The sequence below is a fragment of the Streptomyces sp. BBFR25 genome, from assembly GCF_044590125.1.
GTDB classification, from domain to species: domain Bacteria; phylum Actinomycetota; class Actinomycetes; order Streptomycetales; family Streptomycetaceae; genus Streptomyces; species Streptomyces canus_D.
The window spans coordinates 4825396-4937704 of record NZ_CP172447.1 but is presented as its reverse complement, the minus strand read 5'-3'; the positions used below and the strand labels follow the sequence as shown (position 1 = coordinate 4937704).

The 112309-nt window shown below is 71.0% G+C and carries 110 protein-coding genes and 1 riboswitch (2 of these 111 running past the window's edge); of the genes, 43 read left to right on the top strand and 67 right to left on the bottom strand.

All coding sequences use genetic code 11. The features are described from left to right. Both ACGH52_RS22580 and ACGH52_RS22575 read right to left on the bottom strand, forming a co-directional pair. Window positions 1-119: the 5' end (the start) of an NADH-quinone oxidoreductase subunit B gene (locus tag ACGH52_RS22580; protein WP_059299972.1), read on the bottom strand. The gene continues 505 nt to the left of window position 1, outside the view; 119 of the gene's 624 nt are visible here — the first part of the coding sequence; it begins with the start codon at window positions 117-119; its stop codon lies off the left edge, out of view. Further along, a complete protein-coding gene (locus ACGH52_RS22575; RefSeq protein WP_059299971.1) occupies window positions 110-550 on the bottom strand; it encodes an NADH-quinone oxidoreductase subunit A in 441 nt (146 codons plus the stop codon). Before ACGH52_RS22575 ends, ACGH52_RS22580 begins: the two co-directional genes overlap by 10 nt. A gap of 196 nt (window positions 551-746) precedes the next feature. Between ACGH52_RS22575 and ACGH52_RS22570 the strand changes: the two genes are divergently transcribed. From ACGH52_RS22570 to ACGH52_RS22530, 9 genes are all read left to right on the top strand, one after another. Continuing rightward, entirely contained in the window at window positions 747-1973 is a 1227-nt protein-coding gene (locus tag ACGH52_RS22570; RefSeq protein ID WP_399941868.1) for a sensor histidine kinase, read from the top strand. Between the two features lie 112 nt (window positions 1974-2085). Continuing rightward, the gene (locus tag ACGH52_RS22565; RefSeq protein WP_210974161.1) at window positions 2086-3453 is read left to right on the top strand and encodes a sensor histidine kinase; all 1368 of its coding nucleotides are present in this window, start codon (window positions 2086-2088) and stop codon (window positions 3451-3453) included. A 381-nt stretch (window positions 3454-3834) separates the two neighbouring features. Further along, the gene (locus ACGH52_RS22560) at window positions 3835-4494 is read left to right on the top strand and encodes a response regulator transcription factor (RefSeq protein ID WP_290439860.1); all 660 of its coding nucleotides are present in this window, start codon (window positions 3835-3837) and stop codon (window positions 4492-4494) included. A 289-nt stretch (window positions 4495-4783) separates the two neighbouring features. Continuing rightward, a complete protein-coding gene (locus ACGH52_RS22555) occupies window positions 4784-6721 on the top strand; it encodes a 2-oxoacid:acceptor oxidoreductase subunit alpha (protein WP_076975792.1) in 1938 nt (645 codons plus the stop codon). Next, window positions 6714-7772: a 2-oxoacid:ferredoxin oxidoreductase subunit beta gene (locus ACGH52_RS22550; protein WP_399941864.1), complete on the top strand. Its 1059-nt coding sequence runs from the start codon at window positions 6714-6716 to the stop codon at window positions 7770-7772. Before ACGH52_RS22555 ends, ACGH52_RS22550 begins: the two co-directional genes overlap by 8 nt. A 158-nt stretch (window positions 7773-7930) precedes the next feature. Next, on the top strand, window positions 7931-8785 hold the full coding sequence (locus ACGH52_RS22545) for an SDR family oxidoreductase (protein WP_399941861.1): 855 nt from the start codon (window positions 7931-7933) through the stop codon (window positions 8783-8785). Window positions 8786-8928: 143 nt separating this feature from the next. Next, on the top strand, window positions 8929-9981 hold the full coding sequence (gene rarD, locus ACGH52_RS22540) for an EamA family transporter RarD (protein WP_121701092.1): 1053 nt from the start codon (window positions 8929-8931) through the stop codon (window positions 9979-9981). Between the two features lie 58 nt (window positions 9982-10039). Then, window positions 10040-10510, top strand: a complete 471-nt coding sequence (locus ACGH52_RS22535; protein ID WP_059299963.1) for a VOC family protein — start codon at window positions 10040-10042, stop codon at window positions 10508-10510. A gap of 192 nt (window positions 10511-10702) precedes the next feature. After that, the gene (locus ACGH52_RS22530; RefSeq protein WP_121701091.1) at window positions 10703-11683 is read left to right on the top strand and encodes a M28 family metallopeptidase; all 981 of its coding nucleotides are present in this window, start codon (window positions 10703-10705) and stop codon (window positions 11681-11683) included. 9 nt (window positions 11684-11692) lie between these two features. Here ACGH52_RS22530 and ACGH52_RS22525 read toward each other — a convergent pair whose 3' ends face one another. The 5 genes from ACGH52_RS22525 to ACGH52_RS22505 all read right to left on the bottom strand — a co-directional run bounded on the left by ACGH52_RS22525 (window position 11693) and on the right by ACGH52_RS22505 (window position 17749). Beyond that, entirely contained in the window at window positions 11693-13018 is a 1326-nt protein-coding gene (locus tag ACGH52_RS22525) for a tetratricopeptide repeat protein (RefSeq protein WP_399941854.1), read from the bottom strand. Between the two features lie 205 nt (window positions 13019-13223). After that, window positions 13224-14183, bottom strand: coding sequence for an ABC transporter permease (locus tag ACGH52_RS22520; RefSeq protein WP_399941852.1), 960 nt, complete (start codon window positions 14181-14183; stop codon window positions 13224-13226). After that, a complete protein-coding gene (locus ACGH52_RS22515; RefSeq protein WP_399941849.1) occupies window positions 14170-15165 on the bottom strand; it encodes an ABC transporter ATP-binding protein in 996 nt (331 codons plus the stop codon). Before ACGH52_RS22515 ends, ACGH52_RS22520 begins: the two co-directional genes overlap by 14 nt. 72 nt (window positions 15166-15237) lie before the next feature. Further along, window positions 15238-16491, bottom strand: coding sequence for an outer membrane lipoprotein carrier protein LolA (locus ACGH52_RS22510; RefSeq protein WP_121701172.1), 1254 nt, complete (start codon window positions 16489-16491; stop codon window positions 15238-15240). Between the two features lie 247 nt (window positions 16492-16738). Next, window positions 16739-17749, bottom strand: a complete 1011-nt coding sequence (locus tag ACGH52_RS22505) for a polyprenyl synthetase family protein (protein ID WP_059299958.1) — start codon at window positions 17747-17749, stop codon at window positions 16739-16741. 713 nt (window positions 17750-18462) lie between these two features. Then, window positions 18463-18618, top strand: a riboswitch (cyclic di-AMP (ydaO/yuaA leader). A 1-nt stretch (window position 18619) separates the two neighbouring features. On the opposite strand from ACGH52_RS22505, the gene ACGH52_RS22500 reads away from it, so the two are divergent. Continuing rightward, window positions 18620-19111, top strand: coding sequence for a transglycosylase SLT domain-containing protein (locus ACGH52_RS22500; protein WP_399941846.1), 492 nt, complete (start codon window positions 18620-18622; stop codon window positions 19109-19111). Window positions 19112-19134: 23 nt separating this feature from the next. Here the strand turns inward: ACGH52_RS22500 and ACGH52_RS22495 are convergent, their stop codons facing one another. Further along, on the bottom strand, window positions 19135-19944 hold the full coding sequence (locus ACGH52_RS22495; protein WP_121701170.1) for an HAD family hydrolase: 810 nt from the start codon (window positions 19942-19944) through the stop codon (window positions 19135-19137). A 417-nt stretch (window positions 19945-20361) separates the two neighbouring features. Here ACGH52_RS22495 and fahA point away from each other — a divergent pair, with 417 nt between their 5' ends. The 8 genes from fahA (at window position 20362) to ACGH52_RS22455 (ending at window position 29768) form a co-directional block, all read left to right on the top strand. Further along, the gene (fahA, locus tag ACGH52_RS22490; RefSeq protein WP_399941841.1) at window positions 20362-21597 is read left to right on the top strand and encodes a fumarylacetoacetase; all 1236 of its coding nucleotides are present in this window, start codon (window positions 20362-20364) and stop codon (window positions 21595-21597) included. Window positions 21598-21761: 164 nt separating this feature from the next. Further along, window positions 21762-22700: a M56 family metallopeptidase gene (locus ACGH52_RS22485; RefSeq protein ID WP_076975782.1), complete on the top strand. Its 939-nt coding sequence runs from the start codon at window positions 21762-21764 to the stop codon at window positions 22698-22700. Window positions 22701-22873: 173 nt separating this feature from the next. Continuing rightward, complete coding sequence (locus ACGH52_RS22480) at window positions 22874-23662, top strand: GntR family transcriptional regulator (RefSeq protein ID WP_059299953.1); 789 nt, start codon at window positions 22874-22876, stop codon at window positions 23660-23662. Between the two features lie 42 nt (window positions 23663-23704). After that, the gene (locus tag ACGH52_RS22475; protein WP_030145386.1) at window positions 23705-23932 is read left to right on the top strand and encodes a ferredoxin family protein; all 228 of its coding nucleotides are present in this window, start codon (window positions 23705-23707) and stop codon (window positions 23930-23932) included. 14 nt (window positions 23933-23946) lie between these two features. After that, window positions 23947-25314 (top strand): ABC transporter substrate-binding protein, encoded by a 1368-nt coding sequence (locus ACGH52_RS22470; protein ID WP_399941837.1) that lies wholly within the window; start codon window positions 23947-23949, stop codon window positions 25312-25314. Further along, complete coding sequence (locus ACGH52_RS22465; RefSeq protein WP_399941834.1) at window positions 25311-26207, top strand: ABC transporter permease; 897 nt, start codon at window positions 25311-25313, stop codon at window positions 26205-26207. The genes ACGH52_RS22470 and ACGH52_RS22465 overlap by 4 nt, the downstream gene beginning before the upstream one ends. Then, window positions 26185-27039: an ABC transporter ATP-binding protein gene (locus ACGH52_RS22460; protein WP_399941831.1), complete on the top strand. Its 855-nt coding sequence runs from the start codon at window positions 26185-26187 to the stop codon at window positions 27037-27039. Before ACGH52_RS22465 ends, ACGH52_RS22460 begins: the two co-directional genes overlap by 23 nt. A gap of 11 nt (window positions 27040-27050) precedes the next feature. Then, window positions 27051-29768, top strand: a complete 2718-nt coding sequence (locus ACGH52_RS22455) for a fumarate reductase/succinate dehydrogenase flavoprotein subunit (protein WP_399941828.1) — start codon at window positions 27051-27053, stop codon at window positions 29766-29768. 39 nt (window positions 29769-29807) lie between these two features. Here the strand turns inward: ACGH52_RS22455 and recQ are convergent, their stop codons facing one another. Further along, window positions 29808-31826: a DNA helicase RecQ gene (gene recQ, locus ACGH52_RS22450; RefSeq protein ID WP_399941825.1), complete on the bottom strand. Its 2019-nt coding sequence runs from the start codon at window positions 31824-31826 to the stop codon at window positions 29808-29810. A gap of 182 nt (window positions 31827-32008) precedes the next feature. On the opposite strand from recQ, the gene ACGH52_RS22445 reads away from it, so the two are divergent. Further along, on the top strand, window positions 32009-32608 hold the full coding sequence (locus ACGH52_RS22445; protein WP_399941821.1) for a Uma2 family endonuclease: 600 nt from the start codon (window positions 32009-32011) through the stop codon (window positions 32606-32608). A 76-nt stretch (window positions 32609-32684) separates the two neighbouring features. Here the strand turns inward: ACGH52_RS22445 and nuoN are convergent, their stop codons facing one another. From nuoN to ACGH52_RS22375, 14 genes are read right to left on the bottom strand one after another with little or no spacing between them, the layout of a single operon-like run. Then, window positions 32685-34343, bottom strand: coding sequence for an NADH-quinone oxidoreductase subunit NuoN (gene nuoN / locus ACGH52_RS22440; protein ID WP_076975776.1), 1659 nt, complete (start codon window positions 34341-34343; stop codon window positions 32685-32687). After that, the gene (locus ACGH52_RS22435) at window positions 34340-35911 is read right to left on the bottom strand and encodes an NADH-quinone oxidoreductase subunit M (protein ID WP_059299946.1); all 1572 of its coding nucleotides are present in this window, start codon (window positions 35909-35911) and stop codon (window positions 34340-34342) included. Before ACGH52_RS22435 ends, nuoN begins: the two co-directional genes overlap by 4 nt. Window positions 35912-35916: 5 nt before the next feature. Then, entirely contained in the window at window positions 35917-37881 is a 1965-nt protein-coding gene (gene nuoL, locus ACGH52_RS22430; protein WP_059299945.1) for an NADH-quinone oxidoreductase subunit L, read from the bottom strand. A 14-nt stretch (window positions 37882-37895) separates the two neighbouring features. Beyond that, window positions 37896-38195, bottom strand: a complete 300-nt coding sequence (gene nuoK, locus ACGH52_RS22425) for an NADH-quinone oxidoreductase subunit NuoK (protein ID WP_059299944.1) — start codon at window positions 38193-38195, stop codon at window positions 37896-37898. Continuing rightward, a complete protein-coding gene (locus tag ACGH52_RS22420; protein ID WP_059299943.1) occupies window positions 38192-39088 on the bottom strand; it encodes an NADH-quinone oxidoreductase subunit J in 897 nt (298 codons plus the stop codon). The genes nuoK and ACGH52_RS22420 overlap by 4 nt, the downstream gene beginning before the upstream one ends. Next, window positions 39085-39780, bottom strand: coding sequence for an NADH-quinone oxidoreductase subunit NuoI (nuoI, locus tag ACGH52_RS22415; RefSeq protein ID WP_171987340.1), 696 nt, complete (start codon window positions 39778-39780; stop codon window positions 39085-39087). Before nuoI ends, ACGH52_RS22420 begins: the two co-directional genes overlap by 4 nt. Further along, window positions 39773-41164: an NADH-quinone oxidoreductase subunit NuoH gene (nuoH, locus tag ACGH52_RS22410; protein WP_059299942.1), complete on the bottom strand. Its 1392-nt coding sequence runs from the start codon at window positions 41162-41164 to the stop codon at window positions 39773-39775. The genes nuoI and nuoH overlap by 8 nt, the downstream gene beginning before the upstream one ends. Beyond that, complete coding sequence (locus ACGH52_RS22405) at window positions 41161-43692, bottom strand: NADH-quinone oxidoreductase subunit G (RefSeq protein ID WP_210974175.1); 2532 nt, start codon at window positions 43690-43692, stop codon at window positions 41161-41163. Before ACGH52_RS22405 ends, nuoH begins: the two co-directional genes overlap by 4 nt. Continuing rightward, entirely contained in the window at window positions 43689-45038 is a 1350-nt protein-coding gene (gene nuoF, locus ACGH52_RS22400) for an NADH-quinone oxidoreductase subunit NuoF (RefSeq protein ID WP_171987339.1), read from the bottom strand. The genes ACGH52_RS22405 and nuoF overlap by 4 nt, the downstream gene beginning before the upstream one ends. Beyond that, entirely contained in the window at window positions 45035-45907 is an 873-nt protein-coding gene (gene nuoE / locus ACGH52_RS22395; RefSeq protein ID WP_210974176.1) for an NADH-quinone oxidoreductase subunit NuoE, read from the bottom strand. Before nuoE ends, nuoF begins: the two co-directional genes overlap by 4 nt. Continuing rightward, the gene (locus ACGH52_RS22390) at window positions 45904-47226 is read right to left on the bottom strand and encodes an NADH-quinone oxidoreductase subunit D (RefSeq protein ID WP_076975772.1); all 1323 of its coding nucleotides are present in this window, start codon (window positions 47224-47226) and stop codon (window positions 45904-45906) included. Before ACGH52_RS22390 ends, nuoE begins: the two co-directional genes overlap by 4 nt. Then, the gene (locus ACGH52_RS22385; RefSeq protein WP_059299937.1) at window positions 47223-47978 is read right to left on the bottom strand and encodes an NADH-quinone oxidoreductase subunit C; all 756 of its coding nucleotides are present in this window, start codon (window positions 47976-47978) and stop codon (window positions 47223-47225) included. Before ACGH52_RS22385 ends, ACGH52_RS22390 begins: the two co-directional genes overlap by 4 nt. After that, window positions 47975-48529, bottom strand: a complete 555-nt coding sequence (locus tag ACGH52_RS22380) for an NADH-quinone oxidoreductase subunit B family protein (protein ID WP_006133126.1) — start codon at window positions 48527-48529, stop codon at window positions 47975-47977. The genes ACGH52_RS22385 and ACGH52_RS22380 overlap by 4 nt, the downstream gene beginning before the upstream one ends. Before the next feature lie 12 nt (window positions 48530-48541). After that, window positions 48542-48901, bottom strand: a complete 360-nt coding sequence (locus tag ACGH52_RS22375) for an NADH-quinone oxidoreductase subunit A (RefSeq protein WP_003974383.1) — start codon at window positions 48899-48901, stop codon at window positions 48542-48544. Window positions 48902-49748: 847 nt separating this feature from the next. Between ACGH52_RS22375 and ACGH52_RS22370 the strand changes: the two genes are divergently transcribed. Then, window positions 49749-50594, top strand: coding sequence for a C40 family peptidase (locus tag ACGH52_RS22370; protein WP_399941809.1), 846 nt, complete (start codon window positions 49749-49751; stop codon window positions 50592-50594). A gap of 131 nt (window positions 50595-50725) precedes the next feature. Beyond that, window positions 50726-51352 (top strand): peptide deformylase, encoded by a 627-nt coding sequence (gene def / locus ACGH52_RS22365; protein WP_365861051.1) that lies wholly within the window; start codon window positions 50726-50728, stop codon window positions 51350-51352. 56 nt (window positions 51353-51408) lie between these two features. On the opposite strand, the gene ACGH52_RS22360 is transcribed toward def, so the two are convergent. Further along, a complete protein-coding gene (locus ACGH52_RS22360; RefSeq protein ID WP_059299935.1) occupies window positions 51409-52701 on the bottom strand; it encodes a geranylgeranyl reductase family protein in 1293 nt (430 codons plus the stop codon). A 97-nt stretch (window positions 52702-52798) separates the two neighbouring features. On the opposite strand from ACGH52_RS22360, the gene ACGH52_RS22355 reads away from it, so the two are divergent. Then, window positions 52799-53320, top strand: coding sequence for a GNAT family N-acetyltransferase (locus ACGH52_RS22355; RefSeq protein WP_059299934.1), 522 nt, complete (start codon window positions 52799-52801; stop codon window positions 53318-53320). A 110-nt stretch (window positions 53321-53430) separates the two neighbouring features. Next, the gene (locus tag ACGH52_RS22350; RefSeq protein ID WP_399941804.1) at window positions 53431-53823 is read left to right on the top strand and encodes a PASTA domain-containing protein; all 393 of its coding nucleotides are present in this window, start codon (window positions 53431-53433) and stop codon (window positions 53821-53823) included. On the opposite strand, the gene ACGH52_RS22345 is transcribed toward ACGH52_RS22350, so the two are convergent. The 4 genes from ACGH52_RS22345 to ACGH52_RS22330 are packed head-to-tail and all read right to left on the bottom strand — an operon-like array spanning window position 53810 to window position 58341. Continuing rightward, the gene (locus ACGH52_RS22345) at window positions 53810-54505 is read right to left on the bottom strand and encodes a demethylmenaquinone methyltransferase (protein ID WP_030145363.1); all 696 of its coding nucleotides are present in this window, start codon (window positions 54503-54505) and stop codon (window positions 53810-53812) included. The two genes, ACGH52_RS22350 and ACGH52_RS22345, sit on opposite strands and share 14 nt — an antisense overlap. 43 nt (window positions 54506-54548) lie before the next feature. Further along, entirely contained in the window at window positions 54549-55646 is a 1098-nt protein-coding gene (locus ACGH52_RS22340; protein ID WP_399941800.1) for an acyltransferase, read from the bottom strand. Next, complete coding sequence (locus ACGH52_RS22335; protein WP_399941798.1) at window positions 55646-57880, bottom strand: bifunctional polysaccharide deacetylase/glycosyltransferase family 2 protein; 2235 nt, start codon at window positions 57878-57880, stop codon at window positions 55646-55648. The genes ACGH52_RS22340 and ACGH52_RS22335 overlap by 1 nt, the downstream gene beginning before the upstream one ends. Window positions 57881-57897: 17 nt before the next feature. Next, the gene (locus tag ACGH52_RS22330; protein WP_399941795.1) at window positions 57898-58341 is read right to left on the bottom strand and encodes a hypothetical protein; all 444 of its coding nucleotides are present in this window, start codon (window positions 58339-58341) and stop codon (window positions 57898-57900) included. 202 nt (window positions 58342-58543) lie between these two features. On the opposite strand from ACGH52_RS22330, the gene ACGH52_RS22325 reads away from it, so the two are divergent. Next, window positions 58544-59554 carry a chitinase gene (locus ACGH52_RS22325; RefSeq protein WP_399941792.1) on the top strand — a complete coding sequence of 337 codons (1011 nt, stop codon included), beginning with the start codon at window positions 58544-58546 and terminating at the stop codon, window positions 59552-59554. A 32-nt stretch (window positions 59555-59586) separates the two neighbouring features. On the opposite strand, the gene ACGH52_RS22320 is transcribed toward ACGH52_RS22325, so the two are convergent. The 4 genes from ACGH52_RS22320 to ACGH52_RS22305 all read right to left on the bottom strand — a co-directional run bounded on the left by ACGH52_RS22320 (window position 59587) and on the right by ACGH52_RS22305 (window position 65246). Further along, entirely contained in the window at window positions 59587-60186 is a 600-nt protein-coding gene (locus tag ACGH52_RS22320; RefSeq protein WP_399941789.1) for a hypothetical protein, read from the bottom strand. Between the two features lie 33 nt (window positions 60187-60219). Beyond that, window positions 60220-61419: a cyclic dehypoxanthinyl futalosine synthase gene (mqnC, locus tag ACGH52_RS22315; protein ID WP_059299928.1), complete on the bottom strand. Its 1200-nt coding sequence runs from the start codon at window positions 61417-61419 to the stop codon at window positions 60220-60222. 78 nt (window positions 61420-61497) lie between these two features. After that, on the bottom strand, window positions 61498-62241 hold the full coding sequence (locus tag ACGH52_RS22310) for a prepilin peptidase (protein WP_399941786.1): 744 nt from the start codon (window positions 62239-62241) through the stop codon (window positions 61498-61500). Next, window positions 62238-65246, bottom strand: a complete 3009-nt coding sequence (locus ACGH52_RS22305) for a BTAD domain-containing putative transcriptional regulator (RefSeq protein ID WP_399941784.1) — start codon at window positions 65244-65246, stop codon at window positions 62238-62240. Before ACGH52_RS22305 ends, ACGH52_RS22310 begins: the two co-directional genes overlap by 4 nt. Before the next feature lie 304 nt (window positions 65247-65550). On the opposite strand from ACGH52_RS22305, the gene ACGH52_RS22300 reads away from it, so the two are divergent. Then, window positions 65551-66189: a hypothetical protein gene (locus tag ACGH52_RS22300; RefSeq protein WP_399941781.1), complete on the top strand. Its 639-nt coding sequence runs from the start codon at window positions 65551-65553 to the stop codon at window positions 66187-66189. Beyond that, complete coding sequence (locus tag ACGH52_RS22295; protein ID WP_076975760.1) at window positions 66186-67295, top strand: hypothetical protein; 1110 nt, start codon at window positions 66186-66188, stop codon at window positions 67293-67295. Before ACGH52_RS22300 ends, ACGH52_RS22295 begins: the two co-directional genes overlap by 4 nt. Here the strand turns inward: ACGH52_RS22295 and ACGH52_RS22290 are convergent. Together ACGH52_RS22290 and ACGH52_RS22285 are read right to left on the bottom strand one after the other, a co-directional pair. Then, a complete protein-coding gene (locus ACGH52_RS22290; RefSeq protein ID WP_238696755.1) occupies window positions 67285-67530 on the bottom strand; it encodes a hypothetical protein in 246 nt (81 codons plus the stop codon). The genes ACGH52_RS22295 and ACGH52_RS22290 overlap by 11 nt on opposite strands. A gap of 35 nt (window positions 67531-67565) precedes the next feature. Continuing rightward, window positions 67566-67994 carry an ATP-binding protein gene (locus ACGH52_RS22285; protein ID WP_121702168.1) on the bottom strand — a complete coding sequence of 143 codons (429 nt, stop codon included), beginning with the start codon at window positions 67992-67994 and terminating at the stop codon, window positions 67566-67568. Between the two features lie 220 nt (window positions 67995-68214). Between ACGH52_RS22285 and ACGH52_RS22280 the strand changes: the two genes are divergently transcribed. The 4 genes from ACGH52_RS22280 to ACGH52_RS22265 all read left to right on the top strand — a co-directional run bounded on the left by ACGH52_RS22280 (window position 68215) and on the right by ACGH52_RS22265 (window position 70090). After that, a complete protein-coding gene (locus ACGH52_RS22280) occupies window positions 68215-69066 on the top strand; it encodes a helix-turn-helix domain-containing protein (protein ID WP_399941777.1) in 852 nt (283 codons plus the stop codon). Window positions 69067-69074: 8 nt separating this feature from the next. Beyond that, entirely contained in the window at window positions 69075-69266 is a 192-nt protein-coding gene (locus ACGH52_RS22275) for a DUF397 domain-containing protein (protein ID WP_059299920.1), read from the top strand. A 161-nt stretch (window positions 69267-69427) separates the two neighbouring features. Then, window positions 69428-69769: a hypothetical protein gene (locus ACGH52_RS22270; protein ID WP_121702171.1), complete on the top strand. Its 342-nt coding sequence runs from the start codon at window positions 69428-69430 to the stop codon at window positions 69767-69769. A 24-nt stretch (window positions 69770-69793) separates the two neighbouring features. Further along, a complete protein-coding gene (locus ACGH52_RS22265) occupies window positions 69794-70090 on the top strand; it encodes a hypothetical protein (RefSeq protein WP_059299918.1) in 297 nt (98 codons plus the stop codon). Between the two features lie 47 nt (window positions 70091-70137). Here the strand turns inward: ACGH52_RS22265 and ACGH52_RS22260 are convergent, their stop codons facing one another. From ACGH52_RS22260 to ACGH52_RS22220, 9 genes are all read right to left on the bottom strand, one after another. Beyond that, window positions 70138-70599: a TadE/TadG family type IV pilus assembly protein gene (locus ACGH52_RS22260; protein ID WP_076975748.1), complete on the bottom strand. Its 462-nt coding sequence runs from the start codon at window positions 70597-70599 to the stop codon at window positions 70138-70140. After that, window positions 70596-71030: a TadE/TadG family type IV pilus assembly protein gene (locus ACGH52_RS22255; RefSeq protein WP_076975747.1), complete on the bottom strand. Its 435-nt coding sequence runs from the start codon at window positions 71028-71030 to the stop codon at window positions 70596-70598. Before ACGH52_RS22255 ends, ACGH52_RS22260 begins: the two co-directional genes overlap by 4 nt. Further along, a complete protein-coding gene (locus tag ACGH52_RS22250; protein ID WP_374103161.1) occupies window positions 71031-71519 on the bottom strand; it encodes a TadE family protein in 489 nt (162 codons plus the stop codon). Window positions 71520-71595: 76 nt separating this feature from the next. Beyond that, window positions 71596-71856 (bottom strand): hypothetical protein, encoded by a 261-nt coding sequence (locus tag ACGH52_RS22245; RefSeq protein WP_031035077.1) that lies wholly within the window; start codon window positions 71854-71856, stop codon window positions 71596-71598. A 115-nt stretch (window positions 71857-71971) separates the two neighbouring features. Beyond that, entirely contained in the window at window positions 71972-72892 is a 921-nt protein-coding gene (locus tag ACGH52_RS22240; protein ID WP_059299914.1) for a type II secretion system F family protein, read from the bottom strand. After that, window positions 72889-73890, bottom strand: a complete 1002-nt coding sequence (locus ACGH52_RS22235; RefSeq protein WP_059300073.1) for a type II secretion system F family protein — start codon at window positions 73888-73890, stop codon at window positions 72889-72891. Before ACGH52_RS22235 ends, ACGH52_RS22240 begins: the two co-directional genes overlap by 4 nt. A gap of 50 nt (window positions 73891-73940) precedes the next feature. Continuing rightward, a complete protein-coding gene (locus ACGH52_RS22230; protein ID WP_059299913.1) occupies window positions 73941-75248 on the bottom strand; it encodes a CpaF family protein in 1308 nt (435 codons plus the stop codon). Beyond that, window positions 75245-76144 carry a hypothetical protein gene (locus ACGH52_RS22225; RefSeq protein WP_399941769.1) on the bottom strand — a complete coding sequence of 300 codons (900 nt, stop codon included), beginning with the start codon at window positions 76142-76144 and terminating at the stop codon, window positions 75245-75247. Before ACGH52_RS22225 ends, ACGH52_RS22230 begins: the two co-directional genes overlap by 4 nt. Window positions 76145-76162: 18 nt before the next feature. Continuing rightward, window positions 76163-76885 (bottom strand): hypothetical protein, encoded by a 723-nt coding sequence (locus tag ACGH52_RS22220; protein WP_210974195.1) that lies wholly within the window; start codon window positions 76883-76885, stop codon window positions 76163-76165. A gap of 533 nt (window positions 76886-77418) precedes the next feature. On the opposite strand from ACGH52_RS22220, the gene ACGH52_RS22215 reads away from it, so the two are divergent. Genes ACGH52_RS22215 through ACGH52_RS22205 form a run of 3 tightly spaced genes read left to right on the top strand, consistent with a single transcriptional unit; the run spans window position 77419 to window position 79968 of the window. Next, entirely contained in the window at window positions 77419-78291 is an 873-nt protein-coding gene (locus ACGH52_RS22215) for a hypothetical protein (RefSeq protein WP_399941766.1), read from the top strand. A gap of 34 nt (window positions 78292-78325) precedes the next feature. Further along, complete coding sequence (locus tag ACGH52_RS22210) at window positions 78326-79087, top strand: hypothetical protein (protein ID WP_399941763.1); 762 nt, start codon at window positions 78326-78328, stop codon at window positions 79085-79087. Further along, the gene (locus tag ACGH52_RS22205) at window positions 79084-79968 is read left to right on the top strand and encodes a hypothetical protein (protein ID WP_399941760.1); all 885 of its coding nucleotides are present in this window, start codon (window positions 79084-79086) and stop codon (window positions 79966-79968) included. Before ACGH52_RS22210 ends, ACGH52_RS22205 begins: the two co-directional genes overlap by 4 nt. A gap of 27 nt (window positions 79969-79995) precedes the next feature. Here ACGH52_RS22205 and ACGH52_RS22200 read toward each other — a convergent pair whose 3' ends face one another. Both ACGH52_RS22200 and ACGH52_RS22195 read right to left on the bottom strand, forming a co-directional pair. Then, window positions 79996-80580, bottom strand: coding sequence for a hypothetical protein (locus ACGH52_RS22200; protein ID WP_399941757.1), 585 nt, complete (start codon window positions 80578-80580; stop codon window positions 79996-79998). Continuing rightward, window positions 80567-81208: a hypothetical protein gene (locus ACGH52_RS22195; RefSeq protein ID WP_399941754.1), complete on the bottom strand. Its 642-nt coding sequence runs from the start codon at window positions 81206-81208 to the stop codon at window positions 80567-80569. Before ACGH52_RS22195 ends, ACGH52_RS22200 begins: the two co-directional genes overlap by 14 nt. Before the next feature lie 141 nt (window positions 81209-81349). On the opposite strand from ACGH52_RS22195, the gene ACGH52_RS22190 reads away from it, so the two are divergent. Genes ACGH52_RS22190 through ACGH52_RS22180 form a run of 3 tightly spaced genes read left to right on the top strand, consistent with a single transcriptional unit; the run spans window position 81350 to window position 83456 of the window. Beyond that, complete coding sequence (locus tag ACGH52_RS22190) at window positions 81350-82021, top strand: hypothetical protein (RefSeq protein ID WP_399946846.1); 672 nt, start codon at window positions 81350-81352, stop codon at window positions 82019-82021. A gap of 59 nt (window positions 82022-82080) precedes the next feature. After that, window positions 82081-83103: a hypothetical protein gene (locus ACGH52_RS22185; protein WP_399946843.1), complete on the top strand. Its 1023-nt coding sequence runs from the start codon at window positions 82081-82083 to the stop codon at window positions 83101-83103. 47 nt (window positions 83104-83150) lie between these two features. Next, window positions 83151-83456 carry a hypothetical protein gene (locus ACGH52_RS22180; RefSeq protein ID WP_121702223.1) on the top strand — a complete coding sequence of 102 codons (306 nt, stop codon included), beginning with the start codon at window positions 83151-83153 and terminating at the stop codon, window positions 83454-83456. 40 nt (window positions 83457-83496) lie between these two features. On the opposite strand, the gene ACGH52_RS22175 is transcribed toward ACGH52_RS22180, so the two are convergent. Both ACGH52_RS22175 and ACGH52_RS22170 read right to left on the bottom strand, forming a co-directional pair. Beyond that, on the bottom strand, window positions 83497-84243 hold the full coding sequence (locus tag ACGH52_RS22175) for a hypothetical protein (protein ID WP_121702224.1): 747 nt from the start codon (window positions 84241-84243) through the stop codon (window positions 83497-83499). Further along, window positions 84240-85604, bottom strand: coding sequence for a putative T7SS-secreted protein (locus ACGH52_RS22170; RefSeq protein ID WP_210974199.1), 1365 nt, complete (start codon window positions 85602-85604; stop codon window positions 84240-84242). The genes ACGH52_RS22175 and ACGH52_RS22170 overlap by 4 nt, the downstream gene beginning before the upstream one ends. Before the next feature lie 159 nt (window positions 85605-85763). On the opposite strand from ACGH52_RS22170, the gene ACGH52_RS22165 reads away from it, so the two are divergent. Then, window positions 85764-86369 carry a hypothetical protein gene (locus tag ACGH52_RS22165; RefSeq protein WP_121702226.1) on the top strand — a complete coding sequence of 202 codons (606 nt, stop codon included), beginning with the start codon at window positions 85764-85766 and terminating at the stop codon, window positions 86367-86369. An 82-nt stretch (window positions 86370-86451) separates the two neighbouring features. Here the strand turns inward: ACGH52_RS22165 and ACGH52_RS22160 are convergent, their stop codons facing one another. Genes ACGH52_RS22160 through ACGH52_RS22140 form a run of 5 tightly spaced genes read right to left on the bottom strand, consistent with a single transcriptional unit; the run spans window position 86452 to window position 89850 of the window. Further along, on the bottom strand, window positions 86452-87030 hold the full coding sequence (locus ACGH52_RS22160) for a hypothetical protein (protein WP_238696768.1): 579 nt from the start codon (window positions 87028-87030) through the stop codon (window positions 86452-86454). After that, entirely contained in the window at window positions 87027-87695 is a 669-nt protein-coding gene (locus ACGH52_RS22155) for a hypothetical protein (RefSeq protein ID WP_121702227.1), read from the bottom strand. Before ACGH52_RS22155 ends, ACGH52_RS22160 begins: the two co-directional genes overlap by 4 nt. After that, window positions 87685-88275, bottom strand: a complete 591-nt coding sequence (locus tag ACGH52_RS22150; RefSeq protein WP_399941749.1) for a hypothetical protein — start codon at window positions 88273-88275, stop codon at window positions 87685-87687. Before ACGH52_RS22150 ends, ACGH52_RS22155 begins: the two co-directional genes overlap by 11 nt. Window positions 88276-88300: 25 nt before the next feature. Beyond that, entirely contained in the window at window positions 88301-89542 is a 1242-nt protein-coding gene (locus tag ACGH52_RS22145; protein WP_121702228.1) for a putative T7SS-secreted protein, read from the bottom strand. Then, window positions 89539-89850 (bottom strand): WXG100 family type VII secretion target, encoded by a 312-nt coding sequence (locus ACGH52_RS22140; RefSeq protein ID WP_121702229.1) that lies wholly within the window; start codon window positions 89848-89850, stop codon window positions 89539-89541. Before ACGH52_RS22140 ends, ACGH52_RS22145 begins: the two co-directional genes overlap by 4 nt. A gap of 144 nt (window positions 89851-89994) precedes the next feature. Between ACGH52_RS22140 and ACGH52_RS22135 the strand changes: the two genes are divergently transcribed. Further along, window positions 89995-90675: a hypothetical protein gene (locus tag ACGH52_RS22135; protein WP_238696771.1), complete on the top strand. Its 681-nt coding sequence runs from the start codon at window positions 89995-89997 to the stop codon at window positions 90673-90675. A 70-nt stretch (window positions 90676-90745) separates the two neighbouring features. On the opposite strand, the gene ACGH52_RS22130 is transcribed toward ACGH52_RS22135, so the two are convergent. Then, window positions 90746-91048: a WXG100 family type VII secretion target gene (locus ACGH52_RS22130; protein ID WP_016326975.1), complete on the bottom strand. Its 303-nt coding sequence runs from the start codon at window positions 91046-91048 to the stop codon at window positions 90746-90748. 285 nt (window positions 91049-91333) lie between these two features. Between ACGH52_RS22130 and ACGH52_RS22125 the strand changes: the two genes are divergently transcribed. Beyond that, window positions 91334-95908 (top strand): FtsK/SpoIIIE domain-containing protein, encoded by a 4575-nt coding sequence (locus tag ACGH52_RS22125; protein WP_399941745.1) that lies wholly within the window; start codon window positions 91334-91336, stop codon window positions 95906-95908. A gap of 50 nt (window positions 95909-95958) precedes the next feature. On the opposite strand, the gene ACGH52_RS22120 is transcribed toward ACGH52_RS22125, so the two are convergent. Both ACGH52_RS22120 and ACGH52_RS22115 read right to left on the bottom strand, forming a co-directional pair. After that, a complete protein-coding gene (locus ACGH52_RS22120; RefSeq protein WP_399941743.1) occupies window positions 95959-97674 on the bottom strand; it encodes a serine/threonine-protein kinase in 1716 nt (571 codons plus the stop codon). Window positions 97675-97756: 82 nt separating this feature from the next. Beyond that, window positions 97757-98605: a menaquinone biosynthetic enzyme MqnA/MqnD family protein gene (locus ACGH52_RS22115; protein WP_399941741.1), complete on the bottom strand. Its 849-nt coding sequence runs from the start codon at window positions 98603-98605 to the stop codon at window positions 97757-97759. A 292-nt stretch (window positions 98606-98897) separates the two neighbouring features. On the opposite strand from ACGH52_RS22115, the gene ACGH52_RS22110 reads away from it, so the two are divergent. Further along, the gene (locus ACGH52_RS22110; protein WP_003974443.1) at window positions 98898-99101 is read left to right on the top strand and encodes a cold-shock protein; all 204 of its coding nucleotides are present in this window, start codon (window positions 98898-98900) and stop codon (window positions 99099-99101) included. A 122-nt stretch (window positions 99102-99223) separates the two neighbouring features. Continuing rightward, complete coding sequence (locus ACGH52_RS22105; RefSeq protein ID WP_399941739.1) at window positions 99224-99868, top strand: class I SAM-dependent DNA methyltransferase; 645 nt, start codon at window positions 99224-99226, stop codon at window positions 99866-99868. Between the two features lie 33 nt (window positions 99869-99901). Here the strand turns inward: ACGH52_RS22105 and ACGH52_RS22100 are convergent, their stop codons facing one another. Both ACGH52_RS22100 and ACGH52_RS22095 read right to left on the bottom strand, forming a co-directional pair. Then, window positions 99902-101830 (bottom strand): AMP-dependent synthetase/ligase, encoded by a 1929-nt coding sequence (locus ACGH52_RS22100; protein ID WP_399941737.1) that lies wholly within the window; start codon window positions 101828-101830, stop codon window positions 99902-99904. A gap of 223 nt (window positions 101831-102053) precedes the next feature. Then, window positions 102054-103340: an acetyl-CoA C-acetyltransferase gene (locus ACGH52_RS22095; protein WP_399941735.1), complete on the bottom strand. Its 1287-nt coding sequence runs from the start codon at window positions 103338-103340 to the stop codon at window positions 102054-102056. Window positions 103341-103467: 127 nt separating this feature from the next. On the opposite strand from ACGH52_RS22095, the gene ACGH52_RS22090 reads away from it, so the two are divergent. Together ACGH52_RS22090 and ACGH52_RS22085 are read left to right on the top strand one after the other, a co-directional pair. Continuing rightward, a complete protein-coding gene (locus ACGH52_RS22090; protein WP_399941733.1) occupies window positions 103468-104760 on the top strand; it encodes a 3-oxoacyl-ACP reductase in 1293 nt (430 codons plus the stop codon). Then, the gene (locus ACGH52_RS22085) at window positions 104760-105632 is read left to right on the top strand and encodes a MaoC family dehydratase (protein ID WP_399941731.1); all 873 of its coding nucleotides are present in this window, start codon (window positions 104760-104762) and stop codon (window positions 105630-105632) included. The genes ACGH52_RS22090 and ACGH52_RS22085 overlap by 1 nt, the downstream gene beginning before the upstream one ends. Here the strand turns inward: ACGH52_RS22085 and ACGH52_RS22080 are convergent. The 10 genes from ACGH52_RS22080 to mqnP all read right to left on the bottom strand — a co-directional run. Continuing rightward, window positions 105617-106336: a TetR/AcrR family transcriptional regulator gene (locus tag ACGH52_RS22080; protein ID WP_247699507.1), complete on the bottom strand. Its 720-nt coding sequence runs from the start codon at window positions 106334-106336 to the stop codon at window positions 105617-105619. The genes ACGH52_RS22085 and ACGH52_RS22080 overlap by 16 nt on opposite strands. 81 nt (window positions 106337-106417) lie before the next feature. Further along, entirely contained in the window at window positions 106418-107740 is a 1323-nt protein-coding gene (locus ACGH52_RS22075) for a dicarboxylate/amino acid:cation symporter (protein ID WP_121701889.1), read from the bottom strand. 71 nt (window positions 107741-107811) lie between these two features. Further along, the gene (locus ACGH52_RS22070) at window positions 107812-107913 is read right to left on the bottom strand and encodes a putative leader peptide (protein ID WP_309546884.1); all 102 of its coding nucleotides are present in this window, start codon (window positions 107911-107913) and stop codon (window positions 107812-107814) included. Window positions 107914-108055: 142 nt separating this feature from the next. Further along, the gene (locus ACGH52_RS22065; RefSeq protein ID WP_076975721.1) at window positions 108056-108355 is read right to left on the bottom strand and encodes a DUF4229 domain-containing protein; all 300 of its coding nucleotides are present in this window, start codon (window positions 108353-108355) and stop codon (window positions 108056-108058) included. Between the two features lie 89 nt (window positions 108356-108444). Beyond that, complete coding sequence (locus ACGH52_RS22060; protein ID WP_399941726.1) at window positions 108445-108969, bottom strand: GNAT family N-acetyltransferase; 525 nt, start codon at window positions 108967-108969, stop codon at window positions 108445-108447. Between the two features lie 29 nt (window positions 108970-108998). Then, on the bottom strand, window positions 108999-109637 hold the full coding sequence (locus ACGH52_RS22055; RefSeq protein ID WP_121701891.1) for a UdgX family uracil-DNA binding protein: 639 nt from the start codon (window positions 109635-109637) through the stop codon (window positions 108999-109001). A gap of 177 nt (window positions 109638-109814) precedes the next feature. Beyond that, complete coding sequence (gene mqnE, locus ACGH52_RS22050) at window positions 109815-110978, bottom strand: aminofutalosine synthase MqnE (RefSeq protein ID WP_007443789.1); 1164 nt, start codon at window positions 110976-110978, stop codon at window positions 109815-109817. A 44-nt stretch (window positions 110979-111022) separates the two neighbouring features. Beyond that, window positions 111023-111481 carry an Lrp/AsnC family transcriptional regulator gene (locus ACGH52_RS22045; protein ID WP_007443788.1) on the bottom strand — a complete coding sequence of 153 codons (459 nt, stop codon included), beginning with the start codon at window positions 111479-111481 and terminating at the stop codon, window positions 111023-111025. Window positions 111482-111587: 106 nt separating this feature from the next. Then, window positions 111588-112238, bottom strand: a complete 651-nt coding sequence (locus ACGH52_RS22040; RefSeq protein WP_399946840.1) for a UbiX family flavin prenyltransferase — start codon at window positions 112236-112238, stop codon at window positions 111588-111590. A 55-nt stretch (window positions 112239-112293) separates the two neighbouring features. Continuing rightward, window positions 112294-112309: the end of a menaquinone biosynthesis prenyltransferase MqnP gene (gene mqnP / locus ACGH52_RS22035; RefSeq protein ID WP_399941721.1), read on the bottom strand. It continues 890 nt past the right edge of the window; the window shows 16 of its 906 coding nt (coding positions 891-906); the start codon falls outside the window, past its right edge; it ends in the stop codon at window positions 112294-112296.

The following is a 112309-nucleotide window of genomic DNA, read 5'->3' as shown; positions in this document are numbered from 1 at the left end:
TAGCGGCGGCCCCAGTTCAGGACGACCTTCATCGGCTCCGGGGCGAGGCGTGCGAGCGTGCCCAGCCGCTTGGGCTCGGGGAGCGGCACGGGTGCGGGATCACCGGGGTTCACGTCCATGACAGGACGCCCTTCTTGTATGCGTACAACAGACCCACGGCGAGGAAGCCGAGGAAGATGAACATCTCCACGAGGGTCGTGGCCCCGTAACCAGGGTCGGCGAAGACCGTCGCCCAGGGGAAGAGGAAGATCGAGTCGACCGCGAAGATGACGTAGAGGAACGCGTAGACGTAGTAGCGGACCTGGGTGTGGGCCCAGCCCTCCCCCACGGGGTCGACGCCGCACTCGTACGTGAGCAGCTTCTCGGGCGTCGGGACCACCGGCCGCAGCAGCCGTCCGGCGCCGAAGGCCACGGCGACGAAGAGCACCCCCACGACGGCGAGCAGGCCGACGACCGAGTAGGACTGGAAGTAGTCCGCGGCGAGCCCGACGGTCGCATCAGCTGTGGTCACGGCGCCGGCGGTCGCGTCGCCGACGGTCGGTTCCGGCACGTGCGCCCCCTCGCTCCCTGTCGTGGACGTCGTGAACGCCGCTGTTCGACGATCTGTACGCACGGGAGTCTAGGGCCTGATAAAGCCACGGTAAGCAGCCCGTCGCACCTTGAGGCGCGGGGGTGGGGTTTTCCTCAGTGCGTCCCGGCGGTCTACCTCATGGCGCGGCGCCGCACCGCACGGCACGCTGACGTGTATGACCGAACGCCTCTCCACATCCAGCCTCGCCGGGGCCACCGGCGCAGCGGCCGGTGACCGGCTGCCGCCGGCCCGTTTCGCCTACGACCGGCACACCTGGAAGGAGATCGCCCACCTGCTGGCGAATCTCCCGGCGGCGCTGCTCGGCTTCACGTACGTCGTGACGATGCTGTCCGTCGGTGTCGGCCTGACGGTCACGGTGATCGGGCTCCCGCTGCTGGCCGTCGGCCTGCTGGGCGCGCGGCAGTTGGGCAAGCTGGAGCGCGGGCGGGCCCGGATGCTGCTCGGCGTGCGGGTGGACGAGCCGAGCCCGCTGCCGCTGCGGAGCGGACGCGGCTTCTTCACACAGCTGTGGATGTCCCTGAAGGACCCGGTGGGCTGGCGCACGGTTCTGTACGACGTCATCCGGTTCCCCTGGGGCGTGGCCACCTTCGTCGTCACGTTGACGTCGTTGTTCGTGCTGTGGCCGGTGCTGCCGTTCATCGCGCGGGGCCTGGCCAACGTCGACCGGGCCATGGTGCGCGGGCTGCTGTCCCCGTCCGACGAGCTGGAGCGGCGGATCGCCGAGCTGGAGTCGGACCGTGGGGTCGTGGTCGACACGGCCGCGGCCGACCTGCGGCGCATCGAGCGCGACCTGCACGACGGGGCACAGGCCCGCCTGGTCAACCTCGCGATGGGTCTGGGCCTGGCCAAGGAGAAGCTCCTGGAGGACCCCGACGCGGCGGCGGCCATGGTCGACGAGGCGCACGGCGAGGTGAAGCTGGCCCTGCAGGAGTTGCGGGACCTGGCTCGCGGGATCCATCCGGCCGTCCTGACCGACCGCGGTCTGGACGCGGCGCTCTCCTCGGTCGCCTCCCGCTGCACCGTGCCGGTCAGGGTGACCGTCGACCTGACGGAGCGCCCCGCGCCCGCCATCGAGGGCATCGCCTACTTCACGGTCTCGGAGCTGCTCCAGAACGTCAGCAAGCACAGCGGGGCCGGCTCGGCCTCCGTGGAGGTGTGGCGGTCGTCCGACCGACTGCTCATACAGGTGGGGGACAACGGCCGCGGGGGCGCGAGTCTCGACGGCGGTACGGGGATGAAGGGGCTCGCGGACCGGCTGTCCGCCGTGGACGGTCTCTTCGTCGTCGACTCGCCGGAGGGCGGCCCGACGACGATCACGGCCGAGCTGCCGTGGCGCGACCGTACGGAGGCCGGCGCGGCGGGCTCTGCCGTCAGGAGGTAGGGAAAACCCCCCTCCCCAGACGCCGACGGGCTCCATTGGCCGTGACGGCGCGGCCGAGGAGGGTGGAGGTACGACAGCACAGCCGCAGACGACGAGGAGAAGGACGGCACCGATGGCCACGGAATACGGACAGGGTTACGGGCTCGGGAGCGGGTCCGGCTTCCCCGGGGACACCGGTACGCGGCGCCACCGGCTGCCGGCGGGACTGCGGGCACCGTTCGAGGCGCGCAGCTGGCGGGAGTTCGGCTATGTGCTGGTGGGTCTGCCGGTCGGCATCCTGCTCTTCACGTACGCCGTGACGATGGTGTCGCTGGGTGCGGGCCTGCTGGTCACCTTCCTGGGGGTGCCGGTGCTGGCGGCCGCGCTCGCCGGGTGCAGGGGCTTCGGGGCGATGGAACGGGCCCGGGCCCGTGCCCTGCTGGGGCTGCGGGTGGACGACCCGGAGCCGCTGCGGCTGAAGAAGCAGGGCGCGATGGGCTGGATGGGAGCCGTACTCAAGAGCGGCGCCTCGTGGCGGAGCCTGCTGTACGCGGTGCTGCAGTTCCCGTGGGCCGTGTTCTCGTTCGTCGTCGCCCTGAACGTGTGGGCGATCGGGTGGGCGATGCTGACGTACCCGCTGTGGTTCTGGGTGTTCCCGATGTACGCCGGGCAGGACGGGCTCCAGCTGTACGGCGACGAGACGCACCGGGTCTATCTGGACAACCCCTTCGAGATCGCCGTGACCGCGCTGGTAGGGCTGCTGTTCACGCTGGCGACGCCGTGGCTGGTGCGGGCGCTGACCACGGTGGACCGGGTCATGGTGCACGGCCTGCTCGGCCCCTCGCGGCTGGCGACGCGGGTCGTGGAGCTGGAGTCGGACCGGGGCATCGTGGTCGACACGGCCGCGGCCGACCTGCGGCGCATCGAGCGCGACCTGCACGACGGGGCACAGGCCCGCCTGGTCAACCTCGCCATGGACCTGGGCCTGGCCAAGGAGAAGCTGAGGGAGGACCCCCGGGCCGCGGCCGTCATGGTCGACGAGGCACACGGCGAGGTGAAGACGGCGCTCCAGGAGCTGCGGGACCTCGCTCGGGGCATCCACCCCGCGGTGCTGACCGACCGCGGTCTGGACGCGGCGCTCTCCTCGGTCGCCTCGCGCTGCACCGTGCCGGTGCGGGTGGAGGTCGACCTGACGGAGCGGCCGGCGTCGGCGATCGAGGGCATCGCCTACTTCACCGTCTCGGAGCTGCTCCAGAACATAAGCAAGCACGCGCGGGCCACGTGGGCCGCCGTGGAGGTGTGGCGGGTGGAGAACCGGCTGATGCTCCAGGTCGTGGACAACGGCGTGGGCGGCGCGCAGGCGTCGGCCGGATCCGGGCTGGCCGGTCTGGCGGAGCGGCTGGACGCGGTGGACGGGATCCTCGTGGTGGACTCGCCGGCCGGCGGGCCGACGCGGATCACGGCCGAGCTGCCGTGGCGGAACGAGCCGGTCACCGGCTGATTCCGCACGGGCACGGGCAGGGGCACGGGCAGAGACAGGGGCCGGGGGCCGACGCCGCCCCGGCCCCCGGCGCCGCCCCGGCATCGGAGCCCCCATGGCCCCGGCGCCTCCTTCGGCCCCGGCGCCCACCCCGGCGGCAAGGGCCCGTGCCGCACGGGTCCTTGCCGCACGGGCCCGCGGCGTGATCGAGAACCGGCCATCGGGTGGCCGAACCCGGACTGACACCCAGGACTTACCGTTCTCTTCCCGTTGCCCGAGCGCTTCCGGCCCCGGATGCTGGAATGCTGGACCCGTCGCACGGACGGTTCGTGGACGCGGCGTGGGCCGCGCGGACCGTACAGGTGCACGGGCTGTGGGGGGCCGAAGATCGTGGAGGACAGGGTGCGGGTGGTCATCGCCGAGGATTCAGTGCTGCTCCGAGAGGGGCTGACCCGGTTGTTGACCGACCGCGGGCACGACGTCGTGGCCGGGGTCGGCGACGGCGAGGCACTGGTCAAGACCATCACCGAGCTGGATGCTCAGGGCGAGCTGCCGGACGTCGTGGTGGCGGACGTGAGGATGCCGCCGACGCACACCGACGAGGGGGTGCGGGCCTCGGTGCGGCTGCGCAAGGCGCATCCCGGCCTCGGCGTGCTGGTGCTGTCCCAGTACGTGGAGGAGCGTTACGCGACGGAGCTGCTGGCCGGTTCCAGCCGGGGGGTGGGCTATCTGCTGAAGGACCGGGTGGCCGAGGTCCGGGAGTTCGTGGACGCCGTGGTGCGCGTGGCGCAGGGCGGTACGGCGCTGGACCCGGAGGTGGTCGCGCAGTTGCTCGGGCGCAGCCGCAAGCAGGACGTGCTGGCGGGGCTCACCCCGCGTGAGCGGGAGGTGCTGGGGCTCATGGCAGAGGGCCGGACGAACTCGGCGATCGCCCGGCAGCTCGTCGTGAGCGACGGGGCGGTCGAGAAGCACGTCAGCAACATCTTCATGAAGCTGGGGCTGTCCCCGAGCGACGGTGATCACCGCCGGGTGCTCGCGGTGCTCACCTATCTCAACTCCTGACATCCATCTCGACTCCTGACATCACCGGCCCGCAACCCGCAAGCACCGGCCGGGCTCCGCTCGCGGACGCTCATCCGGACGAATGAGAAACCGGAGGGCGGGCGGGGTGCGTCCCCAAGGGTGCCGGAGGGCGGGAAAGCCGTGGGATTCCAGGGCTGTGGGCCATCTCGAAGTCGTGTCCATCATGCGAATGTCCACCGGAAGTCATGGCGTGCGGACGTAGGGTTGATCCTGGGACGGTCGGTGGGAGACCAGTCCCCGGACAGCCGTCCCTAGGGAGGTCCAGTAAGTGACCAGCCAGGTCAGCAGCCCAGCGGAGCAGGCCGACGGTACCGACGAGACCGTCGTGGGAGCGCAGCGCAAACCGGCAGGGGCGAAGGACGTCCGCCGGCTGGACCGAGTGATCATCAGGTTCGCGGGTGACTCGGGCGACGGGATGCAGCTCACCGGCGACCGTTTCACCTCGGAGACGGCGTCGTTCGGCAATGATCTGTCGACACTGCCGAACTTCCCGGCCGAGATCCGGGCACCCGCCGGCACCCTGCCGGGCGTCTCGTCCTTCCAGCTGCACTTCGCCGACCACGACATCCTCACGCCGGGCGACGCGCCCAACGTGCTGGTGGCGATGAACCCGGCCGCGCTGAAGGCGAACGTGGGCGATCTGCCACGCGGCGCCGAGATCATCGTCAACACGGACGAGTTCACCCGGCGGGCGATGCAGAAGGTCGGCTACGACACCTCTCCGCTGGAGGACGGCTCCCTCGACGGGTACCACCTGCATCCGGTGCCGTTGACGACGCTGACCGTCGAGGCGCTCAAGGAGTTCGACCTCAGCCGCAAGGAGGCCGAGCGCAGCAAGAACATGTTCGCGCTCGGGCTGCTGTCGTGGATGTACCACCGGCCCACCGAGGGCACGGAGAAGTTCCTGAAGTCGAAGTTCGCGAAGAAGCCGGACATCGCCGCCGCCAACATCGCGGCCTACCGCGCGGGCTGGAACTTCGGTGAGACCACGGAGGACTTCGCCGTCTCCTACGAGGTCGCTCCGGCGTCGACGGCGTTCCCGCCCGGCACCTACCGCAACATCTCCGGGAACCTGGCCCTGGCCTACGGCCTGATCTCAGCCTCCCGGCAGGCGGACCTGCCGCTGTTCCTGGGCTCGTACCCGATCACCCCGGCGTCCGACATCCTGCACGAGCTGTCCCGGCACAAGAACTTCGGGGTGCGCACGTTCCAGGCCGAGGACGAGATCGCCGGGATCGGCGCGGCGCTGGGTGCGGCCTTCGGCGGGTCGCTGGCGGTGACGACGACGAGCGGTCCGGGTGTGGCGCTCAAGAGCGAGACGATCGGGCTGGCGGTGAGCCTGGAGCTGCCGTTGCTGGTGGTGGACATTCAGCGCGGCGGCCCGTCGACCGGTCTGCCGACCAAGACGGAGCAGGCCGACCTGCTGCAGGCGATGTACGGGCGCAACGGCGAGGCGCCGGTCCCGGTCGTCGCCCCGCGCACCCCGGCCGACTGCTTCGACGCCGCCCTGGAGGCCGCGCGGATCGCGCTGACGTACCGGACGCCGGTCTTCCTCCTGTCCGACGGCTACCTGGCCAACGGCTCCGAGCCGTGGCGGGTCCCCGAGCCGGACGAGCTGCCCGACCTGGCGGTGCGGTTCGCGCAGGGCCCGAACCACACGCTGGACGACGGCACCGAGGTGTTCTGGCCCTACAAGCGTGATCCGCACACCCTGGCCCGTCCGTGGGCGGTGCCGGGCACGCCGGGTCTGGAGCACCGGATCGGCGGCATCGAGAAGCAGGACGGCACCGGCAACATCTCCTACGACCCGGCCAACCACGACTTCATGGTCCGCACCCGGCAGGCCAAGGTCGACGGCATCGAGGTTCCCGACCTGGAGGTCGACGACCCGGACGGCGCGCGGACGCTGGTGCTGGGCTGGGGCTCGACGTACGGGCCGATCACGGCGGCGGTGCGGCGGATCCGCAAGGAGGGCGGCCGGATCGCCCAGGCACACCTGCGCCACCTCAACCCCTTCCCGGCCAACCTCGGCGCGGTGCTGGAGCGGTACGACAAGGTGGTGGTCCCGGAGATGAACCTCGGGCAGCTCGCCACCCTGGTCCGGGCGAAGTACCTGGTCGACGCCCAGTCGTACAACCAGGTCAACGGCATGCCGTTCAAGGCGGAACAGCTCGCCACCGTCCTGAAGGAGACCATCGATGGCTGACACCAACGCGCTGCTCCAGCTCGTTCCCAGGGCCGAGGGCAAGCAGTCCATGAAGGACTTCAAGTCCGACCAGGAAGTGCGCTGGTGCCCCGGCTGCGGCGACTACGCCATCCTCGCCGCCGTGCAGGGCTTCATGCCCCAGCTCGGCCTGGCGAAGGAGAACATCGTCTTCGTCTCCGGCATCGGCTGCTCCTCCCGCTTCCCGTACTACATGAACACGTACGGGATGCACTCCATCCACGGCCGCGCCCCCGCCATCGCCACCGGCCTCGCCGCCTCGCGCCGCGACCTGAGCGTGTGGGTCGTCACCGGTGACGGCGACGCGCTCTCCATCGGCGGCAACCACCTCATCCACGCCCTGCGCCGCAACGTCAACCTCAAGATCCTGCTGTTCAACAACCGGATCTACGGCCTGACCAAGGGCCAGTACTCCCCGACCTCCGAGGTCGGCAAGATCACCAAGTCGACGCCGATGGGGTCGCTGGACGCGCCCTTCAACCCGGTCTCGCTGGCCCTCGGCGCGGAGGCGTCGTTCGTCGCCCGGACCGTGGACTCGGACCGCAAGCACCTCACCGAGGTCCTGCGGCAGGCCGCCGACCACCCCGGCACCGCCCTGGTCGAGATCTACCAGAACTGCAACATCTTCAACGACGGCGCCTTCGACGTCCTCAAGGACCGGGAGCAGGCCGAGGAGGCGGTGATCCGCCTGGAACACGGGCAGCCGATCCGCTTCGGCGCCGACGGGGCCAAGGGCGTCGTACGCGATCCGCGCACCGGTGACCTGGAGGTCGTCGCCGTCACCGCGGACAACGAGGCGGACATCCTGGTCCACGACGCCCACGCCGCGTCCCCGACCACCGCCTTCGCGCTCTCCCGCCTCGCCGACCCGGACACCCTGCACCACACCCCCATCGGCGTCCTGCGCTCCGTCGAGCGGCCGGTCTACGACACGCTCATGTCCGACCAGCTGGACACCGCCGTCGAGAGAGACGGCAAGGGCGACCTCGCCGCGCTGCTGGCGGGCAGCGATACCTGGACGGTCGTCGGCTGACAGGCCGGCGTTCACAGCACACGAGGGCCCGGGCGGGAAGCGTCCGGGCCCTCTGCCTTACCCAGAGGTGAGTACCTTACTTCAAAGTGGGCACTATCTTTCAGTTAGCGCAGCTCTTAGGGTTAGTGGCACTACACCCCCCAAGGAGCACTGAAGCCATGAGCATCGTCGTCACCGGAGCCACCGGACACCTCGGCCGCCACGTCGTGCGGCACCTGTTGGAGAAGGTGCCGGCCGACCAGGTCACCGCCGTCGTCCGGGACCGCGACAAGGCCGCCGACCTCGCCGCCCGCGGCGTACGGCTCGCGGTCGCCGACTACAACGCCCCCGAGACCTTCGACGGCCTGTTCGCGGCCGGCGACCGGGTCCTGCTGATCTCCGGGAACGAGTTCGACAAGGGCCGCGTGGGGCAGCACACGGTCGTCATCGACGCGGCGAAGGAGGCCGGTGTCGCCCTGCTCGCCTACACCAGCGCCCCCAGCAGCCTCAAGGCCGCGCTCGCCGACGACCACCGCGCCACCGAGGAGGTGCTGGTCGGCTCGGGCGTGCCGTACGTGCTGCTGCGCAACGGCTGGTACCACGAGAACTACACCGAGCAGCTCGCCCCGGTGCTGGAGCACGGCGCCGTGGTGCAGGCGGCCGGCGAGGGCCGGATCTCCTCCGCCTCCCGCGCCGACTACGCGGCGGCCGCCGTCGCCGTACTGACCGGCGAGGGCCACGAGAACAAGGCGTACGAGCTGGGCGGCGACGAGGCGTGGAGCTTCGCCGAGTACGCCGCCGAGCTGAGCCGGCAGACGGGCAAGGAGATCGTCTACAAGCCCGTCTCCCTCGAGGAGTACACCGGCATCCTGACCGGCGCCGGGCTGCCCGGGCCGCTCGCGGGCGTCCTCGCGGGCGTGGACGCCGCCATCGCCGAGGGCGAGCTGGTCGTCTCCACCGGCGACCTGTCCCGACTGGCGGGCCGCCCGACGACGCCGCTCGCCCAGGCCGTCGCCGCCGCGCTCAAGGGCTGACCTCCGCCCTCCCTCCCCGGCCCCACGCCGCCTGTCATGACCGTATTCCGATACGGGCATGACAGGCGGCCGGGTGCGGCGCTACCTTCGTCCTGGCATGCCTCCCCCGTCCCCGGCATGCCGTGTGCGAGAAGGAGGTGCCCGTGGCCGGGTCGTCCAGGAGTGAGCAGCGAATAGGCCTGCTGAACGGCTTCGCGGCGTACGGGATGTGGGGCCTCGTCCCGCTGTTCTGGCCGCTGCTCAAGCCCGCCGGGGCCGGGGAGATCCTCGCCCACCGGATGGTGTGGTCCCTCGCCTTCGTCGCCGTCGCCCTGCTCTTCGTACGCCGCTGGGCCTGGGCCGGCGAGCTGCTGCGGCAGCCGCGCAAACTCGCCCTGGTCACGGTCGCCGCGGCGGTCATCACCGTCAACTGGGGCGTCTACATCTGGGCCGTCAACAGCGGCCACGTCGTCGAGGCCTCGCTCGGGTACTTCATCAACCCGCTGGTCACCATCGCGATGGGCGTGCTGCTGCTCAAGGAGCGGCTGCGGCCCGCGCAGTGGGCGGCGGTCGGGACCGGCTTCGCGGCCGTGCTCGTCCTCACCGTCGGCTACGGCCAGCCGCCGTGGATCTCGCTCTGCCTCGCCTTCTCCTTCGCCACCTACGGGCTGGTGAAGAAGAAGGTCAACCTCGGTGGCGTCGAGTCGCTGGCCGCGGAGACGGCGATCCAGTTCCTGCCGGCGCTCGGTTATCTGCTGTGGCTGGGGTCCCAGGGCGAGTCGACCTTCACCACCGAGGGCCTCGGGCACTCGGCCCTGCTCGCCGCGACCGGCATCGTCACCGCGATCCCGCTGGTCTGCTTCGGCGCGGCGGCGATCCGCGTACCGCTGTCCACGCTGGGGCTGCTGCAGTACCTGGCGCCGGTCTTCCAGTTCGCACTCGGCGTCCTGTACTTCCACGAGGCCATGCCGCCCGAGCGCTGGGCGGGCTTCGGGCTGGTCTGGCTGGCGCTGACGCTGCTCACCTGGGACGCGCTGCGCACGGCCCGCCGGACCGCGCGGGCGCTGCGGGAGCAGTTGGACCGGGCGGGCGCGGGCGTACCGCCGACCAAGGGGGACGCCGTCGCGCGCGAGTCGGGGGTGGTGGCCTCCGGAACCCCGGTGCCGGGTTCCACCGACGTGCCCGAGCAGCACGGCACCAGGGCGGGGAAGCCGTAACGGCACCTCGTGCGGCGTCTCCCGGCGAGCGGAGGCGCCCGGCCTTATAAGTGGTTGCATGACATCGACCTCAGGACCCGCTCCCCTGCACATCAAGATCGTCATCGACGCGGCCGACCCGCACGCCCAGGCGGACTTCTGGTCCGCGGCCCTCCACTACGAGGTGGAGGACAACAGCGCGCTCATCGAGAAACTGCTGGGCTTCGGGGCGGTGCCCGCGGAGCTGACCGTCGAGTCCCACGGCCGCCGCGCCTGGCGGGACCTGGCCGCGGTACGCCACCCCGACGACCCCTTCCAGGAGGAGAGCGGGGCCGGACTGGGACGGCGGCTGCTGTTCCAGCGCGTGCCGGAGGCCAAGACCGTCAAGAACCGGGTCCACCTCGACGTGCACGCGCCGGACGGCCGGCGGGAGGCGGAGGCCGCCCGGCTCCAGGCGCTGGGGGCGAGCGTGCAGCGGCACGTGAAGGAGCAGGGCGGGGAGTGGGTGCTGATGACGGATCCCGAGGGGAACGAGTTCTGCGTCCACTAGGACCGGCCGGACACGACACGGGCACGGCACGGACACGGACACGACGGGGCCGACCGGAGGGCCTCCGCTATGTGTGACACCGTGGCCGAATAGCGGTCTTGACGGGCGGTCAGTCCCGCCCGCACCATCCAGGCACCCCATTCACTGCGGAGTCCCTCCCCAGGGACCCCCTAGGAATCCGGAGCCCCCCACATGAAGCTCCTCCTTTCCGGGCGTGCGCTGACGGCCGGAGCCGTCGCCGTCGCCACACTGGTGACCGGCGGTTCCGCCGCGGGCGCGGCGACCGCGCCCGCGCACGCCACCGGCACGGGCACCACCACCGCTGCCGCTGCCGCTGCCGCACCGGACATACCGATAGCCAACGTCAAGGCCCACCTCTCGCAACTGCAGTCGATCGCCACGGCGAACGGCGGCAACCGCGCCCACGGCCGCGCCGGCTACCAGGCCTCCCTCAACTACGTGAAGGCCAAGCTGGACGCGGCCGGATTCACCACCCGGGTCCAGCAGTTCACCGCCTCGGGCCGCACCGGGTACAACCTGATAGCGGACTGGCCCGGCGGCGACGCCAATCAGGTTGTCATGGCCGGGTCACATCTGGACAGCGTCACCTCCGGACCCGGCATCAACGACAACGGCTCCGGCTCCTCGGCCGTCCTGGAGACCGCGCTCGCCGTCGCCCGGTCCGGCTACCAGCCCACCAAGCATCTGCGCTTCGCCTGGTGGGGCGCGGAGGAGCTGGGACTCGTCGGCTCCCGCTACTACGTCAACAGCCTCGGCTCCGCCGAGCGCGCGAAGATCAGCGGCTATCTGAACTTCGACATGATCGGCTCGCCCAACCCCGGCTACTTCGTCTACGACGACGATCCCACGATCGAGAAGACGTTCAAGGACTACTACGCCGGTCTGGGCATCTCCACGGAGATCGAGACCGAGGGCGACGGACGTTCCGACCACGCGCCCTTCAAGAACGCCGGTGTCCCCGTGGGCGGTCTCTTCAGCGGCGCGGACTACCGCAAGACGTCCGCGCAGGCGGCCAAGTGGGGCGGCACCGCGGGCCAGCCGTTCGACCGCTGCTACCACTCGTCCTGCGACACGACCGCCAACATCAACGACACGGCCCTGAACCGCAACAGCGACGCCATCGCGTACGCGGTCTGGGAACTGTCGCAGTAGGGGCGATCGTCAGCCCGCCTGGGCGCCGACGCGTCGGGTGAGGCGGTCCATGCGGGCGCGGGCGGACTCCAGTTCCTCGGCATCCTCGGCGGCCGGGCCGTCCTCGGCGGCGAGTTCGTCCCACAGGCCGACCAGGTCGTCCCCCAGCTCCAGGCCCCGTGCGGGGTCGCGTACGGCACGCCAGGCGGTCGCCGCGCTCTGGACGTTGCCGTACGCGGCCTCGGCGTCGCCCGAGCGCCGGTGTATCCGGGCCAGGTCGAGGGAGAGCCGGAAGGCACGGTCCGGGTCGCCCGACAAGTAGGCGATGTACGCCGTCAGCTCACGGAGCCGGAGTACCTCCGGGTGCTCCGGCCCCAGCGTGCGCGAGGCCTGCGTCACCGTTTCCTCCGCCAGCCGTGCCGCGTCCTCCGTACGCCCCTCCTTGACGGCCTCGTTGACGCGCACCGTCGGCTCCGCGAGCAGGGCGGGGGCGGTGGCGTCGCCGGGCGCGGTGAGCGGGGCGTCCCCCAGCACCGCCTCGGCGACGGCGTCGAAGCCGCGGGCCGGCGTGGGCTTGGGGTCGGGATCGGAGTACGGGTCGGGGCGGGGGCCGAGGTCGGGGACGGGGGCGGTTTCCGGCTCGGGGGCGGGTGCCGGGACCGGGACCGGTATCGGCTCCGCGATCGGTGCGGACACGGGTGCGGGTACGGGTACGGCAGGTACGGGGACGGGTGCGGAAGTCGGTCCCAGTGCTGCGGTGGCGAAGGGGCCGAGCGTCGGCCGCGGCCCCGCGTCCCGCGAGGCGCCGGGCGTGGAGGCGGCGTCCATGCGGGGCGGCGGCCCGAACTCACCCGTCGGCGGCGCCACCGTGCCGGGCGGCGTCCCCCCGGCCGGTTCCGGCAGGGCGCGCAGCGTGAACGTCGGGGCGCTGTCCCGGACCGGCGCCACCGCGCGCAGGACGTGCGTGGCCCGGTCCAGCCGTACGGGTGCCTCCACGGGGGCCTCCGTGGGCGCCTGCACCGGTGTCTCGTCGGTCGCGGTCGGCACCGGTTCCGCCGCGAGGTGGCTGGAGCCGTCCGGATCGACCCGGAGGGGGACGGAGTAGCCGAGGCGACGGTCGTGGATCGTGGCGAGGACGGGCCGGCCGGCGGCGAGGGCGAGGCGGTGGAGTCGGTTCAGGACGGCGTTCTGGATCTCCTCGCCCGGCGCCGCGACGACCGGTGAACCGTCGACCGTGGCAGCGCGTACGCCGGAGTCGCCCTCCGGCACCCGGACGTCGATCGGCGTCGCCGCGGAACCGGGCGAGCCCTCGGCGCGCTCGTGCTCCCGCTGTTTGTCGCGGCCGAGTCGAGACATCGTTCCCCCACTCATCGGCGGCTTCCGTCGGCGGTTCCCGTTCCCTGCCGTCCAGAGCCTGTCATGCCTGTCGTACACCTACTGTCGAGTCTCTCCGCTCGCTCCCCGTTCTCGCGTCACCGGGGTGTCACAGGCTCGTTCCAGGAGGTCACGCCGTGCGGAGGCGCCCTTCGCACGATTCCGTACGAGCGGGCGTACGCCGGGGCTACGCGGTGATGTCCTTGGTGGTGAACCGGGCCCAGGCCGCCGAGCCGAAGACCGCCGCGTAGAGGGCCTGGAGGCCGAGGTTCTTCACCAGGTCGTCCCAGTAGACCGGTTCGCGCATCACATCGGCGAAGGAGAGCCAGTAGTGCGAGAAGAAGTACGGCTGGAGGGCGTCGAGCTGGGGGATCTGGTCGAGGATCTGGACGGTGATCAGCAGTCCGACCGTGGTGGCCATCGCCGCGATGCCGCTGCCCGTCAGGGTGGAGACGAACAGGCCCAGGGCCGCGATGCCGACGAGTGAGGCGGCCACGACCAGGGCGATCAGCAGCGCCCGTCCCAGACCCTCGGCGTAGCTGATCCTGGTGCCGGAGATGGTGATCAGGTCCCCGACCGGGAACAGCAGCGCGCCGACCGCGAGCGCCGAGACCGCGACCACCAGGGTGGCGGCGAGGCAGAAGGCGATCACCGTCGCGTACTTGGTGAGCAGCAGCCGGGAGCGGCCGGCCGGGGCGACCAGGAGGTAGCGGAGCGTGCCCGCGCTCGACTCGCCCGCGATCGCGTCGCCCGCGACGACGCCGATGGCCATCGGCAGGAAGAACGGGAGGGTCGCGGCGAGCGCGGTGAAGACCAGGAACAGCCCGTTGTTGCTGATCTGTGAGATGAACGCCGGTCCCTCGCCGCCACCGCCGCCGCCACCGCCCAGCGAGGACCCGTCGCTCGTCTCGATCTTCACGGCGATGCCCACCAGGACCGGCACGGCGGCGAGCACGGCCAGCAGGGCGAGGGTCCGCCAGCGCCGGAAGGTGGTCAGCAGCTCGCTGCGGAACAGCCCCAGGGACCACAGCGCACTCGGGGTCCTTGGGGTCCTCGGAGTCCGCGCGGCGCCCGGGTTCGGCGTCGCACCCGACGCCGTGGCCTCGGACTCCCCCGCAGCCTCGTCCCGCACCTCAGCCCGCGACATCGAAGCCCTCCCCGGTCAGCGCCACGAACGCGTCCTCCAGCGAGGCCCGTTCCAGAACGAAGCCCCGGACCCGGACCCGGGCCGCGACCAGCGCCGCGTTCACCTCGGCGAGGTCGCGCTCCGGCGGCTCCGCCGTCACCCGGTCCCCGTCGACGACCACGTCCGCGGCCCCCTGCTCCTTCAGCACCCGGGCGGCGTCGCCCACGTCCGGCGTGCTCACCACGAGCCGGCCGCGCGCCCCGGCCGCCAGGTCGGCGACCGCGCCCTGGGTGATCAGCCTCCCCTGTGCCATCACGGCGGCGTGGGTGCACACCTGCTCGATCTCGTCCAGCAGGTGGGAGGAGAGGAAGACGGTGGTGCCGTCGGAGGCCAGTTCGCGCACCAGGGTGCGGATCTCGCGCATGCCCTGGGGGTCGAGTCCGTTGGTCGGCTCGTCCAGGACGAGCAGGCGGCGCGGCTGGAGCAGCGCCGCGGCGAGACCCAGCCGCTGCTTCATGCCGAGCGAGTACGCCTTCGCCTTCTTGCCGCCGGCGGCCGCGAGGCCCACCCGGTCCAGCGCCGCCGCGACGCGCTCGCGCCGGGTGCGCGGGTCGGCGGTCGGGTCGGCGGCGTCGTAGCGCAGCAGGTTGTCGCGCCCGGAGAGGAAGCCGTACAGGGCCGGGCCCTCGATGAGGGCGCCGACCCTGGGCAGTACGGTGCGGGACGCGCGCGGCATGGGCCGGCCGAGGACCCGGGCGCTGCCCGAGGTGGGTTCGATCAGCCCCATCAGCATGCGGATGGTGGTGGTCTTGCCGGAGCCGTTGGGCCCGAGGAAGCCGAAGACGCTGCCCGCCGGGACGGTCAGGTCCAGACCGTCGACGGCGAGTTGTCCGCCGCGGTAGCGCTTGGTGAGCGCGCGGGTGGCGATGACGGCGTCATCCGCGCTCTCCCGGTCCGGCTCCCGGCCCGGGCGCTCCGGCTCCGTGGCGGACGGTTCGGCCATCGGCTCCCTCGTTTCCCTCGTTTCCCCTGTTGCGTCCTCTTCGCCGCACGGGGTGGGCGTGCCGCGTACGTCCTACCGCGCGGCGTCGGCCGCCTTCACCAGCGCGTCCTTGGTGACCGCACCGGCGTAGACCTTGCCGTCGTCCGTGATCAGGGCGTTGACCAGGCGGGTCTTGAAGACCGTACCCGAGCCGAAGTCGCCCTTGACCTGGTCGCCGAAGGAGCCGAGGAAGCCGCCGAGGTCGCCGCCCGCGGACGCCATGGGCAGGCCGCCCCCGGCGCCGGTGTCGAAGGTGGCGATCGAGTTCCAGCCCTCGCCGATGACCTTGAGGCCGTCCATCCCCTTGGCCAGGTCGCCCTCGGCCTCGCGTCCGTGCTCGGGGACCTCGCCCTTACGCCCTGCCTCGTCGGCCTCGGTGACCTTCGCGCCCTCGGGCGGCGTGAAGGCGAACGTCGACGCGTCCGGCTTCGCGAAGCTGACCTTGGTGAAGCCCACGTCCACGACGGCGGCGCCGCCGCTCGCCGGGGTCAGGGTGAACTTGAGCGGGGTGCCGGTCTCGGCGTCCACGGCCACGGTGATCGCACCGACCGTGGAACCGTCCTGCTTGGGCTCGACGACCAGGCGGTAGGCGTCCCGGCCCGCCACCTGCGCGGTGCCGCCGACGGTCACGGACGTGGTGGCGTCGACCGACTTGAGCGCCTGGTCGGCGAAGTCCTTCGGGGTGGCCGGCACGTCCTTGCCCGGCGCGTCCCGCCCCGGCGCGCCCTTCTCCGGCCGCTCGGCGCCGTCCCCGCTGGTGGAGTGGTAGACCTCGTTGGAGCGGCTGTCGTAGCCCCAGACGTCCTTGCCGTTGTGGATCAGGCTGTACTCGGCGGCGTCCTCCAGCAGGGAGACCTTCTGCCGGTCGGGGCCGTCGGCCGCGACGCGCAGCGTGTGGCTGCCGGACACCAGCTCGGTGAGCTTGGCCGACGGGTCGGCGGCGGAGCCCTCGCCGTCCCCACCGGAGCCCGGACTTCCGGACATTCCGGACATCAGGCCGCTCTCCAACCCGCCGAGGTCCGGCAGGCCCAGGTCGGTGTTGATGCGCACGGTGCCGGACAGCTGCTGGACGTCCGACTTGGCGATCTTCTCTATGAGCTGCTCCGCCGTGACCTTCGGCAGGTCGGGGTCGCCGGAGTCGGCGAGCGCGGGGACGAGCCCGATCGTCGCGGCCGCCACTCCCATCACCGCGACCGGGACGACGTACCGCGCGGCCTTGCGCCGTCCGGCCCGCAGCTCCTCGCCCTCCCCGGCGGTCGTGTTGTCGTCGGAATCGATCGGTGCCATGTGTGCCCTACCTCCGTCGTCGGCGGCGGCTGTCTCGCGACCTCGCACTCGTTCACCCGTGAGCCGCCATTCTCACCCGAATCGGTGAGGATTGGTGTTTTCCGTGGTGTCCATCTGACCAAATCGCCGGAGCACAAGCGTCAGACCGCGGGCTCAACTCCGCCTACTCCTGCGGGATGACACGCAGGGGTGGCGGGTCCCCCGCTCCGTAGGGGCTGCCGCACGCCACCCGGCGACGGACCGGCGGTCAGCCGGCCCGGTGCACCACCGCGTCGCACAGCTCGATCAGCGCGGCCTTCGCGTCGCACTCCCGCAGCGGGGCCAGCGCGGCCCGGGCGTCCTTGGCGTACCGGACGGTGTCCCGGCGGGCCTGCTCCAGCGCGGGGTGGGCGCGCAGCAGGCGCAGCGCCTCGGCGTGCCGCGCGTCGTCGCTCAGGTCGGAGTCGAGCAGCTCGCACAGCGCGATGTCCTCGGCGAGCCCCAGCCGAGCCGCCCGCTCGCGCAACCGCAGCACGGGCAGGGTGGGGATGCCCTCGCGCAGGTCGGTGCCGGGGGTCTTGCCGGACTCGTCGGAGTCGGAGGCGATGTCCAGGACGTCGTCCGCGAGCTGGAAGGCGACGCCGAGCCGCTCGCCGTACTGGGTCAGCACGTCCACCACCGTCTCGTCGGCGCCGGACATCATCGCGCCGAACCGGCAGGAGACCGCCACCAGCGAGCCCGTCTTGCCGCCCAGCACGTCCAGGTAGTGGTCGACCGGGTCGCGGCCGTCCTGCGGGCCGGCCGTCTCCAGGATCTGACCGGTGACCAGCCGCTCGAACGCGAGGGCCTGGACGCGGACCGCCTCGGGACCGAGGTCGGCGAGGATCTGCGAGGCGCGGGCGAACAGGAAGTCGCCGGTGAGGACCGCGACCGAGTTGTCCCAGCGGGTGTTCGCGCTGGGCACCCCTCGCCGCACGGCGGCCTCGTCCATCACGTCGTCGTGGTACAGCGTGGCGAGGTGGGTCAGCTCCACCACCACGGCCGAGGGCACGATCCCGGGGGCGTAGCGGTCGCCGAACTGGGCCGAGAGCATCACCAGCAGCGGCCGGAACCGTTTCCCGCCGGCCCGCACCAGGTGCTGGGCGGCCTCCGTGATGAACGGCACCTCGCTTTTGGTTGCCTCAAGCAACCCTTCCTCGACAGCAACCAATCCGGCCTGGACATCGGCTTCCAGAGCCTGGTCCCGCACGCTCAGCCCGAACGGCCCGACGACGGTCACGAGGGGTCTCCTGTCTGCTGGTGTCTACTGGCGATTACCTGGTTTGTCGATAGGTCGCTGCCACCACTCAAGTCAGCGTATCCGGTCACGTTTCGATCACCGCTAGCGCCCACCGTTACAGGCTGGTCGGTATCGGATCATGAACGGTATGTTTTTGATCAGGTGATATGAGCAGATTTTGATTGATATCGCCAGAGGGGTGAGCCGGACCCGGAGGGCGGACGGGCCGGAAGCCGCCGACGAAGATCCCACCACTCCTCCCAACGGCCCGCACTTCGAGAACGTCACCCGATCGACACGCACGCCCGCACGGACACCCCCGCGCCGCCCGCGGCAGACGCCGGCCCAGCCATCCGCTCCCCCACCCCGATTCCCTCCTCTCGCCGCTCGACACCCGAAGCCGTCCCCACCGACGGTCGGTTGGGGCACGGTTGGGATGAATGCCCGTTTTGCCATGCTTGTTGACGCCAGTGAGTTGGCTCACTCCGGGCCCTCTCCGGGCAACCCCGCCCGAACCTGTGCCCTCCCTTTGCCCCGCAAGCCAGTTGGGGCTTGGCAACAGCAAAGGATCAAGAGCCTCAAACACCTCAGAACAAGGTCAACAGGCACTTGGGGTGATTCCTGCACTTGTTCCGGACATGTGCTCTCGCATACGTTCCCGGCCTGTCGGGCGGACGCCGAATCCTGCCACCGCCCGTCGCACAGTCATCCACCCAACACACTCGCCGGCAGGAGCGGGGGACCCAGGTAAGTCGCCGCACCGGTCACCACCGGAGTGGCTCGGGGTGAAGCCGTACCCGTCAGGGCGCGGCCGGGCACCTCCCCGCCCGAACCCGACAGCTCACCTCGTAGGCGTAAGGAGAGGGACACATGTCTGCCAACGGTCAGAACCGTCACGCCCGCACCGGCCGCCTCGCCCGCAAGCTCGCGGTGGCAGGGACCGGTGCCGCGGTGCTCGCGCTGCCGCTCATCGGCGCCACCACCGCCTCCGCGGCCACCCCGGCCGCCGCCACGACCGCCACCACGGCGGCCAAGACGTACCCGGACAACCTCGACGGCTGGATCCGCGAGTCGCTCGACATCATGGCCCAGCACGGCATCCCCGGGACCTACGAGGGCATTCACCGCAACATCATGCGGGAGTCCTCCGGCAACCCGCTCGCCATCAACAACTGGGACATCAACGCCGTCAACGGCACCCCGTCCAAGGGCCTGCTCCAGGTGATCGACCCGACCTTCCAGGCGTACCACGTGCCCGGCACCTCCTGGGACCCGTACGACCCGGTCGCCAACATCACCGCCGCCTGCAACTACGCGGCCGACCGCTACGGCTCGATGGACAACGTCTTCAGCGCGTACTGAGCCGTACGCCGCCTGAGCCTCGGCTAAGAGGTTCCGAAGATCCGCTCGAGGACGACGGCCACGCCGTCGTCCTCGTTCGTCGTGGTGACCTCGTCCGCCACCGCCTTGAGTTCGGGGTGGGCACCGGCCATGGCGACGCCGTGGGCCGCCCAGTGGAACATGGGGACGTCGTTGGGCATGTCCCCGAACGCGATCGTCCGCCGCCGCCCGAGGCCCAGGTGCTCGGCGGCCAGCGCCAGGCCGGTCGCCTTGGTGATGCCGCAGGGCTGCAGCTCCACGGTGCCGGGCCCGGACATGGTGACCGTCGCGAGGGAACCGACCACCGCGCGCGCCGTCGTCGCCAGTTCGTCGTCGGTCAGCTCGGGGTGGCGCAGCAGCACCTTGCTGATCGGCGTGGACCACAGCTGCTCGCGCCGCTCGACGCGCACCGCGGGCAGCGTCGGGTGGGGCATCAGATAGCCCGGCTCGATGAGCGTCAGTCCGTCGACGCCGTCCTGGTCGACGGCCGCGTGCACCTGGCCCACCTCGGCCTCGATCTTGCCGATGGCGGTCTCGGCCAGCTCCCGGTCCAGGGTGACCGACCACAGCATCCGGTGCGCCCCGGCGTCGTACACCTGCGCGCCCTGCCCGCACACCGCGAGTCCCGTGCAGCCGAGCCGGTCGAGCAGGGGGCGCACCCGGGGGGCCGGCCGCCCCGTCACCACCAGGTGCCGCGCACCCGCCCCGGCGACCCGCGCCAGCGCGGCCAGCGACCGGTCGGAGACGGTGTCGTCGCCGCGGAGCAGCGTGCCGTCCAGATCGGTGGCGACGAGCGAATATGCGGTGCGGTCCATGATCAGAGAATACGGACACCGCACCCGTCCGACTCACCCGTGACCGCTTCCGAACGAGGGCGCAGCGAGTGCGTTCGAACCGGAACGAGGATGCACGAGGACGCCCGATGATGTCCGAAACCTGACACATCATCGGCTAAAGCCGGTTGGAGGCCTGTGCACCGGTTGGCACCAGCATGGCCTGCTGACCCACTGCCCCGCTGCCCCGGTGCGGCACGCCGTCCCTCCCGGCGCCCTCCGAGAGTCACCCCTGTTCGTACCACCGCGTCGAGATCACGTCGTCAAGATCACGTCCCGGGCGCCGCCACCTCCCGCCGCACTGCCCAAGACCGGTGGGTCAGCCGTAACGTGTGGCCCGACCACGCAGACACGGCGCGCACGGCGCACATGGCGAGCACGAAAGCGAGGCAGCACCCGATGCCCCCCTTCGATGTCCCCGAGGGCGACCCCTTCGGTCCGCACAACCTTCCGTACGGCGTGTTCTCGATCCCCGGCTCGCGCGACCGGTCGGACCGGACGGTGGGCGTCCGGCTCGGCGACCACGTCCTCGACGCGGGCGCGGCGGCCCACGCACTCGGCTCGCCGTATGCGTCCCTCCTCGCGCGGCCCACGCTCAACCCGCTGCTGGCGGCCGGGCGGACGGCGTGGTCGGACGTGCGGCGCGCGCTGACGGCGTGGGTGACGGTCCCCTCCCACCGCGAGGTCCTGGAGCCGCTCTTCCATCCGCTGTCGTCGGTGACCCTGCACCTGCCCTTCGAGGTCGCCGACTACGTCGACTTCTACGCCTCCGAGAACCACGCCCGCAACGTCGGCCAGATCTTCCGCCCCGACGCCGCCGACTCCCTCACCCCGAACTGGAAGCATCTGCCGATCGGTTACCACGGCCGTTCCGGCACGGTCGTCGTGTCCGGCACCGACGTCGTACGTCCCTCGGGGCAGCGCAAGGCACCGGCCGACGCCGCTCCCGTCTTCGGGCCGTCCGTCCGCCTCGACATCGAGGCCGAGGTCGGCTTCGTCGTGGGCGTGCCGTCCGAACCGGGCAGTCCGGTGGCGCTCGGCGACTTCCGCGAGCACGTCTTCGGGCTCTGCCTGCTCAACGACTGGTCCGCGCGGGACGTCCAGGCCTGGGAGTACGTGCCCCTCGGCCCGTTCCTCGGCAAGTCCTTCGCGACGTCGGTGTCGGCGTGGATCACCCCGCTGGACGCGCTGGAGGAGGCACGGGTCGCGCCGCCCGAGCGCACCCACGAGCTGCTGCCCTACCTGGACGACACCGACGACGACCAGGACGGCCCCGGCGGCTACGACCTGCGGATCTCCGTCGCGCTCAACGGCCACGTCATCTCCGAGCCGCCGTTCTCCACCATGTACTGGACGGCCGCCCAGCAGTTGGCCCACATGACGGTCAACGGCGCCTCGCTGCGCACCGGCGACCTCTACGGCTCGGGCACGGTGAGCGGGCCGGCCGAGCGGGAGCGGGGGTCGCTGCTCGAACTGACCTGGAACGGCCGCGAGCCGCTGGAACTGCCCGACGGCAAGCGGACGTTCCTGGAGGACGGGGACGTGGTGACCCTCTCGGCCTGGGCCCCGGGGCCGGACGGCGTCCGGGTGGGGCTGGGAGAGGTGACCGGGCGGGTGGTCGGCCGGGACGTCTGACCACTGGGGGCGCGGATTCGCAATCCGGTGCCCGCCGACACCTGACTCACACCGCCCGGCCCCGTCATACTGGCGTCGGGCGGTGTCCACGCACGGCCCGGCCCAGCACAGCCCCAGTACAGCCAGAGCCGCCCATCCTTCGACCAGGATCCGGAGCCAGTGGCATGACCGTCTGCCTGCTCCTGCTGTTCGTCGTCGCCGTGACCGCCGCCGTACCGGTGCCGCGCGCGCTGACCCGTTCGGCGTGGCCCGAGCGGGACCCCGTGGTCGGGCTGTGGGTGTGGCAGTGCCTGGTCGCCACCGTGCTGCTGTGCTGTCTGACGGCACTGGTCCTCGGCGCCGCGGCGGTCTTCGGGACCGTCCGCGCCCAGCTGTTCGCACCGGCGCCGCCCGCGGTGACCGCGGCGTACAACCTCTCCGCCGGGCCGGTCTGGGCGGCCGTCCTCACCCTGCTGCTGGCGGCCGGTGCCGCCTGGACGACCGCGATGCTCGCGCGCGAACTCGTCGAGGCCCGCCGCCGGCGCGCCCGGTCCCGCGCCCATCTGCGCGAGCGCGCCCCCGACCTGCCCGCCGGACTCCCCGCCGCCCGCGGGCCCCTGCTGGTCCTGGAGGACGAGTATCCGGACGCCTGGTGGATGCCCGGCAGTCCGCCGCAGCTGATCGTCACGACCGGCGCCCTGCACCGCCTCACCGACCACCAGCTGGACGCCGTCCTCACCCACGAGCGCGGCCACGCCCGGGCCCGCCACGACTGGTTGCTGCACCTGTCGACCGCGCTGGCCACCGGGTTCCCGAGTGTCCCGCTCTTCGCCCACTTCTGCGACCAGACCCACCGCCTGGTCGAGCTGTCGGCCGACGACACCGCTTCCCGGCGCTGCGGCCACCTGACCACCGCGCTGGCCCTGATCGAGCTGAACCAGCACCGCGGCGTCCTGTCCTGCGCCTCCAGCCACCGCCTCCTCGGCGAGCGGGTCGACCGCCTCCTGGAACCCCGGCCGCGCATGCCCCGCCGCCACCGCGCCCTGACCACGGCGACAGCGGCCCTGGTCCCGTTCATCCCCCTGCTGATCACCTTCGCCCCGGGCCTGACGGCCCTGGCCTAGCCGCACTCCGCGGGCACCCTCCTCCCGCACCTCGCGCCCCGGTGAGCACCACGGTGGCAGAACTCCCCCGCCCCGGACGGAAACCCCAGCTCACCCCCACGAGCGGAGGAGCCCCAGGTGGCGCAACATTCCAGCAACACCACTAATCCCACTGGATAGGTATGGTTCCAGCCATGCCGCCCACCGCACGCATCCGAGACCACGCCGGTCAGGGCGCGACCACCGTCGCCGCCCACCGCACGCGGCGTCGGCTGCGCGCCGACCGGGCCCGTCAACTGGCCGACCTGCTCCGCCGCCAGCTCCTCGACGACGCCTTCCCGGACGGCACCCTCCCCCACGAGGACACCCTCGCCGCCGACTACGACACCACCCGCAACACCGTCCGCCAGGCGCTCGACCTGCTGCGCGCCGAAGGGCTCGTGGCCCGCCGGCCGGGGATCGGCACCGTGGTCGTGGCCCGCAAGTACGCCCACGGCCTCGACCGGCTGATGGGCCTCGCGGAGACCCTGCACGAACACGGCCGCGTCACCAACGAGGTCCGCACGACCGTCCCCGTCCCGGCTCCCGCCCCGGTCGCCGAACGCCTCCGCGTCCCGCCCGGCGCCGACGTCCTCTACGTCGAACGCCTGCGCCGTCTCAACGGCGTCCCCCTCTCCCTGGACCTCACCTATCTCCCCCTCGACATCGGGACCGCCCTGCTCGGCGCGGACCTGGAGAACACCGACGTGTTCCGCCTGCTGGAATCCGTCACCGGCCGGCCGCTCGGCCACGCCGAGATCACCCTGGAGGCCGTCACCGCCGACGCGCACTCCGCCGCCGTACTGGAGGCACCGCGCGGCACTGCGGTCCTCATGCTGGAACGGCTCACCCACCTCGCCGACGGCCGCCCCGTCGACCTGGAGTTCGTCCGCTTCCGCGGCGACCGCATCGCGATGAGCGGCCTGCTGCACCGGTCCCTGTGACCCGCTGAACCCCCCTTTCGCGCACCCTCCCTGGAGACAGCCATGCCCTTGGCGCCCCAGCGGGCCGACGTGCCCGTGACCATCGACGAGTCGAAGTGCATCGAAGGCTGCACGCTCTGCGTGGACATGTGCCCGCTGGACTCCCTCGCCATCGACGAGCGCAACGGCAAGGCGTACATGCACGTCGACGAGTGCTGGTACTGCGGCCCGTGCGCCGCCCGCTGCCCCACCGGGGCGGTCACGGTCAACATGCCCTACCTGCTCCGGTGAGAGGCCGACTCCCCATGGAAGCGAAACGCACCGCACTCCCCGTCACCGCCGCCGCGTCCGCCGTGGCCCTGCTCCTCCCCCTCACCGCCTGCGGCGGCGACGCGTCCGCCGACGGGGACGGCTCCACGGTCACCGTGACGGTCGGCTACCAGTCCAGGACGATCAACACGGTCACCGCCGGCACCCTCCTGCGCTCCCTCGGCTACTTCGAGCAGCAGCTCAACTCCCTCGGCGACGGCATCACCTACAAGGTCGACTGGCAGGACTACGCGACCGGCGCGCCCATCACGGCCCAGATGACCGCCGGAAAGATCGACATCGGCTCGATGGGCGACTTCCCGCTGCTCATCAACGCAGCACGCGGCACACAGCTCGGCAAGCCGACCCGCCTGGTCTCGGTCACCGGCTACAACCTCCGCGGCGGCCTCAACACCGTCGTCGTCAAACCGGGTTCTCCTCTCACCTCCCTGAAGGACCTCAAGGGCAAGAAGGTCTCGACCAGCGTCGGCTCGGCCGCCGACGGCACCCTCGTACGCGCCCTGCAGCGTGCCGGCCTCGACCCCGACGAGGACATCGAGAAGCTCAACCAGCAGCCCGCCGTGGGTGCCTCGGCCCTGGACGCGGGAAGCGCGGACGCCCTGTCGCAGTTCGTCGCCTGGCCCGGCCTGCTCGCCCACCAGGGCAAGGCGAAGGCCCTGTACGACGGAGCACAGCTGAACCTGCCCACCTTCCACGGCGTCACCGCCGTCGAGGACTTCGCCGAACACCGCCCCGCCGTGCTGGAGGCCTTCCTCAAGGCCCAGACGCGGGCGACCGACTATCTGCACGCGCATCCCGTGGCCGCCGCGGAGAAGGTCGCGAAGGCCACCAACCTGCCCGCCGAGACCGTCTACCTCTACAACGGCGCCCAGGGCATCGCCACCTTCGACCCGGCGATCAGGCCGCAGCTCGTCGAAGCCCTCAAGGAGGACGTGTCGATCCTCAAGGACGCGAAACTCACCGGCGACGTGGACGTGGACGCCTTCGTCGACGACCGGTACGTGAAGAAGGCGCTCGGCCCGACCGAGTACGCCGAGCGACTCGCCGCCACGCCACCTGAACCGGCCGGCGAGGTCTGGCCCGAGGGCGCGGACAAGACCCTGTCCTTCTCCTCCCCCGCCGCGCTGCTGCGGCACGTGGCCGGGCATCGCAACGAGGTCCGCGCCGCCTACGTCCCCGACAGCACCACCGGCACCCTGTGGTTCGCCGACCAGGCGGTGTGGGTGGCCGACGGCGGCGACCTGCTGCCCTTCGTCGCACCGGAGACCGCGCGGGCGTACGTCGCCGGGCACGGCGGAGCGCGCGTCGTCCCGTACGCCGAGGCACTGGAGCGGGCCTCGTGAGCCGCTACGCCCGATACGCGCTGCGGGTCGCCTCGCTCGCCGTCGCCCTGGGCCTGTGGCAGCTGCTGACCGCCCAGGACATCGACCTGTGGCTGCGCTTCTCGCAGTTCCCCACCGTCACCGACGTGGCCCACACCTTCGCCGACCGGCTGGCGGGGCCCGACTACTGGACCGACCTCACCGACAGCCTGACCCGCATCCTCACCGGCTTCCTGCTCGCCGCCGTCCTGGGCGTGGCCACGGGCGTGCTGGTGGCCCGCTCGCGGCTCGCCGAGGACCTGCTCGGTCCGGTCCTCGAGGTGATCCGGCCCATTCCCGCGATCGCCCTCGTCCCCGTGGCGATCCTCCTCTTCCCCTCCAACGAGCAGGGCATCGTCTTCATCACCTGCGCCGCCGCCTTCTTCCCCGTCCTCGTCTCCACCCGGCACGCGGTGCGCGCGCTGGCCCCCGTGTGGGAGGAGGCGGTCCGCACCATGGGCGGCGGCCGGTGGCGGGTCCTCGGCTCGGTGGTCCTGCCGGGCGCGCTGCCCGGTGTCTTCGGTGGTCTGTCGGTCGGCATCGGCGTGTCGTGGATCTGTGTGATCTCCGCCGAGATGATCTCCGGTCAGTACGGCGTGGGGTACCGCACCTGGCAGGACTACACGGTCGTCGACTACCCGGGCGTCTTCGTCGGCATGGTCACCATCGGCGTGCTCGGCTGGCTGACCTCCACGGCCGTGGAACTGCTGGGCCGCCGCCTCACCCGCTGGCTGCCGCACACGGCGTACGTCCCCGCCGCCCGTCCGAAGACCGCGCGGACCGGTGTGACGCCGCCGCCCGCCCACGCCGCCGTACGCGAGGACACCCGCGACCATCCCGAGGAGGCACACGATGAGCACCTCGTCCGAGACTGAGACTGAGACTGAGACCGAGAACGAGGCCGGGGCCGGGGCCGGGACCGGGGCCGAGACCAGGGCCGGGACCGGGGCCGAGACCGAGACCGGGACGTCCGGCCGCGGTACCCGGCTCGCGCTGCGCGGCGCCACTCTCGGACGCCCGGACGCCGTCGCGGTGAGCGATGTGGACATCGACGTCCCGCCCGGTGAGATCCTCACCGTGGTCGGGCCCTCGGGCTGCGGCAAGTCGACGCTGCTGCGCACGCTGGCCGGCCTGCTGCCGCCGCTGGCCGGAACGGCGGAGCAGGACGGGCGCCCCGTCGAAGGCCCGGGCGCGGACCGGGCGCTGGTCTTCCAGGAGGACGCCCTCCTGCCCTGGCGCACCCTTCGCGGCAACGTCGAACTCCCCCTCGCCGTCCAGGGCCTGCCCCGCACCGCACGCCGGGAACAGGCGACGGCCTGGCTGGAGCGGGTCGGCCTCGCCGCACAGGCCAGGCAGCTGCCGCACCGTGTCTCCGGGGGGCAGCGCCAGCGCGCCCAGTTGGCCCGCGCGCTGGCCGGACGTCCCCGCGCCGTGCTGATGGACGAACCCTTCGGCGCCCTCGACGCCCAGACCCGCGCCGGCATGCAGGACCTGCTGGTGGAGGTACTGCACGGCACGGGAGCCACGGTCGTCTTCGTCACCCACGACGTGGACGAGGCCCTGTTCCTCGGAGACCGCGTCGCCCTGCTCGGCGCCGGCCGCCTGACCGCCGTACGCGACGTGCCCCGCCCCCGGGACCGCGCCGCGCACGACGACCCGGCCCGCGTGGCGCTGCGGCGCGACGTCCTGACATCCCTCGGCACCTGAAAGGCCACCTGGTGGAGATCCCCGCCCTCACCGACGCCGAAGAACTCTCCTGCGACGTCCTGGTCATCGGCGGCGGCACCGCCGGCACCATGGCCGCGCTGACCGCCGCCGAGCACGGTGCGGACGTGCTGCTGCTGGAGAAGGCCCACGTCCGCCACTCCGGCGCCCTCGCCATGGGCATGGACGGCGTCAACAACGCCGTCGTCCCCGGCCGCGCCGAACCCGACGACTACGTCGCCGAGATCACCCGCGCCAACGACGGCATCGTCGACCAGTCCACCGTCCGCCAGACCGCCACCCGGGGCTTCGCCATGGTCCAGCGGCTGGAGTCGTACGGGGTGAAGTTCGAGAAGGACGAGCACGGCGACTACGCCGTGCGCCAGGTACACCGGTCCGGCTCCTACGTGCTGCCGATGCCGGAGGGCAAGGACGTCAAGAAGGTCCTGTACCGGCAGCTGCGGCGGCGCGAGATGCGCGAACGGATCCGCATCGAGAACCGTGTGATGCCGGTACGGGTCCTGACGGCCCAGGGGCGGGCGGTCGGTGCGGCGGGCTTCAACACGCGCACGGGGCGGTTCGTGACCGTCCGCGCGGGTGCCGTGATCCTCGCGACCGGCGCCGCGGGCCGACTCGGCCTGCCCGCCTCCGGCTACCTCTACGGCACCTACGAGAACCCCACCAACGCCGGTGACGGCTACGCCATGGCCTACCACGCGGGTGCCGAACTGACCGGCATCGAGTGCTTCCAGATCAACCCGCTGATCAAGGACTACAACGGCCCGGCGTGCGCCTACGTCGCCAATCCCTTCGGCGGTTACCAGGTCAACCGGCACGGCGAGCGCTTCGTCGACTCCGACTACTGGTCGGGCCAGATGATGGCCGAGTTCGCGGCGGAGGTCGCCAGCGACCGCGGCCCGGTGTACCTGAAGCTCAGCCACCTGCCGGAGGAGTCGGTCTCCGCCCTGGAGTCCATCCTGCACTCCACCGAGCGGCCGACACGCGGCACCTTCCACGCGGGCCGCGGGCACGACTACCGCACCCACGACGTCGAGATGCACATCTCCGAGATCGGCCTGTGCGGCGGCCACTCCGCCTCGGGTGTCCGGGTCGACGACCACGCCCGCACCACCGTCCCCCGCCTCTACGCGGCCGGAGACCTGGCCTGCGTACCGCACAACTACATGATCGGCGCGTTCGTCTTCGGCGACCTGGCGGGCGCCGACGCCGCCCGGTACACGGCCTACGCGGGTGAACTGCCGTCCGAGCAGCTTCGCGAGGCGCACGAGCTGGTCTACCGTCCGCTGCGCAACCCCGACGGCCCGCCGCAGCCGCAGGTCGAGTACAAGCTGCGGCGCTTCGTCAACGACTACGTGGCGCCGCCGAAGTCCGGCGCCCGGCTGTCGCTCGCCCTGGAGTCGTTCGAGCGGATGCGCACGGACATCGCGGCGATGGGCGCCCGCACCCCGCACGAACTGATGCGCTGCGCCGAGGTCACCTTCATCCGCGACTGCGCGGAGATGGCCGCCCGGGCCTCGCTGGCCCGCACGGAGTCCCGCTGGGGTCTGTACCACGAGCGCGTCGACATCCCGGAGCGGGACGACGCGTCCTGGTTCCATCACCTCGATCTGCACAAGTCCCCCTCCGGTGCGATGGAGTTCACGGCCCGTCCCGTGGCTCCCTATCTGGTGCCGATCGACGAGTTCACGCCGGTCGGCGGCCCCTCCCGGCACCTCGGCGAGGTGCACCCGGAGCAGGTGGCGACGGCCGGGGCCCGCGATGCCGCGCCCCTCGCCACCGGGGCCGGGGCCCGCCCCACGGCCACCACAGCCGTCGAACCCGGCGCCGCCGGGACCCCCCGGCTGCTGGAACTGCTCGCCCTGGCCGAGAGCGAGCCCGAACTCTCCTCCCTCCGTCCCTACCTGTCCGATCCCGAACCTGGCGTCCGGCGCACGGCGGTCACCGTGCTCACCGAGACCGTCCCGGCCGGTACCGGTCCGGCGCTCGCCGCCGCCCTGTCCGACCCCGACGGCGAGGTGCGCTCCGCGGCGGCCGCCTCCCTGCGTGAACTGGCCGAGACGCTGACGCCCGAACCCGCCCTGGGCGACCCCCTCGCCGAGGCACTGGCGCAGACCGACCCCGTCGTCCGCGCCACCGCCCTCGACCTGCTGCGCATCCTGCGGCTGGGCGACGCCGGCACCTTCGCCTCGGCCCTCCGCGACGCCGACGTCCCGGTGCGCATCGAGGCGGTGCGCGGGCTGGTCTCGCTGGACGCCGCGGAGGCGCTCTCCCCGGCCGCCGACGATCCGTCCCGCGAGGTGCGGGTCGCGGTCGCCAAGGCGCTGGGGACGCTGCGGGCGGCGCCCCGCACCGGCGGTGCCCTCGACCGGCTCACCGAGGACCCAGACGCCCTGGTCCGCGGCGCCGCCCTCGCGGCCCTGGCGGACACGGGCTGCCCCGCTCCCCTGGCGGCCCGTGCGGTCGCCGCGCTGTCCGACCCCGCCTGGCAGGTGCGGGCCGGCGCGGCCACCGCGCTGTCCGCCGCCGGGTCCGACCGCGCGGTCCCCGTCCTCGCCAAGGCCCTCGCCGACCGAAACGCCGACGTCCGCAAGGCGGCCGTCCTCGCCCTGACCCGGCACACTGCCGCCTCCGAGGACGCCCGGACGGCGCTGGCGACCGTCACCGGCGACACGGACGCCGACGTCAGGGCGTACGCGGCCCGGGCGTTGTGACTCCGGGGAAGGACACGGAGGCTGTCCTCGGGCGAGCCCCTATATCCAGTCCTCCGGCTCGGGCTCCGGCTCGTGCTCGGGCCAGTCGTCCGCGCCACCGTGCACACCGGAACCGGTGCCCGGTCCGTCCGACGGGGCGGGCGTGGGCGCCGGGGCGGAGCCCGGTCCGTCCAGCCCGGCCAGCACCTCGATCACGCCCTCCCCATACGTCGCCAGCTTCTTCTCGCCGACGCCGCTGATGCCCCCGAGCTGCCCCACCGAGGTGGGCCAGACGGTGGCGATCTCCCGAAGGGTGGCGTCGTGGAAGATGACGTACGCCGGGACACCCTGCTCGCGGGCCTGCTCCGCACGCCAGGCGCGCAGCGCCTCGAAGGCGGGGACCAGCTCCGCGGGCAGCTCGGCCACGGCGGCCTTCGCCTTGCGCTCGCCGCGTCCACCGCCGGTCGACTTGGCCGCGGCGGGCTTCTTGGGCTCCTTGCGCAGCGGCACCTCACGCTCCCGCCGCAGGACCTCGCCGCTGGTCTCGGTCAGCACCAGCGTGCCGTACTCCCCCTCGACCGCGAGCAGGCCCTGGGCCAGCAGCTGCCGGGCGACGCCCCGCCACTCGCCCTCGGTCAGCTCCTCGCCGATGCCGAACACGGAGAGCTGGTCGTGGTCGAACTGGATCACCTTGGCGGTGCGCTTGCCCAGCAGGATGTCGATGATCTGCCCGGCGCCGAACTTCTGTCCGCGCTCCCGCTTCAGCCGCACGACCGTCGACAGCACCTTCTGCGCCGCCACCGTGCCGTCCCAGGTCTCGGGCGGGGTCAGACAGGTGTCGCAGTTGCCGCAGCCGGCCCGGTCCGGGTCCTGGCCGAAGTAGGCGAGGAGCTGGCCGCGGCGGCAGCGGGCGGTCTCGCACAGGGCGAGCATGGCGTCCAGGTGGGACTGGGCCCGGCGGCGGAACGCCTCGTCGCCCTCGCCGGACTGGATCAGCTTGCGCTGCTGTATGACGTCGTTGAGGCCGTAGGCCATCCAGGCCGTGGAGGGCAGGCCGTCCCGCCCCGCGCGGCCGGTCTCCTGGTAGTAGCCCTCGACCGACTTGGGCAGGTCCAGGTGGGCGACGAACCGCACGTCCGGCTTGTCGATGCCCATGCCGAAGGCGATGGTGGCCACGACCACCAGGCCCTCCTCGCGCAGGAACCTCGACTGGTGCGCCGCGCGGGTGCCCGCGTCCAGGCCCGCGTGGTAGGGCACCGCCTCCACACCGTTGCGCGAGAGGAACTCGGCGGTCTTCTCGACGGAGTTGCGCGAGAGGCAGTACACGATGCCCGCGTCCCCCGGGTGCTCCTCGCGCAGGAAGCTCAGGAGCTGCTTCTTGGGGTCCGACTTCGGCACGACCCGGTACTGGATGTTGGGCCGGTCGAAGCTGGCCACGAAGTGCCGCGCCGCCGGCATGTTCAGCCGCTCGGTGATCTCGCGGTGGGTGGCGTCGGTGGCCGTCGCCGTGAGGGCGAGGCGGGGCACGTCCGGCCAGCGCTCGCCGAGCAGCGACAGGGAGAGGTAGTCGGGCCGGAAGTCGTGGCCCCACTGGGAGACGCAGTGCGCCTCGTCGATGGCGAAGAGGGAGATCTTGCCGCGGGAGAGCAGGTCGAGGGTGGTGTCCAGGCGCAGCCGCTCGGGCGCCAGGTACAGCAGGTCGAGCTCTCCGGCGAGATACTCGGCCTCGACCACGCGCCGCTCGTCGAAGTCCTGCGTGGAGTTCATGAACCCGGCCCGCACGCCGAGCGCCCGCAGGGCGTCGACCTGGTCCTGCATCAGCGCGATCAGCGGCGAGACCACGATGCCCGTGCCGGGCCTGACCAGGGACGGGATCTGGTAGCACAGCGACTTCCCGCCGCCGGTCGGCATGAGCACGACGGCGTCGCCCCCGGCGATCACGTGCTCGACGATCGCCTCCTGCTCGCCGCGGAAGGCGTCGTACCCGAAGACCCGGTGCAGGGTGGCCAGCGCCTCGCTGTCCCCGTCCCTCACCTGCGCCGTCTCTGCCATCTCGCCGATCACGCCCGTCCCGCCCATCGTCTGGTCCCCCGTACTGCTGCCTCGCCCGTCCGGTCTGTCTGGTCCGTCCTGCCCCGACCACTGCCTCAACGATAGGGGTCCGCGCCGACAGCCCGGGAGTTATCCACAGGCTCCGTCCGTCACGGAAAGCTACGAGCCGATAACCTGCTGCACTGTCCACCTCCTATCAGCAGGGACGAGTGAGAATGGCGCGCGAAGCCCCGCCTACTGAATGGCCGGTGCCTCCTGATGGTGGCTGGACCGCTGACGACCTGGACCGCCTTCCCGGCCTGCCCCTGCACACGCAACTTCTCGACGCGGTGCTCGTCTTCCCCTGCCCGCAGACGGCCTTTCACGAGCGGGCCACGAGCTTCTTCGGACGGCGGCTCTCCACGGCCGCCGTACAGGGGCTCGACGTTCTGTGCAGGTTCAGCATCGACGTGGACCGGCAGAACCGGTTGGAGGCTGACGTGATCGTCCTGCGGGAAGCGGCATTGACGTGCCTCGAACAGACCCGCGTACCTGCGGCCGAGGTCGTGCTGGCCGTGGAGGTCACCTCGCCGGACTCCGTCTCCCACGACCGCGAGACCAAGCCCCTGAAGTACGCCCGGTCCGGCATCACCCACTACTGGCGGGTGGAGAACGAGAAGGGACTAGCCGTCGTCCACGCCTTCGAGCTGGAGCCCACCACCCGCGCCTACACCAGCGTCGGCATCTTCCGCGAACGCATGAAGGTGAGCGCGCCCTTCCCGATGGACCTGGATCTGACCGCCATCAAAGCGCGCCGCGGCGGCGAGTAGCCCCGGCACAGACGGCTGTGGTCCGGCACCCCTGAGAAGAGGGCCGGACCACAGCCGCAACGCCGCGAGCGCAGCGTCAGCGCACGAACACCCCCGCCTGTCCCGCCAGGTCCAAGAAGTACTGCGGTGCCACACCGAGCACCACGGTGACCGCCACGCCCACGGCGATGGCCGTCATCGTCAGTGGGGACGGCACCGCGACCGTCGGGCCCTCCGGGCGCGGCTCGCTGAAGAACATGAGCACGATCACGCGGATGTAGAAGAACGCCGCGATCGCCGACGAGATCACACCGATCACGACCAGCGGGGCCGCGCCACCCTCCGCCGCCGCCTTGAACACGGCGAACTTCCCCGAGAACCCCGAGGTCAGCGGGATACCGGCGAAGGCCAGCAGGAACACCGCGAAGATGGCCGCCACCAGCGGCGACCTGCGGCCGAGCCCGGCCCACTTCGACAGGTGCGTCGCCTCGCCGCCCGCGTCGCGCACCAGCGTGACGACCGCGAAGGCGCCGATCGTGACGAAGGAGTACGCGGCCAGATAGAAGAGGACCGACGAGATGCCCTCCGGCGTGGTCGCGATGACACCGGCGAGGATGAAGCCCGCGTGCGCGATCGACGAGTACGCCAGCAGCCGCTTGATGTCGGTCTGCGTGATCGCGACGATCGCACCGGCCAGCATCGTGAGGATCGCCACGCCCCACATCACCGGCCGCCAGTCCCAGCGCAGGCCGGGCAGGACGACGTAGAGGATGCGGAGCAGGGCGCCGAAGGCGGCCACCTTGGTCGCGGCCGCCATGAAGCCGGTCACGGGCGTCGGCGCGCCCTGGTACACGTCCGGCGTCCACATGTGGAACGGCACCGCGCCCACCTTGAACAGCAGGCCCATGACGATCAGCGCGGAGCCGACGAGCAGCAGCGCGTCGTTGCCCATCGTGTCGGCGAGCGCCGGGGTGACGTTCTGCACGGTGCCGTCGACGACCTGGGCGATCGTGCCGTACGACATGGAGCCCGCGTAGCCGTAGAGCAGGGCGATGCCGAACAGGGTGAACGCGGAGGCAAAGGCGCCGAGCAGGAAGTACTTGACCGCCGCCTCCTGCGACATGAGCCGCTTGCGGCGGGCCAGCGCGCACAGCAGGTACAGCGGGAGGGAGAAGACCTCCAGGGCCACGAAGAGCGTCAGCAGGTCGTTGGCCGCCGGGAAGACCAGCATGCCGACGACGGCGAAGAGCAGGAGCGGGAACACCTCCGTGGTGGTGAAGCCCGCCTTGACCGCCTTCTGCTCGCTCTCGCTGCCCGGTACGGCCGCCGCCTGCGCGGCGAAGGAGTCGACGCGGTTGCCGTGCTGCTCCGGGTCGAGTCGCCGTTCGGCGAAGGTGAACAGGCCGACCAGGCTGGTCAGCAGGATGGTGCCCTGGAGGAACAGGGCCGGTCCGTCGACGGCGATGGCGCCCATCGCCGTGATGCCGGCCTTGGTCGTGCCGTACCCGCGCGCGGCGAGTGCGACGACCGCGGCGAAGGCCGCGATCAGGGCGACGGCGGACACGAACATCTGGACGTAGTAACGGGACCTGCGCGGCACGAAGGCCTCGACCAGGATGCCGATGATCGCCGCGCCGATGACGATGAGGACGGGCGACAACTGCCCGTACTCGATCTTCGGCGCGTCGATCTTGGCGATCGGGTCGGCCGCCGTCGCCGCCGTTGTCCACAGGCTGTGGACGGCTGTTGCGCTCACTTGGCCGCCTCCACCTCAGGCTGGGGGTCCTTCTTGTGTACGTCGGACATGGTCTGCTCCACCGCCGGGTTGACGATGTCCGTCACGGGCTTCGGGAAGACGCCCAGGAAGATCAGCAGCGCCACCAGCGGTGCCACCACCACCAGCTCGCGCACCCGCAGGTCGGGCATCCCGCTCACCTCGGCCTTCACCGGGCCCGTCATCGTCCGCTGGTAGAGGACGAGGGTGTAGAGCGCGGCGAGGACGATGCCGAGGGTGGCGATGATGCCGATCACCGGATAGCGCGTGAAGGTGCCGACCAGGACCAGGAACTCACTGACGAAGGGCGCCAGACCCGGCAGGGACAGGGTCGCGAGGCCGCCGATCAGGAAGGTGCCGGCCAGGATCGGGGCGACCTTCTGCACACCGCCGAAGTCGGCGATGAGCCGCGAGCCGCGCCGCGAGATCAGGAATCCGGCGATCAGCATCAGCACCGCGGTCGAGATGCCGTGGTTGACCATGTACAGCGTGGCGCCGGACTGGCCCTGGCTGGTCATCGCGAAGATGCCCATGATGATGAAGCCGAAGTGCGAGATCGACGCGTAGGCGATCAGCCGCTTGATGTCGCGCTGGCCGACCGCGAGCAGCGCGCCGTAGATGATGCTGATGACCGCCAGGACCAGGATGACCGGCGTCGCCCACTTGCTGGCCTCCGGGAAGAGCTGGAGGCAGAAGCGGAGCATCGCGAAGGTGCCGACCTTGTCGACGACCGCCGTGATGAGCACGGCGACCGGCGCGGTCGACTCCCCCATGGCATTGGGCAGCCAGGTGTGCAGCGGGAACAGCGGCGCCTTCACCGCGAAGGCGAAGAAGAAGCCCAGGAACAGCCAGCGTTCCGTGCTGGTCGCCATGTCCAGCGAGCCGTTGGCCCGCGCCTCGGCGATCTCGGTGAGCGAGAAGTTCCCGGCGACCACGTAGAGGCCGATCACCGCGGCCAGCATGATCAGACCGCCGGCCAGGTTGTAGAGCAGGAACTTCACGGCGGCATACGACCGCTGGGTCGCCGCCGTCTTCTCGCCGTGCTCGTGGGCCCGGTCGCCGAAGCCGCCGATCAGGAAGTACAGCGGGATCAGCATGGCTTCGAAGAAGATGTAGAAGAGGAAGACGTCGGTGGCCTCGAAAGAGATGATCACCATCGCCTCGACGGCCAGGATCAGGGCGAAGAAGCCCTGCGTCGGCCGCCACCGGCTGCTGCCGGTCTCCAGCGGGTCGGCGTCGTGCCAGCCCGCGAGGATGATGAACGGGATCAGCAGGGCGGTCAGCGCGATCAGCGCCACCGCGATGCCGTCCACGCCCAGTTCGTACCGGACACCGAAGTCCGCGATCCAGGAGTGGGACTCGGTGAGCTGGTAGCGGTCGCCGTCGGGATCGAAGCGGACCAGGACCGTGATCGCCAGCGCGAGCGTGGCCAGCGAGACCAGCAGCGCCAGCCACTTGGCCGCGGTGCGTCGCGCGGCCGGCACGGCTGCCGTGGCGATCGCCCCGACGGCCGGGAGGGCCGCCGTGACTGTCAGCAGGGGAAAGGACATCGGTATCAGACCGCCCTCATCAGCAGGGTCGCGGCGACGAGGAGCGCCGCACCGCCGAACATCGAGACCGCGTACGAGCGCGCGAAGCCGTTCTGCAGCTTGCGCATCCGCCCGGACAGACCGCCGACCGAGGCCGCCGTGCCGTTGACGACTCCGTCGACCAGGGTGTGGTCGACGTAGACCAGGGAGCGCGTGAGGTGCTCGCCGCCGCGGACTAGGACCACGTGGTTGAAGTCGTCCTGGAGCAGGTCGCGTCGGGCGGCCCGGGTGAGCAGCGACCCACGCGGGGCGACGGCCGGGACCGGACGGCGCCCGTACTGCGCCCAGGCGAGGGCGACGCCGATGACCATGCAGGCCACCGTCGCCCCGGTGACCGTACCGGCGCTGATCGGCGCGTCGCCGTGGCTGTGTCCGGTGATGGGCTCCAGCCAGTGCAGGAAGCGGTCGCCGATGCTGAAGAAGGCGCCGCCCGCGACCGATCCGACGGCCAGCACGATCATCGGGATCGTCATGAGCCCCGGCGACTCGTGCGGGTGCGGCGGCTCGTAGGCGCCGCGCGTCTCGGCGGCGGGCTCGACGTCGGGCTTGGCCGGCGACGGCGTCGGGGCGTTGCGCCAGCGCTCCTCTCCGAAGAACGTCATCAGCATCACGCGCGTCATGTAGTACGCGGTGATGGCCGCGCCCAGCAGGGCGCAGGCGCCGAGGATCCAGCCCTCGGTGCCGCCCTTGGCGAACGCCGCCTCGATGATCTTGTCCTTGGAGAAGAAGCCGGACAGCCCCGGGAAGCCGATGATGGCGAGGTAGCCGAGGCCGAAGGTGACGAAGGTGACCGGCATGTACTTGCGCAGTCCGCCGTAGCGGCGCATGTCGACCTCGTCGTTCATGCCGTGCATGACGGAGCCCGCGCCGAGGAACAGCCCGGCCTTGAAGAAGCCGTGCGTCACCAGGTGCATGATCGCGAAGACGTAGCCGATGGGGCCGAGGCCCGCGGCGAGCACCATGTAGCCGATCTGCGACATGGTCGAACCGGCCAGTGCCTTCTTGATGTCGTCCTTCGCACAACCGACGATCGCACCGAACAGCAGCGTGACCGCTCCGACGATGGTGACCACCAGTTGCGCGTCCGGCGCGCCGTTGAAGACGGCGCCGGAGCGGACGATCAGGTACACGCCCGCCGTCACCATGGTCGCGGCGTGGATGAGGGCCGAGACCGGGGTCGGGCCCTCCATCGCGTCACCGAGCCAGGACTGCAGCGGCACCTGGGCGGACTTGCCGCACGCGGCGAGCAGCAGCATCAGGGCGATCGCGGTGAGCTTGCCCTCGTCCGCCCCGGCCGCGAGCCCGGCCTCCCCGTGGCCACCGAGCACCGGCCCGAAGGCGAAGGTGCCGAACCACAGGAACATCAGCATGATGGCGATGGACAGGCCCATGTCGCCGACGCGGTTGACCAGGAAGGCCTTCTTCGCGGCCGTGGCGGCGCTGGGCTTGTGCTGCCAGAAGCCGATCAGCAGGTAGGAGGCGAGACCGACGCCCTCCCAGCCGACGTACAACAGCAGGTAGTTGTCGGCGAGGACGAGGATCAGCATCGCCGCGAGGAACAGGTTCAGGTAGCCGAAGAAGCGGCGGCGGCGCTCGTCGTGCTCCATGTACGCGACCGAGTACAGGTGGATGAGCGAGCCGACGCCGGTGATCAGCAGGACGAACGTCATCGACAGCTGGTCGAGCCGGAAGGCGACGTCGGCCTGGAATCCCTCCACCGGGATCCAGCTGAACAGGTGCTGCGTCAGGGTGCGGTCCTCGGCGCCGCTGCCGAGCAGGTCGGCGAAGAGCACGACGCCGATCACGAAGGACACGGCGGCCAGCAGCGTGCCGATCCAGTGGCCGACGCGGTCCAGCCGGCGTCCGCCGCACAGCAGGACGACCGCTCCGAGCAGGGGCGCCGCCACCAGCAGCGCAATCAGATTCTCCACGATTCAGCGACCCCTCACAGCTTCATCAGGCTGGCGTCGTCGACCGAGGCCGAGTGGCGGGAACGGAACAGGGACACGATGATCGCGAGCCCGACCACGACCTCCGCGGCGGCGACGACCATCGTGAAGAAGGCGATGATCTGGCCGTCGAGGTTGCCGTGCATGCGGGAGAAGGCGACGAACGCGAGGTTGCAGGCGTTGAGCATCAGCTCGATGCACATGAAGACGACGATCGCGTTGCGTCGGACCAGCACTCCGGTGGCGCCGATCGTGAACAACAGGGCCGCGAGGTAGAGGTAGTTGACTGGATTCACTTCGACGCCTCCTCGGACCTCTTGGAGTCGGACCGCTCGGAGCCCTCGGAGTCGGGGCGCCCGGAGCCCGCCGGGCCGACCGCCTTGCGTTCCAGCCGCTCCTCGGCCCGCTGCTCCAGCGCCTTCAGGTCGCTCAGTGCCTCCATCGACACGTCGCGGATCTGGCCCCGCTCGCGGAGCGTCTTGCTGACGGTCAGCTCGGAGGGCGTGCCGTCGGGCAGCAGGCCCGCGATGTCGACCGCGTTGTGCCGGGCGTACACGCCGGGGGCCGGCAGCGGCGGCAGGTACTTGCCGTCGCGGACGCGCTGCTCGGACAGCTCGCGCTGGGTCCTGGCCCGCTCGGTGCGCTCGCGGTGGGTGAGCACCATGGCACCGACGGCGGCCGTGATGAGCAGCGCGCCGGTGATCTCGAAGGCGAAGACGTACTTGGTGAAGATGAGGGACGCGATGCCCTCCACGTTGCCGTTCGCGTTGGCCTGGGCGAGGCCGGTGAACTCGGTGACGGAGGCGTTGCCGATGCCGGCGATCAGCAGGATGCCGAAGCCGAGCCCGGACACCAGGGCCAGCCAGCGCTGGCCCTTGATGGTCTCCTTCAGCGAGTCCGCCGCGGTGACGCCGACGAGCATCACCACGAACAGGAACAGCATCATGATGGCGCCGGTGTAGACGACGATCTGCACGATGCCGAGGAAGTAGGCACCGTTGGCGAGGTAGAACACCGCCAGAACGATCATGGTCCCGGCGAGGCACAGCGCGCTGTGCACGGCCTTCCTCATGAAGACGGTGCACAGGGCGCCGATCACCGCGACGGTGCCGAGGATCCAGAACTGGACGGCCTCGCCGGTGGAGGTGCCGGCGGAGAGGGTCGCCGCGGCGGCGAGCTGCGCGCTCATCGGCGGATCACCTCCTCCGACGCAGGCTCCGTCCCGCCGAAGGTCGAGTCGCCCTCCTGGACGACCTCGCCCTCGGAGTGGGCGACCTGCTGGACCGTGCCCGGCGCCGCCTCGGTCACCAGGCCCCGGTAGTAGTCCTGCTCGTCGGTGCCCGGGTAGATGGCGTGCGGCGAGTCGACCATGCCCTCCTCCAGACCGGCGAGCAGCTGGTCCTTGGTGAAGATGAGGTTGGCGCGGCTGGAGTCGGCCAGCTCGAACTCGTTGGTCATCGTCAGCGCGCGCGTGGGGCAGGCCTCGATGCACAGGCCGCACAGGATGCAGCGGGCGTAGTTGATCTGGTAGACGCGGCCGTACCGCTCGCCCGGCGAGTAGCGCTCCTCGTCGGTGTTGTCCGCGCCCTCGACGTAGATGGCGTCGGCGGGGCAGGCCCAGGCGCACAGCTCGCACCCGACGCACTTCTCCAGGCCGTCCGGATGGCGGTTGAGCTGGTGCCGTCCGTGGAAGCGCGGAGCGGTGGTCTTCTGCTGCTCCGGGTACTGCTCGGTCAGCCGCTTCTTGAACATGGCCTTGAAGGTCACGCCGAAGCCGGCCACGGGGTTCATGAAACCGGGGTCGGTCCCCCGGTGATCCACGTGTTCCGTGTCTTCCCCGGGCCCCTTGTGTTCCGTGTGTTCCTTGCGTTCCTCAGCCATCGGACGCCTCCTTTCCATCCGTAGTTCCGCCCACAGGTCCGTCACTGTGAGTATCGGGCCCGCCACTGACAATCAGCTCCCGCTCCCGGCGGGGACGGCGCCTGGGCACCGGCGGCACCTGCTGTCCGGGCATCGGCGGGACGGGGAAGCCGCCGGCCATCGGGTCGAAGGCGGCCTCCGCCTCGGCGGCTTGTTCGGCGGGCTGTTCGGCGCCCTTGCCGCCCTTGTCGCGGTACATGTCCACGAGGAAGGACAACAGCAGCAGGACCAGGACGCCGCCGCCGATGTAGAGGGCGATGTCGCTGAAGCCGTAGTTCTCGTTCCTGAGCGCCCGCACGGTCGCGACCAGCATCAGCCAGACCAGGGAGACCGGGATGAGGACCTTCCAGCCGAGCTTCATCAACTGGTCGTAGCGGACCCGGGGCAGGGTGCCGCGCAGCCAGATGAAGAAGAACAGCAGCAGTTGGACCTTGATCACGAACCAGAGCAGCGGCCACCAGCCGTGGTTGGCGCCCTCCCAGAAGGTGCTGATCGGCCAGGGGGCCCGCCAGCCGCCGAGGAACAGCGTGGTGGCGACCGCCGAGACCGTCACCATGTTCACGTACTCGGCGAGCATGAACATCGCGAACTTGATCGACGAGTACTCGGTGTTGAAGCCGCCCACCAGGTCGCCCTCGGACTCGGGCATGTCGAAGGGGGCGCGGTTGGTCTCGCCGACCATCGTGACGATGTAGAGGATGAAGGAGACCGGCAGCAGCACGATGTACCAGCGGTCGTCCTGCTGGGCGACGATCTCCGAGGTCGACATCGAACCGGAGTAGAGGAACACCGAGGCGAACGCGGCGCCCATCGCGATCTCGTAGGAGATCATCTGGGCGCAGGAGCGCAGTCCGCCGAGCAGCGGGTACGTCGATCCTGAACTCCAGCCGGCGAGCACGATGCCGTAGATGCCGACCGAGGCGACCGCCAGGATGAACAGCATCGCGATCGGCAGGTCGGTGAGCTGCATGGCGGTGCGGTGGCCGAAGATCGAGACCTCGTTGCCGGCCGGTCCGAAGGGGATCACCGCGATCGCCATGAAGGCGGGGATGGCCGCGACGACCGGCGCGAGGACGTACACCGCCTTGTCGGCGCGCTTGACGATGACGTCTTCCTTGAGCATCAGCTTGATGCCGTCGGCGAGCGACTGGAGCATGCCCCAGGGTCCGTGCCGGTTCGGGCCGATGCGCAGCTGCATCCAGGCGACGACCTTGCGCTCCCACACGATGGAGAACAGCACGGTCACCATCAGGAAGGCGAAGCAGAACACCGCCTTGACGACGACCAGCCACCAGGGGTCGGTGCCGAACATCGAGAGGTCTTCAGCGGCGAGGTACGGGCTCATGCCTCCACCTCCTTGGGGGCGGCACCCGCGGGCGTCGCCGGACCGATGCGGACGAGGGTTCCGGGCAGTACCCCGGCGTCGGAGGCGACGCCGGCGCCGGCCGAGTTCAGCGGGAGCCAGACCACGCGGTCGGGCATCTCGGTGACCTGGAGCGGGAATTCGACGGCTCCGGCCGGTCCGGTCACGGCGAGGAGGTCGCCGTCCTTGACGCCCGCCTCGGCGGCCGTGGCGGCCGACACGCGCGCGCGTGCGGCGTGCCGGGTGCCGGCGAGCGCCTCGTCGCCCTGCTGGAGCAGGCCCTGGTCGAGCAGCAGCCGGTGCCCGGCCAGCACGGCCTCTCCGGCGGCCGGTCGCGGCAGCGCGCTCGCGGTCTGCAGCGGCTCGCCGCCCCGCGGTCCGTCCCAGGTGCCGAGCCGGTCGATCTCCGCGCGCGTGGTGCGCAGATCGGGCAGGCCCAGGTGTACGTCCATGGCGTCGGCCAGCATCTGCAGGACGCGGGCGTCGGTGGGAGCGAGACGGCGTGTCATCTGGTCGGGCTTGAGCGCGGCCTCGAAGAAGCGCACCCTGCCCTCCCAGTTGAGGAAGGTGCCGGGCTTCTCGGCGACCGCGGCGACGGGCAGGACCACGTCGGCGCGTTCGGTGACCTCGCTGGGTCGCAGCTCCAGCGACACCACGAACCCGGCCTCGTCGAGTGCCGCACGCGCACGCGTGGGGTCGGGCAGGTCGGCGACCTCCACGCCCGCCACCAGCAGCGCCTGGAGTTCGCCCCGGGCCGCGGCCTCGACGATCTCGCCGGTGTCGCGGCCGTAGCGGTGCGGCAGGTCGACCAGGCCCCACAGGGTGGCGACCTCCTCACGCGCGCGGGGGTCGGTCGCCGGACGGCCGCCGGGCAGCAGCGACGGCAGCGCGCCCGCCTCGATCGCGCCGCGCTCTCCGGCCCGGCGCGGGATCCACACCAGCCGGGCGCCGGTCGCCGCCGAGGTCCGTACGGCGGAGGTGAGGCCCCCGGCCACGGACGCCAGCCGTTCACCGACGACGATCACGGCGCCCTCGGCGCGCAGGGCCTCGGCCGCCTGGGCGCCGCCCTCCTCCAGGCCGACGCCGCTCGCGAGGGCGTCCAGCCACTCGGTCTCGGTGCCGGGAGCGGCGGGGAGCAGGGTGCCGCCCGCCTTCTCCAGACCCCGCGTGGCGTGCGTGGCCAGCGAGAAGACCTTCTGCCCGTGCCTCCGCCAGGCCTTGCGCAGCCGCAGGAAGACGCCGGGCGCCTCCTCCTCGGCCTCGAAGCCGACCAGCAGGACCGCGGGCGCCTGCTCCAGCGACGTGTACGTGACGCCGGTGCCTCCCCCAGACTCCGTCCGGGAGGTGCCCCCAAGGTCGCGGCCCCGTCCGGCGACGTGGGCGGCCAGGAAGTCGGCCTCCTCGGCGCTGTGCACGCGCGCGCGGAAGTCGATGTCGTTGGTGTCGAGCGCCACGCGCGCGAACTTGCTGTACGCGTAGGCGTCCTCGACGGTGAGCCGCCCGCCGGTCAGGACGCCGGTGCGGCCCCTGGAGGCGAGCAGTCCCTGCGCGGCGATCTGGAGCGCCTCCGGCCAGGAGGCCGCCTCCAGCTCCCCCTCCGCGTTGCGCACCAGGGGGGTGGTGAGCCGGTCCCGCTGCTGCGCGTACCGGAACCCGAAGCGTCCCTTGTCGCAGATCCACTCCTCGTTGACCTCGGGCTCGTTGGCCGCGAGGCGCCGCATGACCTTGCCGCGCCGGTGGTCGGTGCGGGTGGCGCAGCCGCCGGAGCAGTGCTCGCACACGGACGGCGAGGAGATCAGGTCGAAGGGGCGGGAGCGGAACCGGTAGGCCGCCGAGGTGAGCGCGCCGACCGGGCAGATCTGGATGGTGTTGCCGGAGAAGTACGACTCGAAGGGGTCGCCCTCGCCGGTGCCGACCTGCTGGAGCGCGCCCCGCTCGATCAGCTCGATCATCGGGTCGCCCGCGACCTGGTTGGAGAACCGGGTGCAGCGGGCGCACAGCACGCAGCGCTCACGGTCGAGCAGGACCTGCGTGGAGATCGGCACGGGCTTCTCGTAGGTCCGCTTCTTGCCCTCGAAGCGGGAGTCGGACTGGCCGTGCGACATCGCCTGGTTCTGCAGGGGGCACTCGCCGCCCTTGTCGCAGACCGGGCAGTCCAGCGGGTGGTTGATGAGCAGCAGCTCCATCACACCGTGCTGGGCCTTCTCGGCGACGGGCGAGGTGAGCTGCGTCTTCACCACCATGCCGTCGGTGCAGGTGATGGTGCAGGACGCCATGGGCTTGCGCTGGCCCTCGACCTCGACGATGCACTGGCGGCAGGCGCCGGCCGGGTCGAGGAGGGGGTGGTCGCAGAACCGGGGGATCTCGATGCCGAGCTGTTCGGCGGCCCGGATGACCAGGGTGCCCTTGGGCACGCTGATCTCGGCACCGTCGATCGTCAGCGATACGAGGTCCTCCGGCGGGACCGCCGCCTCTCCCCCTCCCGAGGGAGCATTGGTGGTCACAGTCATGCCTTCACCTCCGTGCGGTCGGCCCAGGCCGTCGACTTGGCCGGGTCGAAGGGGCAGCCGCGGCCCGTGATGTGCTCCTCGTACTCCTCGCGGAAGTACTTGAGCGAGGAGAAGATCGGCGAGGCGGCACCGTCGCCGAGGGCGCAGAAGGACTTGCCGTTGATGTTGTCGGCGATGTCGTTCAGCTTGTCGAGGTCGGACATCTGTCCCTTGCCGGCCTCGATGTCGCGCAGCAACTGGACGAGCCAGTAGGTACCTTCGCGGCAGGGTGTGCACTTGCCACAGGACTCGTGGGCGTAGAACTCGGTCCAGCGGGTGACGGCCCGCACGACGCAGGTCGTCTCGTCGAAGCACTGGAGTGCCTTCGTGCCGAGCATGGAACCGGCGGCGCCCACTCCTTCGTAGTCGAGGGGGACGTCGAGGTGCTCGTCGGTGAACATCGGGGTCGAGGAGCCGCCGGGCGTCCAGAACTTGAGGCGGTGGCCGGGGCGCATGCCGCCGCTCATGTCGAGGAGCTGGCGCAGCGTGATGCCGAGCGGGGCCTCGTACTGGCCGGGGCCCGCGACGTGGCCGCTGAGCGAGTAGAGCGTGAAGCCCGGGGACTTCTCGCTGCCCATCGACCTGAACCAGTCCTTGCCCTTGTTCAGGATCGCGGGAACTGAAGCGATCGATTCGACGTTATTCACCACAGTCGGGCACGCATAGAGGCCCGCGACGGCAGGGAAGGGGGGACGGAGCCGCGGTTGACCCCGGCGGCCTTCGAGCGAGTCGAGCAGTGCGGTCTCCTCACCGCAGATGTACGCGCCCGCGCCCGCGTGCACGGTGAGAGTGAGGTCGAGTCCGCTGCCCAGGATGTTCTCGCCGAGGAAGCCGGCCGCGTAGGCCTCGCGCACGGCCTCGTGCAACCGCCGCAGCACTGGGACGACTTCACCACGCAGATAGATGAAGGCATGCGAAGACCTGATGGCGTAGCACGCGATGACGATGCCCTCGATGAGGCTGTGCGGGTTCGCGAAGAGGAGCGGGATGTCCTTGCAGGTCCCCGGCTCCGACTCGTCGGCGTTGACAACTAGATAGTGAGGCTTGCCGTCCCCCTGAGGAATGAACTGCCACTTCATCCCCGTCGGGAACCCGGCACCGCCGCGTCCACGCAGACCGGACTCCTTGACGTACGCGATCAGGTCGTCCGGCGCCATCGCCAGCGCCTTGCGGAGCCCCTCGTACCCCTCGTGCCTCCGGTAGACGTCGAGAGTCCACGACTCGTCCTCGTCCCAGAAGGCCGACAGCACGGGTGCGAGCAGCTTCTCCGGGCTGCTGCCCCTGATCTCGGCTGCCACGGTCATCACTCCCCCTCCTCGGCGGTAGGCCCTGCCGGGTTGGAAGGGTCGGATGCCGATGTGTCCTGCGGCGCGTCGTGCGAGCTGAGGTGTTCCGTCGGGGACGGGTCGTGCACGTCCCGGTCCTGCGGCGCGTCGTGCGGCCCGCCGTCCCGCGGGTGCACCACGCGCGCGGCGGACGCCTCGCCCTTGGCGAGCTTGAGCCCGGCCAGGGATGCGGGACCCGCGCTGCCGCCGGCCGCGACGGCGCCGTCCCGCTCGTCGGGGAAGCCCGCCAGGATCCGGGCGGTCTCCTTGAAGGTGCACAGCGGCGCACCGCGCGTGGGCGTCACCGGCCGTCCCGCGCGCAGGTCGTCGACGAGGGACTTGACGCTCGCCGGGGTCTGGTTGTCGAAGAACTCCCAGTTGACCATCACGACCGGTGCGAAGTCGCAGGCCGCGTTGCACTCGATGTGCTCCAGGGTGACCTTGCCGTCCTCGGTGGTCTCTCCGTTGCCGACGCCGAGGTGCTCCTGGAGGGACTCGAAGATCGCGTCGCCGCCCATCACCGCGCACAGCGTGTTGGTGCACACGCCGACCTGGTAGTCGCCGCTGGGCCTGCGCCGGTACATGGTGTAGAAGGTCGCGACCGCGGTGACCTCGGCGGTGGTGAGGTCCAGCACGTCCGCGCAGAACTGCATCCCGGTGCGCGTGACGTGTCCCTCCTCGGACTGCACCAGGTGCAGCAGCGGCAGGAGGGCGGACCGGGAGTCCGGGTAGCGGGCGATGATCTCGCGCGCGTCGGTCTCCAGCCGGGCCCGGACGTCGTCCGGGTAGGCGGGCGCGGGCAGTTCCGGCATGCCCAGGCTGACGCCCCGCTCCGAAGAAGAGGTGGTCACCGGTCGACGCCTCCCATCACGGGGTCGATGGACGCCACGGCGACGATGACGTCGGCGACCTGGCCGCCCTCGCACATCGCCGCCATGGCCTGCAGATTGGTGAAGGACGGGTCGCGGTAGTGGACCCGGAAGGGGCGGGTGCCGCCGTCGGAAACGACATGCACCCCCAGCTCGCCCTTGGGCGACTCGACCGCCGTGTACGCCTGTCCCGGCGGCACCCGGAAGCCCTCCGTGACCAGCTTGAAGTGGTGGATCAGGGCCTCCATGGAGGTGCCCATGATCTTCTTGATGTGGTCGAGGGAGTTGCCGAGGCCGTCCGGCCCGAGGGCGAGCTGGGCGGGCCAGGCGATCTTCTTGTCGGCGACCATGACCGGGCCGGGCTGGAGCCGGTCCAGACACTGCTCGACGATTCTGAGGGACTGGCGCATCTCCTCCAGCCGGATCAGGAAGCGGCCGTAGGAGTCGCAGGTGTCGGCGGTCGGGACGTCGAAGTCGTACGTCTCGTAGCCGCAGTACGGCTGGGTCTTGCGCAGGTCGTGCGGGAGGCCGGTGGACCTGAGGACGGGGCCGGTGGCGCCGAGGGCCATGCAGCCGGCCAGGTCGAGGTAGCCGACGTCCTGCATGCGGGCCTTGAAGATGGGGTTCCCGGTGGCGAGCTTGTCGTACTCCGGGAGGTTCTTGTTCATCTTCTTCACGAACTCGCGGATCTGGTCCACCGCGCCCGGCGGCAGGTCCTGGGCGAGCCCGCCCGGGCGGATGTACGCGTGGTTCATCCGCAGGCCGGTGATCAGCTCGTAGATGTCGAGAATCAGTTCACGATCGCGGAAGCCGTAGATCATGATCGTGGTGGCGCCCAGCTCCATGCCGCCGGTGGCGATGGCCACCAGGTGCGAGGAGAGCCGGTTCAGCTCCATGAGCATGACCCGGATGATCGTCGCCCGGTCGGGGATCTGGTCCTCGATGCCGAGGAGCTTCTCGACGCCCAGGCAGTACGCCGCCTCGTTGAAGAAGGGCGTCAGGTAGTCCATGCGCGTCACGAACGTGGTGCCCTGCGTCCAGTTCCGGTACTCGAGGTTCTTCTCGATGCCGGTGTGCAGGTAGCCGATGCCGCAGCGGGCCTCGGTGACCGTCTCGCCGTCGATCTCCAGGATGAGGCGGAGGACACCGTGCGTGGACGGGTGCTGGGGACCCATGTTGACGACGATGCGCTCGTCGTCGGCGCGGGCCGCGGACTGGACGACCTCGTCCCAGTCGCCGCCGGTGACCGTGTAGACGGTGCCTTCGGTCGTCTCCCTGGGGGAGGCGTGGGAAGTGCTCACGAGTACGACCTCCGCTGGTCCGGAGCCGGGATCTGGGCGCCCTTGTACTCGACGGGGATGCCGCCGAGGGGGTAGTCCTTGCGCTGCGGAAAGCCCTGCCAGTCGTCCGGCATCATGATCCGCGTCAGGGCGGGGTGACCGTCGAAGAGGATGCCGAAGAAGTCGTACGTCTCGCGCTCGTGCCAGTCGTTCGTCGGATAGACGGAGACCAGCGACGGGATGTGCGGGTCGCCGTCGGGCGCGCTGACTTCGAGGCGGATCAGCCGGTTGTGGGTGATCGAGCGCAGGTGGTAGACGGCGTGCAGCTCGCGGCCCTTGTCGTGCGGGTAGTGGACGCCGCTGACGCCGGTGCACAGTTCGAAGCGCAGGGCGGGGTCGTCGCGCAGGGTGCGGGCGACCCGGACCAGGTGCTCGCGCTCGATGTGGAAGGTCACCTCGCCCCGGTCGACGACCGTCTTCTCGATGGCGTTGTCGGGCAGGAGCCCCTGCTCCTCCAGCGCGCCCTCGAGTTCGTCGGCGACCTCGTCGAACCAGCCGCCGTAGGGGCGGGTCGCCGGTCCGGGGAGCCGGACGGAGCGGACCAGGCCGCCGTAGCCGGAGGTGTCGCCGCCGTTGTTGGCGCCGAACATGCCGCGCTGGACGCGGATCTCCTCGCCGCCCTGGCCCCGCTGGCCGGGGAGGTTCTCCGCGGACAGGTCCTTCTCGGGGTTCACACCGTTCGCGTCACCCGCGGTGTTGTTCGCGTCGCTCACCGCAGCAGCCCCTTCATCTCGATCGTGGGCAGGGCCTTGAGCGCCGCTTCCTCCGCCTCGCGGGCCGCCTCCTCGGCGTTCACGCCGAGCTTGGAGCTCTGGATCTTCTGGTGGAGCTTGAGGATGGCGTCCATCAGCATCTCGGGCCGCGGCGGGCAGCCGGGGAGGTAGATGTCGACCGGGACGACGTGGTCGACGCCCTGGACGATGGCGTAGTTGTTGAACATGCCGCCCGAGGAGGCACAGACCCCCATGGAGATGACCCACTTCGGGTTCGGCATCTGGTCGTAGACCTGCCGCAGCACCGGCGCCATCTTCTGGCTGACCCGGCCCGCGACGATCATCAGGTCCGCCTGCCGCGGCGAACCGCGGAAGACCTCCATGCCGAAGCGCGCCAGGTCGTAGCGGCCGGCGCCGGTGGTCATCATCTCGATGGCACAGCAGGCGAGGCCGAACGTGGCCGGGAAGACGGACGACTTGCGCACCCAGCCCGCGGCCTGCTCGACGGTGGTCAGCAGGAAGCCGCTCGGCAGTTTTTCTTCGAGTCCCATGTCAAAGGCCCCTCAGTCCCATTCCAGGCCGCCGCGCCGCCATACGTACGCGTACGCGACGAAGACGGTGAGCACGAAGAGCAGCATCTCCACGAGCCCGAAAATCCCCAGGGCGTCGAAGGTGACGGCCCAGGGGTAGAGGAAGACGATCTCGATATCGAAGATGATGAAGAGCATCGCCGTCAGGTAGTACTTGATGGGGAAGCGCCCGCCGCCGGCCGGCGTGGGGGTCGGCTCGATGCCGCACTCGTAGGCCTCGAGCTTCGCCCGGTTGTACCGCTTCGGACCGATCAGCGTGGCCATCACCACGGAGAAGATCGCAAAGCCTGCCCCGAGGGCTCCCAGTACGAGGATGGGCGCATACGCGTTCACCGCTCCTCGCTCCTCTCAGTCGGCACTGACTGCATGGGGGTCCCCCCTGGTCGAGCGGAGCCGAGACCTGGGGGAGGTTGCACTGGACTCACGGCCGCCCCAACAGCCCCACGAGCCCCGCCCGTCCCGACGAAGATCGCAAACATGTGAAGCAGGTCACAAGCCCAACTGCCTCGCATCCTATGCCCGAGGCTCTGTGATCTGCGACACGGGGTATTGCACAAGCTTTGTGATCTCCACCACCTGACGAACGATCATGAAGTCGGATGAGCGGTGATCTTCACACAAGAAGCGTTCACCTGATCACCAGAGGTGACAATTTCGCTCGTCGTCGCTGGCCAGAGGGCCCGAGCAAGGTGCGTCTCCATATCAAGATGCTTCCCTTGCATGCAAATTGGCGCTGGACGCACACCCTTGATAGTGGAGGCGTTCACACATGAGGGGGAGGGCCGGGGGTCGGTGTGGACACGTGCACGCGTTCACGAGCGCGGACGGGCACCGCCGGACGACCGCCACGCCGACCACCACGCCGGCCGCCGAGGCGACCGGACCGCCGCGCACGCGACGGACGCACCCGCCGGGGTAACCGTTCCGTGACCTGCGCCACATTCATGAGAGACGTCTGAGAACCGGGCTTGGCCAAGTGTCCCAACAAGTGGTAAGCGCGGGGCAATTCGGGCGTAACGATCAAAGACCGTGATCACAGGCCGGTTACAGCCCGTCCGCTATGTCCGTTACGGCGTCAATAAAGAGCGACACGCCCGGGATTCGGCGGCTCGATTGAACAACTGTGGCGCAGCACACGTTTCTTGAAGGTATGGAGGAGCTACTGATACCGGTTGTCCCTATGTCCCACACCGCTCACATACGCAGCCACCGGAAGCCCCGCCGCAGCGCGTCGACGATCGCGATGCGGGCCGGAGTTGCCGGTGGCGTCCTCAGCACCCTGGCAGTGGCCGGTGCGTCGGGGTCGGCCAACGCGGCCGAACCGGTGACGCAGACCCTCGAACTGCCCACCCTGACGGCCGACCTGGCCGCTCAGGTCGCCCAGTCCGCAGACGTCACGCAGCAGGCGGCCGCGAGCTACCAGCTGCAGGCCGAGCGTGACGCGGCGGCCGCCAAGGCCGCCAAGCAGGCCAAGACCGACCTCGCCGAGGCCAAGAAGAAGGCCGCGGAAGCCAAGAAGAAGGCCGAGGAGGCCGAGCGCAAGGAGGCCGCCGAGCGCGCCTCTCGCGCCGCCGAGCGCACCACTCTGAGCGTCTCCTCGGACACCGGCTCCTCCACCGGCACGGGCACCAGCAGCAACACCAGCACCAGCACCAGCACGTCCACGGCGACCGGTTCGGCCGCCGCCGTCGTCTCCTTCGTGCAGGCCCAGGTCGGCAAGGCGTACGTCTCCGGCGCCACCGGCCCGTCCGCCTACGACTGCTCCGGTCTCGTGCAGGCCGCCTTCAAGCAGGTCGGCATCAGCCTGCCCCGCGTCTCCCAGGCGCAGTCGACGGCCGGCACCCAGGTCGGCCTGGACAACCTCCAGCCGGGCGACATCCTCTACTGGGGCGGCGCGGGCAGCGCGTACCACGTGGGCGTCTACGTCGGCGGCGGCATGTTCGTCGGCGCGCAGAACTCCTCCACCGGTGTCGTCGAGAAGCCCCTTTCCTACGACCCGCCGAGCGGCGCGGTGCGCGTGCTCTGACCCGCACCCACCCGTACACACGCGCAAGGGCCGCAGCCGCTCGGGGGCTGCGGCCCTTCGCGGGCTCCTGGCATGCTCGGGCGCGGGCCGGTGCTCCACCGGCCCGTCCACGAGCCGAAGGAGACAACCTCATGCCGAGTGTGTTCGTCCAGGGGCGGCCCACCGCCTCCTATCCCCCGTTCGCGCCCGAGGCCCGGCGTGGAGCGGTGCGACGCGTCACCGAGGTCGGCGAGGAGGTGCTGCACAGGCCGTGCCGTGACGTCACGGAGTTCGGACCCGACCTCGCGGCACTCATCGACGACATGTTCCGCACGATGTACGTCGCGGAGGGGGCCGGACTGGCGGCCAATCAGGTCGGGGTCGACCTGCGCCTGTTCGTCTACGACTGCCCGGACGACGACGGTGTCCGACATGTCGGGCACATCGTGAATCCGGTTCTCGAGACCCTCGACCCGGCCGCGCGGCGGCTGCTCGACGAGGGCGAGGGGTGCCTGTCGGTGCCGGGCGCCGTCATGGCCGTACCGCGGCCCGACCGGGCGGTGGTGCGCGGCCTGGACAAAGACGGCGCGCCGCTCCTCATCGAGGGCACGGGCTACTTCGCGCGCTGCCTGGCCCACGAGACCGACCACGTGAACGGGCAGGTCTACCTGGACCGGCTCTCCGGCCGGGAGCGGAAGGCGGCACTGCGGCAGTCGGCGGACCGGCGCGAGGAGGTCTTCGCGCGCCGGGCCGCCAACGCCGCGGCCTTCGCCGCCTGATCAGCCGCCTCCGATCAGGCACCAATGGTCAGGCACCTGTGATCAGGCACCGTTGATCAGGCCTTCGGCGCGACCTTGCTCAGTCCGTTGATGATGCGGTCCATCGCGTCGCCGCCCGTCGGGTCCGTCAGGTTGGCGAGCATCTTCAGGGTGAACTTCATCAGGATCGGGTGGGTGAGGCCGCGCTGGGTCGCGATCTGCATGACCTTCGGGTTGCCGATGAGCTTCACGAAGGCGCGGCCCAGGTTGTAGTAGCCGCCGTAGGTGTCCTTGAGGACGCGCGGGTAGCGCTGCAGGGCGATCTCGCGCTGGGCCGGCGTGGCCCGCGCGTGGGCCTGGACGACGACGTCGGCGGCGATCTGGCCGGACTCCATGGCGTAGGCGATGCCCTCGCCGTTGAAGGGGTTCACCAGGCCGCCGGCGTCGCCGACGAGGAGCAGGCCCTTGGTGTAGTGGGGCTGGCGGTTGAAGGCCATGGGCAGGGCGGCGCCGCGGATCGGGCCGGTCATGTTGTCCGGGGTGTAGCCCCAGTCCTCGGGCATGGACGCGCACCAGGCCTTGAGGATCTCGCGCCAGTCCAGCTCCTTGAAGGCGGCGGAGGTGTTCAGGACGCCCAGGCCGACGTTGGAGGTGCCGTCGCCCATGCCGAAGACCCAGCCGTAGCCCGGCAGCAGGCGGTCCTGCGCGCCGCGCCGGTCCCACAGTTCCAGCCAGGACTCCAGGTAGTCGTCGTCGTGGCGGGGCGAGGTGAAGTACGTGCGGACCGCGACGCCCATCGGTCGGTCCTCGCGGCGGTGCAGGCCCATCGCCAGGGACAGCCGTGTGGAGTTGCCGTCGGCGGCCACGACCAGCGGCGCGTGGAAGGTGACCTCGCGCTTGTCCTCGCCCAGCTTGGCGTGCACGCCGGTGATGCGGCCGGTGCGGTCGTCGATGACCGGGGCGCCGACGTTGCAGCGCTCGTACAGGCGCGCGCCGGCCTTCTGGGCCTGCCGGGCGAGCTGCTCGTCGAAGTCGTCGCGCTTGCGGACGAGTCCGTAGTCGGGGAAGGAGGCCAGATCCGGCCAGTCCAGCTGGAGGCGCGAGCCGCCGCCGATGATGCGCAGACCCTTGTTGCGCAGCCAGCCGGCTTCCTCGGAGATGTCGATGCCCATGGCGACGAGCTGCTTGACCGCGCGCGGGGTCAGGCCGTCACCGCAGACCTTCTCCCTGGGAAAGGCGGTCTTCTCCAGCAGCAGGACGTCGAGTCCCGACTTGGCCAGGTGGTACGCGGTGGTGGAGCCGGCCGGCCCCGCGCCCACGACGATCACATCGGCGGTGTTCTCGGAGAGCGGCTCAGTCTCGACGGTCACGGCGGGATCTCCCCAAGTTCGAAATCTGCGTGCCGACCGGCACTGGTCATGGGCAGTCTATTCAGCGTCACCGATCACCCGGCTGAAGGGCTGCCCAGTGAAGCGACCTCTCCCCGTTGTACGGTTGCGCGTCCCCACCGACGAGGACGCCGTCGCCTGGCACCGGATCTTCGCCGATCCGGACGTCATGGAGTTCCACGGCGGGAGGCCCGCGGAGCTGTCCGTCTACGAGGAGCTGACCGCCCGCCAGCGCCGGCACGATGCCGAGCACGGCTTCTGCCTGTGGTCCATGGTGGACGAGTCGGGCCAGGTCATAGGGTTCACCGGCGCCCAGCCGTGGCCCGGGGACTGGGGCCCCAAGGGCGAGATCGAGATCGGCTGGCGGCTCGGGCGGGCGTACTGGGGCAAGGGGTACGTCACGGCGGCCGCCCGGCAGACGCTGGAGCGGGTGCGCGGGGCGGGTGTGCCGGAGGTGGTCGCGATGGTCAACGCGCGCAACACCCGGTCCATCGCGGTCACGGAGCGGCTGGGCATGCGGCTCGCCGAGGTCTTCGCGATCCCGTCCTCCGAGCAGCGGGGGCACTGCTACCGCCTGCCACTGTCCGAGCCCTCCCCCTGACCCCCACCAGGACATGACGCAGGGTAATCGACTGTCACAGTAAGCCACTTGGCGCTTCCTGGCGGTGCGCGGCGGGGCTACTCTGCCGGGTACCGCTGGGGGTGACGTCCGTGCGCCTGGTACCCGAGAATCCCGAGACCCGTGGCGTCCGCGTGCCGCGCCTGGTCGGTCTCATGGCCGTGGACGCGTACGAGGCCGCCCGCGCGCGGGGCCTGTTCCTGACCGCGCCGGACCGGCCCGATCTCCGGTCCGCCGCCGTCGACCACGTCGTACGCCAGTACCCGCCGCCCGGTGCGCAGGTGCCGCGGGAGTCGGCGGTGTCCGTGTGGTTCGACTTCGGGGAGGGCGAGGGCGGCGGGGGCATCCGCGAGCCGCGCGTGCCGCGGCCCCCGCTCGGCGGGCTCCGCCGCGAGCTGGCGGAGCCGGGGAAACCGGGTGAACCGGGGAGTCCCGGTGAACCGGGGAAACCGCCGTCCTACTGCGCCGCGCTCAGCTCGCCTTGAACCCGCGGTGCAGCGTCACCACGCCGCCCGTCAGGTTGCGCCACGCCACCTTGGACCAGCCGGCCTTGCCCAGCCGCTCGGCGAGCGCCGGCTGGTCGGGCCAGGCCCGGATGGACTCGGCGAGGTAGACGTACGCGTCGGGGTTGGACGACACCGCGCGGGCGACCGGCGGCAGGGCGCGCATCAGGTACTCGGTGTAGACGGTGCGGAACGGCGCCCAGGTCGGGTGCGAGAACTCGCAGATGACGACCCGGCCGCCGGGCCGCGTCACCCGGTACATCTCGCGCAGCGCGGCGTCCGTGTCCTGCACGTTGCGCAGCCCGAAGGAGATGGTGACGGCGTCGAAGACGTCGTCCTTGAACGGCAGCCGCGTCGCGTCGCCCGCGGTGAACGGCAGCCAGGAGTGCCGTTCCTTGCCGACCTGGAGCATGCCCTGGGAGAAGTCGCAGGGGACGACGTAGGCGCCGGTGCGGGCGAAGGGCAGGGAGGAGGTCGCCGTGCCGGCCGCGAGGTCCAGGACCTTCTGCGCCGGGCGGGCGTCGACGGCTCTGGCGACCGCCTTGCGCCACGCCCGGTCCTGGCCGAGCGAGAGCACGGCGTTCGTCAGGTCGTACCGTTCCGCGACGTGGTCGAACATCGAGGCGACTTCGTGCGGCTGCTTGTTCAGGGAAGCGCGGGTCACGGGCCCATTGTTGCAGCACTTCCCCCGGTGGCCGCCGACAGGCTCACGGCAGCAGGCGCGGCCTCCGCCGCGCGGCGACGTCCTCCACCCACCCGAACAGCAGCACGAACACCGCGATCAGGACCCAGCCCACCGCCAGCAGGAACCACTGGCTGCCCAGCGGCAGATACGCCTCGAAGGCGGGCACCTCCCAGAACCGGTCGATCAGCGGCACGGCCAGGACCAGGGCCAGCTCGTGCCAGAGGTAGACCGTCACCGCGCGGGCGTTGAACACGCTCACCAGCCGGTCCAGCCGCCGCAGCCGGACCAGCCCCGGGAAGTCGCTCCCGAGCCGTGCCTTGGCGTACATCAGCAGCGTCACGAACCCGGCCGACCAGAGGGCCTGCGCGAACGGGATGTCGTCGAGGTCGTAGGTGCCGTACTCGGCCCGGTGCGCGAAGGCGTACCAGGCGCCGCAGGCGAGAGCGCCGAGCGACAGCGCGACGACGGCGACCGGCCTCGGGCGGGCCAGCACTCCGTCCCGGTGGGCGAAGCCGAGGACCCAGCAGAAGAGGTAGGTCGCCAGGTCGAGCAGTCCGGTGCCGAAGCGGTTCTCCGGCGGCTGCCAGAGGAACTGGAACGCCGCTATCGGCGCGAGGGACAGCAGCAGCACCGGCACGGGCGCGAGCCGGAAGACCCGCAGCAGCACCGGGGAGAGCAGGACGAACCACAGGTACGTCCTGAGGTACCAGAGGATCTCCCAGGCCTGCTCGCCCCACGCGCTGCCCGGCGGGTCGCCGAGCGGCACGACCCAGTAGACGATCTGCCACCCCGGCATCCAGCCGCGCGCCAGCATCGCGCCCACCACGAACAGGCCCCAGCACCAGAACGGCGGCAGCAGGCGGCGCAGCCTGCTCCGGAGCACCGCCGCGGCGGGCCGCTGGAGCGAACGGGCCATCAGGGTGCCGGCCAGCGCGAACATGACCCCCATGGAGGGGAAGACCAGCCCGGCCCAGGGCCAGCCGAAGGCGTGGTACGCGACGACCCGGACCAGGGCGAGGGCGCGCAGGGTGTCGAAGTAGCGGTCCCGGCCCCGGCCCCGTACCGGGGCCGGGACCGCCGCACGAGCGGCGCGCACGGCGCCCTTGCGGTGCGCGCCCATCAGCCACCGGTCCCCGCGGGCGTGCCGACCTCACCGGTCCGTTTCAGCTTCTGCCAGCGCAGCCGCCCGCCGGTCAGCGCGGTGACGCAGGAGTGGATGAGGACGAGGTACATCATCTGCCGGTACGCCAGCTGCTGGAGCGGCATCATCAGCAGGTACCGGTACTTCTCCCCGTCGAGCCGGAAGGCGTACGCCGCGCACACCAGCTGCACGGCCAGCACCGCGAGCCAGGCGAGGAGCGCCGCGCGGAAGTCGACGAAGACCATCGAGTAGACGGTGAACACGTCGATGAGCGGCGCGAAGACCGGCGTGACCACCTGGAAGAGCACCACCAGCGGCATCCCGACCCGCCCGAAGCGGCCCGAGGGCCCCTTGTCGGTCAGGGAGCGGCGGTGCTTCCACAGCGCCTGCATCGTGCCGTAGGACCAGCGGTAGCGCTGCGACCAGAGCTGGCCCAGCGACCCCGGCGCCTCCGTCCAGGCGCGGGCGTGCTCCTCGTAGACCACCCGCCATCCCGCGCGGTGCAGGGCGATGGTGATGTCGGTGTCCTCGGCGAGGGTGTCGTCGCTCATGCCGCCGACCTGGAGGACCGCCTCGCGCCGGAACGCGCCGATCGCGCCCGGGATGGTCGGCATGCAGCGCAGCAGGTCGTACATGCGCCGGTCGAGGTTGAAGCCCATCACGTACTCGATGTGCTGCCAGGCGCCGATGAGGGTGCGCCGGTTGCCGACCTTGGCGTTGCCCGCCACCGCGCCGACGGCGGGGTCGGCGAAGGGCTGCACCAAGTGCCGCACGGTGTCGGGCTCGAAGACGGTGTCGCCGTCCATCATCACGACGATGTCGTACCGGGCGTGCCGGACGCCGTTGTCGAGGGCGGCGGGCTTGCCCGCGTTGGCCTGCCGCACGACGCGGACGCCGGGCAGTCCCAGGGACTCGGCGATCTCGGCCGTGCCGTCCGTCGACCCGTCGTCCACGACGATGACCTCGATCGGGTGCGTACTGCGCGCCAGGGATCTCAGGGTCGCCTCGATGCACTCCTTCTCGTTGTACGCCGGGACGATCACGCTCACCGGCCCGGTGACGGGCGGACCCCAGCTGAAGCGGCGCCTGTTGCGCTGTCGGTGATGGCGGCGGGCGAGGACCAGCATCATCGCGAACCGGCCCATCACGGCCACGCCCACGACCACCAGCCCGGCCGACAGCGCCGGCACCGTCCACTCGGCGACCGCGACGGCCGCGATCAGCGCCTTGCCCTCGTAGAGGGTGGCGCCGGTGGCCTGGTGGTGGGCGGCCTGGAGGCCACCGCCGCTGCCGCCGGGGTCCTGTGGCCGCTGCTCATCCGTGGCGCCGCTGACGGTGGTGAAGGTGTAGCCCTTCGCCTTCATCTTCTCGATGTACTTCGGCAGCGCCTCGATCGTCTGCGACCGCTCGCCCCCGGCATCGTGGAAGAGGACGGACGCGCCCTCGCCGTCCTCCGGCGTCGCCCAGTCCACGATCTTCGAGACGCCGGGCCGCTTCCAGTCGTCGCTGTCCGTGTCGATGAAGACGCTGGTGTAGCCGTCCTCGCCGAGGCTCTCGTAGACGGGCCAGCTGTAGTTGTCGATGGCGTCCGTCTGGGAGGAGTACGGCGCCCGGAACAGCGTGGTCGTGATGCCGGCCGCGCCCGCCAGGGCGAGCTGGGTCTGCTCGATCTCGCGGGTGACGCGGGCCTGGCTCTGGTAGGAGAGGTCGATGTGGGTGAAGGTGTGGACGCCCACCTCGTTGCCCTGCTCGACCATGTCCCGCACGATCCCCGGATGGCGCGAGACCATCGAGCCGACCAGGAAGAACGTGCCGGGCACGTCGTACTTCTCCAGGATCTGAAGCACCTGCGGCGTCCAGGTGGGGTCGGGGCCGTCGTCGAAGGTCAGCACGATCGTCTTGTCCGGGACGGAGACGGTGGTGGCCCGGCCGCCGGGGAAGGACAGGATCGGCCCGCCGTCCAGTACGTCGTCGGGGACGTCGCTCGCCGAGGCGCCGGTGCGCACCCGCTGGTCGCCGCCGACCTCCGCGCGCAGATAGCCGTCGAGGAGCATCACGCAGGTCAGCGCGAGCAGGAGCAGCAGGGCGAGGAGGACGCGGGGGCGTTGCAGCGCGGCGGCCCGGCCCGCGGCCCGTTCCATGCGGGAGGGGGCGCGGCGGCGGCCCCGGGCGGGCTGGGTGCGCGGGGCGGGGGGTGTGCTGGGTGTGGTCATGAGGGTGGGGGGTCCGGTCAGTCGGTGCGGGCGGCGGTGGGGACGGCGGGAGCGGTGCTGGGGACCGCGCTGGGGGAAACGGAGGGCGCGGTGCCCGGCGGGGCGCCCGTGGGAGCGGCCCCGCCCTGCGGACGCGTGCCGCCGCCGGGACCTGCGCCGCCTTCCGGTCCTGCGCCGCCTTCCGGTCCGCCGCCGCCTTCCGGTCCGCCGCCACCGCCGCCGACGCCGAAGGGCAGCAGCGAGGACGGGTTGACCGAGATGCCGACGCCCATGAAGGCCAGGCCCAGGACGGCCGTGTAGCCGACGCACACGGCCCCGACCAGCAGGCCCAGCCGGCGCAGCAGCCGGGCCCGGCGTCCGGTGCTGTCGACGAACACGGGCCCCTCGGCGGAACCGTTGTCGCGTGTGCGGCGACGGCCGCGCGCGGCGGCTCGGGAGGCGGTGGCAGGCTCGGATTGCATTCCCCGGACGTTAGGGAGCCTTGCCTGTCGCGAACTGGCAGTTCCTTGAGAGATCCCGGTGAAAGGCGGCCGTTCCTGTCCGTTGCCTGGGAGATGACGGCGAACGGCGCCTTTTCCTCAGCGAAGGCCCAGGTAGGCGTGCCACCTTCACTGGTCCGACGACAACGACAACGACAACGGACCGGAACGGGAGAGTGCGCTCATGAGGGTTCACCGGAACGCGGCAGCCGGGTGCGCCCTGTTGCTCGCCCTGGCCGCCGCGGGCTGCGCGGGACAGGACGGCACCACCGACGCGGCCCCCGCCGCCCCGTCCGCACCGTCCGCGTCATCCACGCCGACCACCGCCTACGCCCCCTACGTCAGCGCCACCACCGCCTCCGCCACCGACACGGCGGGCTCCCCCACGACGTACAACCTGGCGTTCGTCATCTCGTCCGGCGACGGCTGCGTGCCGCGCTGGAACGGCGTCCAGGACATCGACGACGCCTCCGTCGCCTCCCGCGTCGAGAAGCTGACGGAGTCCGGCGCCGGTGTCCGCGTCTCCTTCGGCGGCGCGTCCGGCACGGAGCTGGCCGCGGCCTGCGACAGCGCCTCGGAGCTGGCGGCGGCCTACGGCGCGGCGCTGGACGCCGCCGGGTCCACGCGGGCGGACTTCGACATCGAGGGCGACGCGCTGACCGACGCCGACTCCGTCGCCCTGCGCTCGGAGGCGATCGCGCTGCTCCAGGAGGAACGCGGCGACCTGGAGGTCTCCTTCACCCTCCCGGTGATGCCCTCGGGCCTGGACACCGACGGCCTGGCGCTGCTGGCGTCGGCCAATGACGAGGGCGTACGCGTCTCCGTGGTCAACCTCATGACCATGAACTACGGCGAGTCGTACACCGACGACATGGGTGACTACGCCCTCGCCTCGGCGCGGGCCGCGCACACCCAGCTGAGGAAGGTCTTCGGCACCTCCGACGCGGACGCCTGGCAGGGCGTGGCGCTCACCTCGATGCTCGGCGTCAACGACGTCGCCGGTGAGACGTTCACGCTCGCGGACGCGGCCGAGGTCCGCGCCTTCGCCGAGGAGAAGGGCATCGCCTGGGTGTCGATGTGGGCGGCCTTCCGCGACCAGCAGTGTGGCGCGGACGCCTCGGCCACCGACGCGCTCACCACGTGCAGCGGTGTGGCGCAGGAGGAGGGGGCGTTCGGGACGGCGTTCGGCGCGTAGGCCCGTCGGACGAGCCCAGCGGGGCCGCGCGCTCAGCGCCCCCGGTACACCAGACGGCCGCCCACGACGGTGGCCACGCAGGTGGACGCGCCCTGACGCACGAGCCCGGCCCGGTCGGGTACGTCGAACACCGCGAACCGGGCGGGCTTGCCGGGAGCGAGTGCGGGAAGCAGCACCAGCGGCACCGGCGAGAAGGACGCGGGTCCGGGCAGGGTGGGCGGACGCGCCGCCACGGCGAGCCCCGCCCCGCGCACCGCGTCCAGGGCCGCGCGGCTCCGCAACTCCCCGGCGACGGCGACCGTTCCGTGCGCCAGCATGCGTTGGACCCCTCGGCGCGCGCTGGCGCCCCGCGCGGACGCGTCCGCGCCGAGGAGGGCGAGCGCGCGCTTCCCGAAGATCGGCTCGGTGCCGAGCCGGTCCGCTTCGCGCGGGTCGGGGTGGTAGGCCTGCTCCAGCAGTTCCGGGCCGTACGGGTTGAGCAGCCCGGGTGTCAGGATGCCGGGCCACCGGCGCACCCGCGCCCGCGGGTGGTCGGCGGCCAGCGCCTCGTACGGGCCGACGGCGGCGAGTTGCGCGCCGTCGACCACTACGGCCGTCTCGGGCGAGGCTTCACAGACGTGGATCGTCAGCACGGCGGTGTCAGTTCGCGGTGTCGGTCGGCGGCGTCAGTTGGACGCGAGGAGCTTCAGCTCGGGGTGCGCCGTGCCGCCCTCGATCGCCGTGGAGGAGATGTGGGAGACGACGCGCTCGTCGACCGGGTCGTTCGCCGGGTCGTCGTGCACGACGAGGTGCTCGTACGTCGTGGCCCGCTGCGCCGGGACGCGTCCCGCCTTGCGGATCAGGTCGATGATCTCCAGCCGGTTGGACCGGTGCTTGGCGCCGGCGGAGGAGACGACGTTCTCCTCCAGCATGATCGAGCCGAGGTCGTCCGCGCCGTAGTGCAGGGAGAGCTGGCCGACCTCCTTGCCGGTGGTCAGCCAGGAGCCCTGGATGTGGGCGACGTTGTCGAGGAAGACGCGGGCGATGGCGATCATCCGCAGGTACTCGAAGAGCGTGGCCTGGGTGCGGCCCTTCAGGTGGTTGTTCTCGGGCTGGTAGGTGTACGGGATGAAGGCGCGGAAGCCGCCGGTGCGGTCCTGCACGTCCCGGATCATGCGCAGGTGCTCGATGCGCTCGGCGTTGGTCTCGCCGGTGCCCATCAGCATGGTGGACGTCGACTCGACGCCCAGCCCGTGCGCGATCTCCATGATCTCCAGCCAGCGCTCGCCGGACTCCTTCAGCGGCGCGATGGCCTTGCGCGGCCGCTCGGGCAGCAGCTCCGCACCGGCACCGGCGAAGGAGTCGAGCCCGGCGGCGTGGATGCGCCGGATCGCCTCCTCGACCGACACCTTCGAGATCCGCGCCATGTGCTCGACCTCGCTCGCCCCCAGGCTGTGGATGACGAGCTGCGGGAACTCCTGCTTGATGGCGGCGAAGTGCTTCTCGTAGTACTCGACGCCGTAGTCCGGGTGGTGGCCGCCCTGGAACATGATCTGCGTGCCGCCCAGCTCGACCGTCTCCGCGCAGCGGCGCAGGATGTCGTCGAGCTCGCGGGTCCAGCCCTTCTTGGTGTCCTTGGGGGCCGCGTAGAAGGCGCAGAACTTGCACGCCGTGACGCACACGTTCGTGTAGTTGATGTTGCGCTCGATGATGTACGTGGCGATGTGCTCCGTACCCGCGTACCGGCGCCTGCGTACGGCGTCGGCGGCGGCGCCCAGCGCGTGCAGCGGGGCGTCGCGATAGAGGACGAGCGCCTCTTCGGGGGTGATCCGCCCACCGGCGGCGGCGCGGTCGAGGATGGGCTGAAGGTCGGCCTTCTCGGTCACCGGCGTCCCTTTCGCAAGGTTCGTAAGGGTTGTGGACGGACCTGCCCAGCGTACGCCAGGCGTTTTGCCCGCTCGTGCTCAGGCCGCGTAGGCCCCGGCCAGGACGCCGAGGAAGGCGCCCGCGATCAGGAACGGCCCGAAGGGGATGGCCGTCTTGCGGTTCGCGCGCCGGGCGACGAGGAGGGCGCCGCCGTAGAGCGCGCCGAGCAGGAACCCGGCGAAGGTGCCCAGCATCAGCGTGGGCCAGCCGTACCAGCCGAGGACGGCACCGGCCGTGAGGGCGAGCTTGACGTCGCCGAAGCCCATGCCGGACGGGTTGATGAGGAACAGCACGAGGTAACCGGCGCCCAGGGCGAGGGCGCCCAGCAGGGCGGTGGTCCACTCCCCCGCGTGCTCGGGCACGAGCGCGGTGAGGCCGAGCAGGACGAGCGCGGCCCCGGCGAGCGGCAGGGTGAGCGGGTCGGGCAGCCGCCGTACCTTCAGGTCGACGACGGCCAGCAGCACGCCGACCGGGGCGAGCAGCAGCCAGACGGCGACCTCGGGCCGGGTCCCGGTGGCGGCGGCGAGGGCGGCGCAGACGAGGGCGGTGGCGACGGCGAGGGAGGCGGTGCGGGGGCCGTAGGACGCCTGATCGGCCGGGCACTGCCCGCACCGGGCCCGGCCGAGCCAGCCCCGGACGGGGTGCCCTTGCGGGCACCGCTCGCGCCACGCCTCCCCGGACGGGGCGGAGAACCGGTGGGCCGCGCGGGGCAGCAGCGCGCCCGTCGCCGCACCCCACAGCGCGGCGACGAGGACGACCAGGAGGTCGAGGTCGGTGCTCATCCGGCGGCGGAGACGCCCTCGCGCCAGGTCGGCAGCAACTCGTCGAGCAGCGCCTCGGTGCGGGGCGGCAGTCCGCGCGCGCCGCTGCGGTCGACGAGGTCGGCGGCGAGGGAGCGCAGCCGGTCGGGGTCGCCGGTGGTGTGCGTGGCGCGCAGCAGCTCGTGCCACAGGCGCTCGTCGGCGGGGGCGGTGCGCAGCGCCGCGTTGAGCGCCTCGATGGCCTTCTCCGCGCGGTTCTTCTCCAGGTGGAACTCGGAGAGCGCCAGCCCGGTGTCGGCGACGAGCAGGGGGAGCTGGGCGTCGATGATCTCGTGGGTGAGCCAGCGGTAGCGACCCTCGGGCCGGTCGGCGAGCAGCGGCCCGCGCACCAGCACCAGCGCGTCGGTGAGCAGCCGCCCGCGCACCTGGCGGCTGCCGACGCCCCGGCCCTGGGTCGCCTCGTAGTAGAGGGAGCGCAGGACGTCCAGGTCGGAGACGACGGACTTGGCGAGGGTGAGCCGTCCGGTGGCGTCGGTGGCGAGCCGCGGCGTGCCGTCGGGGTCGGTGCCCAGCCAGGTCCGCAGCCGCTCCAGCAGCGCGTCGCGCACGTCGGCCGTCACGCCGCGCGGCCACAGCGCGGAGGACAGCACGCGCGGGTGGACGCCCTCGCGGTGCAGCAGGAGCAGCGCCAGCGCCTCGTGCAGCAGGGCGCTGCGCTCTCCGTCGGGCGCGTCCAGGCCGATGATCTCGTACGATCCGACAAGCCGGGCGTACACGGCGGGCCGGCCCTGCTCGCTGATGTCGACGAGGAACGGCGGGGCGTTGGCCGGGCGGCCGGGACCGCCCTCGGGGTCGGAGCCGGGGTCGGCGTCGGTGAACAGCTCGACGACGGCGCGCCGCTGGGCGGCGGGCAGCATCTGGGCGTCCAGTTCGAGCCCGAGCAGCGGTGCGAGCAGCCGGCCCTCGCCGGTGATCTCCATCTCCCAGGCGGCGCCGGGCAGGTCGGTGCCGCCGGTGCCGACGAGGTAGCCGATGCCGAGGCGACCGGCGTCGGCGGCCAGTTCGGCCAGCCGCAGGGCGTCGTCGTCGGAGGGCTGGGCGGCGAGCAGGACGAGGTGCGGGGCCCAGCGGGTGTGCTGGGCGGGCCCGGTGCGGCCGGTGAGTACGGAGTCGTGCCCGGCGGCGCCGAGCGCGCCGCGCCGCTGCCGGGTCTCGGCCGACATGGTCTCGAAGAGGTCCTCGAACCCGTCGAGGTGCCGGATCCGGTTGGGCGCGAGGGGCGTGAGGTCGTCCCCGAACCCGACCAGGGTGATGGTCATGCGGTCCGACCAGCCGTTGGTGGCCAGTTCGGCGGCGACCGACGCGAACACGGCGGCCCGGTCGGCCTCGGTGCCGCCGAGCGAGACGATGCCGGGCACGGCCTCCAGGTTGAGCAGCAGCCGGGAGTCGTCCATGGTGCCGAGGCTGACGAGGCCGGGGTAGGGCGCGGCGGTCTCCGCGTCCTCGTACCGCTCGGCGTCGGCGCGGGCGAGCATCCAGAAGGTCTGGTCCTGCCCCTGCTGCCAGGGCGTGGGCGGCTTCCCGGCGGGCTGGGCGAGCTGGAGGTGCAGGTCGCCGTTGCCGCTCATCCAGGCCGCGTAGACGACGGGCAGCGGGCGGGACTCGGCGGCGAGCGAGGCGGCCAGCCCACGCAGCGACCGGTCGAGCAGGCGTACGCCCTCGGGGTCGGCGCCGACGAGCAGCGCGTCCTGCGCGTCCTGGGCGTCACCGGTCGGCGTGGGCGGCTCCATGCCGCGCCGCCCGCCGACCGCGCCGAGCGCCGACTGCCACATCGCCTGCCGGCGCCGGCGACCGAGGGCGCCGAGGAGACCGGCGGCGAGGAGCGGTGCGGTGAGGAGCGCCTCGGGCAGCCCGAAGGAGTGGCCGTCCTGCGCGGCGGCGGGGGTGGCGTGTTCCCGGTCCGCGTGAGGGGCGGGGGTGACGGGCGTGACCGGGTTCGCGGGCGTGGGCGCGGGCCGCTGCTCGGGCAGCGAGACCTGGGCGTCGCCGGAGCCGCTGCCACCGCCACTGCCCTGGGCGTGATCGCCGCTCTTGGCGTAGTCGCTGATTTGCTGCTGCACCTGCTCGGAGACGTTCGGCGCCTCGTCGGGCATCTCGACCAGCTCGCCGCCGCGGGCGTCGCCGGGCATCTCCATGATCCAGCCGGGCCGGATGAGGCTGGCCTCGGACAACCGGGAGCCGTCGGGCTGCACCCGGTCCTTGTTGAGCTCGAAGATCTCCTTGTACCGCCGCCCGTCGCCGAGGTGCCGTTCGGCCACCTCCCAGAGGGAGTCGTGGTGGCGCCCCTCGGGCGGCTGGATCCGGTAGTACTTCGTGTCGCCGTGCGCGGCGGAGGACCCGCCGTCGGCCCGGGCGGCGGCCTGTCCCGCCTGCCCCGCCTGCTCGGCGAGGGCGCCCGCGGTGGCGGCGGCCTGCTCCTGCTGCTGGGCGAAGATTCCCGGCGTCTGCTGGGCGGCGGCGACGGAGGGCTTCTGGTTCCCCTCCAGGCTCTGCCCCAGCTGCGACAGCCCCGGCGTGAGGCTCGCCGCGGTGGCGCCGACGAGGAGCAGGGCGGCGACGAGCTGCCGGGCCAGCAGCTGACTGGGCCCGGACCCGGGCACCCGCCCCGGCACCCCGACGCCGGACAGCGCGGCCTTGACCTCGACGAGCACACAGGCGGTGAACTGCGCCCAGGCGAACCAGACGATGACGGTGAGGATGTGCAGGAAGGTCTGCACGGTGATCTCACGCTGCAGCCAGTCGAGGCTCGGCGCGCCGTCGGGCAACGGCCAGCCGATCTGGGTGGCCAGCGCGAGGGGCACCCCGACGACCAGCACGAGCAGCACCAGGAAGGCGAGGAACGCCTTGACGAAGTCCCCGAACGACCGCCGCCGCACCCGCACGGGCTGAGGCGTGCGGTTTCTCGGTGCGGAGGGTGCCGAGGGAGCCGTCGAGCTTGAGGAGCTTGATGTGCGGCGTCGCGGCATGGGCGGAGTCCTGGGTCGTGGTCGTGGGCGGCGAGGGCCGCGGGGGCGCTTGGTATCAGGGGTGTGCTGAGCCTACCGAGATCTTATGGACTCCCACCGACAGCGGCGAAGGTGCGAGGGAGGCCCACCTCACAACTCCCGCCCGCTTCATTCCCTTTGCCCGTCTCTGCGAGGACCCCCTTCACACCCCGCACACAATCCCCGAAAACCGGCCAGAGGCCGTGCACGCCCCCCTGGTAGCTTCGTTCCCTGTCGCACACGTCGTATCCCGGGGGGAACACCAGTGGCCCGCAGCGCCCTCACCATGACCGCCGCCACCTTCGCCGCGACGGCGGCCCTGCTCCTGACCGCCTGCGGCGGCGAGGATTCCGCGCCGGACGACATCAAGGGGGCGGAGACGGAAGCGAGCAGCTCTTCTCCGTCGGCCTCGGCGTCGGGCGCAGCCGACGTGAAGCGTCCGGACGTGAGCCTGCCCGCCGACCTGAAGCTGGTGTTCGACTTCGAGAAGCCGTCGGATAAGGATCAGGCCGCGGCGCTGGAGGATGCCGCGAACTACATCCGAGCCCTGGACCACGGCATCGCGCAGCAGGATCCGAACGACCCGGCGTACCAGTTCTATTCGACAGGCGGCGCCAAGAAGTACGCCAAGTCCCAGATCGAGGCGTGGGTCAAGGACGGCTGGACGGTCACCGGGAACGACCGGTACTTCAAGGCCGACATCGATCCCGTGGGTGAGGGCAAGTCGGTGCTCGTCAGCTTCTGCCGCAACCAGGCGAAGTTCTACAGCAAGAAGGTCGAGACCGGGAAGGTCAACTACACCGACGAGAACCTGGACAGCTACCAGAAGTTCAGCCTGTTGATGAGCCCGTCCGAGGCCTCGTCGGGGGTGTGGCAGGCAAGGCAGATCGAGGTGCAGGGCCGAGTGAAGGAGTGCAAGGGATGACAGTGCGTCGTCGCACCCTTTACTGGTCTTCCGCAGCTCTGTCGATCGCCATGATCGGGGGCCTGGCTCCGGCAGCCCACGCCAACGGCACCCCGGGCAACACCACGACCCCTCCAGCCGACGAGAGCCCCAAGGGCGACGCGAACGGCCGCACCCTACTGTCGTCGGTCTCCCAGTCCAGGATTCAGCTGACCTACCCCGACGGCCGGACCGGCAGCGGGTCCATGGAGGACCTGACCTCCGTCGACCCCAACTGGGAGCCGCCCGTCTGCTGGTACGAGCCGGTCTTCACTCCCGAGCAGCTCAAGTCCGCGGTCGCGGACCTGAAGAAGAACGGCGGCCTGGGCGCCGTGAACGCCCATGAGTTCTGGACCTCGGGCATCTTCGTGGATCACTACGAGGAGGGCGAGGAGCAGGACAACTTCGACATCAACTCGTCGAAGAACACCATGGCCAAGGGCTACAAGGACTACAACCTGGGCAAGGACGGGATGTTCTGGCGCAGCGTGGTCCGCAAGGGGCACGAGCAGGACACCGAGGCCTGGGACTGCGGCCGCGTCATGTTCTGGCAGGACGCCGGCACGATCCCGGACGACCCGCACGCCCCCACCCCGGAGACGCTCGCGGCCTATGCGTACGACCAGATCGACGTACCGAAGACCGAGGTCGAGCTGAAGCCCCAGACGAAGTCCACGGTGAACCTCCCCACCTGGGTCTGGCTGGACAAGGGCACCTTCAAGGAGGTCAAGGTCCGGGCCGAGCTGCCCAACACGGGGTTGTGGGCGGAGACGACCGCGAAGCCCGTCGCCCTCCACCTGGAGCCCGGCACGGCAGACGCCGAGACCTTCCCCGCCTCCGGCGACTGCGAGATCAACGCCGACGGCTCCATCGGTACGCCGTACACGAAGGGCAAGGCCGACCAGACCCCGCCCTGCGGCATCCGCTACCTCCGCGCGTCGAACGGCGAGCCGTACCAGCTGAACGCCTCGATCACGTGGGAGATCTCCTGGGAGGGCACCGGCGGCGCCCAGGGCGACCTGCCGGACGGCACCTTCGAGACGACCCAGGACATGGAAGTCCAAGAGATCCAGTCCATCAACCGCTGAACAGATCCTCGGCCCGCTCGGCGGTCAGCGCACGCCGCGCCCAGACTTCTAGCTGGTCGAGGTCCCAGCAGTCGAGCACGCGCTCTCGCAGAGCGAAGCACACCGGGATGTCCCGCCATTCCAGAATGCGAAGCGTCATCAGGGCACGCTCTTCGATCCGGCCCTCTACCCGGCCTTCCTCGCGTACCTGCAGAGCCACTGGGTTGTCGAAAAAGTATCGGATCTTCCTAGGCACGCGTCCCACCTCTCCCGTACGGCCTGATCGACCCGCTACGCCGCGCCAAGGTCACACCACACGTACTTGCCCCGGTTCCCGCCGCGGGCCAACGGCTGCCACCCCCACAGGTCCGCACACGCCCGCACGAGCGCGAGGCCGCGCCCCTCCTCCGCCTCCGTGAGCGCGTCCAGATTCCCGGGCGGCTCCGGCGGCCCCGGGTCGGCGTCCCACGCCCCGACCCGCAGCACGCCGGCCGCCCACCGCACTCGAAGCGCGGCGGGGCCCTTCGTGTGCCGTACGGCGTTGGAGACCAGCTCGGTCGCGAGCAACTCGGCGGTGTCCACGAGGCGGATGAGGCCGTGCATGGTGAGGATGAGGCGGAGAGTGCGGCGGCAGATGGTCACCGCGCGCGGGTCGTTGGGGATGTAAAGGGTGTACTCCCAGGGGGCAGTCGGGTCGACGACGGGATCGATTTCAGGCATGGGCGAACTCCGTTCGGTGGAGGAGGGAGAGGAGGGGCCGGTGGCGGTGCCGCAGCCGTCCCGACGGGCCAGAGCGGTGCACTTCCGAACCACACTCCACAGCGTGCTCGGCGCGCCACTGAATGTAGGGCACTAATTTCTGCCCGTGCAACCTGCTCGCGTAGTCTGCCACCCGAACGAGGCATTACCTCAAGGTCTTGAGAGGAACAGGAGGACGCGCATGGCGCCGAGGAGCCACCCCACCGCGCGGCAAGCGCGCCTGGGAGCGGAGCTGCGCAAACTGCGCGAGTCCGCAGGCTTGAAAGCCCGCGACGCGGCGGCGCTCCTCAACACGACGTCAGGGCAGATGAGTCACATCGAGGCCGGTATCGCCGCGGTCAGCGCGGAACGCATCCGCACTCTTGCAGCGCACTACTCCTGCACAGACGACGCCTTGATCGACGCGCTTGTCGCCATGGCGGGCGATCGGAGACGTGGCTGGTGGGACGAGTACCGCGAGCGCCTCTCCCCGGTGCACCTGGATGTCGCCGAGGCTGAGCACCACGCCACCTACCTTCGGGAAATCGTCACCACCTACGTCCCTGGGCTACTTCAGACCTCGGACTACGCCCGAGCGGTGTTCCAGTACATGAACCCCGAACTCTCCGATCGGGAATTGGACCTTCGGGTGGAACACCGGCTGGGACGACGGGCTGTCATCGAAGGCGACGAGCCCACGCCGTACACGACGATCGTTCACGAGATGGCGCTGCGCATCCGCGTGGCCGACCGCCGGGTCGCCCGTGCACAGCTCCAACAGATCCTGGACGCGGTCGAGGAGGGACGCGTCGGAGTGCGCATCATCCCGACCGACCAGGACGGCTTCGCCGGGGCCGGCGCTTCGATGCTGTACCTGGGAGGCACGGTTTCCCAGTTGGACACGGGACTTCGGGACGCTCCGACGGGCGTCGTGTTCCTTGACGCGGAACCCCAGCTGATGCGGCTCCGAACGCTGCTCAGCAGGGTGGAAGAAGCATCGCTGGACCCTCAGGCGTCGCGGAACGTCATCCACCACATGGTCAGAGAACTGTGAGGAGAACCATGACCGAGCCGCAGAACTGGCGCAAGTCCTCCTTCTCGGGTGGCGGAGAAGGCGACACCTGCGTCGAGATTGCCGTCCTCCCCGACCGCATAGCCATACGCGACTCAAAGGACCCGTCCCAAGGCACACTTACCGTTCCGTCCCGCTCATTCACCGCCCTGATCCAGAGCTTCAAAACGGCCACGGTCTGACCGGGCGTGCCAAGCGAGGGCATCGCACGTGCTCGTATCCTTCGTATGGTGCTGACGCACACATGACTCCCCCGTCCCTGGCACCAGGGCGTTCCACGACATCTTCGACGCAGTGACCGGCACGTTCCGTTTCGTCTGACCCGCAGAAGGGACTTCGGGCCATGGGCAAGAGCGATCTCGCGATCCCGTTGACCGAGTTGGAGGACTACGGTCGCCAGCTGCGGTCGCTCAAGACGCGGCTGAACCACACGAAGAAGCTCTTCGAGTCCTACAAGGACGACATCGGCGACGGCAGCGTCAACGACGCGCTCGGCGATTTCGAGTCCAACTGGGAGGACGGCCGCGAGGACATCACCCAGCAGCTCGACGCCCTCGCCAGCATGTCGGACGCCGTGGTCCGCGAGTTCAAGAAGCTCGACGACGATCTCACCAAGAAGGTCAACGACGCCGTGAAGACGGAGGACAAGCGGAAGGGAAGCAAGGGTGGCGGTGGGGAGAAGTAGCGCCGTCGGAGGCCGGTCCTGGCGATGGTGTTCTCTCTGCGGCTGACCTTCGTGCGGAGTGTCTCCTCCTCCGCGTTTCTGTTCCGAGGAGAGGTCGACGACGAAGTCGTGCTGCATTTCCTGTTGGACCGAGAGGCGGGTTCAGTCCGTCCGGCCGACGAGGAGGGTCGCCCCGTCGGAGTGCGCTGGCTGGATCTCGAAGACGGGACGTTCCATTCGGTGAACGCTGACGAGGATTTCGTTCTGCTGGCCTCACACCTGGCCGCGCACTGGCGCAAGCCGGGGAGCCCTCGGCGGGAGATCCGCAAGTACTTCGGCTGAGCAACCGCAGGGACGCAAGTGGCCCGACGCCTGTCGGGGGCGTCCGCTCAGCCCACCTCGTTCTCCGCCACCGCCTCGCCGTGGACCACCACGTCGCCGCCGTAGAACATGCCGGTGAAGACCGGGGAGTAGGTGAGCTGGACCTCGACCTGGACCTGGGCCGCGTCGGCCGTGACGCAGTGGGTCGCGGCGATGTCCGTGCCGGTCATGTCCATCTCGGCGGCGAAGGCCTTGACGCGGGCGTTGCAGTTCTCGTAGTTGATGGGGGCGGGGCCGCCGACGTCGTCGTAGAGGGCCTCGCGGTCGATGTCCTGGGCGGCGTAGCGGGCGGCCTGCTCCGCGATGTCCGCGGCGCGTTCGCGCTTGGAGATGGACATGCCGCCGTCGATGACGAAGGCCGACAGGGAGAGGAAGACCAGCGCGAAGATGATGACCGCGCCGGCGCCCGAGCCGCGGTCGTCCAGCCGGGTGCGCCGGTCCGCGAGCCAGTCGCGTACCTGGGATCTCACGCCGTCCTCCGGTACGGGTCCAGCGGGGAGCTGAAGGTCGCCGACAGGGTGGTGGGGATGTTCAGGCCGATCGAGGCCAGGCCGCGTACCTCGCAGCTCACCTCGACCGTGAAGAGGGTGTCCGGTTCGAAGCCGGGGCTCTTCTGGACGACCGAGACCGGGCCGGAGCAGACGCTCGCGAGGTTGGCCTCGGCGGCCCTCTTCGCCTCCGCGATCGCCGTACCGTGGTCCTTCTGGATCGAGCCCGCGCGGGCCGCGTCCCTGGCGGCGCCGTCGAGGGCGCCGCGGCCGTCGACCAGTTGGCCGAAGGCCACCAGGACGAGGATGAAGAGGATCATCACCGGGGCCAGGATGACCACCTCGATGGTGGACAGGCCCCGGTCGGCGTCGTCGCGACGCGGGCGGCCGTCCATGGGCCGGAAGGGGTTCATCTAGTTGCCCCCCTCCTGCACGAAGCGCTCGACCGGGCCCATCGACTCCGCGTGCACCGTCAGGTCCAGGCCCGGGAAGACCGTGGGGATGCGGGCCGTGATCTCCACTCCGACCGTGTTCTGCTCCGGCTGGAGCATCTTCACGTCGGGGGACAGGACCAGTTGCGGGCCGAGTTGGCGGATGTAGCTGTCGACCACGTCCTGGGCCTCGCCCCGCCACGCGCCGGGCTGGGCGTCGGCCGTCGCGCGGGCCTTGCGCGCGCCCGCCTGGGCCGCGGCCTGCGCCACGTGGTCGGCGAAGAAGTACAGACCGAACTGCACCGTCGCGAAGATCATGAAGAACAGGACCGGTGTGAGCAGCACGAACTCGATCGCGGTCATGCCGGAGTCGTCGCCGCGGGTGGTCGCGGCCTCCCGCGCCACCTCCACCCTGCGGCGCACCCGTCTGCGCACGCCCCCGAACGCGCTCCCGAGCGCGCCCCTGAGCACGCCGCGCACGGCGCCCGGCGTCCCCGTCCCCGTCTGTCCCGTCACGTCGTCCCCGTCAGAACCTGGCGCCGGCCGGTCAGCAGGTCTTGCCCGCGTCCGCGCCCTTGATGCAGTCGCCGACCTTGTTGGCGCCGTCGCTGAGCGCGGCGTTGATGATGGCGGCCACGACGCCGACGATCGCGACGACGACCGCGGAGATGATGACCCACTCGACCGCGGAGGCGCCGCGGTCCAGTTCACCGGAGCGGGCGCGGTCCACGCGGGCCCGCAGGAAGGTGATCAGGAAGTCGACGGGCACGATGCCCGTGGTGCCGGTGCGGAAGTTCCGTCCGTTCATGGTGGGTTCTGTCCTCTCGTGTCAGTTCTGGGAGCGAAGCGGCTCGGAGCTGCTGGATCGGGGCTGGACCGGGGTCCGGGGCGGGTACGGGGAAAGCTGCGTCATGAAAGCTGCGTCACACCTGGAACACCCTCATCGCCGCCGGATAGATCAGGAACACCAGGAACCCGGCGCACAGCAGGAGCTGGGCCACGAGCATCGACTGGGACTTCTCGCCCGCGCTGCCCTCGATCTCGGAGAGTTCGCGGTGGCGCATGGTCTCGGCGCGGGAGGCGAGGGACTCGCGGACCTTGGCACCGTCGTCCGCCACCAGGGCGAGGGAGGCGGATAGGTCCTTGAGTTCCTCGACGCCCAGGTCCTCGCCGAGCTGGCCCAGCGCCTGCCACTGGCTGATGCCGGTGATACGCGCGTCGGCCAGCGCGTTGCGGATGCGGTGGGTGGCCCAGCCGTCCGACACCTCGGCCGCCGCCATCAGCGCCTCCGGCAGACCGCGGCCGCCGGCCAGGCTCATGGAGACCAGGTCCAGGTAGGCGCCGATCACGCGCCGCAGGTCACGGCGCTTCTCGGCGGCGTCCCTGCGGACCTCGAGGTCGGGGAGGAAGAAGAAGAGCGCGGCGCAGAGCAGGGCCAGCCAGACCGGGATGATCGGGCTGCTGCCGAAGCCCAGCTGCCAGACGATCGCGAACAGGAACGGACCGAAGAACAGCCCGCCCGCCGCCAGCAGCGCCTTCGTCGCCAGGAACTTCTCCCAGCTGCGGTCGAGCACCGCCAGGTCCGCACGGAGCGAGCGCTGCTCCCAGCCCTGCTGGAGGTACAGCTCGGCGACCCGGGCGCCGACCTGGGCCCGCAGCGAGCCGAGGCGGCTGGTGTCCTGCGCCGCGCGGGACGACTCGTACGCCGCTCCGCGCGCCCGCATGGCGTCGATGCGGGCGACCTGCTGGATCGGGCTGCGCCTGCTCGGCATCAGCGCGCGGACCAGGGCGTAGATGCCCAGGCCGATGACGGCGCCGACCAGGACCGGCATGGTCAGGTTCATCGTCGTACCCCCTCGTCCCCAGACGCCGGCGACGGCTGGGCCGGTTGCGGCAGGCGCTGCACGGGCTGGCCCGGCTGGCCGGAGTGGCCCGGCTGGCCCGGTGTGCGGGGGCGTACGAACTGGACGTCGGAGCCGTCGCGGACCAGGAAGCGTTCCGGCGTCTCGATGGTCGACAGCTTGCGCAGCCACCAGAAGCCCAGCGCGAACAGCCCGCACACGCAGGCCAGGACGAGCTGGCCGACGGGTGAGCCGTACGGCTCGACGAAGTCCCGGTTGAAGATGGACAGGCCGAGGACGAAGAGGACCGACACCGCCACCACGATCTGCACGGACCGGCGGGTCGAGGCGCGCTGCGCCATCACGCGCTGACGCATGTCGACCTCCTCGCGCGCCGACTTGGCGAGCGCGCCGAGGACCTGCCGCAGACCCGGGCCGCGCAGCCGCGCGTTGAGGATCAGCGCCGCGACGATGATGTCGGCGGACGCGTCGTCAATCTCGTCGGCGAGGTGCTGGAGCGCGTCGGGCAGCGGGGTGCGCGAGCGCAGCCGGTCGACCAGGGCGTCCAGGTGGGGGCGGAGTACGGGCGCGGCGGCCCGGGCGGAGGCCGGGATGGCCTGCTCCAGGCCGACCGCACCCGCGATCGTGTCGCGCAGCGACTCCGTCCAGGAGGCGAGGGCCTCGACGCGCTTCATGGCGGCGCGTTCCTCGGAGGCACCGCCGAAGAGGCGGTCCCAGAAGAAGACGAGGACACCGGCCGCGATGCCGAGCACCGCCCACCGGGTCAGGAGCAGGACGGCGAGGCCGACGAGGGCCGCGGCGGAGCCGCGCCGGCCCGCCCAGCGGATCAGCTCGTTGACCCGCTCGCTGGCCTGCCGCTTCTCGTGCTCGGGCTTGGCGGGCAGTCCGCGCACCGCGAGCAGGAAGAGGGCGAGGCCGCCGCCGACGGCGACGCCGCAGCCGAGCGCGTACAGGATCGTGGTCGAGAACAGACCGCCCATGGAGCCGAGCGAGTCCAGTGCCGCGAGTGTGGTCGGCCGCATCTTCCCCGTCACCCCCACGTTCCGTTGGGCCGGTAGCCGTAGGCGATGAGATCCTCCAGGCAGGCGATGGGGGCGTGCGGTACGACCTGGCCGTCGGGCGCCTCGGCGAACACCTCGCTGGACAGCACCCGGCCGTCGACGCCGTTGACCTCGCGGACCGAGGTGACCGTGCGCTGGAGGCGGCCGCCGCTCTGGAAGTCGTTGCGCCGCTGGACGAAGACGACGAAGTTGACGGCGCCCGCCACCAGCATCTGGCTGGCCTCGATCGGCAGCCGCTCGGTCGCCTGGAGGGCGTACGTGGAGATGCGGTTGAAGACCTCGTGCGAGCTGTTGGCGTGGATCGTGGAGAGCGAGCCGTCGTTGCCCTGCGACATCGCGTTCAGCATGGTGACGATCTCGTCGCCGAGCACCTCGCCGACGATGACGCGGGAGGGGTTCATACGCAGCGAACGGCGGACCAGTTCCGCCATGCTGATGGCCCCCTGGCCCTCGGAGTTGGGCAGCCGCTCCTCGAACGCCACGACGTTGGGGTGGAGTTCGGGGAAGGTGTCGAGGCCCAGCTCCAGCGCGCGTTCCACCGTGATCAGCCGCTCGTGCGGCGGGATCTCGTTGGCGAGGGCGCGCAGCAGCGTCGTCTTTCCGGCGTTGGTGGCGCCCGCGATCATGATGTTCTTGCGGGCCCGGACCGCGCAGGCCAGGAAGTGGCCCAGCTCGGGGGTGAGGGTGCCGTTGCCGACCAGGTCGGAGATGAAGACCTTGCCCAGGCGGGCGCGGCGGATGGAGAGCGCCGGGCGGCGGGCGACGTCCATGACCGCCGACAGTCGCGAACCGTCGGGCAGCCTGAGGTCCAGCTGCGGGTTGGCGGAGTCGAAGGGGCGGGAGGACAGGCCCGAGTAGGCACCGAGGATCTGGATCAGCTCGATGAGTTCCTCGTCGGTCTCGGCGACCGGCTCGCCGCGCTCCTCACGCCCGTCGGAGTAACCGACGAAGACGTGGTCGCAGCCGTTGATGTCGATGTTCTCGACCTCGGGGTCGTCGAGCAGTGGCTGCAGCCGCCCGACACCGAAGAGCGCGGCGTGCACGGCCGCCGCGTACGCCTCCTCCGTCTCCGCGTCCAGCGGCGTACGCCCGGCGTTGATCTCGGCGCGGGCGTACTCCTCGAGTATCTGCGCGATGACGGCGCGCGCGTAGTGCCGTTCGTCCTCGGTGGACATCGGCGTGACGCCCGCGACCTGGTCCTGGCGGCGCTGCTCGGAGATGCGGTCGCCGGCCTCCTGCCGGAACCGCTTGACCAGAGAGTGGTCGACAGCGGTCATCGGCCGGCCCCCGCGTGGCCGGACATGCCGGTCGGACCGGCATGGCCCGCGGCACCGGGACCGGGACCGACGTGACCGGTCGGACCGGTGGGCATCGACCAGGCGGCGCCGAACTGCTGGTACAGGTCCGAGGTGACCTTGCGGGCCGAGCGGATGAGCAGCGACTTCTCCAGCCGCCCGCGCCTGCGCCCGGCCAACTGCTCGGCCCCGGCGGGGTCGTCGGCGATCGTGCCGACCACGCGGGCGCCGGTCTGGGCGTGCACCAGCATGTCGTTGACCTGGCCGGAGAGCTTGGCGGCGCTGTTGGTGTCGGCGACGAGGACGACGCCGATCAGCGGCATGCCGAGGCTCGCGGTACCGCGCGCTCCGCCGTGCAGCTTGTTGGACAGGGCGGTGGCGCGGTCCCGTACCCGGGCGATGGCCTCCGGCTCGGTGCGGGAGATCAGCAGCACCAGGGCGGCGTGCGGGAAGAGTTCCGTGGCCGGGGAGTCCCCGCTGACGCGGCCGCAGTCGGCGATGACGTCGGCGGGCGCGTTCGGGGAGTCGGCGAGGGACGCGAAGGCCCGGCCGAGGGTGGGCCACAGCCCGGCGAGCCCGGCGGCCTGCTCGGAGATGCCGAGTCCCACGAGGACTTCGAGGCCGCCGCTGAGCGGCTGTACGTGGTCCCAGAGCTGGTCGGGCACGAGGCCGCGGCGCGCGGTGGCGGCGATCGACAGCATGCCGGTGTTCGGGTTCAGCGGACCGCCGTGCGCGGCGGCCGACCGGTACACCAGGTCGCCGCCCGCCGGGTCGGTCTCGGCGAGCAGGACACGGCGCGGCCAGACCGCCGCGAGGGCGACGGCCGCGGTGGTGACGCCGGGGGAACCCTTGTCGGCGGCGAGGGCGATGAGGGCCATGGCTTCTTCGGTCGCCTTCTAGTTGCCGGGGATCAGGACGACGGCGACCTCGCCGGCGGACGCGGCCTGTGTCAGCGCCGGGACGTCGTCGACGTCGACGGTCAGCGTGACGGGCAGGTTGGTGCTGGCGATGCTGTCGCTCGAACTCGTGCCGGCGGACTCCACCACCGCGCGCTCGACCAGCAGCGAGTTGTCGGCACCGGCCGAGCCGGAGGCGCCGTCCTGGTCGCCGCTGCCGCCGCCGGACTTGTTGCCGACGCGGTAGACGGCGACGTTGTCGCCCGAGTCCAGGCCCTTCGGGTACTGGCCCTCCTTGAGGGAGACGCCGACCGTGGCCTTGCCCTCCTCCATGCCGGACTTGTCGGCGAACATCTCGCCGACGACCACCGTGCCCTTGTAGAGGGTGGACTTGGCCTGGAGCTTCTTCAGGCCCTCGCGCTGTGACCAGGCCACGAAGTTGGCGCCGGAGTCGTCGTTCACCATGACGGACTTGATGTTGCCGTCGGTGATGGACTCACCGGCCTTGATGTCGGCCGTCAGCTGGATGGCCTCCACCCGGTCCCCGGCCCGCAGCACCAGCATCGTCGCGCCCAGCGCGCCCACCAGGATCAGCAGCACCGCCAGCGCGGCCAGCGCCGGTTTGCGCTCGCGAGGGGGGCTGGGAAGCCGGTCACCGACCGACGGCTGAGCCGGAGCCGCGGAACGTCCCGCGCCCGCCCCCGTACGCTCCTGGATCTTCACGCAACCGCTCCCCGTACAACCAAGAAATTGTCTGCCACGAACCCACTCGGACGCCGATCGTCCAAGTACGCAGAATCATCTGCAATTTCGGACACTTCGCCCGTGTCCGCCCGACCGTTGGCGTCCCGGGTCATCCCCTGACGCACCCACCCGACCTGGGCAAATAACCAGCAGTAAGGCGAGTGTCAAGCCATCGCACCGTATCAGCCGCACATAAGCCCCTCAAGGCATGCCCACCACCGGCCCACCCGCCCCGCCCACCGTTACTCATCTGCAACTTCGCGCCGATGCAACCCCGTTGAGCACGGCCCGCCAAGCGGCCCCTCCCACTGTGCTCGCGCGAATCCAGCACGACCAGTCCCGGACACCGTCCGCGTGCTGTTCGTCACGGAGCGCCCATGGGTCCTGCACCAATCACTCACGAGGTGCCCGGCGGCCCGTGCCATGATCTTCGCTCGGATCAGTGACGGGGCGGCCACGGAGCGCTTGGGGGCAACGGGATGGACCTACTTCTACTTCCGGTGAGCGGGACCGTGTTGCGGTCCGACGCCCGGGTACGGGAGGCCGCGGGGGCCATCGGCCTCCGGTACGGCATCGACTACACCGACGACGACGCCGTGACCGCGCTGCTGGCGGAGCGCCGCAAGGCCCTGGCGGCGGAGCAACGCCGACCGGCGGCCTGGCTGGGGCTGCTGACGCTGATGGCGGGCATGTTCCTGCCGTTCGGAATCCCGCTGGCCCCGGCGCTCGACGCCCACCTGTTCGCCGTACTGGGTGCCGCGGCCTCCCTGACCGTCATCGGCGTGGCCCTGCTCGTGCACGCGCGAACCCAATGGAAGCGCACCCTGCGCCACGGCCCCGTCGCCGGCTACCGCGAGGTCCTCGGCATCGCCCGCGCCCACGGCATCCCGCTGGCACACATACCCCCGTGGCTGGAGGGCCGGACGACGAGCGGGGGCGGGAAGGGCGCGGCACCGATCCCGACGTACCCGCCGGTGGCACCGGCGCCGGAAGCCCCCGCGGAGACGGCGACGGCACCCACGGCCACGGCTTCGGCCTCCGTACCGGTACCTGTGCCGCCGAAGCCCTGGGCCGTCTCGTACTACGAGCAGACGGCGGACGCGGGCGGATGGCACGACGAGATGGGCTGCCTCCTGATCCTCGTCGGCGCGGGTGGCGCGACCTGGGCCGCCACCGTGGGCACCGCGGCCGGATACGCGGCCCTCCTCCTCGTCCCCCTGGCCATCTGGGTCTGGCTGGCGGGCCGTCGCCAGGGCCGGGAGAAGGAGGAGTTGCGCGAGGAGGGCCTGAAGTACGTCAAGGAACTGGAGGCCGCGCAGGCAGCGGGCGCACGCGTACCGGAGCTCTCCCCGCAGCTGCGCGCACTGCTCGACGACCACCACTGACCGGCCCCCCCACCTACGGAGCAACGGAGTTCCCGTGAACCGCCCCACATCGGCAGCCCTCGCCGCCCTGTCCCTGCTGTCCGTCACCACGCTCACCGCGTGCGGCGGCTCGGACTCGGACCCGGCGGCCGACAAACCGAAGGCAAGCACGTCGTCGCCCTCGCCGAAGGCCCCCTCCCCTGCGGAGCACCTTGCCGCGACGATCGTCACGAAGGCCGACACCGACGGCTTCAACGTGGAGGAACCGGACGACGAGTACGCCTTCGCCAAGTCGACGGACGAGGTGACGGTCGACAAGCCCGTCTGCGCACCCCTCGCGTACGCCATGAACCAACTGCCCCTCGGCGCCCCCGAAGCCGACCTGACCCGGCTGGCCTCGGGACCGACGGACGCGCCGACGAAGCTGACGAAGGGCGTCACCTTCACCTATGTCACCCTGGCGTCCTACGCCCCGGGCAAGGCGCGGTCTTCCTTGGCCGACGCGCGCAAGGCCGTGGACGCGTGCGGCGACGGCTTCACCGCGAAGGCGAACGGCAACGAGAGCCCGTACGACTCCGTCACGGCGGAGAAGGTCACCCCGGCCGGTGACGAGTCGCTCGGCTTCATGTCCACGATGACCGTCCGCGGTGTCCAGCACGTCCTGCACGGCGAGGTCGTCCGCAGCGGCGACGTCCTCGCCGTCTACTTCTCGGTCGACGGCATGGCCATCGCCAACGGCAGGCCCAGCGACGTGAGGCTTTCACCGACGGTGGTGAAGGCGCAGAACGGGAAGCTGGCGGCCGGGTCGAGTTCGTGAGCGACATCCGGTTGCGGGTGACGGCGGGCGTCACCGCGGGCGTGCTCGCCCTCGCCCTGGCGGTGCTGGTGGCGGTGTCCCGGCCGGAGCTGATCGAGTGGGCCAGGGCGAAGGCCGAGGAGCGGGACCGGACCAGCGAGGCTTTCCTCTTCGCCTGGGCCCTGATCGTGCTGCCCGTGGCCGGACTGCTGCAGACACCGGTGGCGCGCGGGCGCGGGGCGCGGATCGGCGCGGGCTGGGCCCTGCTGGCCGGCTATTGGCTCCTCGTCCTGCTCCTGGTCCCGGTGGCCTGGCAGACGGAGGGGCTGTTCCCCGCGACCGACGGTCCCGGCAAGAGCGGTGGCGCCTTCGGAGCGGCCATCGGGCTGGTGATCGGCACGCCGGTGTACGCGGTGGTCTCGGGGGCGGTCTTCCGTACGGTGCGGCCCGAGGAGACCCTGTGCGAGCAGATACGGGGTCATGTGACGGGCGTCGTCGTCCTCACGAGCGTGCTGGCCGGTGCCGTCGTGGGCCTGGCCTGCGGACTCGGCTTCCGCTTCCCGGCCGCGGGCGCTCCCGCCCTCGCCCTGCCGGGCGGCATCCTGTGGGGACTTCACGCGGGTGCGGCCCTGGGCTACTCCGCCGCGGCGCGATTGCAGCCGTCGCGAGCCGCACGCCGTGCGGCGACCGCCACGGCCCTCGCCTTCGCCCGCACGGGCGCCGCCCTCCTCGTCTGCTGCCTGTGCGTGTCCCAGCTGGGCTGGGTGCTGCCGGGGTGGGCGGTCGCGGTGGTGGGGATACCGGCGCCGTTCCTGCTGTTCGTGTGCGCGGCGCGGTGGGAGTGGCTGGGACGGTGGGTGAGTCTCCGGACGGTGGAGGTGCCGAAGGGCGCCTTCGCGTGAGGGTGGGCCAGCAGGGCGTGCCCACCGCTAGCGGCGGGCGGTGCGGCTCTTCCCCTTGCCCTTCTTTCGCAGCTTCCGCAGGCGTTCACGCTCGCGCGCACTGCGCTCTTCGAGCACGGCGCGGCGCCGGTGGTGGGCGAGCCATCCCACGACGGCCACGCAACCGACGTACACGAGAAGCGCGGGGCCGGTGCCGGGGACGTACGCACACCCCGTCTCGTACGACCGGCAGTTCTTGCCCCGCAGCCCGCTGACGAGGAAGAAGACCGGCGCGACGGCAGCCGCGTAGCACGCGCCGCAGGCAACTCCGCGCAGCACCCGGGACGCCTGCCCCGAGTCGTTCGCGGCAGGCCTCTCCAACCACCCCGAGACGGCACCGCCCCACCCGAGCAGCGTGACCAGCCCGAGGATGCCCCCGACAGCCCAGGATCCTCCGGGCAGGTCGTACAGCACGGGCGCGCTCTCGCGTGCGGCCCACCGCGAGCCTCCGAATACGCCGACGAGCACCGCCGCTCCGACCACGACGAACAGCACGAGTCCCACGCCGTCCCGCCCCCGGAACCGCCGGTCGCGATCCGCCGCTTCGTCCACGGGCCGCTCAGGCATCGCCATACGCCCGATCCCACCTGCTCTGGCGCACGCCACCCCACGTGCCCATCACGACGGCCGCGCCGAAGAGCGCCGCCAGGAGCCCTCCGTTGGAGCCGGTGCGCCCGTCGTCGGGACTCGCGACGCCTTCGGGGTCGTACCGCACACGCAGCTCGTCACCCCTCGACGTCGAGTCGCGGCAGCCGTCGCTCTCCGGAAGCGAGGGCGAGATGTCCCGTCCGTCGACGGTGCGCAGTTCGCAGTGATTGGTACTGCTGTAGTCAGCACTGACGACCACCGCGTCCACCGCCACACCCCGGTCCTCCAGTGCGGTCGCGCCCCCGGCCTCCGCGCCGAAGATCCCCAGGGCCACTCCGGCGATCACCGGCACGATCAACTGCCACGCCACCTTCCGCTTCTTGCGCGGCACGCGGCGCAGCAGGAGCACCGGGACCAGGAGCGAGGCCAGGGGAAGGATCAAAATGGCGAACAGGCCGCCCACTCCACGCACCAAGGACGGCAGCGGCACCACGGGAGCCAGCCAGGACAGTCCCAGCGAGCCCCCGGCGCAGAGCAGGCTGAACGCCAGCCACCGCACCACGTCGGATCTGGTGCTGGTCCTGGCCCCGGTCCCGGTTATGACGTCAACCACGTGCCTCTTCGCCCCTCCCCAGCCCTTCGTGTGTCCAGGGCACCGTAGCGGTTCCTGACGCAGTTCACTCTGGCGAAACCGGGAAGCACGCGGATACCGTCAGTAGCCTTGACCGCACTTCTGTCTCACGGGGAGTCCACTGTGAAGCGCCGCTCTTTGCCCGTTGCTGCCGCGCTCGCCGCCTCAGCCGCTCTGCTGCTGACGGCCTGCGGGGGCGGGGACGACAAGTCCAGCGACAACGACAAGATCGCGGGGGCCGACCAGGGGTCGGAGACACCGGAACACTCTTCGGAACCCTCGGCTGCACCGGCACAGGACAAGCCGGACGGCGTGGACCTGTCCCTCCCGAAGGACATGAACCTCGTCTTCGACTGGGACAAGCCGAAGGACAAGAACGAAGCGGCCGCGATGGTCGACGCCGCGAACTACCTGCGCGCCATCTACAGGGGCGTCGACAAGCGCACGACCGAGGATGCCTCGTTGGCCGCCTACGCCACCGGCGACGGAGTCCACTACGCCGAGACGCAGATCAACGAGTGGATCAAGGGTGGCTGGACCGGCACCGGAACTCGCCGTCACTACGACGCCACCACACGGTCCGCCCCGAACGGCAAATCCGTTGAGGTCGCATTCTGCGCGGACACCGGGAAGTTCTACGGAAAGGAGGTCAAAACAGGAAAGGTACTGAAGTCCGAGCCCAGCCTCAAGGACTTCAACTACTACAAGATCATCATGACCAAGTACCCCACCAGTGAGGGCCTGTGGCAGGCGTCCAAGGTATTCGTGGAAACGGAGGCCAAGAAGTGCCAGTGAGCAGGCCACGGTGGAGCTTCTTCGGCAGCAGCGCCGCTGCCCTGGCCGCCACGACCGGCATGATCTTCCTCGCTGCCCCGAACGCCGCCGCGGAACCAGTGGACACCGGCAAGGGCGGCAGCGCCGAGCAGGAAGGGGGCGGCGACAATACCGGCATCCACGCAGCCGTGCGCATCGAGTACTCCGGATCCGTCGCCCCGAACGGCGCCACCGGAAACGTGACGTCCTCCGACGTCAACTGGACTCCCCCACCCTGCTGGTACGCCCCCTACCTCGGTGCCAAGGACTTCAAGAAGAAGATGTCCGCCGACATCGAGGAGGCCGCGAGCGCGCCCGGCATGACGGGGACTCCGGCTGCGGCGATCGGCCAGACGAAGGCGCACTACGAGGACGAGTACGGCTGGACGGACACCCCCGGTTACAAGGACTACAACGTCGCCAAGGACGGCGAGGGAATGTTCTGGGCCGGCGTCGAGAATCCCAACGAGCCGGACTACCTGAAGCGCAACTCCTGCACCGACCTCCCCTTCTGGGTCGACAACGGCGAGGCCCCGCCGCCCCAGTACGAGGAGGCCATCACCCCGGAGATACTCGCCGCCCTCGCGTACCAGCACATGGAGCTGCCCGGCACCGAGGTCACCCTCGCCCCCGCCGGGACCACGAAGGTGAACCTGCCGACCTGGGCGTGGCTCGACAAGGCCGACTTCCACGAGGTCCAGGCCACGGCGGCTATCGACGCCCCCGGCTTCGCCCTCACGGCCACGACCACCGCCAAGCCGGTGTCGCTCAAGCTGGAGCCGGGCACCCCGGACGCCGAGACGTACCCGGCGTCCGGCGAGTGCACGATCAACGACGACGGTTCCATCGGCGAGCCCTACGCCAAGGGCAAGGCCGACCGGACGCCGCCCTGCGGCATCAAGTACCTCCGCTCGTCGGGAGACGGCACCTTCGACCTCCAGGCCACCATCACCTGGGAGATCGCCTGGACCGGCTCCGGCGGCGCGGGCGGCGACCTGCCCGACGGCACCTTCGAGAACGCCCAGGCGGTCACGGTCCAGGAGATCCAAGCGGTCAATCGATGAGCCGGTACGCTCGGGCCCGAGCCGTCGGGAGGGAAGGGGAGAGGCAGTTGTCCTTTCTGCGATTCGCGAGTGATGAGGTCCTCGAAATGGCCGGCACGCTGGAGGCCAGCGGCGGCCAGATGAAGTCCGCGTCCAAGGAGATGAAGCACGCCGATTCCAAGCAGATCGGACACGGCAGCCTCGAGTCCGCGTGCGACGACTTCGCGGACTCCTGGGACTACGGCTTCGGCCAGCTGTCCAAGCTGACCAAGGGCGTCTCCAAGTTCGCCAAGAAGTCCTCGGAAGAGTTCACCAAGCTCGACCAGAAGCTCTACGACGAGCTGAAGAAGAAGGAAAACGAGGGCAATAAGTAGCAAGAAACCGTTAGCTTGTTACACCTTGGGGCAACCGGCGTCATCGGTTGCCTGCCTCCACGTCGAAGGTGAACGTCCGGCCGATCTGGGCGAGCCGCCCGCAGTACGAATCGAGCAGGAACACCGACGGCGTGGAGATCGTCACGTAGACACAGTAGTCACGTGGCGCGGGGACGATCAGCTGCAGTGAAGCCACCGGCAGGGTTGGGCGTACGGCCTCGTCGACACCGACGGCTTCCGCGGCCCCGCTCGCGGCGACTAAGCTCGCGGGTAGGGTGAGCAGGCGCAGGGACGCAGACATCACGCCCGGTCCGGAGGGCAGTTTGACCGCCAGGAGCATGTCCTGTCGCCCCTGTGCTCCCTTGCCGAGGTCGAAGTCCAGCTCCTGCAACTGGCTCTCGTCGGCGAAGAACCTGTGGTGCTTCGCGCGGTAGACGCCCTCGGCCGTCAGCAGGCGGTCATAGTGCCCGCTCGGCTTCACGGTGACGGCGAGCAACCCCATCGAGAGTCGCTCCTCGCCCGCGACATCCTCGGTGCCGAGACACATCGCTGTCAGGTCGACCGTTTCTTCCCCGCCCGCGGCGAGTCCGGGGAGCGCGGCCCTCATCTGTTGCGTGGCCGAGGCCAGCTGCTCCTCGTCGGCGTCCGGGACGAGTCGCTTCAGCGCTGCATCCCAGCCCTCGACGGCCGCGGGATCGGGCAACCGCACGAATTCGTCGGGCACCGTGTACTGAAATGCGTATGGGACCTGACGGGCAGCGGCGGATTCGATCGGCGTGCGGGTCATGCAGCGGTCCCGAAGTTGCCTGGTTGCAGGCCCTTCGTGAAGCTTTCGCCGGCCGAAGTGAGTGTGGTGGTGCTGTCGAACCGGGGGCCCAGGGGACCGGGCGCCATTGTCTTCGGCTCGTTGTCCGGCGCCTCGTAGTCGCCGAAGCCAGCGCCGGGGCCCACGACGGGTATGTCGGAGATGTTCCAGTCGCCGTCCAGCCACCGGCCTTCGTTGGTGTTGGAGCCGAACGCGAAGCCCGCACCGGTCACCGTACCGACGACGTCGAGAGTCTTGCCCGTGGCGACGTGCACCCAGCCCTTGCCCGCAGTGGCGAACCCACGCATCGAGTTCGCCATACCACTGGGTATTTTCGCGATGTTGCCCCAGCCGCCGGAGCCGACCCTGCCGAGCGTCGCCATGAGCCCCTGCGAGGCGCGCAGGGAGCGTCCGGACTGCACCAGCGCCCGTCCAGCCTGGGCCAGCTTCGCACCGCCGAGGGAGGCACCGCCCGCGACCACGCCGAGCGCGTCCCAGGCCAGGGTCTGCCACGTGACGCCCTCCGCACCACCGGCCATCGCGGCGCCGTGAGCAGCCAGCGCGCCGACTCCGACGATGAACCCGATCAGCCCGAGCGCCCCCACGCCTGTACCCAGCATCAGGGCGACGAGACACACCACGCCGATGACCATGGCGATGTCGGCGAGGATGTCGCCGACGAGCTTCCAAAAGTTGGGGTCGCTGAGGACGTTCCAGGCGTCGGACAGGAATTCGGTGAAGCCGTCCACTAGGTCGTCGAACCAGCCGGGCTCGGGCGGGGCGTCGTCCGCGGCCTGATTGACCGCACGGGCCGTCGTGTCCGCCTCGGTGACGTACTCCGCGTGCAGGGCGTGCGCCCGCCCTCGCACGGCCTCCAACTCGCTGTTCGCCGAGTCGTAGGCCGTCTGCTTGCCCTTCTTGTCCTTCTCGTACTCTTCTTTCTCTTTACCTGTCATCCGGGACGTGTCGTCGAGCAGGCCGTCCAGGCTGCTTTTGGCCGTGCTCACCTTCCGAGCCGCGGCTGCCGCCTCCTCCTCCAAAGCGCGGGCCCGCGTCTGGAATCCGTCCAGGCTGGTCTCCCAGTCGGACAGCGCCCGATGGGCGGAACCGACCGAGTCGAGGGCCTTCTCAAGGTAGGGCGGGATCTTGTCGACGGACTTCGCGAACGCGTCGGCCGCCTTGCCCGCCCAGATGCCGTCGGAGGTGCCGATCTTGCTGAGCTGCGTGTGCGCCGTGCCGCTCTCGCGGCTGACCCGGCCGATCGCGCCCACCATCAACCGCACCGTCTCCAGATCTCCCGGAGCCGGGTCGAATCCCAGATTGGGGTACTTGGACGAACCCACTTCGGTCCCCCTGTGTGTCGAACGCCTCCCGCCTCGGGGAGCTTGCCTGGACCAGTGATAGGAAGCTATCCGTGGGGCGAGTGGTTGCGCCATCTCGCCGATCACACGCTAACGGCGTCCCGGTGTCGTGCTACGACCCGGCCCCAGGAGGTTGGTCCGATGTTCCTGCAGCCCCAGCTCAGAGCACTGCTGCGGGACGGCGCAGCGGGCGCCGAACGACACGACGCCCGCAACTTGCAGCGGTCGTGGCGGAAGTTCGCGGCCTTCGCCTACGTCGCCGAGCAGTACGGATACCGGTACGAGGGACTGTCCACGCTGTCGCCCAAGGGGAGCCCGAATCCGTACTTCGCCTTTCGTCGGCTGCCGGACGCATCGGAGCGGGCGGCATGGAGCACGCAGCACCACCCCGCCGCGCCGGAGGGCGGGCCGCTGCCCGGCATGCGCCCCGGGGGCAGCCGCTTGCGGCCATTGCCCGAGGTGCAGCACGACGTCGATCTCCTGCACGCCCGCATCATGGTCGACTACAGCCGCACCCACCGGCAGCGAGGGCTGACCGCCCTCCTGGTCCTGCTGGTGGCCATGCTGATTCCCCTGTCCCAGACCGGTTTCAGCGCCCAGTCCCTTCTCGTTTGTGGCACCGTCTGGCTGTTCTTCGCCGCACTGTGGCTGACGGGGCTCTTCATCGCACGGCGTCGGTACGTGAAATACAGTCGCGTGCTCCGTGACTCCGGGGTCGACTGGCCTCCCAATCCCTCACTCGCTTAGCGCTGCGGAAAGTCGCGCGAGGTGCCGGACGTTCACTCGCGCAGATCCTTTCCGCGCGTGGCAGGTCGAACGGGAAGCGCGGTCACTTGACCCACCGCAGCGAGCCCGCGACCGCGTCGCACAACTGCTCCATAGGTGCGGACATCCCCGTCAGGGGGGCCGAGAAGCAAAGCGTCAGATAGCCGATGCCGCCGGGCATCACGACGTGAAAGTCGAGCGTCGTGCTGCCGACCACTCGCACGGCAGGCCCTGTGGCGAGTTCGACCACCGAGACCGTCCTTCGGTCCCGGCCCTCTCCATGACGCAGTTCCAGCCACGCGGCATACTTCTCCGGATCGGCCGGCGTGCCGCTGAGCGGTATCGACGACACCAGGAGGGAGGCGGGCATGCCCCCGTTATCCGAAGTCGTCAGTAGGAAGAACTCCATCGCGCCCCGCGCCCGGCCGGCCTCTGCGGTGTTGCGCAAGGTGGTCCACACGTTCCGGGTGAGCTCCGCGGAGACCTGCCTGCCCTGGGCCTGCCGATCCACGAAGGTCTTGAGCTGGGCACGCCACCGGTCTCGCGTGAGGTCGATTCGAAACCACTCGCGGGGGACCAGCAGTTTGTAGTCCCTCGGGATGCCTTCCGAGGGACCGGCGTCCGTTTCCGGCGTTCCCTTCACGTCGACATCACCAAGGGTGCGCCCTGGTCGTCGAAAAGGCGGACGCTCTTGGTGACACCCGCGAACATGGCGGAGAAGACGTCCCACCCCTCCACCGTCGGTGTTCCCATCTCCAGCACCAGAACGGTCCCGTTGACCAGTGGAATGTGGACCTGTATGAACGACGTCCAGATCGGTTCGGGACGGCCCGATTGCGTCAGGCTGCCGTCCACGTCGGCAGATCGATTACCGACACAGAGGACGGCCGGCCCACACGGCAGGGCCACTTCCTCGATCTGCCCGAGTTCCAAGTGCCGTAGCGTGGACGCTATGAAACCAGCGGGATTGCTGCCGGCCCTGTCATCCAGGTCCATGATGCTGACGTTCACGGCGGCCGTACAGCGGACTCCGTCGACCTCCGTCGTGACGAAGCCCGCATACTGCACCCCCGCCTCGATGAAGTCGTCGTAGTTCGCGGCGCACATGGCAGCCCATTGGCGATGCACTTCCTCGTCTGCGCCGGGGAGCGCCCGCCTCGCCAGCTCCACTATTCGTTCGGCGAGTTCGTCCAGGTCGTCTGCCTCGAACGGCAATTCCAGGAAGCCTTCGGGCATGATCCAGCGCACTTCCACGCCGCCGGCTCCCGTCAGGCTGCGCCGGGTCTCTTCAACGGCGTCAGTGCTCATCTCTACCTTCGCTCTCCGACCGTACGGCAGTGTCTGCTTCCGGGTGGAATCTCGCCGCGAAGGGATAGGGCCCGTAATGCGGGTAGTGTGCCGGTATCCCGGCGCCCCCTCGTCGCGCGATGTGGGCGACCTCCCGATACTTGCGCGCTCTTGCCCGCAGGTTCTGACGCACCGGATCGCCCCAGTGGGCCATGGCGCTCCGCAGGAAGAAGAAGAACTGGATGCCCACGACGGCCGTTGCTACCGCCAGATAAATGGTGCGGTGGGCAGCCGTCTCCCAATACTGGGCCACTCCACCCCAGTACAGGACGGCGCCCAGGCCCACGAACGCCAGGGGAACGCCGTGCGCGAACCCTGCTCTGAACATGTCCTCTTCGTCTTCGTGACGGCTGCGCAGAAGTGCGAGCACGGCGTCGTCGTCCAAGAAGTCGAAACGGACTTCCTCCCCGGCACGCTCGGCCGCCTGCCTGGCCTCCGGCACGGCAGCGATCACCGAGCCGCGAATCAGCGTCACGACCTCCCCGCCCCGGCGACCGATGAATTCCCACGCGCCCAAATCGCGATTTTCACTCGTATCCATGTGGCCTCCTCGCCGCTCCACGTCGCTAGGCGGCCAGGGCTGCCTTGAACGCCTTCGGTGAGACGCTCGGTGCGGGGCCCGGCGACGGCGACGGCGTGGGACCCGCTGGTGCGGGTTCCTGGTAGCCCGTCTTCTCACCGTTCTCACCACTGAGCATTCTGTTCAGGGCGCTCGCGAGCCCGGTCCCCTTGATTACGGCCGTGATCTTCTTGCCGTCGATCAGCTCATTCCGGGCGGTTCTGCCGAGCACCTTGTTGACCAGCGACACACCGATTCCATTCAAGAAGTTGTGGCCGATTCCGTCGACTGCGTCCAGCCCCTTGAAGGACCCCCAGGTCTTCAGTTTCCCGAACGCCTTGAGTTTCGCCAGTCCCTTGAGACCGGTGAGGGCCCGGAACCCCTTGAGCGCCCCCAGGCCGGGCAGCACACCGAGCGCATCGGCACCCAGTTTCAGCCAGTCGACCTTCCCCCCGCGCACGCTCATGTCGTACGCGTGTCCGGCGAGGGCGGCGGCACTGGTCAGTACGGCGAGCGTGGCGAAGATAGGAACCAGGAACTGCAGGGGCGGAACGAAGGCGCATATCACGGCGAGCACCGACAGCACGGCCGAGATGTTCGACAGCATGTCTGCCCAGTCCGCGAGGAAGTTCATAAATCCGCCCGGATCCCGAACAGCATCGTGATGCACGATGTTTTTGATATGACGCGCAGCCTTGTCACCCGCGTCGTCATAAATGTCCCGCGCATCCTTCACAGCCTTGCGGGCACTGCCGATGTCATGCAAGGCATCGGCCCGCCTCTTCACCCACCGATCATATTCTTCCTTCTCCGCTGCCGGTATGTCGCCGAGGGGATGCTTTTCGGTGAACTTTTTGACTTCTCGGTCTGCCAGGTCGTGCTCAGTCTTGGCCGCGCGATAGTCGCTCAGCGCCCTGTCCGCCTTCCGTTGGGCGCGCCGCATCTCACTCGCGAATTTGTCGGAACTGCCCTCGCTCACATCTTCGCCGATGGCCTTGGCGGCCTCGTCGTACCGCTCGAAAGACTTCTTCAGCTTGTCCGCGGTACCACCGGCCAGTTCATGGAACCCCTTGCCGGCTTCGCTGTCCCACCCCTCCACGGAAGCGAGGGCGTCGATGACGCGTGACTGTTCGTCGATCATCTCGGCCATCTTGCGCAACTTGCGACCGAGTTCGGCCACTTCCTCCGGATCGCCCGGTGTCGGGTCGTCGTGCCACAGCGGGGGCCAGTCGGCGTCCGTCCTGCTCACTTCGCCCCCTTGCTCTTGGCCTTGGCTTCCCTGATGGCCTTCGCCAACTCCTGGTCTATCTGGTCGTACGCCTTCGCGGCGGTGGCTGTGAACTCGGCCAGGGACTCAAGTTCCTTCATGAGTTTCTTACGAGTCTTCTTCCAAGTGTCTCCGAATTCCTCGAAGGCATCCTTCAGCCCGCCATGACCGACCGCGTGCCCGTAGTCTTCCGCGGGGTTGCCGTTCCGCTCGAACTCACCATGGATCTTGCCCAGATCACGTGAACACTTCTTGATCGCGGCAAGGTCTGCCTTGATATGGTCCCCCATGAGCTCTTCCTCTCTGTGGCGATATCGGTAAAATCCCCAGGTAGGGGTGCGATTGCGCCCACTCCCACTGCTCGCGACGACTGGGACCCGATACGCTCTCGTGAAAGTGGATCCGTCCCGCGTAGAGCTTAAGGAGACCCTGCCGTGACATCCAGGAGCGAGCAGCGCGTGATAGCGGACCGCCTCGGTGTTCACGCCGAGGCCTGCGAGTGGTGCACGATCGACAAGGTCCCCCAACCGCCGACGGACGTGCTCGATGCTGTGGGCAACCCCCGGCTCCGCCCCGGAAGGCTACGGCCGCTGGGCATGGTCGGGGCGGCACTCGCCGTGCTGTTCACACCCCTCGTCATGCTGTTGACTCTCCTGTCCAATGCGGAGGAGGCGCTCAAGCGGGCACTTGCCACGAGGGAGGAGAAGGAGCGGCTACGGGCCAAGGACGAGGACGACAGACGTCGGGACGCCATCACCGCCGAGCGCGGGTTCGACCAGGTCTTCGACGGGAACTGGCACGGCAGTGCCGGTAGGTTCCTGCTGCGTTGGTACAGCCATTCCACCCACCACCAGCGACTGGTCGTCGTGACCGATGACGGCATCGTCCTAGCGGCTCCGCCTCAGCGTGTCACCACGGGCAGGGAGAAGCGGATGGAGATCGTCGCTCGCCTCCCCGCCGCCGAGGCCATGTTGGTGGACCCCTTCAACGGGGAGTTCGACACACGCATGGTGCTGATCCGCTTCCGGGACAACTCCTGGCTGCGCCTCGACACGGAAGAGCCTCGAAGCAGCCTCCACACCTATCTGCTCCGCCAGCCTCTGGCCGACAACTGACGCCCCCTTCCAGCACCTGACGACGCCCGGCGCAGGAGCGAAAGCCCATACGCCGGGCGCCCGTTCGGCGCTACTTGCTCCGCGCCTGCTTCGCCAGTTCGTCGTCGATCTGCTCGAACTTGTCGGCCGCCATGGTGAGGTAGTCGCCCATGCCGTCGAGGCCGTCGAGGGTGTCCTTGGCGCCGCGGGTGAACTCGTCGAAGTTGTCGTCGAAGGCCTTGGAGGAGGACTTCGTGACGTAGCCCGACTCGACCAGGTTCGCGATGTACTTGCGGAGGCCGTCGAGCTTCTCCTGGAGCTTTTCCTTCTCCTTCACGACATGCTTGGCGGCATCCCGCATGTCCTGATATGTGATGTCAAGGTCTTTGGGCATGAAGCCGCTTCCTCTCACAACGCCTCAGGGCCAACCCCCGTGGCTCCTCGTTTGCGGATCGAACCGGCGCACCGGTCAGACCGGTCGGATGTAACGACCGGTGTGATCGTCCGCTCTGAGACAGCAGCTTACGGGGGAGGCCACTGGTGTCACATCCCTGAGTTGCCAACGGGAACGTCCGGTCACCGCCCTGTTGCGGGACCGCGACACCCAGCGGATATCGTCGCCTGGACTGTGAGCCGTGGTGTGGAAGCGGCCGCAGGGGCTCGCCTGGGGAGGACAAGCGTGCGACTGACTCTGACCGTCGTCGATCCGTACGGCGGGAGCTCCGCCGACGTCGTGCTCGACGCGGATCCCGAGTCCACCGTCGGGGACATCGCCGAGGAGCTGGCCAAGCAGGTCGGGGTCGCGGGAGCGCAGGTCATTCCCATCGGACACCAAGGTCAGGCGGGGGCCGGCGGGGCACCGCTCGTCTACGTCGACGGGTACGCCGTCGATCCGTCCGCCACGGTCATCGGGTCGCCGTTGCGCGAGGGCGCGGTCGTCAGTCTGCAGGACCCCTCCGGGTGTCTGCCCGGGGAGCCCACCGGGCTCGTGGAGTTGCGGGTCGTCGGCGGGCCGGGAGCCGGGTTCGTGCACCGGCTCGGGGTGGGGAAGTACGACATCGGAAGCGGTCCGGCCGCGTATGTCCGGATCGAGGACCCAGAGGTCGACGCCCGTGCCCTCACCCTGTCCGTCTCCACCGACGGGACCTGCAAGGTCGCCGTGCACGGTGACAAGGAGGGCGTCACCCTCGACGGGGAGCCCGTCAAGGACCGGGACGGGGACGACTGGCCGCTCGGCGGACAGATAGCGGTCGGCAACTCGCTGGTCGAGCTGGCCCGGTACGCGCCGCCCAACGCCGCGCTCAAGTGGTCCGAGGACGGGATCGGGCTGGACTACAACCGACCGCCTCGGCTGCGTCCGGCCGAGCGGCAGACCAACTTCCGGCTGCCCTCGCCGCCCCGCGAGTACGAGGCCCGGCCGCTGCCCTGGCTGATGGCGTTGACGCCGCTCGTCGGTGCCGTGGTGGCCGTGGCGGTGTTCGGACGCTGGTACTACCTGATCATGGCGGGGCTCAGCCCGATCCTGCTGTTCGCCAACTACTTCAACGACAAGAAGCACGGGCGCAAGTCCCATGCCAAGCAGGTCAAGGAGTACGAGGAGCAGAAGGCGCGGATCGAGAAGGACGCGCAGGACGCGCTGGTCGTCGAGCGGGACGACCGGCGGCAGGCCATTCCCGACCCGGCGGTCGTCCTGTCCATCGGGACCGGTCCGCGCACGCGGCTCTGGGAGCGGCGACGGACCGACCGTGATCACCTGCTGCTCCGGGTGGGGACCGGGCGGCTGCCCTCCGAGGTCGTTCTCGACGACCCGGAGCAGGACGACCACCGGCGCCAGGTCACCTGGAAGATCGAGGACGCGCCCGTCGCGCTGTCGCTGCGCGGCCTCGGGGTCGTCGGCATCGCGGGGCCCGGGGACTCGGCGCGGGCGCTGGGACGGTGGGCCGTCGCGCAGACCGCCGCGCTGCACAGCCCGATGGACGTGCAGTTCTACGTGCTGAGCGAGAACTCCGCGCAGAGTGAGTGGGACTGGGTGCGGTGGCTGCCGCACGCGCGACCCTCCGGGGGCCAGGACGTCAACATCCTCATCGGCACCGACGCCGAGACCGTCGGCGCCCGCATCGGCGAGCTGACGCAGATCCTCGACGCCCGCAAGAAGGCTGCCGAACAGAAGGGCGGCGGCGCGCAGGGCTCCAGTTTCACCGATCCGGACATCGTCGTGGTGTGGGACGGGTCGCGGCGGTTGCGGTCGCTGCCCGGCGTCGTACGGCTGTTGCGCGAGGGGCCTGCCGTGTCGATGTTCGCCGTCTGCCTCGACGCCGAGGAGCGGTTCCTGCCGGGCGAGTGCCAGGCGTTCGTCGTCGCCGAGCCCAAGGCCGAGGAGGGCGGGGACCGGCGCCAGGGCGAGCAGCAGCCCGCGCGGCAGGTCGCCGGAGGGTTTCCGTCCTTCCAGGCGTGGCACACCAACTCCCCCGCCGAGCCCGAGCAGCGGGCCCGTGCCGAGAAGCTGCGACTGCGGGTCGAGGAGGCGGGGGTCGAGCGGATCACGGACGTACGGCCCGACTTCGTGACGCCCGCCTGGTGTCTTCGGCTGGCGCGTTCGCTGTCCGCGCTGCGCGACATCAGCGGCGAGACCGAGGACTCCGCGCTGCCCGGCGCCAGCCGGCTGCTCGACGTGCTCCAGCTGGAGCCGCCCACGGCCGACGCGATCGGCGCGCGGTGGCGGATGGGCGGCCAATCGACGATGGCCGTCATCGGCGAGTCGTACGACGGCCCGTTCGGTATCGACATGCGCAAGGACGGGCCGCACGGCCTCATCGCCGGTACGACCGGTTCCGGCAAGTCGGAGCTGCTGCAGACCATCGTGGCGGCCCTCGCCGTCGCGAACACGCCCGAGAACATGACCTTCGTCCTCGTCGACTACAAGGGCGGCTCCGCGTTCAAGGACTGCGTGAAGCTGCCGCACACCGTCGGCATGGTGACCGACCTCGACGCGCACCTGGTGGAGCGGGCGCTGGAGTCGCTGGGGGCCGAGCTGAAGCGGCGCGAGCACATCCTCGCCGCCGCCGACGCCAAGGACATCGAGGACTACCAGGATCTCGTCCGGCGCGATCCCTCGCATGCCCCGGTGCCCCGGCTGCTCATCGTCATCGACGAGTTCGCCTCCATGGTGCGGGACCTGCCCGACTTCGTGACCGGGCTCGTCAACATCGCCCAGCGAGGACGTTCGCTCGGCATCCACCTGCTGCTCGCCACCCAGCGGCCCAGCGGTGTGGTCTCCCCCGAGATCCGCGCCAACACCAACCTCCGGATCGCCCTGCGCGTGACCGACGGCGGCGAGTCGTCGGACGTCATCGACTCGCCCGAGGCCGGGCACATCTCCAAGAACACCCCGGGCCGTGCCTACGTACGCCTCGGCCACTCCTCCCTGGTCCCCTTCCAGTCGGGGCGCGTCGGTGGCCGTCGGCCCGGCGCCGCCGACCCCGCCGCACTCGCGCCCTGGGTCGGGCCGCTGGGCTGGGAGGACCTGGGCCGGGCGGCGCTGACCAAGCCGAAGACCGAGTCCCGCGAGGACGACGAGATCACCGACCTCAAGGTGCTGGTGGACGCGGTGCGCGAGGCCAACCGGTCGATGGGCATCCCGGCCCAGCACAGCCCCTGGCTGCCGGCGCTGGACGAGAAGCTGCTGCTGGACGAGATCCAGGTCCCGGCGCTCGCCGGCGCCGCCCCGGGCAAGCTGCCGCCCGCCCCGTACGGCATCGAGGACCTGCCCTCCGACCAGGCCCGCCGCCCGGTCGTCGTCGACTTCGCGAGCTTCGGGCACCTGATGATCGGCGGTGCTCCGCGCAGCGGCCGTTCCCAGGTGCTGCGCACCATCGCGGGGTCACTGGCCCGCACCCACTCCACCGCCGATGTCCACCTGTACGGCATCGACTGCGGCAACGGCGCCCTGAACGCGCTGACCCGGCTGCCGCACTGCGGCGCGGTCGTGGGCCGCAACCAGACCGAGCGGGTCGTACGGCTGGTCAACCGGCTCAAGGGCGAGCTGTCGCGGCGCCAGGATCTCCTGGCCGACGCCGGGTTCGCCGACATCGGTGAGCAGCGGGCCTCGGTGCAGGAGAGCGAGCGGCTGCCGCACATCGTCGTCCTGCTGGACCGGTGGGAGGGGTGGGTGCCCACCCTCGGCGAGGTCGACCACGGGTCGCTGACCGACGAGTTGCAGACGATGATGCGCGAGGGCGCGAGCGTCGGTATCCACCTGGTCCTGACCGGTGACCGCACGCTGCTCGTGGGCCGCATCGCGACGCTCACCGAGGACAAGTACGGCCTGCGGCTGGCCGACCGCAGCGACTTCGCCTCGCTCGGCATCCCGACCCGCAAGGTGCCCGAGGAGATCCCGCCGGGCCGCGCCTTCCGCAACGAGTCGGGTACGGAGACGCAGTTCGCGCTGCTCTCCGAGGACACCACGGGCCAGGGCCAGGCGGCGGCGATCTCCGCGATCGGCGAGGCCGCCGCCGCGCGCGACGCCGACGTCCCGCGCGCCCGGCGCCCGTTCCGCGTGGACAGTCTGCCGAGCCGGATCGCCTTCCCCGAGGCCTGGGAGATGCGCGACCCGGAGGGGTCCCGGTCCAAGTTGTGGGCGCTGATCGGCATCGGCGGTGACGAGATCGTCGGCTTCGGCCCCGACCTCGCCGCCGGCGTACCGTCCTTCGTCATCGCGGGACCGGCCAAGTCGGGCCGCTCCACGGTGCTGATGAACGTCGCCCAGTCGCTCCTCGCCCAGGGCACCCGCCTGGTCGTGGCGGCGCCCCGCCAGTCGCCGGTGCGCCAACTGGACGGCGCGGAGGGCGTGCTGAAGGTCTTCACCGGGGACGACATCGACGAGGACGAGTTCGAGGAGCTGATCGACGGGGCGAGCCTGGAGGAGCCCATCGCCGTGCTCGTCGACGACGGCGAGATCCTCGAGGACTGCGACGCCGAGAGCCAGATGAAGAAGATCGTCTCCCGGGGCGCCGAACGCGGCCTCGCCCTCGTCATCGCCGGTGACGAGGAGGACGTGTGCAGCGGCTTCTCCGGCTGGCAGGTGGACGCCAAGAAGGCCCGCCGCGGCATCCTGCTCTCCCCGCAGGAGTCCTCCAGCGGCGACCTCATCGGCCTGCGCATCTCGCGCCAGATGGTCGGCGGCCAGGTCACGCCGGGCAAGGGCATGCTGCACCTCGGCGACGGGGAGCTGCGCACGGTCGTGGTGCCGGGCTGAGCCGGTGGGGGCGGGGCCCTCGCCGTGGTCCCCGCCCTCCTGCCGACCCGCTACTCGATCTTCGACAACCGTGCCTCCGGCCGCCCCGACTCCTCGCTCTTCGACGCGTAGTCGAGGTCGTCGCCGACCGGTGTGAAGGTGACGGTGGTGGGCGCGGGGTTGCAGCCGTCGTGGTTGCCCTCGGCGCCGACGGACCCCGCGACGATCTGCTTCTCGGTCACCTTCTTGAGGGTGATCACGTCGACGCAGACGCCGCCCAGCGCGTCGGTCTGGTGGAGCCTGCCCAGCTCCTGGCCGGTCTTCGCCTGCTTGATGGTGATCCGGAAGGTGCCCAGCGGCAGCTTGCCGTCGAGGGCGGCGGCCTGTCCCTCCCAGGTGCCGACGTAGCGCGCGGGCAGCCCGCCGGGGGTGGCGGCGGGCGGCTCCTGGGAGCCGCCGTCGCTGCCCGCGTTGCTCGCGTCCTTGCCCGAACCCGGCAGCAGGTCCAGGACGAACACCGACCCCACCGTCACCGCCGCCAGCGCTCCCGCCACCGCCAGCGCCACGGTGCAGCTGATCCGCCGCCCGCGCCCCCGGGCACCCTGGGTCGAGGTCGCCGCGACGGAGAGGGCGAGCCTGCCCGGGGGGTGCGTCGTGCCCGCGTCGTCGTCCGGTGGCCCGGGGTCCCGCGGGCCGGGGACGGACGGGAGGGCGGGAGAAGGATCAGGGGCGGGCGACGAGGGCGGGTACGAGGGCGCCGTGGGCGTCGGCATCACCGGAGGCGGGCCGAAGACACCGGAGGCCGGGGTCGCCGCCCCGGCGTCGCTGCCCGCCGTGACCGACGGCCGGCTGAACCCCACGGGCCCCGAGGCCCCGGTCTCCGCCTCCCCCGCCTCCAGGTTCAGCAGCTGTACGGCGCTCCGGCTGACCCGCTCCACCAGCGCCCCCGGCAGCCAGCCGCCGGTCACCAGGCGGGCCGCGCCCTCGGGGGCCAGGCGCCGGGCCACCTCGGCGGGGGCCGGGCGGGCGGCCGGGTCCTTCGCGAGGCAGGAGGCGACCAGCTCGCGCAGCTCCCCGTCGTCCAGGCCGTCGAGGCTCGGCTCCTCGTGGACGACCTTGTAGAGGAGCGCGGCCGAGGAGTCGCCCGGGAAGGGCGGCAGCCCCGTCGCCGCGTACGCCAGCACGGCGCCCAGCGAGAAGACGTCCGCCGCCCCGGTCACGCCCTTGCCGAGGATCTGCTCGGGGGACATGTAGCCGGGCGAGCCGATGGACACGCCGGTCGAGGTGAGGGAGGCGGTGCCGTCCGTGGCGCGGGCGATGCCGAAGTCGATCAGAAGGGGGCCGTCGAGGGTGAGCAGGATGTTGGACGGCTTCACGTCGCGGTGGACGAGGCCCAGCTCGTGCACCGCGGCCAGCGCCTCGCCGAGGCCCGCGCCGAGCACCCGTACCGAGTGGGCGGGCAGCGGGCCGCCGTCCGCCACGGCCGCCGTGAGGGAGGGACCGGCCGCGTACGCGGTGGCGACCCACGGCACGCGCGCCTCGGGGTCAGCGTCCAGTACGGGCGCGGTCCAGGCGCCGCCGACCCGGCGCGCGGCGGCCACCTCGCGGCGGAACCGGGCCCGGAACTCCTCGTCCAGCGCGAAGTGCGGGTGCACGATCTTCACCGCGACCGTGCGGCCGCCCGTGCTGCGTCCCAGGTAGACCCGGCCCATACCGCCGGAGCCCAGCCGGCCGAGCAGCCGGTAGGGCCCCACGACGGTGGGCTCGTCGACTTCGAGCGGCCGCATGGCGTCCACCCCTCCCCCGTACGCCGGTACCTGCCAGCAGGGTAGTGGGCACCCGCGGAAGGCCCCAGGGAGCGGCCGCGAGTCAGGGGCGCAGCAGCTCCACCCGCACGTCCGCCGGAAAGCCGGTGGTCGGTCCGACCCGGCGGGCGAACTCGGTGACCGCCTCCAGCTGCGGGGCCCCGAAGCGGAAGTCGAGGGTGGTGAAGTACTTCGCGAGGGTCGCCTCGTCGAAGGCCTCCCAGCGGGCGGCCTGCTCCGCGACCTTCTCCACCTCCTCCAGGGAGAGGTTGCGGGAGGCGAGGAAGGCCTCGTGCACCTTGCGGGTGATGACCGGCTCGCGCTCCGCGTAGTCGCGCCGGGCCGCCCAGACCGCGAAGACGAACGGCAGGCCCGTCCACTCCTTCCACAGGGCGCCCAGGTCGTGCACGTCGAGGCCGTAGCGCGGACCGTCGATCATGTTGGCGCGCAGGGCCGCGTCCCCGATGAGGACGGCCGCGTCGGCCTCCTGCATCATCAGGCTCAGGTCCGGCGGGCAGGTGTAGTAGTCCGGCTGGACGCCGAACCGTTCCGCCAGGAGCAGCTGGGCGAGGCGTACGGAGGTGCGCGAGGTCGACCCGAGGGCGACCCGGGCGCCGTCCAGGCGGTCCAGCGGGACCTGGGAGACGATCACGCACGACATCACCGGTCCGTCGCAGCCGACGGCGATGTCGGGGAACGCGACGAGGTCGTCGGCGTTCTTGAGGAATTCGACCAGGGTGACGGGACCGATGTCGAGATCGCCGCGCACCAGCTGCTCGCTGAGCTTCTCCGGGGTGTCCTTCGTCAGCTCGAAGTCGAGGAGCGTGCCTGTTCTCGCGAGCCCCCAGTACAGGGGCAGGCAGTTCAGGAACTGGATGTGGCCGACACGCGGCCGGGTGCGAGAATTGTCCACATCGCGAGGCTAGCCCTCCCCCGGTACCCGCCCGTCGCCGACCCCCGGCGTCAGCCGAACGGCGCAGGTGTTCAAACGTCCGGGTGAAGTGATCTTGACCTCTGTTGCGCTCGGGGGCCTGCGTGCTAGGCTCACAGCAAGTTGCAGTTTGGTTTCCCTTGCAGTACAGAGCCTGCGGAGCATGTGACCGCGGGCTCTCGTCGTTCTCAGACGTATGCAGTTGTGCAGCATTCAAAGTCTTCACACTTGCTGGTTCTGGAGCAGGGCAACCCTTTGGGCCCAAGGAGGGCTTATGGCTACCGGAACCGTGAAGTGGTTCAACGCCGAAAAGGGCTTTGGTTTCATCGCCCAGGAAGGCGGCGGCCCGGACGTCTTCGTCCACTACTCCGCGATCAACGCTCAGGGATTCCGTTCCCTGGAGGAGAACCAGCAGGTGTCCTTCGACGTCACGCAGGGCCCCAAGGGTCCGCAGGCGGAGAATGTCACTCCTGTCTGATTGACAGCAGTACCCAAGGAGCCCCGCGCCGGTTTCGGCGACGGGGCTCCTGCCCTTTCCCGAAGGCTTCGTGAACTTCGCGGCGGGGCCCGACTGTCAGTGGCTGCCCCTAGGGTCCGCCCATGACCATCGACCCCGCCTTCGTGACCACCACCCGGACCTTCTACGACGCCGTCGCCGAGGACTACCACGCCCGGTTCCGCACCGTGCTCGACGACGCCCCGCTCGACCGGGCGCTGATGGGCGCCTTCGCCGAGCTGGTGGGGCCCGAGGGGCAGGTGGCCGACCTCGGCTGCGGACCCGGCCTGGTCACCGCGCACCTGGCCTCGCTGGGCCTGCGGGTCTTCGGCCTGGACCTGTCCTCCTCGATGCTCGCGATCGCGCGCCGCGAGAACCCCGGGCTGCGGTTCGAGCAGGGGTCCATGCTGGACCTCGACCTGCCGGACGGCGCCCTCGCGGGTGCGGTCTCCTGGTACTCGTCGATCCACACGCCGTGGGAGAAGCTGCCGGACCTCTTCGGCGAGGTGCGGCGCGTGCTGGCCCCGGGCGGGTACCTGCTGCTCGGCTTCCAGGTCGGTGACGAGCCCAACCACCACGACCGCCCGTGGGGCCACCCGGTCGCCCTGGACTTCGAACGGCGGCGGCCGGAGCCGATGGCTGAGCTGCTGGAGCAGGCCGGGTTCACCGTGCTGTCCCGGACGGTGCGGATCACCGAGGAGACCACCGTCCCCCAGGTCCCGCAGGCCTGCCTCATCGCCCGCCGCTGACCATCACTTGGCCGCCCGACCACCGGCGCCGTCCTACCCCTCGTACAGCCCCTCCACCGCCTCCGCGAAGTCCCGCATGATCGCCTCGCGGCGGAGCTTCATGGAGGGGGTCAGGTGGCCCTCCCACTCGGTGAAGTCCCTGGGCAGGACGGCGAAGCGGCGGATGGACTCCGGGCGGGAGACCAGTTTGTTGGCCTCGTCCACCGCGCGCTGGAGCACCTGGTGGACCTCCTCGTCGTCCACCAGCAGCTCCGGCGGCACCGGGTGCTTGCCGTTCATGCGGCGCCAGTGGCTGACGCCGTCGGGGTCGAGGGTGAACAGCGCGGAGACGTAGGGGCGGCGGTCGCCCAGGACGATGCACTGGGAGATCAGGGGGTGGGAGCGCAGCCAGTTCTCCAGCGGGGCCGGGGCGACGCTCTTGCCGCCCGCGGTGATCAGCAGCTCCTTCTTGCGGCCGGTGATCGTCAGATAGCCCTCGTCGTCCAGGCTGCCGAGGTCGCCGGTGGCGAACCAGCCGTCGGGTGCGGCCTGGACGACGCCCCCGGCCTGCGGGTCCCAGTAGCCGTGCAGGACCTGCTCGCCGGCGACCAGGATCTCGCCGTCGGCGGCGATGCGGATGCGGGTGCCGGGCAGTGGCCAGCCGACGGTGCCCAGGCGCGGTTTGAGCGGGGGCGTGACGGTGGCCGCGGCGGTGGTCTCGGTGAGGCCGTAGCCCTCGAAGATCTCGATGCCCGCACCGGCGTAGAAGGCGGCCAGGCGGCGGCCGAGCGGGGAGCCGCCGCAGATGGCGTACTTGACCCGGCCGCCCATGGCGTTCCGGATCTTGCGGTAGACGAGCGGGTCGTAGAAGCCGCGGGCGGTCTTCAGGCCGCGGCCGGGGCCGCCGCCCGCGCCGCTCTGGCGGGCCTCCTTGGCCTCGCCGTAGCGCACCGCCACCGAGACCGCGCGGTCGAAGGCCGCGGCCCGGCCGCCGGACTCGGCCTTGGCGCGGGCACTGTTGAAGACCTTCTCCAGCATGTACGGGATGGTCAGCAGGCAGGTGGGGCGGAAGGCCGCCAGGTCGGGGAGCAGGTCCTCGGGTTTCAGGCTCGGCGCGTGGCCGAGCCGGACCCGGGCGCGGACGCAGGCCACGGCGACCATGCGGCCGAAGACGTGGGACATCGGCAGGAAGAGCAGGATCGAGGGCTCCTCGCCGGTCTCCGCCTTGAAGACGGGGTAGAGCAGCTCGATCGCGTTGTCCACCTCGGCGAAGAAGTTGCCGTGGGTGAGGACGCAGCCCTTGGGGCGGCCGGTGGTGCCGGAGGTGTAGATCAGGGTGGCCAGGGTGCTCGGGCCGAGCATGCCGCGGCGCACCTCCACCTCCGCGTCCGGCACCTGCGCGCCCAGCTCCGCCAGCCGCTCCACGTGCCCCTTCTCTATGACCCACAGATGTTTGAGGTCGGGGATGCGGTCCAGCTCGGGGCCGAGGGCGGCGGCCTGCGCGGTGGTCTCGGTGACCAGGGTGACGGCGCCGGAGTCCTGGAGGATCCAGCGGGTCTGGAAGAGGGAGGAGGTCGGGTAGACGGGGACGGTGACCAGACCGGCCGCCCACGCGGCGAAGTCCAGCAGCGTCCACTCGTACGTCGTGCGCGCCATGACGGCGATGCGGTCGCCCGGCATCAGGCCCTCGGAGATCATGCCCTTGGCCACCGCCAGCACCTGCCCGGCGAACTCGGCGGCCGTCACGTCGCTCCAGTCGCCGTCCGGGGACCTGCGGCTGAGGACGACCTGGCCCGGGACGGCCGCCGCGTTGTCGAAGGGGAGGTCGGCGAGGGACCCGCGGCGCACCGGCGGTGCGAACGGCGGTACGTACGCCTCCCGCACGGCCCCGTCCAGCATCCGCGTCTCGGGCGCCACCAGGGTGGGGCCGGGCGAGTCGGCGTAGGCGGCGGATGCGGCGAAGGACGGAAGCGGGGTGGACACGGGCGGCTCCTGGGACGTGCAGCAAGGACACTGCTTCTGCGGCGCTGCTCTGCTGCATGACGTACGTGCCTCGCGCGCCGAGGCGTTCATCGCCGGAGTCCGCGGACAGGGGTTACCGGCGGTCAGTGACCGGATCGTACGGCGCCCACGTGAGGGGTTGGTGCGCGTTCGGGGACGGTCCCGCGCCGGACGTGTGCAGTGTTGGGGGTTACCTGAGGGTAAGTCACGTTCGTTCCAGTATGGCCGTGACGCCCTGACCGCCCGCCGCGCAGACGGAGATCAGCCCGCGCCCCGGGCCTTCCCGCTCGGCGAGCAGGGTGGCCAGCGTCGCCACGATCCGGGCGCCGGTCGCGGCGAAGGGGTGGCCGGTGGCGAGGGAGGAGCCCGCCACGTTCAGGCGGGCCCGGTCCACCGGGGCCAGGCCGCGCTTCTCCCAGGCGGCCAGCGTGGCCAGCACCTGGGACGCGAACGCCTCGTGGATCTCGACGAGGTCGAAGTCCCCGATGCCCAGCCCGGCCCGCTCCAGCATCCGCGGGACCGCGTACGCGGGCGCCATCAGCAGCCCGTCCTCGCCCCCGGCCACGTCCCCGCCGACGAAGTCCACGGCCGCCGTCTCGTACGCCGTGAGGTAGGCGAGGGGTTCGACGCCCCGGGCCTCGGCCCACTCCTCGCTCGCCAGGAGCACCGTGGCGGCGCCGTCCGTCAGGGGCGTGGAGTTGCCCGCCGTCATGGTGGGGCCGGGGGCGTCGAGGCCGAACACCGGCTTGAGCGCGGCCAGTTTCTCCGGCGTCGAGCCGGGGCGCAGGTTCTGGTCGCGGGCCAGGCCGCGGAAGGGGATCACCAGGTCCTGGAAGAGGCCGCGTTCGTACGCCGCCGCCAGCCGCTGGTGGCTCGCGGCGGCCAGCACGTCCTGTTCCTCGCGGGAGATGCCCCAGGCGCGTGCGGTGACCGCGGCGTGCTCGCCCATGGACAGGCCGGTGCGCGGCTCGGCGTTGCGCGGGATGTCGGGGACCAGGTGCCCCGGGCGGATCTTCCCCAGCGCCTTCAGTCTGGCGCCGGTGGACTTGGCCCGGCGGGCCTCCAGCAGGATGCGGCGCAGCCGGTCGTTGACGCCGAGCGGCGCGTCGCTCGCGGTGTCGGCGCCGCCCGCGACCGCCGACTCGATCTGGCCGAGGGCGATCTTGTTGGCGGCGGCGATCACGGCCTGGAGTCCGGTGCCGCAGGCCTGCTGGATGTCGTAGGCGGGGGTGCGCGGGTCGAGCGTGGAGCCGAGGACCGTCTCGCGGGCGAGGTTGAAGTCCCGGCTGTGCTTGAGGACCGCGCCGGCCACGAACTCGCCGACCGCGCCAGGCCCCTGGAGGCCGTGCCGCTCGACCAGGCCGTCGAGGGCCGCGGTGAGCATCTCCTGGTTGGAGGCGGTGGCGTACGGCCCGTCGGAGCGGGCGAAGGGGACGCGGGCGCCGCCGAGGACCGCGACGCGGCGCGTGGGCTGCGGTGCCAGAGGACTCATCTCGACCTGCTCCTCACCCGTGACATAGGCTTACCTTCGGTAACCTTACTCCAGAGTAAGCAGTTGTGCGCCGAACCCGGCCTCTGGAGACCTCTGGACACGTCGCAGCCGTTTGGGGAGACAGGACATGGCCGACCGCTATCTCAGCTTCACCGGCACCGCACCCGGCCGTTTCCTCACCCGCCGGCTGGGGCTGCCGCAACCCGCGGAGCTGCGGCGGGACGCGCTCGACGGCGGCCTGCTGCACCTCACGGCCGGCCGGCCGGACCCCGGCCTCGCGCCCGTCCTGGCCCGCACGGGCCTGCCCCGGGACGAGGACGGCCGGCCCGCCGCCGTCGTCCTGGACGCCACCGGCGTACGGGACGTGGACGCGCTCGCCGAGGTGCACGCCGCCCTGCATCCCGTCGTACGGTCGGTCGCCGCGAGCGGCCGCGTGGTGGTGCTCGGCGCCCCGCTCGACCCGGCCGACCACCACCAGGCCGCCGCCCAGCAGGCGCTGGAGGGGTTCACGCGCTCGCTCGGCAAGGAGATCGGGCGGGGCAGGACGGTCAACCTCGTACGGCTCACCGACCCGGCAGCCGCCGAGTCCACCCTGCGCTTCCTCCTCTCCCCCGCCTCCGCCTACGTCAGCGGCCAGGTGATCGAGGTCGGGGCCGCGGGCGAGGGCGCCGACCCCGACGACTGGACCCTCCCCCTCGCCGGGCGCACCGCCCTGGTCACCGGCGCCGCACGGGGCATCGGCGCCGCGGTCGCCGAGACGCTGGCCGGGCAGGGCGCCCAGGTCGTCGTCCTGGACGTGCCGCAGGCCGAGGACGCGGCACGCCGGGCCGCCGAACGCCTGGGCGGCACCGCCCTCGCGCTGGACATCACGGCCGCCGACGCGGGCGAGCGCATCGCCGCCGCACTGCCCGGCGGGCTCGACATCCTGATCCACAACGCGGGCGTCACCCGCGACCGGCGCCTGGTCAACATGCCCGCGGAACGCTGGACTTCCGTACTCGACGTCAACCTCGCGAGCGTCCTGCGCACCACGGACGCGCTGCTCGCGGCGGGCGCCGTCAACCGGGGCGGCCGGATCGTGGCGACGGCCTCCATCGCCGGGCTCGCGGGCAACGCGGGCCAGACCAACTACGGCGCGAGCAAGGCGGGGATCGTCGGCCTGGTGCGCTCGCTGGCGCCGCGCGCGCTCGCCGGGCACGGGGTGACGGTGAACGCGGTGGCGCCGGGCTTCATCGAGACGAAGATGACGGCGGCGGTGCCCCTCTTCATCCGCGAGGCCGGGCGGCGTATGAACTCCCTCGCCCAGGGCGGCCTGCCCGTCGACGTCGCCCGGACCACCGCCTGGCTCGCCCACCCGGCGTCCGGCGCGGTCAACGGCCAGGTCGTACGGGTCTGCGGCCAGAGCCTGCTGGGGGCCTGATGACCTCCGCGGCCCCGACCACCAGCACCCTGACCGGCGTCCCCGCCCTCGCGCCGCTCCTCGCCCGCGGCGCGCTGCTCTCGCCCCTCAAGCGCCCCCGCCCGGACGCGGACCTCCCCCGCACCCGGCTGGTGCTGCCCGGCCTGCGCGTCGACCTCGCGCGACTGGCGGCGTACGAGCGGGTGTGCGGGTTCGCGACCGGCGCGGACGCCCTTCCGGTGACGTATCCGCACGTGCTGGGCTTCCCGCTGGCCATGCGCCTGATGAGCGCCCGGGACTTCCCGCTGCCCCTGCTCGGGCTCGTCCACACCTCCATCGGCATCACCCGGCGGGCCGCCATGCCCGCGACCGGTGCGTACGAACTCGCCGTGCACGTCGAGGGGCTGGCCCCGCACCGGCGCGGCACCGAGGCGTCGGTGGTCACGGAGCTGCGCGCCGGTGCCGACGTGGTGTGGGAGTCCCGCAGCACCTACCTGGCCCGGCACCGCACCACCGCCCGGCCCGCCGCCGGGGAGACCCCCTCGACAGACCGGGAGCCCCTCCCCGCGCGCGCCGAATGGCGTCTTGCGGGCGACGTCGGACGCCGTTACGGCGCCGCGTCCGGCGACCGCAACCCGATCCACCTGCACCCGCTCACCGCCCGCCTGTTCGGCTTCCCGCGGGCGATCGCGCACGGCATGTGGACCGTGGCCCGGTGCCTCGCCGAGCACGGGACACCGGAGGCGGCCGTGGTGCGGGCACAGTTCAGGACGCCGGTGCTGCTGCCGGGGGCGGTGGCGTACGGGGCCGAGGACGGGCGGTTCGAACTGCGCGGGGCGCGGGACGGACGGCTGCACCTGTCCGGCGAGGCCGGGCCCTATCCGGCGGCCTGAGCCACCGGCGCGGGGTCCGGCACCGGCTCGGGCCTCCCCGCCGACTCCGCGGACTCCGCCGACTCCTCCGGCGGGGACCAGGGCCGCCCCGTCATCAGGTCGCCCAGGCCCGCCCAGGCGAAGTTCATCAGGGTCGCCGCCGCCTGTTTCGCGGTGACGCCCTCGGTGGCGCCCGCCCAGTCGGCGAGCGACTCCGCCGCGCCGACCAGCGCCTCGGCCAGCCCGGCGACCTCGCCCTCGGGCAGATGCGGGTCCCGGTGCGCGTCCCGCGCCGCGGCGGCGATCAGCTGCGTCACGAACGCGACGATCTCCTCGCGCATCGCCGCCACCTCGGCCGCGAACCGCTCCCCGTGCGTCCGGGCGTGCAGGTGCAGCACCCGCCAGGCGTCCGGGTGCCGTGCGGTATGGCTGAAGAACGCCCGCAGCCCGGACCAGAGTTGCCCGTCCGCGGAGAGCCCCGGACGCACGCCGGCCCGCACCGCCTCGGTGAGGGCGCGGGCCTCGCGGCCGATGCAGGCGCTGAAGAGGTCGTCCTTCGAGTTCAGGTACAGATACACCAGCGGCTTGGACACGCCCGCCAGTTCGGCGATCTCGTCCATCGACGCCGCCATGTACCCGCGCCGCCCGAAGACGTGCACGGCGGCGTCCAGCATCTGCTGCTCACGGACCGCACGCGGCATCCGCTTGGTCTTCCCAGCACCCATGCGCATCAGCGTACGGTCCGTGCGGCGGTGATCAGGACGTCGGCGGGACGCCGACGCCCGGAACACCGCGGACGGCGACGGTCAGGCGGCGACCGGAACCGGCTCCGCGTCCTGCTTCTCCCGCTCGGGCTCGTCGATCGGCGAGGCGTGCGCCTCGTCGTACGCCTTGCGGTCGAGCAGCCCCTCGCGGGCCGAGACGATCACCGGGACGAGGGCCTGGCCCGCGACGTTGGTGGCGGTCCGCATCATGTCCAGGATCGGGTCGATGGCGAGGAGGAGGCCGACGCCCTCCATGGGCAGGCCCAGGGTGGACAGGGTCAGGGTGAGCATGACCGTGGCGCCGGTGAGGCCGGCCGTGGCGGCGGAGCCGACCACCGAGACGAAGGCGATCAGCAGGTAGTCGCCGACGCCGAGCTGGATGTCGAAGATCTGCGCGACGAAGATCGCGGCGATCGCCGGGTAGATCGCGGCGCAGCCGTCCATCTTGGTCGTCGCGCCGAACGGCACGGCGAAGGACGCGTACTCCTTCGGGACGCCGAGGCGCTCGGTGACCTTCTGGGTCAGCGGCATGGTGCCGACCGAGGAGCGGGAGACGAAGGCCAGCTGGATGGCGGGCCAGGCGCCCTTGAAGAACTGCAGCGGGCTGGCCTTGGCGACGGTGGCGAGCAGCGTCGGGTAGACCACGAACATCACGAGGGCGCAGCCGACGTAGATGTCGGCGGTGAAGGTGGCGTACTTGCCGATGAGGTCCCAGCCGTAGGTGGCGATGGCCTTGCCGATGAGGCCCACGGTGCCGAGCGGGGCGAGGCGGATGACCCACCACAGGGCCTTCTGGAGGAGTTCGAGGATCGACTCGCTCAGGTTCAGGATCGGCTGGGCCTTCTCGCCGAGCTGGAGGGCGGCAATACCGGCGACGGCGGCCATGAAGACGATCTGCAGGACGTTCAGCTCGGTGAACGGCGTGATGACGTCGGTCGGCACGATGCCGGTCAGGAAGTCGATCCAGGAGCCGGTGTGCTCGGGCTTGGCGCCGTCGGCCGGGGTGAGGCCGGTGCCGGAGCCGGGGTTGGTGACCAGGCCGATGACGAGGCCGATGGCCACCGCGATCAGCGACGTGATCATGAACCAGAGGAGGGTGCGGGACGCCAGGCGGGCCGCGTTGTTGACCTTCCTCAGGTTGGTGATCGAGACGAGGATCGCGAAGAAGACCAGCGGGGCGACGGCCAGCTTCAGCAGGCCGATGAAGGTGTCGCCGACCTTCTCCAGGGTGGTGACCAGCCACGATATGTCCTGGCTGCGGGCCAGCCAGCCCAGCAGGACACCGAGGACGAGGCCGCCGAGTATCTGGGCCCAGAAGGGCACCTTGAGGTACTTCGTCAAAGAAGTGGGTGAAGACACGGACATGCTCCGTAGGGGGACGGGACGCGGGATGGGACGCGCTGAGCTGACGTGGGAACGACTGGTGAGGGGGAACGTCAGGGGCGACAGTTCGCGGACGCGCACCGGCAGAGGTCCACGTGCAGGCGCGCCACGAGCGCGAGGCGCTGCGGTGTGGTGGGCGCGGCTGCTTGCTTCATGCACACGACTTTAACACCCAAGCTTTGGGACACTCAAAGCCATACTTTGAGAGGCAGGAGTGCGCTACTGCCCGCAAAACGCAAAGCGCCCCGGTTTCCGGTGAAATCGGAAGCCGGGGCGTGCGTGCGTACGTGACGGACGTTACGAGGTCTGGCCCTGCGCCCGCGCGGTGTCGTCGGCGCCGTCCTCCTGGCCGCGGTTGGCCTCCAGGTTGGCCTTCATGCGGGTCACCCGGCCCGCGACCTGGACCGAGGCCCGGTCCCGCTCCTTGCGCAGCGCGACGTAGCTGATGGGGGCGGAGATCAGCAGGGAGAGCAGCAGGATCCACATGCCGTTGGAGTCACCGAGGCCGCGCGGGAACACTCCGGCGTAGACGAGCCCCCAGACGACCACGAGGCAGCCTGCGAAGATCCCGAGGCGCATCAGCGTGTAGCGGAGCATCTCAATCCACTCTTCCGTTTCTGGCACAAAGAGGCACTGTCCAGTGAAACATGCCGGGTCGTCGCTCTCGCAGGGGGGTGGGGGCGCGCTCAGCCCAGGGGCAGGAGCAGGAAGATGTCGTCCCGGTCGTCGCCGGGGGCGACCCGGATCGCACCGGGGACCCGGCCGACCTCCTTGTAGCCGCAGGACTCGTAGAACCGCTCCAGGCCGAGGCCGCCCCGGCAGGTGAGCCGTATCGCCTCGATGCCGTCGCAGGAGCGGGCGGCGTCCGCGGCGGCCGCCATCAGGTCCCTGCCGTAGCCGCGGCCCTGGTGGCGCGGGTGGACCATGACCGTGTAGAGCCACAGCCAGTGCCGCATCAGGCGGTGGGTGTTGAGGGCGAGGAACGCGGTGGCGGCCACCCGGCCCTCCTCGTCGTGGCCGACGAGCAGACGGGTACGCCCTTCGGCGATCCCCACCATGTGCTTGACCAGCTCGGGGCGGATGTCCTCGCGCGTCACCGGGGGCACGAAGCCCACGGAGCCGCCGGCGTTGGAGACGTCGGTCCACAGGTCGAGGACGCCGTCACGGAGGTCGCGGGTGACGGCCGGATCGAAAGTGAAAGTAAGGGACACCGAGCCATAGTAACCATTACGTCAGGCCATTACGCCAGGGCTTGTGCGGCGATTTTCAGGTCCGAGACCAGTCCCCGGTAGGCCCCCTCCCGGTCGTCGGAGCGCAGCACCGCCGACGGGTGCACGGTCGGCACCAGCCGTTCCGGCCGCCCGTGAACCTCCTCCTCCAGCAGCGTGCCGCGCACCTGGGTGACCCGGAAGGACGAGCCGAGCAGCGCCTTCCCGGCCGTGGCGCCCAGCACCACGATCAGCTCGGGCCGCACCCGGTCCAGCTCGGCGGCCAGCCAGGGGCCGCAGGCGGTCGTCTCGCGTAGGGTGGGCGCCTTGTGGATACGGCGCTTGCGGGGCTCGGCCCGGGTGAACTTGAAGTGCTTGACGGCGTTGGTGACGTACGCGTCCGCCGGGTCGAGGCCGGCGTCCGCCAGCGCCCGGTCGAGGAGGTGCCCGGCGGGGCCGACGAAGGGCTTGCCCTGCCGGTCCTCCTGGTCGCCGGGCTGCTCACCGACGAGCATGAGGCGGGCGGTCGCCCTGCCCGCGCCGAAGACGGTCTGCGTGGCGTCGCGGTGCAGGGGGCAACCCCGGCATTCGGCTGCCGCCTCGCGCAGGGCGGGGAGGCCGCCGCGGTCCGGAACGAAGGGTTGTGCGGTGTAGTCGTCCTCGGTGGCCATGGGGGCGCGGGTACCCGCCGTGGGCCGTTCGGATCCATGCCGGGTGCGGGTGGCCCGTGGCCGGTCGCGCAGTTCCCCGCGCCCCTTCGGGGCACGTGCACTGGACGCCCCTGAAAGGGGCGCGGGGAGTGCGCGAGCAACCACCCACTCACCCGCACCCGGAGAACAACCGGAGATTCACACCCGCATCGGCTGCGGCGCCTCCCGACGCGCCGGGTCGGGACCCTCGTACTCCCGCAGGATCTCGTACCGCGTGTTCCGCTCGACCGGCCGGAACCCGGCGTCGCGGATGAGGTCCAGCAGGTCCTCGCGCGTCAGCTTGTTCGGCGTGCCGAAGTCGTCCGCGTCGTGCGTGATCTTGTACTCGACGACCGAGCCGTCCATGTCGTCCGCGCCGTGCTGGAGGGCCAGCTGGGCCGTCTGGACGCCGTGCATGACCCAGAAGACCTTGACGTGCGGGACGTTGTCGAAGAGGAGACGCGAGACGGCGAAGGTCTTCAGGGCCTCCGCGCCGGTCGCCATCTGCGTGCGCGCCTGGAGGCGGTTCCTGACCTTGCCGTCCTTCATGTCCACGAAGTCGTGCTGGTAGCGCAGCGGGATGAAGACCTGGAAGCCGCCCGTCTCGTCCTGCAGCTCACGCAGGCGCAGCACGTGGTCCACGCGGTGGCGGGGCTCCTCGATGTGGCCGTAGAGCATGGTGCACGGGGTCTTCAGGCCCTTCTCGTGGGCCAGGCGGTGGATGCGGGACCAGTCCTCCCAGTGGGTGCGGTGGTCGACGATGTGCTGCCGCACCTCCCAGTCGAAGATCTCCGCGCCGCCGCCGGTGAGGGACTCCAGACCGGCGTCGATCAGCTCGTCCAGGATGTCGGAGGCGGACATCCCGGAGATGGTCTCGAAGTGGTGGATCTCGGTGGCCGTGAACGCCTTGAGCGAGACGTCCGGCAGCGCGGCCTTCAGTTCGCGCAGCGAGCGCGGGTAGTAGCGCCACGGCAGGTTGGGGTGCAGGCCGTTGACGATGTGCAGCTCGGTGAGGTTCTCGCCCTCCATCGCCTTGGCGAGCTTCACCGCCTCCTCGATGCGCATCGTGTACGCGTCCTTCTCCCCCGGCTTGCGCTGGAAGGAGCAGTACGCGCAGGAGGCGGTGCACACGTTGGTCATGTTGAGGTGGCGGTTGACGTTGAAGTGGACGACGTCGCCGTTCTTCCGCGTCCGCACCTCGTGCGCGAGGCCGCCGAGCCAGGCGAGATCGTCCGACTCGTACAGCGCGATGCCGTCCTCGCGGGTCAGCCGCTCACCGGAGCGGACCTTCTGCTCCAGCTCGCGCTTGAGCCCGGCGTCCATGCGATACCTCTTTCTGAGACAGACGGGTCAACGGTACGCCCCGGCTACTGGACCTCTTCCGGCAGCTCGCCCACCCGGTTCTCCCACTTGGTGGAGAGAACGATGGTGGTACGGGTCCGGGACACGCCCTTGGTGCCCGACAGCCGCCGGATGATGCTCTCCAGGCCGTCCACGTCGGCGGCGCGCACCTTGAGCATGTAGGAGTCGTCGCCCGCGATGAACCAGCAGTCCTCGATCTCCCGCAGCTCCTTGAGGCGCTGGGCCACGTCCTCGTGGTCGGCGGCGTCGGAGAGCGAGACGCCGATCAGGGCGGTGACGCCGAGGCCGAGCGAAGCGGCGTCCACGGTGGCCCGGTAGCCGGTGATGACACCGGCCGCCTCCAGCCGGTTGATGCGGTCGGTGACGCTGGGTCCGGAGAGTCCGACCAGGCGCCCCAGCTCCGCGTAGGAGGCCCGGCCGTTCTCCCTCAGAGCCTGGATGAGCTGCCTGTCCACCGCGTCCATGCGATCGAAGCCTTCCACTGAAGAGTTCTGAAGATGTGGGTAACAAACGTGTGGGTCGCGCACATGTGGGTCGCGCACATGTGGGGGGATGGTGCTCCGGCGGCGCTCAGGTGGTGGTGCGGGCCCCGCCGAGATCGCCGCGCCAGCGGCGGTAGAGGTCGTGTCCGACGCCCGCCGCGTCGAGGACGCGTCCGGCGACGAAGTCCACCAGATCCTGGATGTGTGTCGCCCCCGCGTAGAAGGCCGGGGAGGCGGGCACCACACGCGCACCGGCGTCGTCCAGGGTCACCAGGTGCCGCAGCGTCCGGCCGTCCAGCGGGGCCTCCCGTACGGCCACGACCAGCCTGCGGCGCTCCTTGAGGGTCACGCTCGCGGTGCGCTGGAGCAGGTCCTTCGACAGCCCGAGCGCGACGCCCGCGACGCAGGCCGTCGACGCGGGCACGATCAGCATGCCCTTCGTCCGGTACGACCCCGAGGACGGCCCGGCCGCGAGGTCGCCCGCGCTCCAGTGCCGTACGGCGGAGACGTCCGCGTCGAAGGTGTCCGGCTTTCCGTCGGCTCCGCGGGCCAGCCACTCGCGCAGGTCCTGCTGCCAGTGGGCGTCGCGGAAGGAGATGCCGGTCTCGTCGAGCAGGGTGAGCCGCGAGGCCCGGCTGACCACCAGGTCGACACTCTCACCGGCAGCGAGCAGCGCCCGCAGCACGGCGGCGGCGTACGGGGTGCCGGACGCCCCGGACACCCCCACGATCCAAGGCACGCGCTGCGTCTGTCCTGGCTTCATGATGCCGAGCCTAGTCGCAGGCTCAGGGTTTTCAGACCGTGAGGCCC

Bases quoted from the DNA above. Each gene is read 5' to 3' on its own strand.
- ACGH52_RS22570 (WP_399941868.1), top strand. From the start codon at position 747: ATGACCGAACGCCTCTCCACATCCAGCCTCGCCGGGGCCACCGGCGCA.
- ACGH52_RS22565 (WP_210974161.1), top strand. From the start codon at position 2,086: ATGGCCACGGAATACGGACAGGGTTACGGGCTCGGGAGCGGGTCCGGC.
- ACGH52_RS22550 (WP_399941864.1), top strand. From the start codon at position 6,714: ATGGCTGACACCAACGCGCTGCTCCAGCTCGTTCCCAGGGCCGAGGGC.
- ACGH52_RS22545 (WP_399941861.1), top strand. From the start codon at position 7,931: ATGAGCATCGTCGTCACCGGAGCCACCGGACACCTCGGCCGCCACGTC.
- ACGH52_RS22535 (WP_059299963.1), top strand. From the start codon at position 10,040: ATGACATCGACCTCAGGACCCGCTCCCCTGCACATCAAGATCGTCATC.
- ACGH52_RS22530 (WP_121701091.1), top strand. From the start codon at position 10,703: ATGAAGCTCCTCCTTTCCGGGCGTGCGCTGACGGCCGGAGCCGTCGCC.
- ACGH52_RS22525 (WP_399941854.1), bottom strand. From the start codon at position 13,018: ATGTCTCGACTCGGCCGCGACAAACAGCGGGAGCACGAGCGCGCCGAG.
- ACGH52_RS22520 (WP_399941852.1), bottom strand. From the start codon at position 14,183: ATGTCGCGGGCTGAGGTGCGGGACGAGGCTGCGGGGGAGTCCGAGGCC.
- ACGH52_RS22515 (WP_399941849.1), bottom strand. From the start codon at position 15,165: ATGGCCGAACCGTCCGCCACGGAGCCGGAGCGCCCGGGCCGGGAGCCG.
- ACGH52_RS22510 (WP_121701172.1), bottom strand. From the start codon at position 16,491: ATGGCACCGATCGATTCCGACGACAACACGACCGCCGGGGAGGGCGAG.
- ACGH52_RS22500 (WP_399941846.1), top strand. From the start codon at position 18,620: ATGTCTGCCAACGGTCAGAACCGTCACGCCCGCACCGGCCGCCTCGCC.
- ACGH52_RS22495 (WP_121701170.1), bottom strand. From the start codon at position 19,944: ATGGACCGCACCGCATATTCGCTCGTCGCCACCGATCTGGACGGCACG.
- fahA (WP_399941841.1), top strand. From the start codon at position 20,362: ATGCCCCCCTTCGATGTCCCCGAGGGCGACCCCTTCGGTCCGCACAAC.
- ACGH52_RS22485 (WP_076975782.1), top strand. From the start codon at position 21,762: ATGACCGTCTGCCTGCTCCTGCTGTTCGTCGTCGCCGTGACCGCCGCC.
- ACGH52_RS22480 (WP_059299953.1), top strand. From the start codon at position 22,874: ATGCCGCCCACCGCACGCATCCGAGACCACGCCGGTCAGGGCGCGACC.
- ACGH52_RS22475 (WP_030145386.1), top strand. From the start codon at position 23,705: ATGCCCTTGGCGCCCCAGCGGGCCGACGTGCCCGTGACCATCGACGAG.
- ACGH52_RS22470 (WP_399941837.1), top strand. From the start codon at position 23,947: ATGGAAGCGAAACGCACCGCACTCCCCGTCACCGCCGCCGCGTCCGCC.
- ACGH52_RS22460 (WP_399941831.1), top strand. From the start codon at position 26,185: ATGAGCACCTCGTCCGAGACTGAGACTGAGACTGAGACCGAGAACGAG.
- recQ (WP_399941825.1), bottom strand. From the start codon at position 31,826: ATGGGCGGGACGGGCGTGATCGGCGAGATGGCAGAGACGGCGCAGGTG.
- ACGH52_RS22435 (WP_059299946.1), bottom strand. From the start codon at position 35,911: ATGTCCTTTCCCCTGCTGACAGTCACGGCGGCCCTCCCGGCCGTCGGG.
- ACGH52_RS22420 (WP_059299943.1), bottom strand. From the start codon at position 39,088: ATGAGCGCGCAGCTCGCCGCCGCGGCGACCCTCTCCGCCGGCACCTCC.
- nuoI (WP_171987340.1), bottom strand. From the start codon at position 39,780: ATGGCTGAGGAACGCAAGGAACACACGGAACACAAGGGGCCCGGGGAA.
- nuoH (WP_059299942.1), bottom strand. From the start codon at position 41,164: ATGAGCCCGTACCTCGCCGCTGAAGACCTCTCGATGTTCGGCACCGAC.
- ACGH52_RS22405 (WP_210974175.1), bottom strand. From the start codon at position 43,692: ATGACTGTGACCACCAATGCTCCCTCGGGAGGGGGAGAGGCGGCGGTC.
- ACGH52_RS22380 (WP_006133126.1), bottom strand. From the start codon at position 48,529: ATGGGACTCGAAGAAAAACTGCCGAGCGGCTTCCTGCTGACCACCGTC.
- ACGH52_RS22370 (WP_399941809.1), top strand. From the start codon at position 49,749: ATGTCCCACACCGCTCACATACGCAGCCACCGGAAGCCCCGCCGCAGC.
- def (WP_365861051.1), top strand. From the start codon at position 50,726: ATGCCGAGTGTGTTCGTCCAGGGGCGGCCCACCGCCTCCTATCCCCCG.
- ACGH52_RS22340 (WP_399941800.1), bottom strand. From the start codon at position 55,646: ATGGGCGCGCACCGCAAGGGCGCCGTGCGCGCCGCTCGTGCGGCGGTC.
- ACGH52_RS22335 (WP_399941798.1), bottom strand. From the start codon at position 57,880: ATGACCACACCCAGCACACCCCCCGCCCCGCGCACCCAGCCCGCCCGG.
- ACGH52_RS22330 (WP_399941795.1), bottom strand. From the start codon at position 58,341: ATGCAATCCGAGCCTGCCACCGCCTCCCGAGCCGCCGCGCGCGGCCGT.
- ACGH52_RS22325 (WP_399941792.1), top strand. From the start codon at position 58,544: ATGAGGGTTCACCGGAACGCGGCAGCCGGGTGCGCCCTGTTGCTCGCC.
- ACGH52_RS22310 (WP_399941786.1), bottom strand. From the start codon at position 62,241: ATGAGCACCGACCTCGACCTCCTGGTCGTCCTCGTCGCCGCGCTGTGG.
- ACGH52_RS22305 (WP_399941784.1), bottom strand. From the start codon at position 65,246: ATGCCGCGACGCCGCACATCAAGCTCCTCAAGCTCGACGGCTCCCTCG.
- ACGH52_RS22300 (WP_399941781.1), top strand. From the start codon at position 65,551: ATGACCGCCGCCACCTTCGCCGCGACGGCGGCCCTGCTCCTGACCGCC.
- ACGH52_RS22295 (WP_076975760.1), top strand. From the start codon at position 66,186: ATGACAGTGCGTCGTCGCACCCTTTACTGGTCTTCCGCAGCTCTGTCG.
- ACGH52_RS22285 (WP_121702168.1), bottom strand. From the start codon at position 67,994: ATGCCTGAAATCGATCCCGTCGTCGACCCGACTGCCCCCTGGGAGTAC.
- ACGH52_RS22280 (WP_399941777.1), top strand. From the start codon at position 68,215: ATGGCGCCGAGGAGCCACCCCACCGCGCGGCAAGCGCGCCTGGGAGCG.
- ACGH52_RS22275 (WP_059299920.1), top strand. From the start codon at position 69,075: ATGACCGAGCCGCAGAACTGGCGCAAGTCCTCCTTCTCGGGTGGCGGA.
- ACGH52_RS22270 (WP_121702171.1), top strand. From the start codon at position 69,428: ATGGGCAAGAGCGATCTCGCGATCCCGTTGACCGAGTTGGAGGACTAC.
- ACGH52_RS22265 (WP_059299918.1), top strand. From the start codon at position 69,794: ATGGTGTTCTCTCTGCGGCTGACCTTCGTGCGGAGTGTCTCCTCCTCC.
- ACGH52_RS22255 (WP_076975747.1), bottom strand. From the start codon at position 71,030: ATGAACCCCTTCCGGCCCATGGACGGCCGCCCGCGTCGCGACGACGCC.
- ACGH52_RS22245 (WP_031035077.1), bottom strand. From the start codon at position 71,856: ATGAACGGACGGAACTTCCGCACCGGCACCACGGGCATCGTGCCCGTC.
- ACGH52_RS22240 (WP_059299914.1), bottom strand. From the start codon at position 72,892: ATGAACCTGACCATGCCGGTCCTGGTCGGCGCCGTCATCGGCCTGGGC.
- ACGH52_RS22235 (WP_059300073.1), bottom strand. From the start codon at position 73,890: ATGGGCGGTCTGTTCTCGACCACGATCCTGTACGCGCTCGGCTGCGGC.
- ACGH52_RS22230 (WP_059299913.1), bottom strand. From the start codon at position 75,248: ATGACCGCTGTCGACCACTCTCTGGTCAAGCGGTTCCGGCAGGAGGCC.
- ACGH52_RS22225 (WP_399941769.1), bottom strand. From the start codon at position 76,144: ATGGCCCTCATCGCCCTCGCCGCCGACAAGGGTTCCCCCGGCGTCACC.
- ACGH52_RS22200 (WP_399941757.1), bottom strand. From the start codon at position 80,580: ATGGCGATGCCTGAGCGGCCCGTGGACGAAGCGGCGGATCGCGACCGG.
- ACGH52_RS22185 (WP_399946843.1), top strand. From the start codon at position 82,081: ATGATCTTCCTCGCTGCCCCGAACGCCGCCGCGGAACCAGTGGACACC.
- ACGH52_RS22175 (WP_121702224.1), bottom strand. From the start codon at position 84,243: ATGACCCGCACGCCGATCGAATCCGCCGCTGCCCGTCAGGTCCCATAC.
- ACGH52_RS22165 (WP_121702226.1), top strand. From the start codon at position 85,764: ATGTTCCTGCAGCCCCAGCTCAGAGCACTGCTGCGGGACGGCGCAGCG.
- ACGH52_RS22155 (WP_121702227.1), bottom strand. From the start codon at position 87,695: ATGAGCACTGACGCCGTTGAAGAGACCCGGCGCAGCCTGACGGGAGCC.
- ACGH52_RS22150 (WP_399941749.1), bottom strand. From the start codon at position 88,275: ATGGATACGAGTGAAAATCGCGATTTGGGCGCGTGGGAATTCATCGGT.
- ACGH52_RS22140 (WP_121702229.1), bottom strand. From the start codon at position 89,850: ATGGGGGACCATATCAAGGCAGACCTTGCCGCGATCAAGAAGTGTTCA.
- ACGH52_RS22130 (WP_016326975.1), bottom strand. From the start codon at position 91,048: ATGCCCAAAGACCTTGACATCACATATCAGGACATGCGGGATGCCGCC.
- ACGH52_RS22120 (WP_399941743.1), bottom strand. From the start codon at position 97,674: ATGCGGCCGCTCGAAGTCGACGAGCCCACCGTCGTGGGGCCCTACCGG.
- ACGH52_RS22110 (WP_003974443.1), top strand. From the start codon at position 98,898: ATGGCTACCGGAACCGTGAAGTGGTTCAACGCCGAAAAGGGCTTTGGT.
- ACGH52_RS22105 (WP_399941739.1), top strand. From the start codon at position 99,224: ATGACCATCGACCCCGCCTTCGTGACCACCACCCGGACCTTCTACGAC.
- ACGH52_RS22095 (WP_399941735.1), bottom strand. From the start codon at position 103,340: ATGAGTCCTCTGGCACCGCAGCCCACGCGCCGCGTCGCGGTCCTCGGC.
- ACGH52_RS22090 (WP_399941733.1), top strand. From the start codon at position 103,468: ATGGCCGACCGCTATCTCAGCTTCACCGGCACCGCACCCGGCCGTTTC.
- ACGH52_RS22085 (WP_399941731.1), top strand. From the start codon at position 104,760: ATGACCTCCGCGGCCCCGACCACCAGCACCCTGACCGGCGTCCCCGCC.
- ACGH52_RS22080 (WP_247699507.1), bottom strand. From the start codon at position 106,336: ATGGGTGCTGGGAAGACCAAGCGGATGCCGCGTGCGGTCCGTGAGCAG.
- ACGH52_RS22075 (WP_121701889.1), bottom strand. From the start codon at position 107,740: ATGTCCGTGTCTTCACCCACTTCTTTGACGAAGTACCTCAAGGTGCCC.
- ACGH52_RS22070 (WP_309546884.1), bottom strand. From the start codon at position 107,913: ATGAAGCAAGCAGCCGCGCCCACCACACCGCAGCGCCTCGCGCTCGTG.
- ACGH52_RS22065 (WP_076975721.1), bottom strand. From the start codon at position 108,355: ATGCTCCGCTACACGCTGATGCGCCTCGGGATCTTCGCAGGCTGCCTC.
- ACGH52_RS22055 (WP_121701891.1), bottom strand. From the start codon at position 109,637: ATGGCCACCGAGGACGACTACACCGCACAACCCTTCGTTCCGGACCGC.
- mqnE (WP_007443789.1), bottom strand. From the start codon at position 110,978: ATGGACGCCGGGCTCAAGCGCGAGCTGGAGCAGAAGGTCCGCTCCGGT.
- ACGH52_RS22045 (WP_007443788.1), bottom strand. From the start codon at position 111,481: ATGGACGCGGTGGACAGGCAGCTCATCCAGGCTCTGAGGGAGAACGGC.